Source organism: Paludibacterium denitrificans (assembly GCF_009707705.1).
Lineage (GTDB): Bacteria > Pseudomonadota > Gammaproteobacteria > Burkholderiales > Chromobacteriaceae > Paludibacterium_A > Paludibacterium_A denitrificans.
In genome coordinates, this window is record NZ_WLYX01000001.1 from 2476510 (window position 1) to 2582098 (window position 105589).

A 105589-nucleotide genomic window follows, 5' to 3' on the forward strand; every position below is an offset into this window, starting at 1 on the left:
GGGCGGTGCGGGAGGGACGGTTCCGCGAAGACTTGTTTTACCGCTTGAATGTGTGCTGCCTGAACATCCCGCCGCTGCGGCAACGGCGTTCGGATATCCCGATCCTGGCGGCCCATTTTCTGGGTTCCCCGGCCAAACGCATGGAGCTGCCCGGTAAACGCTTTTCCAGTGAAGCGATGTGCGTGATGGTGGGCTATGCCTGGCCGGGCAATGTGCGGGAAATGGTCAATCGCATCAGTCAGGGCTTGGCTATGTCCCGTGGTCGCATCATCCATGCGGCGGACATGGGGTTGGCCGAAAACTTGCGGACCAGTACCCTGATGACGCTGGAGGAGGCGCGTGCACAGGCCGAACAGGACGCCTTGGCGCTGGCGCTCAAGCTGTTTGGCAATAACAGCTCGGAAGCCGCGCGGCGGTTGGGCGTGTCGCGCGCCACCTTTTATCGCCTGCTGCAGAAGTACCAGATGGCAGAGCCAACCCTGTCCGCCGCCAATCCCACACCGCCCGAATCGCGGGTTGAGAAGGAAGACGCGCTCTCGTCATGAGCCTGTGTCGGGCCGGAGCCGCCTCGGTTTAGCGCCCGGGGATGCCTATCATTAAATGGTGCAGGCTATTGAACAGCTGATTGCCACTGAGGCGATTGGCGGGACTGAGGGAAACCTGAATGCGCAGGGAGTTTTCTACTGCCACATTGCTGCCTTGCACATTGGAAAACTGTGTCAGCTGCCCTTGTCCGATCGATTGCCCGGCATAACCCGCCGCGCCTTTCTGGATTACCACCTGCAAGGATTTTCCATCGCCGGTGGTTGGCCGAACTCTGGCTGACCGGTTGCCAGTTAGTGCCCAGCGCCAGTGGTGCGGCCCCGGCATTATCGATTTCCACCGTCGCGCTATTGTGTGATTGATTATTCGTGCCCGCCAGTTGGTTGACTTGTACCACCCCTTGCACGGAAGCCAGCCCCGGCGTTGTGGGCAGCGACGACGGGTTACCGGCGGTTTTGCCGTCCAGCGTATAGTTGCTGACACGGACTTGCCCGTTATCCCGACCGGTCAGTTGGGTGGCAACGCCACTCAGGGTGCCATCCGCATCGCGCCAGATGGTGGTCATCTGGATGCCGAAATTGACGATTTTACCCGCATCGACATATCGCCCGCGCAGACCATCCAGAACTGTGTCATCCACATACGCCAAGGCGGCGTAGCCGGGAGCACTCAGCCCCAGCAGCAGGCACGATACGGATATCCAGCCCATCCGGTTGGTTTTCATGGCGTGCATCCTTGTGTGGGAATCGCAGTCAGGTCGTGCAGGTTGGCCGAAGCTTTGATCGGACCGTCATCCAGAAAGCCGTGGTCAGAAAAAATCGCTATGCAAGAAGCCGTATTCAACCAGTTCGGCCAACTCTACCGGCTGCATGCTGTTGACGGCGGAACGGGCTGACAGAATCGCCGGTATGCGGCGCAGCGGAGTGTTCGGCCGATAGCCTGGCCCGGCAACGGCCAGTAACACGCCGTTCCATTGCCGTTTGAATTCGTCCATGCGCAGGCTGCGGTTCCCTAGCGCCGGGTCAGCGATGAATACGCTGTCTTTGGTGGCGAGTTTCAGTACGACAAAATGCTTATAGCCGTTGACATCCAGCATGATGATGACCGGAATCCGCAGCGACGGCAGTTTTTCCACTCCCGTCACAAAACCGCTGGCCCGCAGCTGCAGGCTGTTCACGTAGCGTTTCATGTCCAGCATGGAAAACCCCTGCTTGCGCACCTGTTCGGCATTGGCACCGTTGAACATGCCAACGATGACATCGTTTTCGGTGATCGGGCGCGCAAACGCATAGCGCAACAACGTGGCAAGAGCCGCCGCGCCACAGCTATAGTCGGTTTTCTGCTCGACGACATACTGAAAACGGATTTCCCGTAGGCTGGTGAGCCGTTTGCTGGGTTCGCCGTCACCGGTAAATGCCGGAATCGCCAGTTCGGCGGCATGCAGCGTGGTAGAGATGCCAAGCAGGAGCAGCAAGAAAGTACAGAATCGGTTCATCAGCATTGTCAGCCGTGGCGATGCCTGACACCGCCACGGCCACTCCTTTCGCGTGTGGAGTTATTTGCCAGAGGCCGAGGCGATCGACAGGGTGTTGATCTGTTGATTACCCAGCCCTGCCGCGTTGTTGACGCCGACATTACCCGTGACATTCTTGACCGAGTCACTGAGCGACGCCGATACATTCAACGGCAGAGAAGACGTGACGACGGTGTTCTGGTTGAGTTGCACGCCACCGGTCGAGGCGCTGGCTAGCAGCGCCGAGCTGGCATTGGCCAACGCCACATCATTTTTCTGCTGGTTGCCCGCACCAGCGGCATTGTTGACGCCGACATTACCGTTTACATCCTTGATGGAGCCTTTGACCGAGGCGGTCATGTCATTTGACGTGCCGCGATACGGCTCTTCAAAGTTGAAGGTGTTGTCGTTATTGAGTTGCTCAAAGTTGGTAGCCGCTTTGGCAACGCTGTTCTTGTTGCCAGTGGAACTGATGGCAACGTTGTTGGCCTGCTGGTTGAAGAAACCCGAGGCGTTGTTGACGGCACGTTGCCATCAACATGGGCCACGCTATTGCGCAACGCCGCTTTCGACGGGTCGGTAACATTCAGCTTGTTATTCAGGTTTTTCTGAATATCGTTGACGCTGGCGTTGGCCAAGGCATCTGCCTGAGGGTCAAACACCTCGTCAACCACCAATACTTCGGCATAGGCCGAGAGATTGACATTGGACGTGGTGTTGTCATAGCCGTTGGAAATCGTGTTGCTGATTTGGGTCGACGAGTTGTTGACCGGCGGCTGGTGTGTGGGGCTGGTGTTATCGGCATGTGCAATGCCATAAGCGCCCAGAATGGATACCAGTACCAGAGTGTTGTGCAGCTTAGCCATGATTATTCTCCTTACATATAAAAAAGACCGGACACCGCCTCGGGGTGGAACGGTGGCGGCCAACAGCCCTTACGGGCGAACAACACGGATAGCCGTGGCGTTGACCGCCTGATTCAGGTTGCTTACTATCTGATTAAGCTGGATGACGCCGCGACTGCCTTGAAAGGCGCTGTCACTGATGACGGTTTGCTGCTCTTGGCCGCTGTTTGCGGATGTCTCATTTCGGACGGCGTGGCCGGTAGCGGCGGACTGCAACACACTATCCTGCGAGGCGATGGCGCCTGCCTAATGTAAGCCGAGTGGCCACCGATGGCTAGGCTCAAGCTATTGGCCGATTGGTTGGCTTGCCCGGCGCTCTGGTTGATGCCGATCAGCCCGACGTTGTTGCGCAGTGAATCCGGCGCAATGATGGCAGAATCGCTACCGGCATGGGGTGAGCCTGACGCGCTCAACCGCTGCTGTGCCGCCGTATTGGCGTGGGCGGTGTCCGTGCTGATGACCAGATTGCGCAGGTTGGCCTGTTGATTGCCATCGCCCGCCGCTTGGTTGATCGAGAGCACGCCGCTATTGCCACTGCCACTTTGTTCCAGAGTTGCCGGGTGTCGGCGTGTGCAGTCATGATCAGGCTCAGCAGTCCGGGCAGACAGCAGCGAGTCAATGATGTCAGGTGTCTCATGGCCGCGCTCCTTAGTGACCCAATCCAGGATTCTGGCTGAGGGGCGAGAGCGCTTGCTGGATCGAGGACGCCAGTCCGCCGGTGCCATTTCCCGCGCCGCTTCCAGTGAGCGGTGCACTGATGCTCGCCCCTGTTAGCAGCGGGGCATTGACCATGGCGGTTGCGCCGACTGATGACGTCTGGAAGCGTTCCGTGTTGCCAACGGTCAACGACATGGTGTGGTCGTCCGCCAAGCGGGCGGGGACGTTAGTGCTTGTGGTGGCCGGGGTTACGTCATGGGCCGGTGACACATTGACCCGGCTGGCGTTCGTGCTGGGATGCGCTTCGGTGCGGTAGGCGGAACGCTCCGGTACGCGCCGCATGATTACGATGTCGGCATCGTGGGTATCGCCAGAAATGTCGGCTGCGCTGGCAATGGGGGCCGTCGTGGCGGATGACAATAAACCCAACAAGGCCATGTAGAAATTCATTGCGTGTCTCCTGCGGCATACCGCTGATAGGCCGCTTAACGCAGCTTGCATGCCAACAGTGACAAAACCTTGCAGGATAAGGCGCCGGGATTTTCAGGCAGTGAACGACGAAGGGATTTGTGTTTCAGGGCTGAGACACAATGACGGAATCAGACTCGGTGGACAGTGTTACGGCAGGAAAATTCAGCGATGAGGTGGAGGAGAGTTCCGGTTTGTCTGACACATAACCGAAGCCAAAGAAGTTTGGCTGTATCAACAATGAGACGCGGGCAGCATGATTGCCATGGCTGGGGCCTCTCTCTTTCGGCCAACCCTCAGCCAGTGTTTGTGTTGTGTTTTAAGTTTGCCGCGCGAGCAGGGGGGCTAGATGCTTGCACTCGCAATGGCGAGCTATTGGTGTAGCCGCCGTTGTTGCCTTACTTCATTTGCAGCAAAGCAGCGGTAGCCAGAAAATCATTGCCAAAGCGACGGACCAGACGTTCCAGCGCCGGATCAAAGCGTGCCCATTGTTGCTGCAACAGTTGTAATGCGCCCTGATCGCTGTCTGCTGACAAGCCAAGAGCTTCATATATCGCTTGGGGCTGGACGTGAAAATAGGCGGGGTAACCATCCAGTCGGCCATTGACCAAAATATTCCCGGTACGGTCCAGGGCGGGCAGCCAGCAATGTCAGCATGTCATTCTCCATCGGCAAAGAGCTGGCAGCCTAGGGCATCGTGCCGCTTTGTACAAGCACTCAAGCGAGCGCTCGGGCCAAAAAAGCAGTGACATAAAAAGCCATGCTGTCAGTTATTCCGGCAATTATCTTTGATTCTTCGCGTGGAATGCTTGGAGATGTTGAACGTTTTTGGCATTTTGTTGGTCATATGTGGAGTTGACGGATGCTGCCTTGAAGTGTCCGGGATGTGTAAGGTCATAAATCATTTGCTTTTATCGCCGCAGGCATTAGGCGATAATGCGGGCCTGCCAAGAAAGAAGCTGATACTCAAGCAATGAAGAGCGTAGATGATTTTCGCCTGCGACTAGGTTCGCAGGAACTGGTGCCTATCATCGTGGGTGGCATGGGGGTAGACATCTCAACGTCGGCCTTGTCGCTGGAAGCGGCGCGTCTGGGTGGCATTGGCCATATTTCAGATGCCATGGTGCCGACGGTGACGGATCGTCGTTTCAATACCAAGTACGTCAAGAACAAGCTGCAGCAGTACAAATTCAACGTAGAGAATTCTGACAAGTCGGTGGTGAAATTCGACTTGGGACTGTTGGCCGAAGCAACAGCTCTCCATGTGGGTAAAACCATGGAAGCCAAGCGCGGCCCGGGCATGATCTTCATCAACTGCATGGAAAAGTTGACGATGAACAGCCCCAAGGAAACCCTGCGGGTACGCCTGAAGGCCGCGCTGGACGCCGGCATTGATGGCATTACGCTGGCAGCTGGTTTGCATCTGGGGTCATTTGCCCTGATGGAAGATCATCCGCGCTTTCGCGATGCCAAGCTGGGTATCATCGTGTCATCACTGCGAGCCTTGCAGCTGTTCCTGAAAAAAAGCGCTCGCACCGGTCGTCTGCCCGATTATGTCGTGGTCGAGGGGCCGCTGGCGGGTGGTCACCTCGGCTTCGGCATGGACTGGGCCCAATACGATCTGGCCACCATCATGGCGGAAATCCGTGCCTGGTTGCAGGCCGAACAGCTGGATATTCCACTGGTAGCCGCTGGTGGCGTGTTTACCGGTAGTGATGCGGTCGGCTTCCGGAAATGGGTGCAAGTGCCGTGCAGGTGGCTACCCGCTTCACCGTGACGCGAGAATGTGGTCTGCCGGAAAATGTGCAGCAGGAATACTTCAAAGCCAGTGAAGACGATATCGAAGTCAACCAGATCTCGCCGACCGGTTATCCGATGCGCATGCTGAAGAACAGCCCGGCGATCGGTAATGGCATTCGCCCCAATTGCGAAGCATATGGCTATCTGCTGGATGCCTCGGGCAGCTGTCAGTACATTGAAGCCTACAACCGCGAAGTGGCCGCTCATCCGGGCGAGCGTCGCGTCAAGGTCTGGGACAAAACCTGCCTGTGTACCCACATGCGTAACTTCGATTGTTGGACTTGCGGTCAATTTACCTACCGGTTGAAAGACACAACAAACCGTAAAGCAGACGGTAGTTATCAGCAGCTGACGGCGGAACATGTGTTCCACGACTATCAATACAGTACCGATAACAAAATCGCGCTGCCTGCAATGGCCGAATAATGGCTTGAGCGTGCCGGTTGCCGGGTAGTAGCCCAAACCAGCACCTCTGTCAGTGGCTCACTAAAAACACCGGCTAACTACCGGTGTTTTTGCTTTGGTATCTCTGATTCCTGAAAACAGTTACTGCACTATCACGTTGGCCGAAAATGGCCATACCTAATGTGCCCAGAAATGCAAATAGATGCTTATGATTAACGCATAATCCTTTGTATTCATGACATTAAGATGGTCTTGATTTTGGTGTTTCTATAGACCGTTTGAATTAAATGATGTTTTTCGCTCGGTGGTTTTCCCGCTTCCGACAACTTTGGTCGCTTTGTTATTACTGACCTTTACTTAGCCAATTTCCCTGAACTGATTATTTCTGTTAAGCCTCATTCTTTTATCGGTTTTATCGAATATGGCTATGCTCTTATACGTTTGCGATTAACCCCTAATTTAAATGTTATGGCTCGTCATGGTGCACAAAGCATGGTGATTACTTTGAATTTTCATGTTGATGTATTAAACCGCATTATTTTTTTATTGTTTAAAGATAACGATAAGATAAGTAATGATTTTTATAAAATAAGGTGCTAATCTTGGGCCGATTTTGCTGCCGTGTTCAGCGGGTAACGCTATATCGATAGCTATAGTTATGCATCATATATATCTATTGAAATCAATGGCTTGTTTTAGACTTTCGCTGCTGCAGTGCAGCGCTGAGTTGGCAGTCAGGCAGTGGTGAATACAAGGTGGTGGGCGGCAAGCAGCGGGAAGCTTGCCTGCTCAATGTTTATACCAAAGGGATATTTTTTTGGGGTGTCATCTCCCCATTGTGGGTAGTGCAGATTTGCATAAGAGAGGCGGACTGATTAACTTCTACACGCTCGATTTAGTCACTGTAGCTCAGGGCTATGTTGTGCGCTTTCCGTCGTTTCCCGCCTTGATAACATGGATTTTATCATCCTGCTTGTATCAGCCCCGGTTTTTATAAACTGATTCGGGATGTGTGTGGGCGCAGAAAGCACCCCGGTAAGAGGAGCCACTCAATTCCTCGGTATTGGAAACATTATAATTACGATGATTACGTCTATGCAGGATCAGCCCGATTCCGACGCACCAAGGATTTCCGTTTCGCCAGATGCCTCTGCCAGTAGTGACTGCCAGTCCTGCCGCAGTGGCGAGTCGATATGCCGGAAAGCCTGTCAGATATCCTGGGCCTACATGGTGCAAAGCCTGAGCCGGTTGTATCACGAGTTTGATGGCGATTTCCTGTTGCCGTTGATTCTCGGTGAGGTCTACATGCACAGCACGCGTAATTACCAAACCGGTGATGACAAGCATCACCATGCTTCGCTGCTGGCTACCAACCCGTTTTCCATTTCAGAAGTGACTGGCATTCCCCGTGAAACCGTGCGTCGCAAGATTGCGAAACTGGTGGCTGACGGCCGTCTGGAATATCGTCCCATAGCGGTATTGTCATGACCGAGCAGGGCATGGATTATTTGTGCTGCCTGATCAAGGATGGCGTGCAAGCCTCTCTCATTGAAACCGGGGAACGTCTGAAATCGTTACAGACGACTGGCGTTCAAACAGATACCCCGGCTACCTGAGCTGTTAAGTTGTGACCGTTGGCGGCAAGAGTGCACCTGACGGATTCTGCCTGATGTGTGATACAGCCCCTGTTACCGGTTCGTCCCGGTTGCCTAGATGTGCCGCCCTGTTTGACCCTCGTCATTTCTCCATACATCGCCTGCAACACTTTGGGGTATCTGCTGCCTTGCAAATTCCTGTGTGCATCCCGGGTTGGCTGCGAGGTTTGCCTTCTTTATTTCTGTGACTGAACAATAAAAAAACCGGCAGGATGCCGGTTTTGCGGTGAGTGGGCTGTCGTGCCCTGTTCTTACAGCCTGAGATCATTAATGACGGCAAAGATAGGGGAGAGCATGGCCTCGCCCAAACGCAAGCTGCGCTGGCCGTTCCACCCGTAGTCGTCATCAGGCAGGTTGGCATTGTCCTTGAACGGCATTTCCAGCGTGAAGGCCGGGCAATTAAAGTGATTGCCCACCCAGTTGGTTGCCAGTGCCAGATTGGCTTCGCCGGGGCATCTTTGGCGTAGCCGAACTCGTCCTGAAAATCCGGGCTGGAAAGCTGCAGGTAGTGTTTGAACTTTTCTTCCTGCAGGCGAATCCGTTCGCTGTAGGACGGCACGCCTTCGGTACCGGCGACAAAGACATAAGGCGTGGACTCATCGCCGTGAATGTCCAGAAACAGATCGACGCCGGTTTCCTGCATTTTTTCCCTTACGGCCAACACCTCCGGGCTTGCCTCAAGCGATGGCTGTTCCCATTCCCGGTTCAGGTTGCTGCCTGCCGCGTTGGTGCGCAGGTTACCCAGTACCGAACCATCCGGATTCATGTTGGGAACCACGTAGAACGTTGCTTTATCCAGCAGCGCGCGGGATGTTGGGTCGAGAGGGTCGAGCAGGCGATTGAGGAAGCCTTCGACAAACCACTCCGCCATGGTTTCACCGGGGTGCTGGCGGGCGATGACCCAGACTTTCAGGTCCGATTCGACCTCATGGCCGATGGTCAGCAAATTGATGTCGCGGCCTTGCAAGGTGCTGCCGAGGTCGGTCACCTGACACAGGCCGGAGCCTTGTGCCGGCCGATCAGATTGAGGTGCTGCTCGTAGGAATAGGGTTCAAAGTAAGCGTAGTAGACGCTGTTGGCCAGCGGTACATGCTCGATGGTCAGTACTTCGCCATCATAGTGGGTTGGCACCCGGAACCAGTTGATGCGGTCGTACGAGGCCATGGCCTGATAGTTGACCCAGCCTTCCGGATAGGCGCAATCACTGGCATTGAGAAAGCGCAGCGTGCAGGTCTGGTAGGCTGCCCCTTGCAGCCGGAAGTAGAACCATTGCGCAAATTCAGAGGCATTATCACGAGGAATACGTAATTGGATATCTTCCGGGTCGTTAATGGAAACGATTTCAATGCTGCTTAAGCGTCAAAATTGCTGCTGATTTTCATGCGAATGGAACCTGTATGCCTGATGCTGACTCAAGGTGAGAGATTGTAATCCTGTCTGTTGCCGTTGGCACCACGCCAACAGCAAAAACCCCGCCAAAAGGCGGGGTTGGGTGTGTTAAATCCGGTCAAGAGATCAGGCAGCAGTACTGCCACGTTTGGTGGCGGTCTTGACGGCGTCAGCGGTGGCGCTGGAGGCGGCTTTTACGCTGCTGTCAGTAAATTCTGCCACTTGCTGGGCGGCTTTGCTGAAGCTGTTGACGGCGGCAGCGGCGGCAGCAATGCTGGTTTTCACGGCATTGAGGGCAGCATCGGAACCGGACGGCGAGCTTTTGGCCGCGGTTTCAATGGCGCTGATCAGCGATTTGTTGAAGGTGCCCAGATTTTCTTCGGCCAACTTGGCCAGTTCGGTCTGGGTGGTGGACAGGATTTCATAGACGCCGCGGGAGTTGGCAACCGCTTTGTCGATGCTGCGGCTGGCCAGCTTGTTCAGCTGGTTGAAAGCGTCCTGAGGATCGGTCGCGGCGGCCGGTCCTTGGCGGCCTGTACGTTTTCTTCCAGCGACTGCTTGGCGCTGTCCAGGTTGAATTTAAACAGCCGTTCGGTACCGTCCAGAGAAATCTGGGCAAAACGCAGCGCGTTTTCGAAACCGGTCAGCGAAAATTTGGTAAATTGATCATTGCTAGCAACCATGTTTTAGACCCTCATTTTGTTGGACTACGATCAAGAATATTTACAAACTCTGATATCGCACTGCACAATGACGATTAAATCTAGCACGCCATCTCAAGAGCGTGTAGTTGTTTTACTCTAGTCTGTTGTATTTATGATAAAAGTGCTCCACCCAACACCACGACAATAAATAATTCAGGAGTGTGACATGAGTGTTGAAAAGCGGGTCATCAAGAAGTACCCGAACCGCCGGTTGTACGATACGGCAACGAGTTCTTACATCACGCTGGGCGATGTAAAGCAACTGGTCCTGGATAGCGTTGATATTCAGGTGGTGGATGCCAAGACGCAGGAAGACATTACCCGCAGCGTACTTTTGCAGATCATTCTGGAAGAGGAAAACGGCGGAATGCCGATGTTCAGCCACGAGGTGCTGACGCAGTTTATCCGTTACTACGGGCAGGCCATGCAGGGCATGATGGGGCCGTTTCTGGAGAAAAACCTGCAACTGTTTTCGCAACTGCAAGAGAAGATGCAGGCGCAGACCAAGGCCATGTATGGCGATAACCCGGTGTTCAATGCCAATTTGTGGGGCGAGTTCATGAAGTTCCAGGGCCCGGCCATGCAGAGCATGATGTCGAGCTACATGGAACAAAGTTCCGGCATGTTCATGGACATGCAGAACCGCATGCAGGAGCAGGCGAAACAATTGTTTGGCGGCTTCAATTTCCCGGGCTATGTGGCGCCGGAGCAGGGTAAGCAAGAGAAAGAGAATTGAGCGGACGGCACGCCGGGCGTTAACCGGGCGTGCAGGTCGGTACAGCAGTATCAACCGGAAGGCGGCTTACCGTCTTCCGGTTTTTTCATGTCTGGCGCGTGGCGGGGCTAGCAGATGCGCGGCAGGTTTTCCCCGTTGAGCCAGTCCAGCAAGCGCTCGCCGCCAAAGCGGGTTTTCGCGCGCACAAAGCCATGGGCGTCCGCTACCACATGGCCAATCCGTGCCGCCTCGCGCCCCAGTGGATGGGCGCGCAGAGCGGCCAAGGCGCTGTCGGCATGCTCCGGCGCACAGATGGCGACGAGCTTGCCTTCATTGGCGATGTAGAACGGGTCCAGCCCGAGTAATTCGCAGGCGGCACGGACTGCTGGCTGTACCGGCACGGCCTGTTCGTCCAGCAGCATGCCAACTCCGGATTGTGATGCCAGTTCGTTGAGCGTGGTGGCCAGCCCGCCGCGCGTGGGGTCGCGCATCAGGCGCAGGCTGGGGCAGTGTGCGATCAGGTTGGCCGAAAGGGTGTGCAGCGCCGCGCTGTCGGACTGGATGGTGCTGTCAAAACCCAGATGCTCGCGTTGCGACAGGATGGCCATGCCGTGGTCGCCGATGGTGCCGGACAGCAAAATGGCATCTCCGGGGCGGGCCTGATCGTGCTTACCAGCTGGACTCCCTCGGGTACCACGCCGATACCGGTGGTGTTGATGAAGACGCCATCACCTTTGCCGCGTTCCACCACTTTGGTGTCGCCGGTAACAATGGCCACGCCAGCCGCTCGCGCCGCGTTGGCCATCGATTGCACGATACGGGCGAGGTCCGCGAGGGGAAAACCTTCTTCCAGAATGAACCCGGCGGACAGGTACAGCGGCCTGGCACCACCCATGGCCAGATCGTTGACGGTGCCGTGTACCGCCAGACTGCCAATGTCGCCACCGGGAAAGAACAGCGGCGAGACCACGTGGCTATCGGTGGCGATGGCGAGGCGGCCTGCTACGGGCGGCACGATGGCCTGATCGTTGCCTTGTGCCAGCCAGCTATTGCCGAAGTGGGCGACAAACAGCTGCTGGATCAACTGGGCCATGGCACGGCCGCCGCTGCCGTGGGTGAGTTCTACCCGGCCATGGCGCAAGTCGAGTTGGCGGATCGCTGGAGTTTGCAGGGGCATGTTCATCGGCAGGGCGATTCCGTGATGATTGGCGCGAAGCGGCCATAGTGATAATAGGCGGCACAGGCGCCCTCGCTGGAGACCATGCAGGCCCCCAGTGGATGGTCCGGGGTGCAGGCGGAGGCAAACACCTTGCAGTCGCGCGGTTGTTTTTGTCCGCGCAGGATGGCGCCGCACTCGCAGGCCTTGTGATCGGCTACGTGCGGTATCGGCAGATCAAAGCGCTGCTCGGCATCAAATTCGGCATAGTCGGGATGAACAGCCAGTGCCGACTGCGCAACATGGCCCAGCCCGCGCCATTCAAAAGACGGGCGCAGGGTCAGGGTTTCCGCCATCAAGTCGAGGGCCTTGCGGTTGCCGTTTTCGCTGACGGCGCGCGTGAACTGGGTTTCTACCTCGGCCCGACCCTGATTGATCTGTTCCACCAGCAGCAGGATGGATTGCAGCACGTCCAGCGGTTCGAAGCTTAAGCAATCACCACCGGTTTGCCATAGTCGCGGGCGATGCTGGCATAGGGCGCGCTGCCGATGACGGTGCTGACGTGGGAAGGGCCAATGAAGCCATCCAGCGCGACGGCATCGTCGGAGCTGAGCAGGTGGCGCATGGCGGCGGGGGGTGAGGACGTGATTGCAGAACAGGCTGAAATTGGTCAGCCCCTCGACCCGGGCGGTTTTCAGGGCGACGGCGCTGGGCGGCGTGGTGGTTTCAAAGCCGATGGCAAAGAACACCACGGGCTGTTGTGGATGTTCGCGGGCAATTTGCAGGGCATCGTTGATCGAATACACCACGCGCACGTCAGCGCCTTGGGCGCGGGCGCGATAGAGCGTCATCTGCCTAGCTGGCAGGCAGGCGCAAGGTGTCGCCATAGCTGCACAGGATGACGCGATGGCGCAGGGCGAGGTCGATGGCGGCATCGATACGGCCAATCGGTAGCACGCATACCGGGCAGCCGGGGCCGTGGATCAGCTCGATGTTGGCCGGTAGCAGCGCGGTCAGGCCATAGCGTGTAATGGCGTGTGTGTGGCCGCCGCAAAATTCCATCAGGCGGTAACGGCGATCGGGCTGCACGCTGGCATGTAGGCGGCGGGCGAGGCCGTGCGCCAGTTCCGTCGCGCGAAATTCATCAACGTATTTCATCAGGCGACCCCAGTTCGGCCAACTTGTGCATCAGTTGCAGCGTGGCCTGTGCTTCATCCGGGTCAAGTTTGCCGATGGCGTAGCCGACATGCAGGATGACGTAATCGCCAACCTGTGCGTCGTCAATCAGCGCCAGCGAGATGACCCGATGGATGCCATCGACCTCCACTGCGGCCATAGCGTCGGCCAGCAGGGCAGTAATGCGTACCGGAATGGCCAGACACATCGTCAGCTCCTTTGTGTGGCACGCCACCATTGGCGCGCTATCCAGGCTTGACCCAGACTGATGCCACCGTCGCCGGGCGGCAGGGTGTGTGGCAGATAAACGCGTAGCCCGGCCTGTGTCAGTGCCTGCCGCAGCCCGCGATGCAGGCGGCGATTGGCCAGACAGCCGCCGCCCAGCACGATGAGTGTGAGGCCGGTGGTGCGCGCGGTGCGGACGAGCCAGTCGGCCAGTGCCGCGATCAGCGTACTGTGCCACAGGCTGGCAATGGCCGTGGCGTCGTTGAGCGTCAGCAGGTGGCGTGCCAGTGGGCTTAAATCCAGTTGGCTGCGCCCGCTAAGGTTGGCCGAAATCACCCACCCCTGCGCCAAGGGCGGGCAGCTCTGAGCCAGTGCTTCCAGCTGTTGCGCCGCCTCGCCCTCGAAGTGCTGTTGCGGGCAGCGGCCGGTCAGCCCGGCGATGGCATCGAACCAGCGGCCGAGGCTGCTACTATCCGGGCAATTGAAGCGCCGGTTGAGTTGTTGCTGCAATAGTGCGTAGCCCGGGTGTGCCGTCAGGTGGGGTGGCAGCGGGCCGGGTTGCCCGAGTTGATGCCACAGGCCAACCGCCATGCGCCACGGCTCGCGCGCGGCGCGGTTGCCGCCGGGCAGCGGTAGTGTGGCAAGGCTGCCCAGATGCCGGTAACCGCTGCCTTCCAGTTGCATCAGTTCTCCGCCCCGGGCGGCGCCGTCGTCCCCCAGCCCGAAACCATCCAGCACCAGCCCCAGCGCGGGTGCCTCCAGTGCATGCTCTGCCATGACGGCGGCCAGATGGGCATGGTGGTGTTGCACCGCCAGCAGCGGGACGTGCCAGTGTTCGGCCAACCTTTCTGCCAGTTGGCTGGCGTAGCTGTCGGTTTGCCGGTCACAGGCGATGACGGCGGGCCGGATATTGGTGCCCGCCAGCAGGCGCTCCACCGCCTGATCTAACGTCACGCAGGTTTGCGGGTGATCCAGATCGCCGACATGCGTGGAAAGCCGGGCTTCGTGGTCACACATCAACGTCGCTGTGTTTTTCAGATAGGCGCCCAGCGCCAATACCGGCGGCCCGCCGTGTGGCAGCGGCAGTGGCTCGGGGGCAAAGCCGCGCGCCCGGCGGTGGAACAGCGGCGCGCCATCCACCACGGTCAGCACGCTGTCGTCGCTGCGCGTGACGATGTCACGATCATGCAGTAGGAAGGCATCGGCGATGTCGGCCAACTCGGTTAGCGCGGCGTGGTTATGGGTGACGGTGGGGGCGCCGGAGCGATTGGCGCTGGTCATGACCCACACGACAGGCTGGGCCTCGTGGCGCCAATCGTGCCCGGCAGGGTAGCCGAGTGCGGCATGCAGCAGCAGCCAATGCAGCGGCGCTGGTGGCAGCAGCAGGCCGAGTTGCCCCATGTCCGGCGCGATGCTTAAGCCAGCATGGCGTCGCTATGTGGCTGTTTGTCCAGCAGTACGATGGGGGTTTCGCGCGCATCTAGCCAGTGAGCCTCGGCATCGTTTACCTGCGCCCATTGGCGAGCTGACGCAACATTCGGCACCAGCAGCGCCAGCGGTTTGGTGGGCCGTTGCTTGCGGGCGCGCAGGCGTGCCACGGCATCCGGCTGGCGCGCGTCGCACAGCAGATGGAAGCCGCCCAGCCCCTTGACCGCGACGATGGCGCCGCGCTGGATCAGGCGCACGGTTTCGGCAATCGGCTCGCCCGCTAGCGTGGCCGCGCCGCTTCCCAGTAGCTGCAATTGCGGGCCGCACGCCGGGCAGGCCAGTGTCTCGGCGTGAAAACGCCGGTTGGCCGGGGCGGTGTAGTCGCTCTGGCAAGCCGGGCACAGCGCAAACCGTGCCATGCTGGTGTGGGCGCGGTCATAGGGCAGGCGATGGCTGATGCTGTCGCGCGGGCCGCAATCGGTGCAGGTGATAAACGCATGGCCGTAGCGGCGGTTGCCCGGCTCGAACAGCTCGTTCAGGCAGGCCGGGCAGGCGGCGCTGTCCGCGGGGAGCCGGGCGCATCCGCCGGGGTTCGCTAGCGGTAATGTCAAAGTCGGATTCGTCGGTGCGTACCGGCAGGGAATGTGTCTCAAGGTGGCTGATAGACGCCAACGGCGGTAGCGTTTGTTGCAGCTGCTGGTGAAAGGCGGACAGAGCGGCCGATGGCCCTTGTATTTCCAGCGTGACGCCGTCGCCGCTGTTGCACACAAAGCCGCTGAGCTGGCTGGCGTGAGCCAGTCGCCAGACAAATGGCCGGAACCCGACGCCCTGTACCCGGCCGTGTATCCGCAAGCGCTGTCGTTCCATCACTGTTGCTGTTGTGCCATCTGTGCTGCGGCGCGATCGGCATGTGGCCGATAGGCCATGGCTGGGCGTTGACTGGCCCGGGCGGCCTGTACGCCTTGTTGCAGCCAGTCCAGCCACGCGTCCAGTCCTTCACCACTTTGTGCCGACAGCTGCAGCACGCGGATGGCGGGATTGACTTGCCGGGCATAGGCCAGACAGCGCGCCACGTCGAAATCCAGATGGGGCAGCAGGTCGATCTTGTTGAGTAGCAGCAAATCGGCGGCGGCAAACATGTCGGGATATTTGAGCGGTTTGTCTTCGCCTTCGGTCACCGACAAGATCACCACCTTGTGTGCTTCCCCCAGATCAAAGGCGGCCGGGCAGACCAGATTGCCTACATTCTCGATCAACAGCAGGCTACCTTGGGTCAGCTCCAGCGCTGCCAGCGCCTCGCCAACCATGTGGGCGTCCAGATGACAGCCTTTGCCGGTGTTGATCTGGATGGCCGGGGCACCAGCGGCACGGATGCGTTCGGCATCGTGGCTGGTTTGCTGATCGCCTTCGATCACCGCGCAGGGGGAGAGACGGGGACAGCCGTCTGATGGTTTCGGCCAACAGGGTGGTTTTGCCCGAACCGGGGCTGGAAACCAGATTGATGGCAAATATCCGTTGTTCGGCCAACTTGCGACGGTTGGCGCTGGCCAGCTGGTTGTTGCGGCCCAGAATATCCTGCTCGATTTTGACCATGCGTGCTTAAGCGACAACCCCGGCGCATGAGCGTGAGCGGGCCCGCTACCGTAGTCCAGTCTCCCGCTGTCTGGCCGGGAGGCTGGCGCCGTGGCATGCGCGGAAGGTGGGCGGTCCGGTGGGTGTTGCTGCCCGCCGTGCGCCCGGTAAGGATATTTCACTCCCGTTCCGCTTGCCCCCTCGCTGAGAGCCTGCCCTTGGCCGCAGCCACAAACCGTGCACATTGTTGTCTCCCGATAAGTGTTGACGATGAGGCTTTTCCGCTCATTCTACTTCCAGCTCGCACACGCGCATGGCATCGCCACCCTGAATCTGTAGCGGGTAGTGGCCGCACTGCGGGCAGGCATCCAGCCGGCTATGCACGATCAGCGTCTGCTCACAGCGAGGGCAATGGCCTTGGCCCGGCTGATGCCGAATATGCACGCGCGCGTCAGCCGCCAGCGTATCGAGCTTGATGGTTTCCGGGCAAAAGTCGAGCGCCTCGGCATCGACACCGGCCAAGTCGCCAATTTCCAGCCAGAGTTGTTTGACACACGTAAAACCCTGCGTGACGGCCTGTTGTTCCAGCAGCAAGATGATTTCTTCGGCCAACGTCATTTCATGCATGATGGGCTTTCGTTAGTCGGTACCAGCGGCGCCATGATTATCCTATAGCCTACATTGATTATTCGCAGCAGAGCGGGTGATCCGTGTTTCTCATTGTTTTATCAGGGTTTTTCCTGATCACCTTGGGCGGGCGATTATGCCAAGCTGTCACGGTAAATCATTTGTGTCATAGTGCGGGCTGGTTGGAAGTATTGTTAAGCCGCATTGCGGGGCGTTAGTTTTCAAAACTGTCCGGACCCCATTAACCTTAATCAGCCGATAACCCAGCAACCATCGTTACAATAGGGCGCTAAACCATGGTGAGCATTTTGAGGTTAAACCTAAGTAAACCTTGATCTATTTCCCTATCATGGTTATTAGCTCTGCCGTTATAATGATGCACAAATTATTAATTGTTGTTTAAGGTCTTTGTTCCATGTCCCCGTTGATGCAGTCGATTGAGCACATACTGTCAGCCGAGATACTCAGTTGTCGGCCGGACACCCCGGTCAGTGAGGCTGCCCGTAAAATGCTGGATGCCAATTGCGGCTCCATCATCGTCATGGCCGACGACGGCATTCCGCAAGGGGTGTGGACCGAAAGCGATGCCGTCAAGGTAGACCTGGGCGACGATAACGGCCGCAGCCGCCCGGTGTGTGAGGTGATGAGCAAGCCGATCATTACCCTGCAGCACGACGTTACCGTGCACCATGCCCTGGGCGTCTTCCGCCAGAGCCGAATTCGTCACGCGTTGGTAGAGAAGCATGGGCAACTGATCGGTGTGCTGTCGTTGTCCGATGTGATCCTCAATCAGGATACCGAAGCCTTTCTCGGGGTGAAGCGGCTGGACATGCTCAATAGTCCGGAAGTCTCCATCCTTTCCCACGCCGATACCCTGCAAACCGCGCTGCGCGAGATGCGGGATCATGATCTGTCGGCGGTGGGCGTGCTGTTTCCTGATCAGAGCTACGGCATCCTGACCCAGCGCGATGTGGTACGCCTGCTGGCACATGATGATACCAATCGCCTGATTGGCACGGTTTGTACCCGTCCGGTGCTCGGCCTGCCACAGTCGGCCAGCCTGCTGCAGGCCCGCCGCATGATTTACCAGCACCAGATTCGCCATCTGGCTGTCTTTGACTCCTTAAAGCAAGCTGGTGCAGATCGTCAGCTTTCGCGAAATCATCCAGAGTATTGAGCACGAATTCCTGTTGGAATTGCATGGCGCCTTGCGCGAGCGTGACGAGGCCCTGCTGCAATCGAAGCAGAACCTGCTATTGGCCGACAAGGTATTCGAGGCCACCATGGAAGGTATCGTCATTACCGACCAGAGCGGCGTCATCCAGACGGTCAACCCGGCATTTGTGCGCATCACCGGCTATTCCCGCGAGGAAGCGGTAGGGCGGACGCCTACCATTCTCAAGTCCGGCAAGCAACCGCGTGAATTCTATGAGTACCTGTGGCGTTGCCTGATCAAGGATGGCGCCCGGCAGGGCGAAGTGGTCAATCGCCGCAAGAACGGCCTGCTGTATACCGAACACCTCAGTATTACCGCCATCCGCGATGACAGTGGCGAGTGTCGCCATTACGTCGCCGTGTTTTCCGACATTACCCAGCGCAAGCAGGCGGAAGAACGCCTGCATTTCCTGGCCAACCATGATGCCCTGACCGGCCTGCCCAACCGCACGCTGTTTATCGAAAAACTGCAGGCAGCGGTGGAGCAGGCGGCGCAATATAACCGCCGCGTGGCCTTGATGTTTGTCGATCTGGACCGTTTCAAACTGGTCAACGACACCTTGGGCCACCATGCGGGCGACGAGTTGCTGACCCGGATTGCCTCGGAGCTGCGCCGTGTGGCACCGCAGCTGGCTACCGTGGCGCGCTTGTCCGGCGATGAATTCACCATCCTGCTGGATAACGTGGTGTCGGTGCAGCAAGTAGCCAGCCGTGCCCAGAGTATTCTGGACGCCGTCTCGGCCGTGGCGGTGGTGGCCGGACAGGAAGTGTTCATCTCCGCCAGCGTCGGGATTGCCATGTACCCGGATGATGGCGCCGCCGCCGATGCCTTGCTGGCCAATGCGGATACCGCCATGTATCGCGCCAAGGAGCGGGGCAAGAACACCTTCCAGTTTTACACGGCAGACATGAACGCCCGCGCCATCGAGCGGCTCAAGCTGGAATACAGCCTGCACCGCGCACTGGCACAACACGAACTGGAGTTGTGGTATCAACCCAAGGTGGAGTTGGCCTCCGGGCGCATCGTCGGGGCTGAGGCGCTATTGCGCTGGCGTCATCCGGAGATGGGCATGATCCCGCCAAGCCAGTTCATTCCCATTGCCGAAGACAGTGCCCTGATCGTACCGATTGGCGAATGGGTGCTGGATACCGCCTGTGCCGATATCCGCCACTGGCAGGATAGCGGGCTGTCCTCTGGCCGTGTCGCCGTCAATGTTTCCGGCTAAGACGGTTGAAAAACCCCAGCTTTGTCGACACCGTCGCCAGCTTGTTGACGCAATATGAACTACACAATTCCGTGCTGGAGCTTGAAGTGACGGAAAGCCCGGTGATGGATGAAACCAGCGGCATGATCGATTTGCTACGGCGGCTGCAGCAACTGGGGATTTATCTGTCGATTGATGATTTTGGTACCGGTTACTCTTCGCTGTCCTATCTCAAGCGTCTGCCCGTGCATGGCCTGAAGATTGATCAGTCCTTCATCATGCATCTGCATCAGGACCGCGACGATGCGGCCATTACGCAGGCCATCATTTCCATCGCGCGCAGTCTGGGTCTGGATGTGGTGGCCGAAGGGGTGGAGCTGGAGGCGCAGCGGCAATTCTTGCAGGAGCAGGGCTGCGTGTGGGCTCAGGGCTTCCTGTTCAGCAAACCGGTGCCGCGTCAGGAGTTCGAGCGGCTATTGCGCGCGCAGCAAGCGTAACCGGCGGAGCAAAGTTGGCCGAAAAGACAGCCAAGTTGACATGCCCAAGCGGATCAGCATAAAAAAACCGGAGCCATGTGCTCCGGTTTTTTTGTCTGGCGTTCGGCCAACTTAGCCGCCGATCTTGTCCTTGCCGCCCATGTAGGGACGCAGCACGGTCGGGATGGTGACGCTGCCGTCGGCGTTCTGGTAGTTTTCCAGCACAGCCACCAGCGTACGGCCCACGGCCGGGCCGGAGCCATTGAGAGTGTGCACCAGCTGGTTCTTGCCGTTTTCGTCCTTGAAGCGGGCCAGCATGCGGCGTGCCCGGAAGGCTTCGCAGTTGGAGCAGCTGGAAATCTCGCGGTACGTGTTCTGTGCTTAAGCAGCCACACTTCCAGATCGTAGGTCTTGGCGGCAGAGAAGCCCATGTCGCCGGTACACAGCGTGATCACGCGGTACGGCAGTTCCAGTGCCTTGAGGATGTTCTCGGCATGGCCCACCATCTCTTCCAGCGCCGCGTAAGAGTTGGCCGGGTTTTCGATGCGCACCATTTCCACCTTGTCGAACTGGTGCTGGCGGATCATGCCGCGGGTATCACGACCATAGGAACCGGCTTCGGAGCGGAAGCAGGGCGAGTGCGCGGTCATCTTGATCGGCAGCTCGTCAGCCTTGAGGATGCTGTCACGCACGGTGTTGGTCAGGGTGATTTCCGAGGTGGAAATCAGATACTGCGCTTGTGCCGCCGCTTCGCCGCCACGTTCGACGCGGAACATGTCTTCGGCAAATTTCGGCAGCTGGCCGGTACCGTACAGCACGTCGCTATTGACGATGTAAGGGGTGTAGTGTTCGGTATAACCGTGCTCACCGGTGTGGGTGTTGAGCATGAACTGCGCCAGCGCGCGGTGCAGGCGGGCCATGTCGCCACGCAATACGGTAAAGCGGGCGCCGGACAGGCGGGCACCGGTTTCGAAATCCAGACCCAGCGGCGCACCAACATCGACGTGGTCTTTGACTTCGAAATCAAAGGCACGCGGTACGCCCACACGGCGTACTTCGACGTTGTCGTTTTCATCCTTGCCGACCGGTACGGATTCGTGCGGCAGGTTGGGGATGCTCATCAACCACAGATCCAGCCGCTGTTGTACGGCGGCAAAGGCTTCTTCCGTGGCCTTGAGTTCATCGCCCAGCGTCGCCACTTCCGCCAGAATGGCGCTGGCGTCTTCGCCATTGCGTTTGGCCAGACCAATCTGTTTGGAGGCGCTATTGCGCTTGGCTTGCAGTTCCTGCATGCGGGTTTGCAGGTTCTTACGTTCGACTTCCAGTTGGCCGAACGCTTCGGTATCCAGCGTATAGCCACGGCTGGCCAAGCGGGCAGCGACGGCGTCCAGATCGTTACGGAGCGATTGAATGTCTAGCATGGAAAATCCTGATGATATTTAAGTGTCTTGCTTGTTCCGGGCTTGCGGTTCCGGCGGCTGTGTCTTGTTGGCGGTCTTGCCGACCGCTTGGCGAAACTGTCGCTGCCACGCCGTGTTGCGGTACCTGCCATCCTGGCCGCGGTTTTACCCACAACAACAGAGTGTAATGCCATGTGTTGCACGCGTGCGGGCATCAGCAATGTGCTGCAATGCTCAAGTGTACCGGCAACCGACAGGCTTTGTCCTGTCTGTTGCTTACCAGACGCGCATTATAAGCGCTGGTGGTGCGCTTGTAGATGCTGATGGCGACCTGCTGTGCTTGAGAGGGCGGTCAGGGTGAGGGGAGGGTGTACTCTGTAGGCGGCGTTGCGGCAGGCCGTGGTGGCCTGCCCGGTGTTATTGAGGAGGCTTAGCTTTTCAGCGGAATGCCACCCATGGCCGATAGCCTGGATTGATAGGACAGCACCTGTTTCAGATCGCGGCGAAATACCGGGAAATAAAACAGCGCGGGAAGGCCGACGCCGATCAGCAGGCTGTTACTGGTCGACAGCAGGGATGCAACCAGAGGCAGCATGCAAAGCAGCCCCAGTACCGGTCCGATCAGGCTGCGTTTCCAGAAATAGGTTTTGCCATCGGCCAGACGGATGCCAATCAGCATTTTACCGTTGAGAAACAGCGTGACCTCTTCACCCAGCCCGCGTCCGATATAGTCGCTCAGGCTTTTCGCAGTGCGGACTTTTTGCAGGATGGTGTCGCCAATCTCGATGGAGTTGTAATGGACAAAGGATTTGCCCACCGGGTTTTGATGGTTGTGCCGGAGCCCAGCATTTTCAGTCTGCCGTTGATTTCTTTCATGGAGTGATCCCGAGCTGATTGGAAGGAAACAAGGTGGCGGCCACTATCATTGCAGCGCCAGTGCTGCGCCTGCTTTTACACATTTGGGCAGGGAGCGGCTGGCAAAGGTACTGAGCATGCCGCAGCGGTAACTCTTGCTGCTGATGCTGGTGTTGTAATGGATGTGCGTGCCGTTGAAACCGTCATTCTTGGTAATGTTGGCGACTTTGACGGCGCTGGTGGTGGCAATGAGTAAGTGGCGCAACATGACGGGTCCCGATGATTGATCGCATGGCCAGAGGCTGCCGGGCTCGGATGTTTACCCAAAACCGGTTGCCTCGCTACGGGCGCTATTTCAAAGGATTCCATGTTGGCCGGTAACTATAAGAACTTATAGGCCGGATATCTGCAGGCAGGATTCAGGGCTTGATCAGCCCCAATGCAATGGCGCGCGCCACCGTCTGGGTGCGGGTGCTGGTATGCAGCTTCTTCTTAAGCATTACTGATGTGAAAAATTACCGTGGCCTCGGCTACATTGAGGATGCGGGCAATTTCCCATGAGGTCTTGCCTGCGGAAACCCAGCTTAGGCATTCCTTTTCCCGCGGTGTCAGGGTGACGGAGCGGGTGAACATATTGTTGGTGAGTGCCAGCCGGGTAACGGCTTCGTGCAAATGGGCCAGCAACATATAGCCCGCCCAGCTGTGCCTGGATATTGCGCTTGTCTGCCGCGGTATTGCTGTCGGTGGTCAGGCTGAAAATCGCCAGCTCACTATTTTTGCCGATCACCGAAAAGGTGGCGCCAGTCAGCAAGCCGTGTTCGCTGGCTTCATCAAACATCTGGCGTACGGTGTGGTCCTCAGGTTCTGGTTGCAGATGCCACACCACCGGGATGATGGAGCGCGAGCAATGCCGGACCAGTGGGTCGATTTCAATGTAGTTCTGTGCTTGGTAGCGGTTGAACCAGCTTTCCGGATAGCTGGAAATTACGCCACCATGCTTCTGCTCCGTGCCGTCAAAGATAAAGCGGGCGGGTTCACCATTGGGTTTTACCGGCGCGTGGGCGCCATAGTGGAATGATGAAAAGCCAAAATGCTGGCTGGCATGCAGCAGTGCCCCAGTCAGTTCTGCAATGCTGGCGGCGTGGAGGATGTTTTCGAAGGGATAGATCTGGGCTGACACCGGGTATCTCGCTATTTATGTTTATGACGAGATGGTAATGGATGCGCCGGTATTTGCCAAAAGCCCGGCGGTGGTGCTTTGGGCCAGATGTGACAACAGCACCCGCAGGTGCTGTGTTCATCGGCCAAATGCTATCTGTTGGGGATTGCCCGTGCGGGCCTATTTCTTTTTAGCTTCCTCATCCCACTTGCGTAGCAGGGCAAGCTTCTCTCCGATCTTGCTTTCCAGCCCGCGTGGCACCGGCTGATACCAACCGGGCTCTGCCATGTCTTCGGGCAAGTAGTGTTCCCCGGCGGCATAGGCGTTGGGTTCGTCGTGGGCGTAGCGGTACTCATGGCCATAGCCCAACTCTTTCATGAGTTTGGTCGGCGCATTGCGCAAATGGATGGGAACCTCGCGGCTCTTGTCCTGACGGATAAAGGCGCGGGCCTGATTATAGGCGTTGTAACCGGCATTACTTTTAGCGGCCACGGCCAGATAAATTGCCGCCTGTGCCAGCGCCAGTTCACCTTCCGGGCTGCCTAGCCGTTCGTAGGTGTCAGCAGCATCCAGCGCTACCCGTGCGGCGCGTGGGTCGGCCGAGGCCAATGTCTTCCCATGCCATGCGTATCAGGCGCCGGGCCAGATAGCGCGGGTCGGCCCCGCCATCCAGCATGCGGGTTAGCCAGTACAGCGCGGCATCCGGGTTGGAGCCGCGTACCGATTTGTGCAGGGCCGATATCTGGTCGTAGAAGGCATCGCCGCCCTTGTCGAAGCGGCGAGCGTTGACGGTCAACACTTCGCCCAGAAAGGCGGTGTCGATTCGGCCAACCTTGCGCGCCAGCGCGGCGGTGCGGGTCTGCTCCAGCAGGTTAAGAAAACGACGGGCGTCGCCATCGGCATAGCCGGTGAGCGTGGCGATGGCGTTGTCGTCAAACTCCAGTCCTTCCAGCGCACCGTGCTGCTGTGCGCGGGTAAATAATTGCTGCAGTTCGGCGTCGCTCAAGGCTTGCAGCACGTAAACCTGTGCCCGCGACAATAGCGCGGAGTTGACTTCGAACGACGGGTTCTCGGTAGTGGCACCAATAAAGGTGAGCAGGCCGGATTCGACAAAAGGCAAAAAGGCATCTTGCTGGCTCTTGTTGAAACGGTGAACTTCATCGACAAACAAAATGGTTTGTCGGCCATTGCGCTGGAGCGCGGCCTGTGCCTTTTCTACTGCTTCGCGAATGTCCTTCACGCCGGAAAACACCGCCGACAGCGGGATGAATTCGGCATCAAAGCTGTGTGCCAGAATCCGTGCCAGCGTGGTCTTGCCCACGCCGGGAGGGCCCCACAAGATCATGGAGTGCAAGGCTTGCGCTTCGACCGCCGAGGCGCAGCGGTTTGCCGGGGCCGATCAAGTGCTGCTGGCCGATGACGTCGTCCAGCGTGGTGGGGCGCAGTGCTTCGGCCGGGGTTTTTTCGGTTCTTGGTGAAATAGGTCGTTCATGGCTGGTCCAGCGACAGGGCTACACAGAAGCCGCAATGCATGGCGTGAGTGTAATGCATCAGACGGCTTACGTCAGATCGAGCCTTGTGCGCGGGCGGTGCCGCCAGCGGTTTTCGGCCAACCTTGGCCGTGCCTAGCGTGCGGCGGTGGCGACGATCTTGCCGTTCCACAGCGAGGCCAGTGCTGGCAAGTGGCGGGCTTCCACCGCCATTTCGACGGAACCGACCACTTTCTGCGGTTGCGGCGTGCGGCTGGCATCACGGCCAAGGCGTACGCACAGCGGGCTGGTGATGTTGTCACTATGGTGCACAACGATGGCGCTGCCGCCGTGTTCCAGCTTGACGAAGCTGCCGGGCGGATACAGCCCGATTTCCTTGATCAGGCAGTCGGTCAGTTGGCTATCGGTGAGGATGTCGCGTTGCTGAAACAGCTGCGCCATGGCATTGCGCGGAACGAGCGAGCGACGATAGTGGCGCGGATGCAGGCGGGCCATGGCCACGTCGGCCACGTGCAGGATATGGGCATAAGCACTGATCGCCTCGCGTTCCAGCGCAAACGGATAGCCTTTGCCGTTCCAGCGTTCGTGATGTTCGATGATCGCCAGATGCCAGACGGGATCTTCAATATTGGCTTCGCGCAGGATGGCGGAGCTGGCCAGCGGATGCAGGTGCAGCTGATTGACTTGCAGGGTGGAAAGCGGTGCCGCCCGGCGGTTGAGTTCATCCTGTAATTCCACCATGGACACGTTCATGGTCAGCCCGGCGCACACCAGTGTCTGGCTGTCTTTGTCTGTCATGCTCAGGCGCGAGGCCGGGCGGGCGATCAACACGGCAACATGCACGGCATGAGCCTGTGCGTAGCTGGCATAAGGCAATAGCAGGCTGGCGGCCAGCGTGGCTTCGGGAGCGTGGTTGGCGCTGCTGATCAGCCGTGTGGCCAGCTTGCGTACCTGTGCTTCGGCGTCATCCAGCTCCAGCAGGCGAGGCGTTAGCCAGCCCAGATATTGATAGGCCCGGTGGTAGAAGTTGAAACGGGTCTTGAATGGCTTCGTTCGGCGCTGTCGGCGGCGGAGCGGCCTTGTCATGAGTGCCTTGCGCCAGCAGGCGTTGTTTTTCGGCGGGCGTTAGCCGGAATTCAATATCGTCCGTCTGAATCAGACGATTGCGAATATATAGCGATTCCGGCAAATGGTGCGGCAAGACTGGGGCTCCGTAAAAGTTGTGCAATGAGTATACGAACTCTGTTTGCGCTTGTGTTGAATCGCCCGGAGATTTTATTCCCCTGTCTTTGACAGGGTTTTTGCCGTTGCCGCGGTGATAATTGATCGTGATAGATGCCGATTTACCGCCTGCAGGTTGGCCGAAAGAGGGCGGCTGGTTTGGCCTCTCGTCCGGTTTGGGTGTACCGTAAACCGATATGCCTGCTTAAGCAAGGCAGACGTAATCACAGGAAAAGAGGCGCATCATGAAGTCTTTGGGGCGACTGGTTTTGCTTGTACAAGATTACGATGAAGCTATCGCGTTCTATACAACCAAGCTGGGTTTTGAGGTCGTGGTCGATATTCATACCGGTGAGCGGCGCTGCGTGCATTTGCGGTTGCCCACGCAGCCGGATGTCGCATTGTGGCTGGTGTTGGCCGAAACAGCGGCGCAGCGTGCCCAAGTCGGCAAGCAGACGGCAGGGCAGCCCTATGCTGTGTTTTATACCGACGATCTGGCGGCCGATTATGACCAGCTGGTAAGCAAGGGCGTGGAGTTCGTGCGCGCGCCGGTGTATGACATTACCGGCGGCGTTGCACACTTTGTTGACTTGTACGGCAACGAGTTCGTCTTGATCGAACTACCAACGCTATAAGGACCGGTTACCGACCGGTCATCCATAAAAAAACGCCACGGTCACGTGGCGTTTGTCATGATGGAAGAGGGCACAATCAGTCCCCGCTTACCACATCCACCCCTTTGGGTGCGCTGAAACTGAAGTGGCTGCTGGCTATGGCCGGATTTTTTTGCTGGCCGGTGAAGCTGATGTGCGTGGTATTGCCAAAGCTATCGGTCAACTCCATCTCCACCAGCATATTCGCCTGAAAGCCCATGCGAATGGCGCTGAAGGTGTTGTCGGCTTTCTTAGGGCTAGCAACCAGCCATTCCACCGCACCTTTCTTGTAAAGCTTCTTTCAGGCGGTAATCGCGTTCAATGGCGTTATTGCTTAGCCAGTAATGCGGCCGGGCTGCTGCCCAGTGCGGCATTCAGCGATTTCTTGGTAACTTGCGCCAGCTCCTTGTCGTAAATCCACAAGGTTTTGCCGTCACCGACAATCAGCTGTTCGTAAGGCTTGTTGTACTCCCAGCGAAATTTGCCGGACGGGAAATCTCCAGCCGCTGGTTTGTTCATGCTTGTTCTTGGCGCTGACGGTTTGACTGAAGTTGGCCGAAAGCGTCTTGCTGCTGGCGACAAACGCCTTCAGTTGGGCGATGGCCGCCGCATTGGCTAAGCAGCGTCAGAACGCAGGCCAAAGCGGCTATCACAAATTTTTTCATGAGCAGGTATTAACTGAACCGGTTGGTTATCGGGTAGCGCCAGTCCTTGCCAAAGCCGCGATGGGTGACACGAATGCCCACCGGCGCCGGCGGCGCTTGTATTCGTTGATCTTGAGCAACCGCACCACTTTGCGTACATCTGCTTCAGCAAAGCCCATGGCGATGATGTCATCTGCCGACAGGTTGTCTTCCACATAGTGCTGCATGATGGCATCCAACGCATCGTAAGGCGGCAGACTATCTTGGTCCTTCTGATCCGGGCGAAGTTCCGCAGACGGCGGACGGGTAATGATGCGCTCCGGAATCACCTCTCCAATCGAATTGCGCCATTGGCACAACTGGTAGACCAGCGTTTTGGAGACATCCTTCAGCACGGCAAAACCGCCAGCCATATCGCCATACAGCGTGGCGTAACCGGTAGTCATCTCCGACTTGTTGCCGGTGGTCAGCACCAGCTTGCCGGTTTTGTTGGACAACGCCATCAGCAGCGTGCCACGAATGCGCGCCTGCAGGTTTTCTTCGGTGGTGTCTTCGGCCAACCCGGCAAAGGAGGGCGCCAGCGCCTGAATGAACTGCTCATACATCGGCCAGATGGCTATCTCATCGTACTTCACCCCTAGCTTACCAATCATGTCGCGCGAATCGGTCACACTGATCTCCGCGGTGTAACGCGACGGCATCATCACCGCATGCACTTTGTCCGCCCCCAGCGCGTCCACCGCCACCGCCAGTGTCAGCGCCGAATCCACCCCGCCAGACAAGCCCAGCAATACACCGGGGAAACCATTTTTGGTGATGTAGTCATGTACTCCCACAACCAGCGCGCGGTAAACGCTTTCCACCGGGCCGGGCAGAGCGGCTTTGCTCGCTGGCTGCAGATCGCCAGCGCTATAGTCAACCAGCAGTAGCTCATCCTGATACGACGCGGCCTGAGCGACGATCTCTAGCCCTTGTTGATGGCAAACGAAGCCCCGTCAAAAACCAGCTCATCCTGCCCTCCAACCAGATTGGTATAGGCAAACGGCAAGCCGGTTTCCTCAACACGGTAACGAACAACATCATGCCGCGTTTCAACCTTGTTGCGATGGAAAGGCGAAGCGTTTAGCACCAGCACCAGTTCCGCCCCGGCATCTGCTAGTTCGGCCGCCGGATCGACTGACCACACGTCTTCGCAAATCAGAACGCCAACCTGCGTGTCGCCCTGTTTGAATACCAGTGGCGCCGCACCCGGGGTGAAGTAACGGCACTCGTCAAAGACCTCATCGTTTGGCAACAGCATCTTGTGGTATTGCCCCAGACGATGCCCGTCACGCATGACCGTGGCCGCGTTGAAGCACTCATTGCCCAGCTTCACCGGGTGTCCAACCACCAACGTGATGCCATCCAGCTCCAGCAAATCATCCAGCGCGCGATTGCAGGCGCGGTAAAAGCTGTCGCGCAACAACAAGTCTTCCGGGCTGTAGCCGGTCAGGGCCAGCTCCGGCGTGATCAGTATGTCGGCACCCTGAGCCATGGCCTGATGTGCCAATTGCAGGATTTTTTGGGTATTACCAGTAATGTCGCCCACTACCGGATTGAACTGGGCCAGCGCAATACGCATCGTGATATGAACCGCCAAGGAAATCGAATGAATGCAAGTTTACCTTATGGCTAGCGCCCTAGTCATGGTGCCAACTGGCTGAGTTAAAACATACGGTAGCCACGAAGCTGTTCCGGGCTGCATAACTGAATGAATGACCACGGCCATCTCTGGCTAGAAACGAGTGCGAGTGCCGCAGACCGATAACTATGGGCGAGCTAAGGTCACCAAGAAAACGGCAAATGGCAAAAAAAGCTTGCGTCCACCGCCGTTGACTTATATACTGCGCAGCCTCTGAGGGCAAAACGGCTAACAGCCAGCACTCAGAAAAGTTCTGGAGAGGTGGATGAGTGGTTTAAGTCGCACGCCCGGAAAGCGTGTTTAGGGTAATACCCTAACGGGGGTTCGAATCCCCCCCCTCTCCGCCAGATATCTACATTAAAGCCCTGATTTTTCAGGGCTTTTTTGTTGTCTATTGATTTTGTCCTGCATAAAAACCTGCATTGAGTGTAACGTTGCGAATTGATTTGCACAGTTTAGCGCGGGCTTTTGCACTGCCCAACATGGCTAATCGGTGCAAATAACCCGCAAAATTACCGGCTTTTAACCCTCTCCCGGCCACATCCAAACCGCCGCTATTCAGCCTGACTTACCACTGCCGTTTGCTGCGCTTCCGATAGGGCCGCGCGAAGGCTTTCGCACTCGGCCTCGGTCGACGCCACCGGGAAGGCCCGCATGTTGACCAGCAGATCAAGCGGGGCGAGTAAGAGCCAGATCATCAGGTACCCTCCGGATAGGCTGGTCGTGTCGGCAACAGCTGCGTCGGGTCGCCGGATTGTGCGGAGATGATAGCTCGAAGAGCCTTGCGGTACGCCACCCACTCCGCGGGCAGTGCGATGCCAGCCTCATAGCAGCGCATCAGTGTGGTGTCGCTAGCAGAAAGGGCAGTACGGGCTTCTGTATATCTTAGTTCTGCCAACCTTTGCGCATGTCGGGCAGTATCCAGCTTCCAGCCACTTCCGTCCCAATAATGGCCCGCCGCAGGTGGTTCCGCGTCGATAGCGCTAATGTCAGCGGGAGTCTGCCCAGGACGCTGTATGGAAACCGGCTCGCCACTGGCCATCGACCATAGCGGTACCCCACGCCAGTCCGGCCGGATGCGCCATGATCCATTCCAGTCCAGCGGAACAGAGCCAGAATCATCGAGGAACAATGCCACCTCACGCAGACCGGCCTCCGGAACCGGGTTAAAAGTCGTGAAGGCTGGCCGCAGGGGGTTCCCTTCTCGGTCCATATTCGGTGTAAACGGTTGGCCGTTCGACTCCCCTGTTGCGGGGTCAAATGAGTACAGCAGTGTGTCGAGTGCAGCCATTACACGGCCCTCCCTGTAGCGATGATGGGCAGTACGATGCGACGTTTTACGTTGTTTTCGGGGCCACCGGTAGTGGACGTAAACCCGTACTCACTAGTACCTCCCACGGCATCCGCCGTGTCGGTACCGTCTGCTGCGCCAGTTGCATCATCTCGGCGTTGTGCGTGGTTATGCGCCTTGATCTCGTCCGTGCCCTCGGCGCCGAGCTGTCTGCCTGTCACCCTCAAGGCAACAGACGCTGCCGTGGCGGTTGCGGCGGCGCTGATCGTCACGCTGGTCGCACTATTGATTTTGGTGATGGTGGTGTTGGCCGGGATTCCTGCTCCTGAAACTGGAATGCCGACCCACAGTCCACGCGTTGAAGCGATGCCGGTCAGCACGTTGCTGGCATTAGTCGTCTTCGCCGTCAGCGTTGACTTCTCGTAGCCGCGACCGCTGTCGTAGCCACGCGTATGTAGGCCACGATCATCCGGTACACCGAAGGTGGTCGCGCTGCCGCCGTAGCCATAACCGAACGGAAAGATGGTTAGCACCTGTTCTCCGCTAACCATCGCGGCGGCCGAAAGCATGATCGCCGTCGTGCTGGTGATGCTGGACACAGTGGTTCCATCCGGTATGCCATCGCCTTCTACCGGCATGCCGACCCACATGTCCAGCGTGGTAGAAAGACCGGTGACAGTAGCTTGTCCACCGGTCAGCGTGCCGCTGCGCGTTGGGCACAGTGCGGCGAAAAGCAGTGGCTCAACTGTACGGCCGATTGCCGAACCATCACGCACCAGCGCCCAGCTTGGCGGTGACAGAAGTGGCCAGTCGAGCAGCAGGGCTGGGGATTTTAGTAGCGTTCAGAACCTGAGCCTGCTCTAGATTTACCGCATGATGGCTCTGGGTGGCAGCACCTACACTGAACGGTTGTTCGCTTGACCCAGACAATGCAGCAAACCTAGATGGGAGCGCCTTAATATCAGCTCCGATAGCGCCGATGGCAGCCTGAATATTCGCAAGCAGCGACATACTGCAGCCCCCTTACGCCTTGGCGGCGTTGTAGGCGGCAACGAGATCAACAGTCGGGTCGCCGATACCGATGTTCTGGCACGCCTGCAGCTGCTGGGCAGCAGTCAGGCTCTGCGCATCGGCAAAGCTAACCCGGTTGCCTACGGCGGAAAGCAGGTTGGCCAGAGCGGTGTCGTCACTGCCCAGCTTGGTCTCGATTTCCTTCAGTGTGTCATAGGCTGCACTGGCACCGCCTAGGATGTCCGATTTCAGCTGCGCCAGCAGGTCGGTCATCTTGCTGGAGGAGTACGTGGAAGTAGTCGACGCGGAGGTGTCGTTGATGACCGTCGTGGACTGCAGCGCGGCCTGTACCTCGTTGATAGCGGCGACCAGCGAGTTTTTGGCGGTCGTGGTCAGCGCGGCCGGATTGCCGACGGCGGCTGTCAGGGATTTGACATCGGTTCCGAGCGCCCGGGCCAGCAGCGTCAGTTTGGTGTCTAGGGACATGGTTTGGGTCCTTACAGTTTGGCAATTTGGTAGATCAGGGTGAGGTCGAGATCAAATTCGGCGGTACCAGAGGCTCCGGGTGGGCCGGGTGGACCCTGCTCTGCCGAGGTGGTGAGCACCTCGCGCTCGATGGCCGTGGTTTCCAGCACCTCGACCTCGATGCCGGGCACCAGCTCGATGATTTCCGGGTCGCTCATGGCGCCAGCACTCCCGGTTTCACGATGATCGTCCCGGTCATGACAAGGTCCACGCGGCGTGGATCGGGGCCGGGCCAGCGCACCCGCAGGTTGAAGACAGCAGAACGCCGGGCGTAGGTTCGGGTGATGACTGATTCGATGCGGATGGTGAAGGTACTATCCGTGACGGTGATGCCAATGCCGGTGGTCAGGTACAAGAGCGTGTCCGTGGCCCCGGCATCAGACTTGGCCACCAGCTCGAACTCCGCCCCGGTCAGGTCAACAGGCTTACCGCCTGCCGTCCACTGCCGGGACTTTTCGAAGGTGCAGCCCGGGTGATCTCCAGCGGGTCGGGACGGGCATACGGTTTCATGGGGTTCCTAAAGCAAAAACGCCGAACAATGTGGATTGTCCGGCGTCTGGTGGCTTCAGGGAGGTGGGAAGGGGTTCGGTGAAGTGCGCGTGGTATGTCTTGGAACGGCAAGAAAAGGACGAATGATTCTGGGACTAACTCGCGGTTTTTTGTCAGCATACAGAAATAGGAGCCTTAGTCTGTGTGCAAGAGTTAGGTGCAGTCTATGGGTTTTATTATGCCGATCAAGCAGCGTGTATGCTAAATTATGACAATTAATAGCGTTGCTTTTACTTTATCAGGCGATAGTTAGCATATTAAGAATTAGGCTAAAAATTGTGCATTTATATAGGCAGGTATCTTCTCTATGTCCTACACAAAGAAAGCATGGAAGCGCCGATTGGCGGAACGGAGCGATTTATCCTCTCAAGTTGTTCACTTAACACGAAACACAAAAGATAAGACGGTTGTCGAGGTTCTATACAAAATCGTTTCGGATGCAAAGCTTATAGGGAGTTCAACGCAGAGCGGATTCATTTGCGGTCCGATGCCTGCAGTATGCTTCCAAGATGCTCCTTTGACAGCTATCTGCCAAAACGTATTTTTTGAACAGAAATACAACGAGGGAAAGCAAGACCCTAAGAGGCGATACTTAGCCGTTGGTCTTGCCTTCCCGAAAGACTATGCCTATGCGAAGGGCGCCAGACCAGTAATCTATGATAAGACCTCTGAGGCCAAGAGGTTTCTTCCTGCGGATCAGCAATGGCGGATCGTCAATTTCGATCTAAGCAACGAAGATTCGTTCATTGATTGGACACACGAATGAGAATGGCGGATACCGGTAACTTCAGTTTTGACCTCAAAGAGGCAACCCTTCTATTCGTAAACGAATCAGCATACAAAGCATTCTTGGAGAAATGTGCGGCCGAGGGGAAGAACTTTGTCGAGTTGGTTCGCGGAGTTGTGGTAATGGATAACCTTCTCTACTGAGCAACGCAATTACCGGTACCTAACCATTTATCCAGCACCGATTAGGCGAAAAATCCGTGCAAGGACAGTTGCCTCCACGTTAATGTCCGTGGTCAATCGACTGCCACCAGACTATACCTTGATAAGCATGGCCTGGTACCCCCTACACAAAAAACACGCTCTGGTCGTTCGGGTTATCTGACAGGAAGATCCTGTCCGGGGAGATGGCCCGGACGTAGCTGGCGTTGGCGTTCTTGCGCAGGATTTTGTCTTCGGGAATGACCTGCTGGGTGGTCAGGTCGTAGTAGACGTGGTGGTCGACATGACTGGTTGACTCACTGATCGTCAGCGGCATGACATTCAGGGTGTGGCTGCCGTCCGAAAAACTACCGGCATTGATATCACCGGTGCCGATATCAATGCCGATCAGGCTGTGCGTGATTTCCAGCGCTTAAGCAGGTCAAAACTGTCGGTGCCGTACGGCAAGATTTCCCCGGTATCTTGCCGACGCGACCAACCATCCTCTGCATTTTTCCGATGAAAATCAAACGAAATGGACCCGATTTTCTGGCTGAAGGTGTAGTCCTCCAGATAGTAGCCGTACTCGACGATGTACGGCGTCCCCATCGGGTGGCCCACCCCGTCAGAGGTCGGATACGTCAGCTCTTCCCTGACTTTGACCATTTCGACGGTACTGGTTGTTCTGACATAGAAGTCGACCGGTACGACTTTGCCCGCTTCACTCAGGGTATAGAGCGGCCCTTTGTAAAAATACGTCCATCCTCCTTCTTCTACGTCAACCCGCACCCGTCCAAGCTGTTGAATCGTCATCGTCACATCGTAGCGGGTCTTATTGATGCGGTACGGGTCGCTGACATTGTCCGTACGGGCCACGCTGGTCACGTTGACCTGGTAGTAATAGCGCCGGGTGCTTCTCAACAAGGCCGTCTTGCCATCTTTTGAGGCCATGACCCACTCGTAGTCGCTGTCATCGTCCTCGGTCTTGGTGATGGTGCTATGAACCACGACGTTGGGCTGGTAGGTGTACTCCCGGTCATCGGCGTAGCCTCCCGCCCCAACCGTGAGTTTCAAGACTTCGCCGGGAGCGATGGGGTACAGCCAACAAAGCCATCCACCACCAAGACGATGCTTGCCGCCATACACCGACATCTGCGGCCCGGATGTCCAGATATCGTTTCGGGCACCGGGCACGTTTTTAGGGGCGTTCGGTACCGTGGTGACATTCATGTACACGGGGCTGCCACCAGTAAGAAATCCACCATAATTATTCAGTTTGCAATCAAACGGATTGATGCCCTTCCATGGAAACGTTTGGCCGTCATCACGGAACAGCGTACCGGTGGAACCAAACCCGGTGATGTTTGAATATGGGGCATCTTTGTCTGGGGTAACGACGACATAGCCACCGCCAATGAATCCGTATTGGGTCGGCTGGTCGATCATCATGCCCCCTGTTTGAAGGTGATGGTGACGGGTGACCCAGTGGGGTTTCCGCTGCTGTTTGACTCGGCAATGGTCAGGGTTTTGATCGGCACTATTCCAATCCGGAACAGCCCGTCATGGGTAAAGTAAGGTGTGGTGTCGGTGGTGCTGTCGTAGAGCGTCCGGCCGGTTTCCACATAAGCGGATGCCAGTCCCGCCAACGTCTGGCCAGTCCCACTGCCTTCCGTTGCTTTGCCACGAAATATCCCGCCGGGAATGCCGCCGGGGCCGCTGGCGGGCGGTAGGCCGTTATCGGTCTTTTGGCTGGATTGCCGGGCCAGTGCCTGGGCGACTTCGGCCGCTTCTTGTGCGCTCATTCGGGCCATGGTTACACCTCGTAGATTGCGTTGCTGACCAGTGAAAGGTTGGCGTACTGTCCATCGTCCAGTCCGGCATCTTCAACCTGCAGCCACAGTGCTTGCATGCCGGACACCACTTGCCCGATGGCCAAACTGGCATTGCCATGGGCGAGTTCTGACAGCGAGTTGGCCAGTTTGACCCGGCTGGCCGGGAGACCGGGGCCGATGGCTTGAGCCGTCAGGGTGATGGTTTCGCCACTGGGCGTCATGGCCACCTTGCTGCCATCGGTACCGACCCAGATCCGGGTGACGGTGCCACCGGCCAATGCCAGGCTGGCCAGCGGCTGGTGACGCTCGGCGTCACGATAAAAGCCGAATGTCAGACGACTCATGAGCGGAACTCCAGACGATCGACAGGGATGGCCACCGACACGGTGTAGGCCAGTTCACGCGAGACCGGGTCGGTGAGGTATACCGGAATCTCCGGCACGGCGATGGCCACTTCATGGGGGTATTCCGAGGCGGCATCGCCACTGGCTCCCGTGGTATAGCCGGTGGTGCTGGTGCTGTACTGGCTACGCCCCTCGAGGCAGGTGCCCAGATCCGCACTATCCGCTTGGGACTGGCTGGGCAATGCCTCCAGCTCCGGGCTTTTAGCGGGTCGCTATCAACGGTACCAACACCGATCAGGCCCGAGATGGCCAGTTCGACGGCGGCCAGTGCGCTACCCGCCGTCAGGTCATAGGTTTCGGTCAGGCGGGCAATCTTGCCGCTGGCCAGCAGGTCGGGCCGGTCTACTGTGATCGCCCGCGAGGTGTCTAAAACCGGGTTAATCGGAAGCGTGAATTTAACGCGGGTTAAGCGGTGGGATTCCAGTATCTGGCGCCGGGCAATGGCGGCCAGTGTCTGGATGGCCAGATTGGCCTCCTCTCGGGTGGCATCGGCCAGACTGGTGAGGTCGACCGAGGTGGTGCCCACTTCCGGCAGCATGGTGGTCGAGTCTGTCCAGGCGGAGGCGTCGAACGCACTGCCTGAGCATCGATGCTGGCGGTCTGCCCCTGTTTCTTCATCTCGCCCAGCGCGGCAATGCTGTCCGGTGCCTTAACGGTGATCCGCCAGCGCTCGGTCAGGGTCTGCACCACCCGCTTGGCAATGGCGATCACCGCCGACTCGCAGCGCGGATCGTCTTCGGGCTTGCCGGTGTAGTCGTTACGGTACCAAAGCACGGCGGCGGCATCGCTCGGGACGGTTTCACCGTCATGCAGATTGCCACTGCTGTCGATATAGCCGACATAGTGCTGGCCTTGTAGCGGTGGCGTGTAGAACTCGGAGAGCAGCTTCCAGCCGCTGGAATCCACGGCTGACTTGAACAGCGACTTCTCCGGCAGTTTGTACGGCTTGCCGTTGTTGCCTTGGGCAAAGGCGGCATAGCTCATGCCCATCGACCGGTATAGGTGCGGCGGTATTCGTGCAGGCGTGGATAGCGATATTGCAACGAGCAGTCGACGACACGCTCTTGCGCGGCCTGACCAATGATCGCCGTCCCTTTGCCATTCCGGGCAACTTGAAATGGCGTGCCCCACATCGTGCACTGGATAGTGCCGTAGGTGAGCGTGACGCACGGGGTATAGCGGCCATCGGCCGGGGTTTCGTTACCTTGGCCGACCAGTGGCCACCGGCGCTTACCGTGGCGGTCAGAGTCTGACCTCCTACCTTCACCGTTACGGTCATGCCGGGCGTGGCCACGCCGGTGAGCGTTGGCTGGGTGCTGGTGGTCAGGGTCTTGCCGTCCGACAGTTTGCAGATCGCCGTGGTACTGATGGCCTGTTCCGACTCGTTGTCATTGGTGACCGGGTTGATCACCGACTTGTGGCTGCTGGGCTGAATCGACAGCGATTCATCGACGATATCGCCCGCATGCAGGGTCAGGCTGGACGCCAGCCCGGCCCATGGTGTCAGGCGCGGATTGCCGTAGACATCCAGATCATAGGCAGCGGGAATGGTAGAGAGACGGTCCGTGGCGTACTGCAGGCTGTCGGCGTAACGGGCAAAAACATGTTGAGACCAGTAGCCGCCCAGCAATGCTTCCAGCTCGGCCCGGCTGGACAGAGCCAGCGACTCGCTGCGCCGGTCACGGGCATGCAGGGTGACAAAGTCACGATCCTGGCCAAACTCGGGCGTGTCCACGATGCCGGTAAAGCGTCGCTGCCAGCTGGCCAGCACGTTGGGGCGCATCTCGACCACCAGTGGCTTGCCGGTCAGGTCAGACAGGCTTTGCCCGGTCAGCAGCAGCTTGACCGTGGCGATACGGGAGGCAGACTCCTCCGCTTCGATGACGACCGACCCGGTCAGCTGGTCGGTGATGTCCTGGTCAGCGAGTAGAACACGGATATCCCAGATCGTGGCGGCATCCGGCTGGGTATGCGCAACGGTGACCAGCAGAGGCAGGGAAACGGTTTCGCCGGTGATGCTCTCTCCGCTTACCGTACCGAATGGCGTCTGGCCAAACGTGGTCAGGCCGAACATCACTGAGGCACTCCACCACTACCGTCTCCGGTATACCCCGGGGGCAGGTCAAACCACGGCATCTCACCACCCAGCAAGGTGGATTGCAAAACGACGTACGATGCCTTTGTTTGGTAACACAGCAAAATAAGGGCGGTGGCCGTTGTGGTGTCATCAATAGTCGGGAGGGTGAATGACGTTCCATCCGGATTACAAAGCGGTGGGGATGACCCCATGACCGGCACCCATTCACCGCCACGGATGAGATACGGTAAGCAAGCCGGTGCAGTGTTCACCGGGCGTTGCACGTCATACGAAAACAGCGGCATGTAGACCCGGCTTCCGGCCGGGATCGTCATGCTCACATCCGGCACAGCACCGGTGGCCATATCGGGCATATCGCCCCAATAGATCGAAGGGCCTGGGCTAAACAAGAAAAATGGCTTAGCGAATCATCGCTCCATCCTCACCGATCCACTCAATGACGACTTCGGCACTGGTGCCGGATCTCGTCTTGAGCTGATTATCTAGCCCGATCCAGTCAGTCAGAACGGGACTGTTCATGCCGTTTGGCGTCCAGTCCGCCGCCAGTGTAGTTTCCCATCCATCCATATAAATGGATCGCCCACTGATGGCGGGGATCATTGGGGTGTAGGCATCATTCGGGAGTACAGTCGCCATCATTCTTCCTCTATCGTTATGGTCCAGCCCCACGTAGCCGAGCGCGGGTCGGTGTCTTCCGTGATTTCCAGATAGCCGGTGAGCCGAGGCCAGTACACATACATGCCGTCGCGGATGACGCCGGGCACATCCGGGCGTTCAGAGACCGGAGTGCCAATGGGCACGGCGCGCGGGGCGACGCAGTCAATGGTGTGCACGATGCTCCGGTCCAGCCCGGCCAGCGGGAGCGGTGCCCAGCCGGTACCGGAGAGTTCGCTACGCATCTTTTTCCAGCGGGATTGCAGATGGCCACGGCCATTGCTCATGCGCGTCAGGGTGCGACCGCCAAGGGTCTCGTAACGCTGGGTGACTTTAACGGCGGCTTTAACCGGGATTAACACGCCGTCGATGCCGAATGTCAGGGCATAGTCGTGGACGTTCATGGTGTCAGCCCCTCTTCAGGTTCATGAGTTTGGCGGCGGCCACCAGCTGCTTCACCGCATCCTCGCTGCCGGAGAGCGGGACCGGGTCGGACTGGCCGGGTAGATGGAGATTTACCGGTCGAAGTGAACCGGATGAATGTGCCGGTTGGATCGTTGGCATGCTATCCAACGTATTACGGATTAGATCTGCAGGTTGTTTCAGGCGAGAGACAATGCCCCCTGATGCATAGCCACGCCAGCCCTGAAGAGCCTTCAAGCCATAGCGGTTAACCCGGTCAAACAATGCCAAAGCCCCCGGCTCGCGGGTAACTTCCTGACGCATTACAAATTCGTCAGCGTGAACAATACCAGCGGGTTGATATTTACCACCCGGACCCGTCCAGCCACCGGTATCAAAAGTCGATAGTGCGATTTTTACTAGATCATCGGTGGATGCCCCTGCCGCAGCCGCCTTAGTGACCTGTGCTTGCAGACTGGTATCGGGTGCCGCCGCATTCTTCTGCTGCACACTAACCGTGACGACCTTATCTTGGATTGAATCGATCTGATCCTTGAGTTCTTGCACCTTCGTTTTGGCTTGTTCAACATCGGCATCTACCTTGATCTGGTTATCTGCCGCCATTAACTTTGCCAAGGTTTCTTCAACCGACTTAACGTTGGCATTGGCATCATTCAGCTGCTGCTTCAGCTTATCGATACCTTTGTTCTGTTCGGCCAGCTTGGCTTCCTGATCCGACTTCTGCTGCTCAGTGTCGGCAATATCAGCCTTACTGGTCGAATTGGCCTGATCAATCGCTTTCTTGGCTAGTTCCTCCGCCTTTTTGTTGTCTTTAATGCTTTCCGCCAAGGACAAGGCATCTTCAGCAGCTTTTTTGGCTCCTTCATAGTCGCCCTTGTTACGAAGGGAGCTGGACTGACTAATTTTTTCGTCTGTTTGTTTTGCGATGTCCTTTTGCTGATCATCTTCTGACATGCTCCGGCGTTGGATGACACGCAGCCTATCGGAATAGGACATGTTGCTAGTGACCATTGCCTCCTGTTTTTTCTTGAGGTCAGCATTGATCTGTTTGATCTTATCAGCTGTTTGCTTGGCGGCTTCCTCCTGCTTGTGCAAGGCGTCTTTGACAACATCAACCTGTTTTTTTGCCGACTCGACCCATGCCTTACCTTGCTCCATCTGCAAGCTAGTAGAGGTGGCCACATATGCTTGCTCAGCCGCTGTCAGCGTTTGCAGTGTGTGGATTTTGTACTTGATGCTTTCTTCATAGGCTTTGATATCCGCTTCTTGCTGTTTTTTCTTCTGCGCGGCCAACTTACTCGCTAAGTCTGCCTCTGCTACATTCAACTGCCCCTGCAGTTCATCCCGCTTGGCAAGCAAATCGTTGATCTGTTTCAGTTGAGTAATCGCGTCAGCATAAAGATGATTCATCCTGGCTGCGTTTATGGCCTCGGGTGAGTCCCACTGTCTTGCGCTTTCCTGCTCCATCCTTGCTTGCCAATAGGCTTTAGCCTGATCCAGTTTTTTGGCGTACTCTTCGCGCTCCTTGACCGATGCTTTAGACAGTTTTTCAGAACTCTGTACGACGGTGTTAGCGTAGTCTTTAGTCGTTGCTATTGTTTGATCCAGCGCGGCTTTACGTGCAGATACCGAATCTTGCATATCCTGATTTTCACGCCATAGCCGATACAACTCGGTCAACTTGTTGCTGGTCCAAACCACCTCAGCCACAAATGCTGTCAATAACGGCACGGCCGCCATGGCCGAAGCCCCAACAGTCCCCAGTCCTGCGCCAAGTTCTACCGCACTGACCGAACTGGAAACGGCCAGCGTAGGCAGTTTCGAAAGCACTCCGGCAAGGCCACCCACACCGAGAATATTGAGCAGTCCGGATACAGCTACACCGGCAGCAGTCATCCCAGCTAAAGCAAGGCCAGCATCCTTGATCGGCTCAGGCAGGGCATTAAAGGACCGCAACATATCCGTCAGAAAGTTAAGGAATGGCGTCGCTGAGTTCACCATGTCACCAAACTCAATCTTCAGCTCCGAGACGGCCCCTTTGAATTCCGTTCCACTATGCTTTGCCGTATCGGTTGCTTTGCCGTAAGCCTCCATCGCCACACCGCCAACATTCCCCATCTTGACGACTTCATTGGCGAGTTCCTGGTAGTGCTGTGACAAGGTTAATACCCCGCGCGCACCCTCCATATCCGGGACGATGGACTTGATAGCATCGATGCCAAGGTGCTTATCGGTAATTTGCTTAATCGTACCGGCCAGCCCATTCCAAGTGATTCCTAACTCACCAAGTTTGTCTTTGGCTTCTTTTGATGGTGCCGTGAGCTGGGTAATTGCCCCGTTAATTGAGGTAATGGCTGCCGGAGTCTGATAGGCCTTGTTGGTTAACACGGCAATGGCGGCCCCCAACTCACTCAGCGGTACTTTTGCACCGACTGCCGTTGGCAGGACCAAACCGATGGATTGCGCCAGTGCCGGGAATTCCGTTACACCGTCCTTGATCGTTTGAAACAGGATGTCGTAGATACCATTCAGATCTTCAGTACCCTTCCCATAGGCATTCATAATGCCGAGACCGACCCGAACACTGGTCCCCACATCCGTGAATCCGCCCTTGGCTGCAATTTGTGCTTGGTGCAGTACCTTTAGTGAATCCGTTGGCCGAGTAAAATCCATTGATCCGAAGATATCGGCCAAGGCATACGCCGACTGAGTGGCATCGACCCCCATACTCTGCGCCAGATCACGTACCCCTTTGGTTAGATTGGGAAGCTCTTTCGTCTGAGCGCCTTCCAACTGGGTATTCACCTTGGCCATGGCCTCTTCAAAATTGGCGGCATACTGCGAGGCTTCTTTGGTGATGTAGCCCGCAGTCAGTCCCGGTGCAACCTGAGTCCCGATCTGACGGAGCTGAGAGGCCACTGGGGGCAGACTGGTCGCTGAAACATTCGACATCTCTTGCTTCAGCAGGGCAATCTTTGACTTTGCCGACTCAGCGGCACGAGCCAGCTCTGCCGATGAAATTTCGCCTGACCGAGCCAACCGTCCGTAGGCGGCCGCAACAAGATCAATCTCCCGCTGTATGTCTTTCTGGCTACGGATGTTGAGTACCTGTTCAGCCCGTGCAATACGGGCTGAGGCGAGCTGGCGAGCGCTATTAATGGACTGACTTTGTTCAACAGATTGCTGGGCAGCTTCCAGTACTTTGCTGTCAGCCGCATACGCCTGCAACTCCGCGCGAGACTGTTTAAGAATTACCGCTTGCGTACCGAGTTGACCGGATAAGGATTTCACCACGGCCTCAGCCACACCTTGCAGTTTCTCCAGCGAAGTAATGGGCGATGTGGCTTGGCTGGTCGCCTGTTGATAGGCCTCCAGTTCGTGTTTGGCTTCAGCTAGCTGATTGGCCAGGTTTTGGAAATCACGGTTTGCCGCTGAGAACAACTCCAGCTTACTGGCCATCTCTGGCCAACGCTTGATCATGTCCTGATAGCGTGCCTCAGCCTCTTTCAGGCCAGATAGAAACCCCGCAGGGTTTAGCTGCAGGGCATAAGCCAGCGTTGTGTTACTCATGATTTCTCTTGTTGATTGATGTCATCAATGGCGTCTAAAAAGAAACGCCAAGGGAACTGCTCAACATGCGTAAACCCGCGCTGCATAAGGCCACGCATGTTGCGTTCTAATCGACTGAGTTGTTCGGAGGGGTGATCAGCAACTTGGCCATGTCGGTCGTCATCTTCGCCTGATGTATCCGCCCCTTCATCCCGAAAAAAAGCGGATTCAACTCCCGCATGGTATCGACCACCTCGGTCAGTTCAGACTGAGTCAACAAGTCCATGCCTTAACCTCATCAAGATCCGTCATGGCTAGCACATCGGTTAATGTCGGTACAGGCAGCAGCCAATTATTCATTTCCATCCGGCTGCGTTCCTCTGCAGAGCAATGTAAATCGGCATCTGATGGACCGTTATGCGCGGTGATCAGCAAAGCCCGTATTTCTCCTACCGTCAGCTCTTTCACCAAAACTCCAGAGCCAATTTGCAGGTTCTTTTGCACTCGCATGAAAAACTCCAAAGGCGATGCACAGCCATATGGCCATGCATCATGTAATGATTACTTCATGAGGGTTTCACGTACCCACTGGGAGAGGCCGTCACCGGTCTGCAGCGGATCAGACAGCACTTCGAACTTCAGGCTTGGCACCACGGAAGTCCTTGCCCAGCAGGGCATACTTGTCGGCAAAGCCAAACTTGCCCCGGAAAATCTCCACGGCCACCTCTTTACGGTTGGCCTTGTTCACCCCATGGAAGATGAGCGAACGCTCTTGGCTGGAGAGCTTACCAACCAGTTGACGATGTCGGCCTGCTTGGCCTTGTAGCTGACCTTGATCTTGGTGCCGTCAGCGATAGCGCCACTTTCCAGAACAAAGATGCTTAAGAGCGGTCGGCAGGTAGTCTTTACCGGCCACATAAGGGGTTGGATTCGCACCGGCTTCATCAGTCACAACAAAGTCACCGGCGCCGATTTTTTCCAGCGGGACCAGCACGCCCTTGTAGGCCGTCTGTACTTCATCAGAGATGGCCTCTTCCGCCCGCGTGGTGGCCACGCCCATGGTCATCTCAGCGATGATCTCCGGCTGGAAGGTCTTGATGTCCAGATCCAGCGTGACGGCTTTCACCGAGTACATCTTGTCGTAGTTGCCACGGCCGCTGTAGGCATCCGGCAGTTCCCGGGTTTCCTGCTCGATTGTCAGGTTGGCGGTATCGACCATGGCAAACGGCTTGTACTTGTTTTCGCCATAGGCCGACATCAGCATCTGGCCAGATACCGAATAGGTGTGCTTTTCAGTCGAGGTAAGAATCGGTGCGTAACTCATGCTTCATGCTCCGTAGTGGGGGTAACGGTTGCCTTGGTAAGCGTGGCTTGGCGATGTTGTGGCGGTACAGCCAGGGCAGCGGTGCTCGAAGACACCACCAGCTCATGGCCAACCGGGTATTCGGTACCGGCGTTTTTGTGCACTTGTAGCAACTCAACGCGCTCGCGCTGGGACGATCCAGCCATGTTTGCCTCCTTTCAGGCGTAAAAATCGGCGTTAAACATCAGCGGGAAATACCCCCAGTCACTGAGGTACATGGCAGCAGGAGGTGTTGCCGCTTGTAGCGGTTCATATCGCGCGGTGTCCGGCAACCAGTCCAACAGGGCATCGCGGACGTCCGCCAGCAGCTGGCCCGCCTTGGCAATCATCTGATCCGGGCTACCCTGTACAGAGGCCACCACCATCCACTGCTGCACGATATGGTTCATGCCATCCATGCTCTGGCTACCGGATGGCAACAAATCCCGGACATAGATCACATACAACGAGGGAGAGATTTGTTCGCCACTGGTGACATCGCTCATCTCCCCGCGCAGGGCGATCTGGCGCACGTCACCGATTTGCTGTTTTAGCCGGGCCACGATGCTTGGCCCCAGTGCGAGGTGATTCGGGCGCATCAGTAGTCCTTCATGCTGTGGCGGGAGAACTTGCGCCGAGGTCCGGCCATGACGACCTTGCCGGTTGAGCTGACCGGGGTTTCCGGCACCGGCAAGCCCAGAGAAACGACGCCATTGGCCACGTCCTTGAGCCACTTCACCCCATCGTCGTAACGCTTGGTCACTTCCTCGCCGGGCTGGCTGGCATAGAGGAAATAGCGCACCAGGTCAGCCGCCACCCGCTCCAGCGATCCCGGCACAAACGGCACCGGCAAGGTGTAGCGTTTACCCAGATAGGAGTTCACCAGCTCGGTGGCATCACTAATGGCGCGGGCCACCTTGCCCTGGTCAATTTCGCCGGTGTTGGTCGGGTCGGTCACACGCAGCAGGAACTCGCGGCCGAAGCGATCTTCGAGACCTTGTTGGGTGATGTAGGGAGTAGAAGTCGTCATGCCCGCATTGTGCGGGCATGGGGGGAATGGCAAAGGCAGGAAGGGGTTCGGCAAAGCTGTATATGCCAAGAGTATTGACACCTTTAGCCATGCGGTATCACTATTATTAAGTATGTGTAAATTTCAATAATACAATTTTATTGTTTCTGTTAATAAACTTACAGTGCAAATCATGCACAAGAGGGAGAACTGACTTGAAATTTATTCTTGCTGTCTTAATTGCTTTCACAGCGGCAGGATGTGCTACTCATAAAGAGACTTTTACATCCACTAATCCTAATGAACTTTTTATTGGCAAAAAGCCTGATGGCTATCCAAAAACCTATATAGAACCATATCCGGGATACCCTGGATTTTGTCTTGATGTAAAAGAAACACTAAGAGAAGATCATTTCAAAGGTCAGACAATTTGGCTTAAGGATAAATATCTAAGAAGTGTGGATTGCCCACAATAATATTCCTTAGCCATACATCCCCGTCCACCGGCGATGTATGGCGTTCTTTCCCCTAGCTAAAATTCCGAATTACCAACTCCCCCGTTTCCTTGCGGGTAGCCGTTCCTCCCACCGTATAGCAGATCCCAACTCGCTCCATGGCCAGCCCGGCAAACACTTCCCGCATGGCGGGCACGTCATTGATGGAGATGATCATCTTGCCTTCGATGGTTCTGGCCAGCTCGGCCAGGCGTTGGTATTGCTCCATGCCGAACGCGTTGCCATAGCCCTCGGTCTGCCAGTACGGCGGATCGCAGTAGAACAAGGTATGGGGCCGGTCGTACTTCGCTACGCATTCGGCCAAGTCCAGATGCTCAATGTACGTCCGGGCCAGCCGTAGGTGGGCGTTGGATAGCTCCTCCTCGAGGCGCAGCAGGTTCAGCCGGGGCGCACTGGTGGTGGCGGTGCCAAAAGTTTGGCCGGTCACTTTTCCGCCAAACGCCATTTTCTGCAGATAAAAAAACCGGGCGGCCCGCTGGATATCGGTCAGCGGCTCCGTGCGGGTCAGTTGTAGCCATTTGAACATTTCACGGCTGATCAGGGACCATTTGAACTGCCGCACGAACTCTTCAAGGTGATTGGCCACAATGCGATACAAGTTCACCAGTTCACCATTCAGGTCATTGATGACTTCGGTTTTGGCTGGCGCCTTCATGAAGTACAGCGCGGCGGCACCACAGAACGGTTCAACATAGCAGGCGTGTTCGGGGAACAGCGGCAGGATGTGCTTGGCCAGACGGCGTTTGCCGCCGATCCATGGCACAAGGGGGTTAGCGTTAGGCATCAGGTATGTCCTTTTTATTGGCACTCCGGTGCTCGGGTCGTGGCTCGTGGCCCTGAAATGATTCAGTGCCCGGCATCGCGGGCACTTGATGGAGAGTTCGGTATAGCGGCCTTCGGCCAGTTTGCGGCCGCAATGGCCACAGCGGATGTCTTCCAGTGGGGTATTCATACTCTGCAAGTGCAAATAAACCCGCTAAACTGTCCAGGCTTTCGTGCACGAAAGTGACAGCCTCGGGTTGGCTTGCAGCTCACTCTGCGGGTCAGCTGTCCGGGTGGGTGTTCGTAGCACCCACCCGGTCGCTGTCTCTCTATCGCCTTCCGGCGACGCTTACTTCAGCTGCAATTCCACCAGCACACCCGGACGCAAGCACAGCGGCAAGCGGTTGGACTGGGTATGCAGATCCACGCCCCGGTCAAAGTCGGTGTTCTTGATCTTGGCGTAGTAAGGTTGGCCGATGGTGCCCACCGCTTCGACAAAGTCACCCGGCGCATCGTAGATGCGGAAGGTCGACATGGTGCCCAGCGGGACGACATGGCCATGGCCTTGGTCAATCAGCCGTTGCGTGCTCTTGCCATCCGCCGTCGGTACTTCACCGGTGTACTCTTCGAACGTCAGCCCGCCAAACTTGAAGCCATTACGGGTGTCTCCACCGATGTTTTCTTGTGCCGCCGCCCAGCCCGGAAGGCTTTTTCGACATTGGGGTGCGACGTCAGCGCATCAAAGAAATCCGCGTCGATCCATGCCTTGATACCGGTGGAAATATCGCCCAGCAGGTTCTTTTCAACGTGGCGGCAGACATCGGCGCAGGCTTTTTTGACGTTGAAGGCAGGATCGGACAGCTTGAACTCAACGACTTTCTTCTGGATGCTGAATTCCTTGAACAGGTCATACATCAGCTCGCCATTACCATCCAGAATCTGCCCCTTCGCCGCCCCCAGCATCATCCATTCGTGGGTCAGATCGTGGCGGGACTTCATATCCTGCAGGTGGTCGTTGACCACGCTGGCCACGTCAGCCACCGGATCGGTCGAGCCAAAGCCGCGAGACCCCATCAAATCGGCCGACAAGATCGTATCGTCGTGCGGGATATGTGGCACACCGAAGTAACGGACGTTGCGCGGGTTACGTTTGGTTCGCTGCCCCGGACTACCGACGTCCTGGTTGGCCAGCAGATGGATGCGGCCCGGGCGTATTCGATGGCAACGGTACGGGTGTTGATCCCCTTGCCCTTAAAGATGCCGCTTTGGCCGACCTTGGAGAAGGTATTGGGCAGCAGCTTGATGGACTCGGTCAGGCTGGCGACGTTAAAGCACGGGTCTTTCAGAATGTCCGCAAGCGATTGGGGCATTGTGTTGTTCCTTTATATAGGAGTCGGTGGCGACTATTCGCCAGCACGCTCGGTGATACGGATGCCACGCGCCGACAACTGGCGATAAACGTGGCGGTAATGGGCGGGCGCGGCCGACTGGGCCTCACTCAGGACCGGTAGCGAGTCGAGGGCAATCACGCAGTCACCGGCTGCAATGCCGGCATTACGCGAGGTCACGCCCGCGTCGGCGGCTGGCAGGTCATGGCGCAGGACGCCCAGCACAAAGGTCAGCGGGTCGCTCGCGGCGGCAGACCAGGGCACGGCCAGCTCATCCTCCAGCGAGGCCACGCCGAGAATGGTGCCATTAAGCAGCGCGTCCGGGCCGACCTGTACGGTTTCGCCGTATTCGTCCGGTTCGCCACACAGCGGAATTTGCGGTGGCAGCTTTTCAGTCACGGAAGGCATACTCTTCTCCTGTTAGTGCGATGCGGCTCGCGCCTTGGCATTGGCGAGCAGCGGGTTGTCGTGGGGTTTTTCTTGCTGGCTGTTCATCGCACGGCTGGTGGCATCCGTACCGGGATTGACCACGACCGGCGCTGTTTTGATGAAGTCCTGGAAGGCGCTCATGTCGGCGCTACACATGGCCTTGTAAAAACCACGGCTGGTAAGCGCGATCTTGCCTGCCGCCACCGCGTCATCCAGCTGCTTGTCGATTTCCGCCTCGGCCGTACCGGCCTGCAGCTGTTGCAGCGAGTTGGCCACGCGTTCGTATTCCGCCTTCGGCACAAAGCCGGTCATGATGCTGCTGGTCACGGCTTTCAGATCAGCATCGGCCGCTGCACCGGTAACTTGGCGCAAGCCATTCATCGCGGTGGTGGTGTCAGCACTGGCGGACTGCAGCGTTTTGATCGCCTCAATCACCGCTGCGGCATCGGCCGCCGGGTCCAGTCCGAGCAGTTCAATCAGTTGTTTCAGCAGGTCCACAGAGGTCTCCATTGAGTTAAGGGCACGTAAAAACAGGTTCGGGACATTGACGATGGCCACGGATATCAGCTTGACGATGCGGCCCGTGGCATCGAAATCGAAAACCGGCGAGAGATAGCGATACTTTTTAGCGACGACTTTCTCGGCCCCCTCCGCGACCCATTCGACACGCGCCCAGATCGCACCATCACGGACCTCAAGCTGCTTGATCCATCCGGCAGCCTCCGCCTTGGTACCGGGTCCGCAGGTCTGATGGTTGTAGTCGACAACGGGATCAATCCCCGCCGCCTGGTCAGCGACAAAGGACTGCAAGATGGCCAGAACATCGCTAAACCATGGCCCGCGCCCATCACGACCTTTAAACGTCCCGGCAGGAATGACCTCTACCCACTCGGGAGCCGAGTCACCCTCTGGCAACGAAAGGGTCAGCGCGTTAATGGCCCTGCCAGCGGATGGCATGGCATTGATGGCCCGAAAGAGTTTTTGAGCGGTGTTCATGCCCCGCATTGTGAGCGGGGAGAAATTGGGAAAAACGGGGGAAAGGGTTCGGTAAAACCGAGTGGGGATTGCCGCGTACCCTGTCGATAGCGTTAAAACCCCGTTAAAACTTTCAGGACGGCATTAGGACTGCCATAGATAAGCCATTAGGCGATGAGGATAAAACAGTGCGCTGTCGGCCATTTGTGCGGCTCAACGCCCCTCATCGTCAAAGTGACGCCCCAAGATGGCCAGCAGCTCCGCTTCAGCGACGGGTGCCAGCTGGCCATTCTCATCCACCGGCAGATAGGCCCGCGCCGGGATATACACGCCAAGGCCTCGGCCAGCCCTGGCCACCCAACTGCTGGATGGCCGCATAGGCATCCAGTCCATTACCCCATGGGCCGAAGGTCAGATGATCCGGCCCCGCTTCAAAGCTGAAGGCGTACTGGCGCAGATTGTTGGTATGGCCCTGCAGGATTTTCTTGTTGGCCAGCACGGTCTGGCCGCGCTTGGATAGCGAGCCATCTTTCTTGAAGTTCTTCTTGCCGCCGTGCCGGATATACGCCGCCAGTGTCGTCGGGGCGTTCGGCTCCCAAGGCTGGCCATGCCAGTCCTTCTGTTCGGCAAAGCGCTGGTCGGTCTCTGCCTTGGCCCACTCGGCAAAGTCCAGCAGTGCCGGTCGCAGGTTGTGGGCTTGCGCCAACAGTTTATCCAGTGCCTGGTCAACACTGTCGTTGACGACTTTGATTTCGAAGCTGTTGTCACTCATAATGAATATACCGTGCTGGAATACGTGAAATAGCGCTGTACGTATTGCAACCCCGAAAGGGCGTGCACACGCAGGGGGGTGGCGTCCCTCTGCTTAAACGGTTTCCCTCCTTCTATAGAATCCGCTTGTAAAGCTGCGGATTATCCAAATCCCGTAGGTCCACATAGCCCGGTGGTCAGCAAAGTGTTCGTCTGCAGGGTATAGCGCTTCCCTGACGCATCCTTGTCCTTTGTTCGGTAGTTCACGTTAATCGCTGCTTTAACATGTGCTTGCCATCAGCGGATTGCCAGACTGCCAGATAAACAGGCTCATCTTTGCCATGATCTATCTGCTGATAAACCCGCTCCGGCTCCCACATGCCCACGACAGTCTGCATGGCATCGTCCGAGGGTAATCCGCTTGTCAGCCTTGGCGCCGGTATCGCGCAGCGCATGCTTCACTTCACTATCATCGACCGACACCACCGCCGTGGCCAATGACTCGCCGGTGGCCTGCTCAATCTTGTCGACCAGTTGCGGTGACAGTCCGCCAATATGGATGCGCTGTTTGGTTGGCCGGTAGCCCGCCGGGTCCGGGTAGATCTGCTGGACCAGCGGTTGCCAGCGTTCCCGGACGATCTTGTCCAGTGCCTGAATGTTGTCGACCGCGCTCTGAATAGCCGCAGCCCCGATCCGGGCCGACGTTGTCGCCGCCTTGTCCAGCAGCAGGCGTCCAAGGTTCGCTTGTCCTGGGGCGTAGTCCCATCCGTAGTCGATGCCGTCGGGAACGGACACCGGTCCATCTGGCGTGTCCTGCTCGACGTACTGAATGGCCGGGGCTGTGTCAGGTCCAGTCTTGCCGTATTTCTCGCGCAGTTCTTTCTCGGATACACCATAGACCGTGCACTGGCAGCCCCAACCGTTTGGCGGGTAATGGGTTTGCCACCATGGATCATCGGCCCGCAGGACCAGGCCGTTCCAGTGCTAAATGCTGCGGCCGTGGATGCAGGACTGAATCGGAATGGCGATAGCGCCAGTAAGGCCGCGCTTTCAGCATGTCCGGGTCGGTCAGCTGCTGGTAACGGCCAGCGGCATAGCTGGTCTGCAGATTGGTCTGGTAGATGACGCGGGTTCGCCAGTTTCGACCACCCTTATAGTCCCAGCCGTGCCGGGCGACGATGTCGTCAAACCCGGCCCGGAAATCTTCCAGCGTCGACTCACCGGCAATGGCCTTATCGACTTCCTGCCGCAGATCCTCCAGCAGATCGCTGGCCATAGCCCCGGCCACGACAAACGAACGGTCGTGCTGGGCCTTCATGATGTCGGTCCATGTCTGGGTGGGCAGATTCAGCTTCTGCCGGAAGTAGTCCATCTGAACCGACCACGGTTGCTTGAACACCGCGCCCAGCAACGCATCATCGGCCATGGCTCACCTCATAACGACCGGCCAGCGCCGCCAGACTAAAGGCTGTGTTCATTACCCGCTGCAGCTGGTCCGTAGGCAGATCACCAAAGGCATTCACCAACCAGTGCTGAAACGACTCCAGATCGGGCGCATCGGCCAGTGCTTGGCGAATGACGGTCAGCATGGCTTCGACCGGATCTCCGCTCTGACGGGTCAGTTGATCCATCAGCGGCGCCATCGGGTCGATCTGTCCCGGCTGCAAGGCGTTAGTCGCCCGATAGTGATTCATCGCCGCTTGGGTCTGAGGGGCTAGACATCAACCGGTACCATCAGTGCTTCACCCGCTTTGGGGCGTTCCAGACCGAAGCGCTCATAGGTGGACTCCTGACCGACTGGCAAGTTAAACACGCACCAGCTTATCCACCACGCCAGCCAATGCGGTCAGGTCTTCCGGTTTGTTAATCCGCAAACGAATGGCCGGGTACTTTTGCTGCGGCCCCAGATTGAGGTCCACCACCGGCTTGACATAGTCGCGGGCCAGCGTGGCTTCCAGCTGCTTGACGTCGGCGTCCAGAATGTCTTCGCGCACTTCGTTATGGACCTTGCCCAAGGCGTAGGCGCCACCGCCACTGCTCCCGCCGGTGTTGGTGGCAAGCGTCTGGCCAAGGACGATCTTGCTGGTCTGCTTGTCGAGGTATTCCGTCAGGCGGGCATAGATATCGACCGAGGCGGTTTTATTGCTTACGTCGACAAAGTCGATTTCCATGTTCTTCGGGATGGCGGCGGCCGCATCCGTGCCGAGGCTACGCAGGGCCGTCAGCAGAGTTTCAATGTCCTGCGGCGTGGCCGAGACATCGTACTTACCGACACGCAGCGGCTGGCCATACGCCTCGGCAAACGTGACCCAATCCTTGATCGCGTAGTTGCTGAACAGAAAAGCCCAGCACGCCATGCGGGCCAGACCGCCCCGGATCAGCACGCCCGACTTGGCCTTGACCTTGTGGGTGATGAATTTATAGGGTGCCAGCGGATCGCCGTAGATGTTGGTATCCGACCGCAGATACAGGGTTTCCGGGTCTTCGCGGCGGGTTTGCAGCCAGTACGGTTGCAGGTAGGACAAGCCACGCGGCATCCATTGCCCGGCACTGGTCTCCCAGTCGATCTCATGCACGCTGAAGCCCTTGCCGATGGCGTCCAGAATATCGAACAGGTTTTCACTGATCGGGGCCAGCGCTTCTTCCACCAGTGCGGCGGCCTGCTGACTGGCGGCATCATCGCTCTACTCGACGTACAGCTCCAGACCAACCAGGGCACGCTTGCGAGTCGACAACTCGGAGCCATAGTGCAGGTACTTCTCTTCCATGTCCTCGGCCAGCCGCAAGTAGGCGCTGGCATCACCGTTCACCGCCTGACGCAGCATGTGACCCAGCAATTCCGGGTCAAGGCCATGGCTGGCAGAGGCAATGATCTGCCGCACCCCGGTGGTGGTCGGGGTGGCGATGGAGGTTTTTAACAGACCCATGTTAATGGGCTGACCATTATGGTCAACGAGTTGCGCCATGATTTACATCCTTTTTTGCATTGGCACGTCACTGCTAAACTTCAATGTCATTACTTGGAGACGGAACCATGATTGATATGATTACGGGCGCATTCGGCGGCCTGAAGTCTGCGGCGGAGCTGGCTCAGAGTTTGCTCACGCTCAAAACGGATTCGGCTGTATCGACCAAGGCCGTTGAGCTGAACAGAATCATTTTTGATATCCAGCAGAAAATGTTTTCCATTCAGGCGGACTATGCGGCGCTGCTGAGCCGCACTGGCGACCTTGAAGCCGAAATTCGAGATCTCAAAAGCTGGGAAGAAGAAAAGCAGCGCTACCAATTGCACGAACTGGCTCCGGGAACGTTCACTCACCGCCTGAAGCCAGATTGCCAAGGCTCCGAACCGCTTCATGACCTGTGCGAAAACTGCTATCAGAATGGCGTCAAATCGATCTTGCAGGCGGCTGGACATAAAGGCTCCTATCCATGTTTTATCTGTCCAAAATGCAAAAGTGAGTATTTGGCTGAACGACAATCCATGCCGTCCTATGTCGTCTCGCTGCCATCCAATCCCCGTACTCGTTTCTGATGGGCTACCGGTACCGCGCCCGAATCGGGCTGATGCCGCAAACTGTCCTCGCCCGATGCCCTTGTAGCCTTTGGTTGCCAGTGGCGCGGCATCAATCACGCGGGCGGCATACCAGGCCAAAGCCACCGCAACGGCCACGTCACCGTGGCGCTTGCCCTTGTCTTCGCCGGTGGTCCGGGTGTCAGGGATACGCGGAACCCCGTTGATGATTTGCACTGCCCGCATGTCGGCCAGCACGTCCTTGTCTTTCGGCAGACCATCCAGATCGCCGTCTTCCAGCGCGGCTTTGACCGGCGGCATGTTCTCCCGGTACCACCCTTCGGACAGCATGACTTGGTGGATGCGATCCGCGCCGTAGCGCTGCATGGCCACCTCGGCCAGAAACTGGCCGTTACCCCGCGCATCGAAGGCACCCCCGGCAAAGCCCGGCAGGGCATCCAGCAGATGGAAAGTGACTTGCTCTTGTTGGCGGAAGGGCACGTTGCGCATTTCCAGAATGAACGGCACGCGCCGCACCAGGTTCTGCAGTTCGATCAGCGGCACATGGACCGACAAGTCACCGCTCCGGGCGAAGTCCTCCCCGTCAAAGCTGCGGACACCCTTGGGAAGTGTGTCCAGCTCCGGCTGGAGCACTTCATCAATCCAGTCCTGGCAATGGCGCTCCCGCACATAGTCAGGCTCCAGCTCAAAGCCTTGGGGGCACTCGTAGCGCAGCACCGGCGTGTCGGCCGACATGCGCTTTTCAATCAGCAGGCTGGATAGCCAGTTTCCGCCGCTGTTTTTGGGGATGCAGCCGTACTCCTCGTCGGCCGACTCGGGGTTCGGGGCATTCTTGTAGAGGTCATCGCGCCATTTCTTCTCGGCTTCGACCGACCAGGTCTGACCGGTGACATAACAGATGCGCTTATAGAGACCGTCGGCAATGGCGTCATCCAGCGTGATGCGATGCACGCTGTAATCCTTCTTGCTTAAGCACGCGCTTCCTGAATCAGCTCGTTGAAGATGTTTTCGACACCGTTATGGGTACTGATCAGCCGAACCTTGTTACCCCACATGGTGAGGGCCAGCGCGGCCTTGAGCAGTTCTGCGAGTGAATCGTGGAAAGCCGCTTCATCAATCACCACATCGCCCTGCAGACCGCGCAGGTTGGAGGGACGACTGGATAACGCCTGAATCTTGAAGCCGGATTTGGGGAAGCGAATCATGTAGGCGAGGATTTCTTCCTGCTTACCTTCATCCCAGAACGTCTGTTCGTACACATCGGCCCGCGCCAGCTCATTGAAGGCTTTGGCAAACAATGCGGCGGCGGCGATGTACTCCAGCGCCATTTCCTTTTTGCTGCCGACATAGAAGGTATTGCAGCCTTGGCGGCGCCGTGGTCTGGCCGCCTTGACCACGTTGCGTGTAAGCTTCCGCCCACGTCAGACCGGTACGGCGTGACTTCTCCGCGATCATGATCTGGGACTCGTCCTCAAACCAGCGCTGCTGGTACGGCAGTAAAACCGGTTGATTCTCCGGGATGGCATCAGCCACGTCCTGCGGTACCACCACCCCGGCCAGTTCCATCTCTTCGGCCAGGTTAATCTTGCGCGGGCCACCAAGGGCTTTTAACGGGGGATGTTCCTGTTCGGCCATCACTCTTTACCCAACAGAATGCGGCGGATGCTGTTTTCCATCTGCTCGCTCATGCCATCCGAGCCACGCAGTTCTTCCAGCCTTTCTTCCTGCTCGGCCAGCTGCTTGGTGCGGGCTTCGCGCTCAATGCGGGCCTGCTCATCCAGACGGAATTTCTTCTGATTGACCGAAGCCCGGCTCAACGTGGCAATGTTCTTGGCCACTTTGGACAGCAAAGCAATGCGGTCTTCATTGGAGACATCCTCGTCACTGGCCTCCTGCAGGTTGACGATGGAGTCGAACAACTCGGTCTGCACCAGAGCGATCACCGCCTCGGAGCGGGCATCGGTATCGTCAGAGGCGCCTTGCGTCAGCAGTCGGGCGGCCTCGGTGCTGGCCTTGATAGCAGCGAAGCGTCGTTCAATCTTCTGGCCATAGCGGTGGATGGCGGATTTGCTGATGGCAAATCCCTTGTCGCGCAGGGCTTCTTCCAGCGCTTGGTAGCCGCTGAAATTGCCTTCAACCAAGGACTGGTCCAGCCACTCACGCACGGCTGATGGCAGCATGGAAACGCTAGTGCGTGCCGCCATGTCAGTTCCAGTACTTTTCCGGTCGACCAATACCGGGCTGGCAGTCGATGGTGTACTCGGCCAGATCCACGCCATAGCGGGTGATATCGGCCCACCAGCGGCCAGACGGTTCCTTGCGGACCTTCACCATGGCTCGGTCGACCAGATACTCCAGTTCCTTGCGCACTTCCAGTGGTGACACATCCGGGATGATGACGCGCATGGTCGCCTGAATGACATCCTCGACCAGTTCCTCTGGCCGGGCGTTATACAGGGCCAGCACCAGATACCAGCGCATGCTCTCGCGACGAACTTTGGCGGCATCGATATTCATTGCTGTAGTCCTTTCAGTTGGACGTTTTCAATCTTGAGGGCGATCGAATCGATCTTGGCTTCGATCACGGTCTGGTTGCGGACGTAGTCATCCCGGCGCACGTACTGCAGCGGCAATTCAGCCCGGAAGCGCAGGAAGTCTTTTTCGATGGTTTTCCAGCCTTCAGCCTCGCGCCGGTTCTGTTCCAACAGCGCAGAAAAGCGTTCATCCCAATGCGTACTGGAATCCTTGTTGGCCTTATCAATCGTCTCGAATCGCTGATCCAGACGTTTCTCAATCTCACCCAGCAACAGCTTGCCAAAGGTGAAAACCACGCCTAAAAAGCCCAACAGCAGGCCGACCAGATACCAAAACTCAACAGTGACCTTCACCGTGGCCCCCCATTTCGGCGCTCAACGGCGCTCTGACAACGTGTGCAACGCAGGCCGGGTGCAGCGGCCTGACGCTCTTTCGGGATTTCGCCCAGGCAATCAACACAGTGCGTGGAAGGCTTACCGGATGGCACCATCGCCTGGTGCTCCGCGATCCTTGTTTCGCGCTCTTCCAGCTCCAGTTTCTGGGCTCGATCAAATTGATCCATCAAAGGATGTCGTCGCCTTGTCGATCCACATTTTTGCCTCCTCAAACCGCTTGGTGGCTTCCATGGCCAGCTGGCGATTCCCGCCTAGCGGGGGAATCCGCTGGATCAGTTTTTCCAGTGCGGTGGGTGGCTTCAGACAGGTCATCCAGCAGCTGGGCTTGTTCGTTCTGACGGACGCCTAGGTCCGCCGGTGGGAGTTGAGTCATTTGATCTCCGATGCTTGAGTGTGAAACGTGATCAAGCTGTCAAACTTGGCTTCCAGTGCGCCGCACCGAGGCACCGTAATCACTGGCGTGAGCCAGGATGTCTTCTGGTGATAACCCGGTACCGGAGCTGCTTGATCGGCTTTTGCAGCATCTCCGGGCTGGGTTGCGGGCAGACCCGGATCACCTGCGGTTCCGTAGCCGAGTTCGGCTTGGTAGAGGCGCAGGCTGACAGGGCCAAGGCCAGTCCAATGCTGACCATCCATGCGTATCGCATCGGGAATCCTTTGCTTGAGTTGTTGCTGTTTGGCTTTGAGCTGGCTTTCTGTGGCCAGCAAGGTGACGCCTAACTGGTGAGCCAGCTGGGCGTACTTCTGGGTATCGGAAGCCGCCTTGGCCAGTTCGCGGGATTTGGCCTCAGCCTTCTGGAGCAAGGTCGACTCGTAATCCGCCTTTTGCTTGTCCAGCTTGGCTTGCCAGTCATGTGCAGCCGCTTGATAACCGGTGTGGTAGATGCCATAGCCAACACCAGCGAGAACGGTGACGATGGCCAGCGGTTTGACCCACCACGGCAACAGGGAAACGGAAGGAAGATTCATGCTGTCTGGTCCTTGTCGGCTTGCAGGTCGGCAAGCAATTGCCGCGTCGCTAAGCTGATGCACCACCCGGCTCACAGCAGACAGAAAGCCAAACACCGTCGACAGGATGGCAAACGGCATCGGGTGTAGCGCGGCCTGCCAAACCGGCAGCAGATCGGTGCCGGTTTGCAGCAACGCGGAGACCAAAGCACACACAGCGGATAGCAGCGCAAAGCGGATGGACCACAGGCGGTGCCAGACTGGGGCGATTGGATCGAAGCGCATTACACGCCCCCCAAAATCTTGCCGGACAGCGGCTTCATTCCACCTTTAAGCCAGTCTGCGACGGTGAAACCGGGGCAAGTCTTGAGCCATTCGTTGGGTTCGATGGTGCCGTCGTGGTTTTTGTCGGGCGACAGATCACGGTGGCCAACAATCCGCGCCGATGGATACTTCGCCGCCAGCGCTTTGATCAGGCTGGTCAACGCTTGCCATTGCAGCAACGTGAACTGGTCAGTGCCGACCATGCAGACGCCGATAGAGTTGGCGTTGAAACCGGACACATGAGCGCCGATTTCATCCAGACCACGGCCGGTCGACTTGCTGCCGTCAGTGTCCAGCACAAAGTGGTAGCCAATGGCTTTTAACGTGGGGTTAAACGCGGCGACAGCGGCAGGCTGACGGTGAAAACCTCGGGCACAGTGCCAAACATCAATGACATCGGCGGCCGTCTGGCCATTCTTGGCCAGCTGCTTGCCATTCGGGCTGGCCGAACAGTGGATGACGATCAGGTTGATAGCGCGGGGCATCATGCCTCCTCATGCTGAAAACATGAGGGCTATCGTAGGGATTCAGGCGGGACGGACGGATTGGGAAGGGGTTCGGTAAAAACAAAACCCCGCTGGGTGGCGGGGTTGGATGGCGGTTACTTTAATTGCTGTAGTTCTTGATTACTACCGGTTAGACAAGCTGTCTCAAGCTCCATGAACCGTGTTTCCTTTTGGTTCGCTATCTCATCTTGTCTGTACATCTCCTCTTTGGCTGCATCACCGTTCCCTTCAGGATTCATGGCACCCATAAAGGCGATATAGCTATCAATTTTTGCTTTGATGTAGTCATCAAGGACCAACTTGGCATCAACGGAACAGCCTTTTTTTGCAGAAATATTCAGCCCATTCTTCATGTCCTGCATGCGGGCTACCAAGGGTGACAGCTGAATTCTTGGCGTCGATGCTGCAATCTTTGTTATAGAGTTGAACTCATCATGCTTTTTCATCAAGGAATCGACATCACCTAATGTCAATTCCAACTCAGCTATCCTTGCCTTCTTTTCTTCATGCTTTTTATACAAGCTGGCTGCCGATGCCACGCCAATCACAGCGATCAGCAAGACCGATAATGTTCCCATTTTCATATCTATATCCTTCTTCCTAAAACAGCTGACCTTGGGGGATGTTCTCAGGCAGAAGCTCGTCGGCCTTGCTCAAAATCTCTTCGATCCGGCGGTCACACAGTTTGAACTTTGGCACCAGTATATTATTGACAGTGGCATTATGTCCCAGCTCCCGGCAGTGTCTGTCATAGTCTGTCCGAATCTCTGCATCACGTAGCGCCCGCAACGCGGCGGCGCATTTCGGTACGTATAACCGCGTGTTCCCGTAGTGTTTGGTCAGCGTTCTGGCTGCATCCACTCCCACGACCTCGGCCAGCGCCGAAAAATACTGGCCTTCCTGCCGGGCAGTTTTAGGGATCGGGAAATGCGTGCCACCCAGCAGGTCGACCAGCTTCATCGTCATGGGCAGGCTGATCAGCCGCACCAGTTCACGGGCGTTTTCCGGTAGCAGGTGCTGGGCACGTAGAATCGCGTCCTCTCTTACTTTTCCCATGCTTCAGTCCCTTTCCCGTGGCGGCGGGCATCGATTTCCAGCCCTATCATCAACCGGCGCAGCTGGTCATCATCCAGCCGAGGCCACCTTCTCAACCTTGAACATTCTGAGCGCCATTCCATCGGCGTAGTCCCATGGCCGTTTCTGGTCAGCCAGCAGAGCCTCAACCTTGGCCATGTAGCGCTTGCGGTCATCTTGGGGCGTGGGGCGTTTACCGATGTTTCGCACTGTCTTTTGCACAAAGCCAAGGCGCTTCATCTCGGCCAGTACGTCATCCAGTTGCTGCAAGGTCAGCTTGGTGCTGCTGGTCTTGCCTTCGGCCAGACGGGCGAGCATGGCCCGATAGCTGTCATCCGCCATCTGCAGCTGCTGCTTGGCGATATGAATCTTGGAGATCATCGCCTTGCGTCGGTCTGTCATTGTTCTTCTCCTGGTCAGACTCAATGCACGCGTGAGTGGCCATGCTTGCTTTATCAGAGGACGGCACTCCTGTCGTTGGTCGGAGGCTGGCCACTCACGGCTGCATTGAGGGTTAAAACACGTTGCGGAGCCTGTAACGCAGGCTCGACACCGGGTTCTAAGCAGTGGCCTCTTCGGGGGCGATCTGGATGGAATCGCAGACCTTGCACAGGTGGTTGATAGCGGAGCGGCCACTTGCCCAGGTGATGTCGTAAAGCGTGAAGGTCGCGGTCCAGTAGCGATCTTCAACACACATTTTTTTGAAGTAGCGCTTGCCTACGGCTTTCTCCATGGCCGCCTTATCTTTCTTTGGGCAAGCTGGACGGACTTGCTTGTTCAAGAATTTCTGTTCGGGATGCTCCTCCTTACCCGACACCCACTTACTCTCCCAGCGACCATCCACATACGTGACCACGCGATAGCGCATGCCCTTGCAAAGCTTCACTACCAATTCCACTTTGTGGCCATCACATAGGAGGCTTACCCGGCCCCACGGTCTAGCCAGCTTGTCGATCAGTTCCTGTTTCTGTTCTTTGGTCAGTTTCATATTTTTCCTCGGCTGCTCATCAGTGCCCGGCCACCACGCCAGACAGACCGCCTCACGGCGGTTTCGCGTATCCCGTTCGGGTAAGATGGCAGTGCATGCAGTCAACGTGCACTTCATTCACCATCGTGGGAGTTCATCTATGTCAAATCAGCAAGACGCCACTAACCTCAACGTTCAAGAACGGCTCCGCACTCTTGAGGTGCAGCAGCAAGTCATGACCAGCTTGCTTATTTCTCTTCTCTCGACCCATTCGAATCCAAGCGCCGCCAAAAAAGTTTTCCAAATAAGTAGCGAACACCTCGTTTCCAACTGGCTCTCCAGCGCCCTACAGGAGAGTTGGATTGAGCAAGGAGTTGCTTTCCGCGACATGCTGCTTCACTACTTTCCCGAGCCCACTGAATGAACCGATCTGTATTGATTTCTTGGTTTTTCTGCATCATTGATCCTTGATTTCATCTGTCTGGCTGCTCATCAGTGCCGGCCACCACGCCCGGCAGACCACCCTTGCGGGCGGTTTCGCTGGGTTAAGCGATGGCGTCTTTCAGTGACTTGGATGGAGCAAAAACAACCTTGCGTTTGGCTTAACACTTGAATGGTTTCGCCGGTTTTCGGGTTGCGGCCAGCTCGGAGCTTAAGACATCCTTGACCTTGAACTTGCCGGTGCTGGCCAGCACGATCTCGCCGCCATTGGCCAGTTCTTGATGAATGTTTTGTTCCAGTGCATCGACAACGCGCAGAACGTCGGCTTTGGACAGGCCAGATTTTTCGGCCGTGGTGGTGATCAGTTCTTGTTTAGTCATGTTGAAGTCCCTTATCAGGTGAAAAATTGAGTGCTTGGGAATATTCCCGGTACGCAGGTTGCGAATCAGTAGCTTGTAATTGGCGAGGCTCATACCCCGGCAATATCCAGCGGAATCGGCACATACTGGTCAGCGTCGCCAACCCGCTCGTAGACGCGGATGTATGACTTGGAGCACTGCACCCGTACCGAGTCACTGAGGGCTGCCATGGCGCGTTGCCATTTCTCGTCCTGAATATCCAGACGGCGCAGACCGAGGATGCGACCGGTTGAAATCTTTCCCTCCTTGTCGACGTTGAAGGCGTCATTGATCAGGGCGCGGATCTCGCTGCGCGCTCCCTCGGTCCACTCGTGTACGCATTCATCGATCAGCGCCTTGGCGGCCTGCAGTCCCTCGTCAAACGTCAGCGTGTCGGATACGGCCCGCTTGATCTGGTAGCGGCCATCAAAGGTGGTCAGGGTGGTATTGCCCTTGGCCCCGCCGACCTTGGCGCCATAACGCTCTGCCGACAGTTCAATAAAAGCCCGGATATCGGCAAAGGCCGTGGCCTTGAACGTGGCCAGATGTGCTTTGACCTCAACGGCTTTCTTGACGATTTCGCTCACCAGCTCATCACGGGCGATATCGATAGGCTTGATGGTCTCGACCGGAATCAAGCGTCCCTTGGCGTCCTTTTTGTATCCCTGCGGGATGGCATTCATGGTTATTTCCTCAGTCCTACTAATCGCTTTACTTTGGCCAGTTCGGCCCGGTTCTTTTGCAGCCACTCCGGCGTCATCGCCACTTCATCGGCTGCCCGCCAGAATCGTTTTCGTGACGGCGGCGATGGTGGTTTATCCGGTGGCGGCTCCGGTACCGGGGTGTCTGGTGGGCTAGGCTCGGGCTGTGGTGGCTCTGGTGCGGTGGCGACCACCGGTGTGGCATAGACCGCCAGCTCGTCCAGATAGTCATCCCACACAATGCGCCGGGCCTTCTTCCGGTCCATGCCCATGCCAACCAGACGCTCAACCTCTTCGGCCAACCTTGCCTTGGTCATGTCATCCAGCTCGCTGTCCTGCGTCATGCCAGCAACTCCCGTTGCGGCATGACTGGCTGTAACCGGTGCAAAAACTGGTACAACTGATCGGTTTCATCCGGGCTGAGTACCGTCGTGCTGCCGTTCGTCAGGTCCAGATAAAGCCGCCCGGCTTGATCCAACAGGCAGTTAAACGGCACTTCTTCTTTGGGCCTGGATGGCGACGGTTCTACCGGTTTCTTGCCCGACACATGCGAGGGGAATAGCACCTTGAAGCGTTCAGGTGCGCTCTCAAACAGCTCTACAGTGCCGTCATCACCAATGGAGCCAATCAACGGAATCGGGCTGCAGTCTGGAGCACTCATGTCATCGTTTACGTTCCCACTCCCGGCCACTTCGGTATCCGTATTGGAGTCGGCATGACGGACCTCCTTGCTTTCCTTGGCGACGGACTGATCGGTATTGGAGACCCAATACCAGTGGCCATTGTCATGGCGTTTGACCTGATCCTTTTTGCGGTAGAACTGCAGGGCAGCCTGGACAGCTGTCGATGCGCCGATCACCTGATCAACCAGCTGGGCCGATGTCATCCCGGTTTTGCCTACTCCCATCAATATCCGCTTAACCCGGGCAGGAACGTTCTGCTTGTCATTCGGCTTGGCCTCCGCGACCACGTGCTTTCCGGGTCCGAACTGCCAGATCAGTTCGTTACCGACATCGCGGCGGTTGACCTTGTTTTGGCTCTCAAGCTGCAACAGTGCTGACGTCAGTTCCATCACGCTACGCCCCAGCTGTTGGGCGAGTTCTTTGGTCGAGCGGCCATGTTTGTGTTCGGACAAGGCAGCCAGCACCTCCTGTTCAAGCACTTTTGCGTTCTCCATGTCACTGCACCTCAACGCAGGCGGTTTTGCCGGTCAGCATTGTGTTGACCCCAACAGAGGTCTCGACCAGATCCGTCGCCACCTTCCCGACATTGACCATCAACTCACGGCAACGGTTAGCCAGATCCAGCAGCTCCTTGGCATCCAGTTCCTTCAGCAGAATGGCGCGGATCACGTCGGCGTTTTCCGGGGTGATGAGGGTGATATCAATGCCCAGCTCGTGGCGAAGGCGCACCATCTCATCGACCTGTGCCGGGGCTTTGCGGCCGCTTTCATAGCGGGAGCCGCCGGACTGGGTGACTTTGACGGCACTCCAGAACTGCGATTGATTCAGGCCAAGGGCACGGCGCATGGCGCGGTAGTCACGGGCTACGGTTTGTTCTTGCATGGTCATCTCCTGATTAATTTCCGATTTCTGTCCAAACGATGCGGCAACCGCCCAGCTGGAACTGACCTTCGCGGTACTGGCCCACACGCTCACGCTTGCCAAAACTGAAGTACACCGCCTCGCCCTTGGCGATCAGGGTGTGGCACTGGCCACTGGTCTGAATACGGATGGTCGGACGGGATACGCTCTTCAACTCGACGTCGGTAACGGTGAAGCCGTTCTCGCTCAACGCTTCAATGGCGCGGGCCGCTTTATGCGTGGCATCCAGCAACGCCGCATTAACCTGCCGGGTTGAATGGGTACGTAAATGGGTCGTGCTCATTAACATGGTCAGTCTCCTTTGCAGCAGTTTTTGCACTGTCGGCAGGCTCGCCAGTGGCTGAGTTTTAACGGGTGGTGAGTGGGGGCGCGGCTACTGCTGAAAGCCCGGCAATCGGCCATCGTCATGTCTGCGCCATTGAATGGGCAGGTCACACGGGCCAGTACCGCGAGCACTTTTTTCTCAACGGCGTCGGTTTTGCCAGCATATTTCCCGGCCAGTACCAGGCTGACCGTAGAGCGCGAGTAGCCCAGCGCGTCGGCCACCGGTTTCTGCCCGCGTTCGGCCACCGCTTCCCGCAGGATATCCAGCCAGTCAGCAGTCATGATCAGGCTCCTCTTGCCACACTACTTTCCCCAGATTCGGGTCATAGACCGTCTTGGTGCGCTGGATCATCGGTGGGCGCGGGCCGGAGTTGCGGGACGGGTTGAAGCGATAGCGGGTGGGGATGCCACCGGCGCCCTTGCCATGGCCCTTGGTCACGGTAATCAGATAACCCGCTGCGGACAGGTGCTTGACGTATGCCTTGGCGGTTTCCGGCGCGACGGTGACTTCGGAAGAACTGGATAGCGCGGCCAGTTCGTGAAACGTAAAGTCACGGATCATGCGCATGGTTCGCCACATCGATTCATTGGCTAGACCTTGGGTGACCGGCTTACCGTCACGGGTCAGGCGAGGCGCTTCGATTCCCTTATCCACGGCCAGCTTCCAGCGCTTCTCGGTATGACCGGATGCCTCCTGAATGACCTCAATGATTCCTGCCTTGGTCAGCGACCGCAGATAGGTCTTCGCCGTATCGATATCGGTATCGGCTTTGGCGGCCACGTCGATGACCGTGAAGTCGTCACGTTTTTTACGGATAGCCTCCCAAAGTCTCTGACGCCCCCCCTTACCCCCCACCATTTCAAGGTGAGCCGCACGACGCGGATTTAGTGGTGCCCCCATCTCAGTTCCTCTTCGGTGCGTCGCCGGTATACAGCGGGTTAGTGCCCCATGTGGCCCGGTCAATCGCATCCAGCCCGTGCAGCATCGCGTACTCATGGAGGTTGACCAGGTTGACGCACACCCGGCGGACCGAGCCATGAGCCAGATCGACCACGTAGGCCAGCAAGTCCTCAGCGATGGCGACCTGTGGGCTGTAAATCGGAACCAGTTTCGCCGCGTCAGCCATCGTCACCGGCTGGGCCGGTACCCGTGCCAGCACCCGGCCGTGAAAGCGTTCGAACTTCTTCAGCTTGGTTGGCAGCATTTCTTCACCGACCAGCATCAGCGGCGCTTGGCTGCCTTCGTAAATGTCGCGCAACAGTTCCACCATGCCCGGTCGGCTGGCAGCGTGGTCAGCTTCGTCCAGAATCAGCGGCCGCTGGCTGGTGCTCATCTGCTCGCAGATCAGATCAAGGTTGGCCGATACCGTGGAGGCCGGACGCATGCCCATTTCAAAGGCGATTTTTTCCAGCAGCGCTTTCTTGCCCCGTGCACTACGCATCTGGACGTAATAGGCGCGGGTTTCATTGGCCACCGCCACGATGGTGGTGGTCTTGCCGTAACCGCTGGGGCCGTAGTACACGCCCGGCCCGGCAGGCCATCTTGGCGATTGATCAGCTTGCTCATCGCAATGCTGACCAGATCGAGGTTGGCAATCGGTGCAATCTTGTTCACGGTTCAAACTCCTATCGACGACTCAAGGTCTTGTATTCGTTGGTGTGGGTGTATTTGTTCAGTACCCAATCCAGTTCACGCTCGCTGAGGCATTCGCCCCGTCCATGGCGATCACGCAGCGTGCAGAAATAGCGGTAACGGGCCTCCGGGCTATCCGGGATGGACAGCACATTGCTCGGCAAGGCGGTTTCAACGGGTACGGTCGGCGGTACCACCTGCAGGGTGGGTTTGTCGGTCAGATGCTCGACCGGTTTTTCCGCGTGTTCGGCCCGAACCTTGGCAGCAGCTTCGGCCAACTGCTCACGGGTACCAAACACCACGCCGGGAATAACGATTTCCTTTTGGGCCTCAATGGTTAGGCTGGCCACGGCGTTCGGCTTCCACTTCTTCCAGATGCGCTTGCAGGCGGTCAGCGCGGGCATCGGCGCGTTTCTCTCGGGCACGCTCAATGACAGAAACCGGGAAGTAACTGCGGACGTTGGCATTCCATTCGGCGGTGCAAATTAGCCTGCCATCGTCGGCATAAACCCATACCGGCTGGCGTCATTCACGTCATAGCCAATGCGCAGCTGTTCACCGTGAAATTCCTCCAGCTCACGGCTGAAATAGCGGTTGCCATACAGTTGTATTTCGCCCCGGCGAATAACCCGTTCGACTTGTGGCCGAAACAGATAAGCGTCTTCACCCGGTTTCAACGTATGAGGTTCCCAGCCAAGAGCAATAAACTCGGCCAGTTTCATATCCGGGCTAATGCCATTCAGGCTGGAATGAGGACGGGCGTTGTAATCCGCGATGCGCTTATTAATGAATTCGATAAATTGCGGCCAACTGATCAAATTAACGGTTCCACCGGTTTTGACGGCTTTACGGGTAATCTTGAATTGAGCCAGTTTGGCTTCACGGTCCATATCGACGCCGATATAACTCTGCAACTCGCGGGCGGCACGAACAAATACCGACTGGTGCAAACGTTCCACGGCACCTTTGGCCTGCGAGTTATAGGGTTTGGCAAAGTGCATTTCCGCACCTAGCCGTCCCATAATCCCGGTCGATTCATTTCGCTGCAGATCGTTTTTGTAACCAGAGCCGTTATCGACATAAAAGATCGCCATAACGCCTTCACGCGTGACCGCATGGGTAATGGCATCCAGTACGGCTAGTGATGATTCCGCCAGCCCGACACTCCATCCCACGATACGGCGGGTGGCCACATCGATAATGGCGGTGATTTCCGGGCGGAAAGGCTTACCATGGAACGGGTGTTGAACCTCGGCATCAAAGGTGTGCCCATCAGCGGTCCAGACGTCGTTCGGCAGCAGATCAGAGATATCGCGGCGGACGAACGGCTTGATATTCTTCATCTCACGCGGGCCGATCCGGCCGGTTTGGCGGCTGACGTTCCCCAGCTTGCCAATGAAGCGGCGCACCTGATGAACCGAGGGCAACGCCTCCGGGCTTCCTGCCCACTCACGGCTGAACTGCTCATAGGCATGCGCTACGCTGGGTTTGCTGGGCAACTGCCAGAGTCGCAGGAAGGCGGCGGCCCATTCCGGCACATCCAGTAACGCCGTCATGGCGGTTTTAGGCGCCAGATGGCCTTCTTTTTCCAAGGCACGCCAGCCTTTGATGGTACGAATGGAGGGATAGGGGCCATTCAAACCCTTGCGGCCACGTCCGTCATGGGCAGCGCGGAGCATCATGTCCAGATGCGGGTCCAGCATCCCGGCCTTGGCCTGCGTTAAAAGCGTGTGAATCGCCGCCTCACGGCTCACGCCACACCCCGCCATCAAACGCTCAATGGCCACCAACACCCCCTTGCGGGCACCTTCTACCGTCTGCTGACGACTGGTCAGCGCCAATTCCAGCTGCTGTTCCTTGGTTTTAACGGCGGGCAGTGCCACGACCGGGGCAGAAACCAGCTTTGTGACCAAGCGATCCTTGATCGCCTTGATCGCCTCTGGCGGCAGGCTGGTTAGGGCGTATTCATACCCGCCACCACGCCCTTTCTTCTTACATGACTCCCAGCTACCGGATTGTGCTGCGCGGAAAATACCGCTTACCGATGCAGGCAACCCCGGCAGCCTCATCTCGGCCAGCTCGGCGGCGCTGTAATGCGTTTTAAGTTCGGTCTGGCTCATGCCCAAACCCCTTGTTGGGTGAGGACTCTGCCAATCTGGGTAGAATGGCAGTGCAGGCCGCAAACTTGCATGTCATAAACCTTCATTGGAGAACCCTCATGGAAATTTCCCCCGAATTGCACGGTGCTATTCTTCAGGACCTTATTGATCGCGTACGGGCGCTGCAGGCGGGGTTTGACGTTCTTGCGCGTACTCTTGGTGCGCAGGGCGTTCTTGATCGCGATGTTTTTCGCAAAGAGACTGAGGAGGCTGCAAATCTGCTAAGCCAGTCTGGCGACGGAAAGGTCTCCGCAAGGCTATTACAAGATCTTTCAGATGCTCTTCTGCATTCCCTTGAGCACGAGTTCGGTACTCCTCGAGCGCCTCAGCCAAAATAGCCTCGTCTTCAGCCGATCTAACCCGGCCACCCTCTGAAGGAGAGTGGCTTTTTTGCTCACCTTCCGACTGAATCTCGTTGCTTGACTTGGCACCTACTTCTGGTTGCGGACGGTCCCATAGCATGGGCGCACCGTTCAGTAGCACCTGCCAAACTGCGCCGCGGACATTCCTTCTTGCCTCTGGATCAAGCTTGTCAACAACACGAAAAAGATCCGCCAGCAGCCGATTCAGCACTTTCGTGCGCTCCGGAGAGGGGCCGAGATTGATAAGCGCCTCTTCCATCCGCTCCTTGCGATCAGCCTCCAATGCCGGGCGAATCAGCAACAACACGATCTTGGCATACAGCTTTTTCATGGCTTACTCCTCAAACAATCCAAGTTCTGGCTGACCGGCCTTCATCACGTTCTCGCGGTGATAGGCCACTTCAGACAAGGTGCGAGTCAGTGAAGAAACGGTTTCTTCCAGTCCTGACCCATCCTGATAAAACCGTGCTAACAGCGAGATAGCGGCGGCAGCATTGGCCTGCAGTTCGGCAACATCCGTCACGCTGGCCTTACGTCCTGCCGGGATAGCGATCACTACCTTGTTGCCATGGGCCAGACACAGGTACTCGCTGACGAATGACGCCCCGGCGAAATACTCAAACTGACGAACGCGGTTAAGGGGAATGCAGCTGTCGGCTAACCAGCGGTAATAGGTTTTGAGTTCAACGCCCATCAGGTCAGCCATCACCTTGGCTGGGCGGCGTAAAACCTCGCTGGCGTGATCGGCGCATAGCTCAATCGCCTCATCCAGACTCGAAGGTCTAGCCGACTTCCAGTTGCGTTTTCTCATGATGGTTTTCCTTGCTTCGGGAAACGTAAGGCTGGTGCGCTGTCGCGCTTCCACCTACGCTTACTCCATGACAACAGGGCAATTTGCAGTGCCAGAAGGCACCGAAGGGAAAACCGGCTTAAAATGGCGATGCTCGTAACGGCTTGGCCAAATGGTTTCTGGCTTTACACCGATAGCAGCGGCGATAATTCGCTCGGCTTTCGGCCAAGGACGATCAAGCGCATTGTTCAGTGCAGAAGGACTCATTCCTGCCGCGATGGACAGCTTGCGGATCGACCAGCTACCTTACGAACTTCCGCCACGATGTCCGCCCTGTGCCAATCAACGGCGGTTTTTTTTCGGGTTGCATTGTGCTCATTCCTTAATCTATTTCGGTGATTAGGTGAGCACATGCTAAACGTAAAAGTTTAATCGGTCAAACCTTTGAGTTTAATTTTTTACTGCGCAAAGGTTGGCTCTGATAGAAAAGTAAACGTGACTGCACAGGTTACTTACTTAAACTTTTAAATATCAAACTCTTACGCGTTACTTTTGCGTTTAGCGAGGGTTCTTATGGGTGTTGCAAAAGTTGACACAGACAACCTTTGCGTTAGTTTGCCTTCTCGGATTGAAAAGGCCATTCAGTTGTGTGGTGGTCCAGGGCGAGGCGGCAAAGCGCGTGGGGGTTACATACACCACTTTGCAGAGATGGCGAGGTGGAGAGGTCGATTTGTCCACATCTAACCTTGTGAAACTTGCCTATGCAGCAGGTGTTCACGTTGAATGGTTAGCTATTGGCGAAGGTCCAATGATGCTAGACAGCGATGTGTCTACGACTGGATCGTTCGCAACTAATGAGCCAATCGCCCACTATGCCGTCGGCCCATCGACCTCACAGGTAATGGATACGCAGGGGAACCCGGTATGCTTGGAGGAGTTCGCCTTCATTCCGCGCTACAACCTGAAGGCATCGGCAGGCTACGGGGCAAGCACAGACGGCGAGAAACCGCTGTTTACCATGGCTTTCCGCAAGTATTGGATAGACAACTATCTGCGGTGCCAGCCTAGTGACCTGTCGGTTATCTCGGTGAAGGGTGACTCAATGGAGGGTGTACTGAACGACCGTGACGTCATCCTCATTAACCATACCGACAATGATCCTGGTACGGGTCTGTACGTCCTGCGTATGGATGGCGATCTGATCGTGAAGCGCGTGCAGCGCATTCCTGGTGGCAAGATCAAGGTAACCAGTGCGAATACGGCCTACGAGCCTTTTGAAGTCGATCTGGCCAACTTGCCTAACGACTTCTCCATCATCGGCCGTGTCGTGTGGTTTGGGCGCCAAATTTAACGGCTAGGTGTATTGGTACGTGTGAAGTATCGATCTGATGCCAATGCAAAAAAACCGCGAAACGCGCTACTTTAGGCGTTAATCGCGGTTTTCTTTTGCAGGTTTTAAAATTTGCATGTCGCCCGGCCCGAATCGGCCTGAAATCAAAGCCTGGCGCGGATTGTCCCGCATCATCCCGGCTCATCCCACAGACTATCCCCCTGTGCAATTCACCTCACCACACCACATTGAGTTCTTCCTTTCGCCATCTTTCTGGTTGCCGCCGTCCAGCGCAAACGTGATGCGCAGCTTTTCGCTATTGTCACCATTCACCTCGAAATCATCCTGGCTCACGCAAGGCCTGATGCCAAAACGACTGGTCGTTATGCAAGGCATACTCATTGGGAACAGCGCTGTAAAACACTGGATCTGCTGGGAGGTGCACTTGAGCTTTGTGAAAGTGGCCAGCTTCCCTAGCAGGCCGTTGAAAAACTAACGGCCATCCATTTGGTATAATTATCAACATCCAACGAGCCACGGAAGCACCCGATGAGAGGCGTCCGCAACGACAGTCAGACCAACCTGTTCAGCTACGTCCAGCTGGAGGATCGAATCCCGGCAAATCACCCGCTGCGCAAGATACGACAGATGGTCGATCTCGTACTCGGCTCGATGAATGATGTATTTGAGGGCTTGTATTCCTGCGTCGGGCGGCCTTCGATTCCGCCCGAACATCTACTGCGCGCCTCTCTGTTGCAAGTGCTCTACACCATCCGCTCCGAGCGGCTGTTGGTGGAGCAACTGGACTACAACCTTCTATTTCGCTGGTTTGTCGGCCTATCCGCCGATGCCCGCGTGTGGGATCACTCCACCTTCTCGCAAAACCGCGACCGCCTGTTCACCGAGGATGTGGCGCGCGCCTTTTTCGTGCGTGTGCGCAGCATTGCCGAGTGGGGCAAGCTGACCAGCGACGAACATTTCAGTGTCGACGGCACGCTGATCGATGCCTAGGCCTCGCACAAAAGCTTTGTCCGCAAAGATGACGACAGCTCGAGCTCGCCTCCCGAAGGACGCAACCCGGATGTCGATTTCCGGGGCGAGAAACGAAGCAACAAAACCCACCAATCCAAAACTGATCCAGAAGCTCGACTGGCTCGCAAAAGCGCTGGAGATGCCAGCAGGCTGTGCCACATGGCTCACATCCTGACCGAGAACCGCAACGGCCTGGTCGTAGACGTCTCGGTGTCGGAGGTCAATGGCCACACGGAAAACGCTGAGGCACTGAATCTGTTGCTGCGCCATGCCAAGAAAGGCAGCACCGTCGGCGCGGACAAGGGCTACGACACGGATACATTCGTTAGCGGCTGTCGAGACCGGGTATTACTCCCCACGTGGCACGTAAGCGTACTGGCAGAGCGATTGACAGCCGTACCTCGCGCCATGAGGGTTATGCAATCAGCCAGAGACGCCGCAAACGTATCGAGGAATGCTTCGGCTGGCTGAAAACCGTGGGTGGTTTACGCAAAACCAAACTGATCAGCAGGGCCAAACTGGCCGGACAAACTATTTTGGCGTTCGCGACATACAACTTGGTCCGCATTGGCAGCTTGTCCGGCAGCTGGGGCGGATCGCATGTGTAGGGCGTATTACGCCCAAAACCGCCGGATAACCGGCAAACAACCAGAAAACCCAAGCCGAATGCCGATTTATTGGTGTTCAGTCCGCTGAGATAACCCGTTTTTTGCGCATTCGGAAATGGGTTGGGGCTATATCAGCGGATTTTTCAACGGCCTGCTAGGAATGTTATTTCACTCAAAAGGGCTTGATTTGGTATTGATTGAGCCGTATTCATAATGGCGGTTTAATTTAATGGGGTGGAAATAGAACATGCTTACTGCTAATTCATTGGTGTGATTTTTATGATATTTACATCAATAATTATTGCTTTTCTTATGAATTAAGTCGGCAATGCAATAGAATGCAGGGGCCGCCAGCCATTAATTAATTTTGCAAGACGTAATGTTGCAGTGTATGTTGAGTAAAATGTTGTGTGATTAAAATTAACCTTGTGAGGCTAGAAAAGCCACAGCCAGTGATTGGTTGTGGCTTTTTTGTTTTTAATGCTCATGTGATTCTAAATGAATTTTCTGGTTTAATTTTAATGTCGGTATCTTAATTTCTATTTTGAGCAAGTGTCATGTCAATCCAATTCTCAATTAATTGTCTCATTGACATGTTGTTTGATTTTGCTATTTCTTTTAGGTTGTTTTTATGGTGTTCTGATAATTCAATGTATAGTGGTGATTTTATATATGTTGAATTTTGGTGATATGTTTTGTTTGTAAAGCTGCGCTTTATTTTATTGATTTGAATGATTTTTGTATCTTTGTGTTGGTATAATTTATCGAAAAGTATCTTTATTGTTTCCAATGGATTGTGCGGAAGTATGTTTGTATGTATGTGTTTGGTATGGGCTGGCTCGTTTCGTTTCAACCAATTCAATGCGCATATGATTCTCTCATTTGTATTTGTTTCAAACCGGTGAAAATTCTGTCATGCATAATTGTTTCATCCCATGACTTAATCACGATTGGAATAGTGTTGTTTCTTGTGGTTGTATTGTTTTGCAGTATGTCGAAAATGGTTGTGATCAATGTTTTACCGCTGCCAATGCATGATATGTTGTTGTATTTGGCGTATTTTTTTAAATTATTAAGGCTATCTAATTTATTAATAATGAATTCGTGTTGTCTAAAATCTAGGTCAATGATCCAGTCTATGTAATGTTTTTCAGTCAAATGATCAGCATCGCGCCTAATATGGTCTTGTGTGTAGTTTATTGCTTTGAGATATTCAATAATATAATGTTCACGATTGGTATCGTAATAATCTTCATCTCTTAGTTTTGAATTTTTCTTGTTTACAAGTTGCATCCAGTAAAGATTTATTAATCTTTCCTTTGTTGAAGGTGAGAATTCATTGAATCCTAAATTTTCTCCTGAAAAATGTGATGGGTACATGGCATCCTTTCTAAAAATTTATATGACAAATAAATAATTAAACATCTCATATTTTACATATGAGTGTCTACATATGTAGATACATATACGACTTTTAAAGGAAAATCAAGCGTTTCGTGATCGGTAATGCCAAGTATTTTTCAGTAATGGACTAGCAGGATCTATAGATGATTCTGGATAGAAAATTTCAGTCATAGTCCAGTGATGTTACTGCTGTGGAGAGGGAAGGCTACCAAGTAGCTGCTAGAGAAATAGCGTCAAGATAGTAATAAGAGTAAAAAAATACACCATGCGCTCATGGTCTGGACCAACAACGTAAGGGAAAGATTATGAAAGCACTTAGAATGAAAATGGTGATGGAAATCACGGGGCTGCCGCGCTCGACCATCTACTTCTACATTAAAAATGGAAAGTTTCCGAAACCTATCAAGCTTGGCCCAAAATCATCAGCATGGCTAGATGAGGAAGTCTACGGTTGGATTGAAGAGCGAAAACGTGAACGGGCCTGATTGGCCCGTTTTTAATTCCAAGATAATGATAATTTTGCAGAGTAAATTGAAAAGGGTAAATGAAGGTTTACAGATGAGTTGTGGCTAGCTGGTTCGGCTATTTTCAATGATTTCATCAGTAAAATTTGTAGGTAGTAGATATATTAAAGGGTAAGTATCCAATGGTTTGGTTGGCTAGTGGTGCTGTTTCTGTAATTGCTTTTATCTTGCTGTGGGTAGTTTTGCATGTCAGCTAAGTAACTAGAAAAGAAATGAAGAGTTTTGCTAGTAAGAAAGTATGCACAATCTACTTGCTTGAACTTTACTTGTGAGGTATTTATGAGTGCTAGACTTAGAAATCCGTATAATACTAATCAAAAGTTATTTGAAGAAAGCTTGTTTAATGGCTTGCCGGTGTACCTGAGGCGTGGTCCACTGGTATTGGAATATCTGGAGAAACTCTACCAAGTAATACGCACGGCATTTTCAAGTGGCTCCCGTGTATTTGCTTTTCGTGTGGAATTACGGTTTCCGGCAGGAAATGCGTGCGATCAGGCTGCGTTAAGCAACCATGCCTTGATGAAGTTTATTGCCTCCTTTCGAGAGAAAATCAGCTACAACCGGAGCTGTGCTACTGCTCTTGATCCGTATGCGCATGATGCAATGCTGCGCTATGTATGGGCGAGGGAAGTAGGCGAATGCGGTAGTGTACATTACCATTTATTGATCATACTAAATGGCCATGCTTTCCATACCTTGGGTGATTTCAATTCGGAACAGTCCAACAACTACCACCGGGTACATGAGGCTTGGGCAAGTGCATTAGGCTTGAGTAGGAATGAGGTGAGTGGGTTGGTGCACTTTCCTCATAACGCTGTATATCGAGTCAACAGGGGGGATCAGGTCGGTATTGAGCAGTTGTTTTATCGTGCTAGCTACCTGTGCAAGGCTGATACCAAGGTTTTTGGTAACGGATGGCATGGATTTGGAGCAAGCAGGGGTTAACAGGACAGGGCAGGCGGGTAAGCGGCCTGCCCCAGTCTTTGCGTAGGTAACGTAATACTTTGGTTCGTTACCGGGACCATCGGTGAACGTATTCAAATGTTCTGCCCGGCAAGCTCTTCTGCCTCCTGCCTTGAAAAGCCACCATCGTACTGTAGGATCGCGGCCCGTTCTTCAAAGCGCTCGTCAGTTTCGGGCGCGATTCTGAATGTGCTTTGGCTGTCCCCGTCAACGTTTGGTGTGGTAGGTGGTGTCGGAATCGGTGCTACACCACCAGGTGTGCGTCGATTTGTTCCAAGGCAGACCATCTCGGCTTCACTACACAGCTGTAGGAAAAATGCTTCAATATCTTGCTTCGGCTGGAATTCCCAGCATTTCCCCTTTTTATTGAACTGTCCACCGTAGCGGTGAGCCAAGTTCATGATCTTGGAAAAGGCTGGCTTGGCTGTAAAACCATGCACTTTGAGAGAGACACGGCGGATGTTGCGTCCGATACGCACCGTGCAATCTTCCAGCCGTAGCCTGAAGTCATCTATGTCCTGAAGTCTTGCTCTAGCGGCAATGCGCTTTTGCTCAGCGAGCGCTTTCGCTTCCATTTCGGCTAGCAGAAAAAGTTCTTCTTCACGTCGCTTGGCACGGGTGTCCGCTTCTAGCTCAATCAGTTGTCGCTTGGCCGCATCATCGCCAGCATGACAGAGCCATTGTGCCAGATGAGAGTTGGCGAATAACCGACGTTCTAGCAACGTCGTGATGGACTCCATCGGCTCGAACGCGGTATCTGCGATGTCAATCTCCAGAACGGAGTAGCCCTGCTGCTTCAGCCATGCCGCCTTCTCTATATCGACCTCGTGCGTATTGCGGATTTCGATCGCTAAGGGATGGCCATCCAGCAGAGCCAACACGTCTGGCCGACGTATCCCATCTTGCGGGTTGTTGCCGTAAATGGTTTTCTCCGCCACGCAACCAGTCAGCACCTGTAAGCCGGAGCCCTGAACGGTTACCGCTATCTCTTCACTCCATACTTGCTTCTCGCCATGGAGCATTTTCCTGAAGCTTCGTTCTGGGACGTGAACTTGCTGGCGCTCTTCGATCAATTGCTTGGCCATGCGGTGTACTGCCGCTTCCGCGGCATGTTGGCAGTTGGTGTCTGTATGGTGTGCGAAGTGCCATGCTCGTACTTTCCCTTGCTTTGCTTGCAAGGGGGCAGAGCAAGCGGAGCAGATGCATTCACAAGCCAGACCATTTGCCACTGAACTTGCGTCAACCATACGTTGAGTAGGAACATGCCATCCAAATGGAATGCCATGTTGTTTGATCTGCCGCTCATGATGCATTTGGGTTCTCCTCGTCAAGTAACGAAGGTCACCTTATGGCTGTGATGCGTGCTGCTGTAGTCAGATTGAGTAATTTGAGGGGCAGTTTAGGTGGGAAAAATCATTGAAAATCATGATGTTGATGATGTTTCTGTTTGCTACTCGGCTGATGATTACGTTCAGGTCGCTAAGGTTTTGCAAGACGCCATTCCACGTGACCGTCGGGCTCAATGGAGTGGCAAGATCATGGAGTATCTGGCCAAGCAAACAGAACATGCCTGCGTTAATGGTAAAGAGGTGCCCCAGATCTCGACCAAGGAGATTCATATGGATCTGGAAGGGAATCCGAACCAAGAGCCATCTGCCCGGCTAAGCCCACGGTGGAATGAGATAGAAAAGCAGCGCTATCCAGAAATTGTTGAGAAGTTGCAGGATTTGTGCCGCCAGAGGGGTTTGCCTGGCTACCCAGTTATCACGAAGCTTAGTGGCAAACCTACATTGTATTGCCTTGAAATTAGTCCTTTGCCCGAAGTGGCCGTTACTGTTGAGACCCCAGATGCATCGATACCAGCAGGTACTATCCGCTATGAGCGCGACCTTTCATTGAAGCTTTCAAGGCGAGGTAGGATCTTTGCTAATGAAGGCCTGAAGTGGACTGTAGGGAAACGGCTGAGCTTTGTGTCATGGCAGGTGCTGGTTCTGATTTCTGTACTGACTTTTGAGCTGTTTATCATTCTTTATATCTGGTCCAGACATGTTCCAGTGACTGGGCAGGATTTGTTGATGGTACTAGCTGCGATCTTGGCACCTTACGGGCTGTATGTGCATTTCAAGAATGCCGTCACGCTATTTGATGACAGAATTGTCATTGCCCCGGAGTGGATGCTTGCCGGAAGGAGTTCGGTGCCACTGTGGAGATCAAGCGTGCAAACGATCCCGAGCTCCCATCTACGATACATGTATATCGCTATACCGCGACTTGTCCGGTCTGTGGCTGGATGATCAAGCTGGATAAGGGCGAGCCAGACTTGCCTCGACGGATTGTTGGTCGCTGTGAAGAGAACCCAAGGGAGCATGTGTACTCTTTCGATCGAAGCACACTACGAGGATACTCTTTAACAACCAAGGCCTAGAGCTTACCAGGCCCGCCACAAAGTATGACCTCCATCAGTTAACCGGTTTGTCTACAGGTCGGCCAAAGCGGTCGGTCACCACGAATGAGTGCAATGGCAGGTTTACACAGAATTTCTGCCGCTCCCCATTTACGCGTATATCTGCTAGAACAGCCTACTCCATCAGTGCAACAGACTTTACCTGCACCCATAATGCCAGCCCGATGGTCAAACCCAATGACGCAGCAGCACGCTTGGTTAGCCTGGCCAATAACATGCTACGGCCAACCCGCACCCTCACTAAAGTCAGACCGGGATGGTCGTCACCAGCGATCCCATCAACGATGCCGGGCAGGACATTCTGAATGCTACTGTGCTCCGGGAAATTCAGAGCCAGACTTACGTCACGGGCCAGTACACGAATCCGTACTGACTGTCCGACCGACAGTCCACTATCCTTCGCCCACAGGCTACCTCCCTCGGTCAAGTCCACACGTGCCAAGTGCCACTCCTTGTCCACTGCTTCTACCGTAGCATCCAGGACGGCACCGGCATCCTCGCCCAGCCGGATCGGCAGATCGAGGCGGGTCAGGGTATCGGCTAGCGGTCCACTAGCGAGCACCCGGCCACTGTCCATGACCACAAGGTGGTCGGCTAGTTTGGCTACTTCGTCCGGAGAGTGGCTGACATAGAGTACGGGAATGTCCAGCTCGTCATGCAGACGCTCAAGATAAGGCAGGATCTCCTGCTTGCGTTTCAGATCCAGAGCCGCCAGTGGTTCATCCATCAGTAGCAGACGCGGACTTACGGCCAGCGCTCGCGCAATGCTCACTCGTTGACGCTCACCACCAGACAGGTGATCTGCTTTTCGGTTGAGCAGATGGCCAATACCCAGTAGCTCGATGGCTTGGTCCAGGCTTACCTGCTGCTCACCTGAGAGGCGCTTGAGGCCATAGCGCAGGTTGCCCATCACCGTCAGGTGTGCAAACAGGCTGGCTTCCCGGAACACATAGCCGATAGGCCGCTTGTATGTTGGCAGCCAGTGTCCGGCATCCTGCCAGACTCCTCCCCCGACTGTGAGTCGTCCTTGTGATGCTCGCTCCAGACCCGCGATGCAGCGCAGCAGCGTCGTTTTACCCGAGCCGGATGGCCCAAATAGTGCTGTGACACCCCGTGTTGGCAAAGTGAGATCGACATCAAGAACGAATCCCGACCAGTCAAGCCGGAAACGTGCCTCTATTGCGGTCATTTCAAGCTCCATTCTTCGGGGCTGGCCGCCGGGCGTATAGAGCTAACAGCACCAGGAAGGAAAAGGTCAGCAGCACCGCTGCAAGGTTGTGCGCCTGGGCGTATTCGAATGCCTCAACATGATCGTAGATTTGTACTGAGGCCACACGGGTAACGCCGGGCAGGTTGCCGCCGATCATCAGCACCACCCCAAACTCGCCCACGGTATGGGCGAAGGTCAGGATCGAGGCCGTCAAAAAACCTGGTGCGGCCAACGGCACAACTACGGTAAAGAAGGCATCCAGTGGCGAAGCCCGCAGGGTGGCGGCCACTTCCAGCGGACGGTCGCCGATGGCCTCGAAGGCGGTTTGTAGCGGCTGTACCATGAAGGGCAGCGAGTAAAACACCGAGGCAAAGACCAAGCCCCAGAAAGTGAAAGGCAACGGTCCGATGCCCAATGCTTGGGTCAGTTGGCCGATCAAACCGTGTGGTCCCATTGCTAGCAACAGATAGAAGCCAAGCACTGAAGGCGGCAGCACCAAGGGCAATGCCACCACGGCACCGATTGGCCGCTTCCACCAGGTTATCGAGCGAGCCAGCCACCAAGCGATGGGCGTACCTACCAGCAGCAGGATCAGGGTCACGGTACCCGCCAAGCGCACAGTCAGCCCAATCGCCTGCAGGTCACTATCAGACAGCATTACCTCTCCTCTGGTTAATGTGTGTGCTGGAAGGTCTTGATGGCGGAAACCAGCAGAACGACACCGAGCAAGCCCATCAGCAGACCTGTTGGCACCAAACCTAGCAACATGCCCCCCGCTGCCGCACCGAGGATCGAACCTGCTACCATCCAACGCATCAACTGACTTTCCTGCCGCAGAACGGAGAAAGCATTGGCACGGCTGTAGCGGACGAAACCAACGACCATCGTCGGTAAGCTAACCATCAGCGACAGACTGCCAGCGAGCTTGATATCCAGTGCCGTAGAGCAACACGATGGTAGGAATCAGCAACTCACCACCGGCCACGCCCAGCAGGGCGGCCACGATGCCAATACCTAAACCGGCCACCAAGCTTACCACGAAGCGCAACGGTCCAGCCTCGAACAGTGGCGTCGCGTTCGGCATGTACACCAGCCCACGCCTCCGACAGCATGACCAGCGAGAGGCCGACCAACAGCACCATGATGATGCGGTTGAGCCAGTGCCGGGGCAAAGTGATGGCATGGCCTGCTGCCCACCACGCGCCAACCAAACTACCCGCCAGCAGGTTCAGCACGACATCAAGATGCGCCATGAGAATGCCGGGCGAAATGGTACCGCCGCGAAACAGTAATGCGGCGGTCACCACCACCAGACTCATTGCCTTGTTGAGAATGACCGCTTCAAGCGTATCCAAGCGGAACACGCCGACCAGGACCGGTAAGCGGAATTCTGCACCACCCAAGCCGATTAAACCGCCTAGTGTACCGATCAGTGATCCGGCAATGAAGCCTTGGCTATTACGGGAATTAATACTCATGATAGGGCTACTTGCCAGCGACTTCGCCCGGCAGGACAAAGCCATACTTGGTCATCACGGCACGGGCCTTGCTATCCATGTAGTTAGCGAATCGTTTGGCCAAGGCATTGCCTTCTGCACGTTTGGTGATGATGTAGCCTTGCTCCAATGGCGTATGCAATTTATCTGGAACTAGCCAATATCCCCCTTTGCTTGCCAGCTCAGGGTTGACCGCCAGAGACAAGGCAATGATGCCGACTTGAGCGTTACCCGTTTGTACGAGCTGTGCGGTGTGGGCGATGTTCTCGCCATAAACCAGCTTCGGTTCGACCTTTGCCCAGAGACCGGCTGCTTGCAGGGCCTCAACTGCCCGCTTGCCATAAGGAGCGTGCTTGGGATTGGCGATGGCAATATGGGTGATTTTTGGATCGGCCAGGCTGGCGAGCGTCATCTTGCGGGCATCCCGGTCTGCACTCCACAGCACAATACGGCCAACAGCGTAAGGCTTGACCTCCGATGCGGCAAAACCAGCCTTGGCTAGCTTACGTGGGAACGTAATGTCTGCGGAGAAAAATAAATCATAAGGCGCACCCTGCTGAATCTGTGTCTGGAATTTTCCCGAGGAGCCATAGACCACGTCCACATCATCAGCTGGAGTGGCCTTTTTGAAGGTGGCGACAATCTCGTCCATTGCGAACTTGAGGTCGGCAGCAGCGGCAATCGTGACTTTCTCGGCATGTGCCGATAGGGAGAATAACAATGTGCAGACTGACAGCAGGTACTTGGCTGATTTCATGGGACACCATATCGTTAGGTCAAAAAAGACATAACGAATAGCATAATGAAATTGGGCATGGCCAGCCATAGTCAATCGGACGTAGGCTGATCGACCAAACGCTGCAGAGCAGCTAATTCATCCTTAGCTTCGAGGTTCAGTCGCTTTTCCAATGCGTCATAGGCCGTGACAAGTTGCTGTCCAAGCGCTGTCAGCCGCGCACCACCACCGCCTTTACCGCCTTTTGCGGTTTCTACTACCGGGGTGACAAAGCCTTGGTTCAGCGAGTCGATCAGCAGCCATGCCCGCTTGTACGGCACGCCGAGCGCTCTGGCCGCTGCCGAGATAGAGTGGGTTTCTCCGATTTTGCGTAGCAAGTCGATTTTGCCCGGACCAACCGAGATACCGTCACCGATGTAAACCCGGGGTCGCACCAGGATGATCGATGGTTGTTGTGAAAATAAGTGCATAGAGATCAGGACCGCTCAGAGTCATTTGCTGATCATGAATTCAGCTTTTGGGAGCATAAAGAAGAGCTGCGCTTATATAAAGCAGTATGCGTGCAGGGTGCGATGTTGCCCGGCAAGTCGCACCCGCCGATAACAATGTTTATTTAGCCATCATCATGTTGTTGAGGATGTTTTTCACCCCTGGTACATTCTGAGCAATTTCACCGGTACGCACCATCTGCTGGTCGTCTGTCATGGTGCCATCGATCGTGATATCTCCCTTCTTGTTGGTTACCAACAGATTCAGCTTCGCCAGATCCGGGTCTTGGTCCAGAGCGGTTTTGACCTGTTTGGCGAGTGCCACATCTGCGGCCTCCATCGCCGGTTGTTCGGCATAGGCAAAGTCGTCACGGCAGAAGCCAGTAGAGCAGCCAGGACTAGGGCACGAGTGATGATCGACTTCATTCAGATTTTCCTTTCGTAATTAACAGCAGCGTTTCCGCTTCTTCAGTAAGCGGGACAGTCTTATCCCGTCAGGCGGTGTCTTTCCTGTTATTTCAATAATATTCGAATTGTACTTGACCAATTACTACGTTTCGATGAATATGGAAATATGGAAACGAAAAATGCCGTCACCCTACTCGCTGCCCGGCCCGAGAAACACGCTTGTCGATCTACCGGTTGTTGGTGCAACAAGGGCCGGAAGGCTTGGCTGTTGGCCAGATCGGAGAGCGCTTGAGTGTTGCCAATGCCACGCTGTCCTTCCACCTGAAGGAGTTGAGCCGTGCTGGCTTGCTGCAGGCGCGTCAGGAAGGGCGGTTCATTTACTACTCGGCCAACTACGACCAGATGACTGGCTTGCTGGGCTACTTGACCGAGAACTGCTGTCGTGGCGAGCCATGCGAAGCGGGTGCGGCAGTGCCCGCTTGTGACGGTACTTGTCAGTAACGTAACGAAGGAGTCTTGTCATGAAACGCTTTCATATCCACGTAGCTGTCAACAATCTCGAAGACAGCATCCGGTTCTACTCGGCGCTGTTCCATACTGCGCCATCCGTGCAGAAGGACGATTACGCGAAGTGGATGCTGGAAGATCCGCGCATTAACTTCGCCATTTCACAACGGGGTGCTGAGCCGGGATTAGATCATCTGGGCATCCGGTGGAGAGCGAAGAGGAACTGGCACAACTGCAAAGCCAACTACAGCAGGCAGATATCAGCATGGTGACCCAGATGCAGACCGGCTGTTGTTACGCCAGGTCGAATAAGCACTGGGTGACCGACCCGTCTGGTATTGCCCGGGAAAGCTATCACTCGTTGGCTTCCATTCCGACTTTCCATGGCGAGCAAGAAGCCTCCGCTGACGCGGCTATCGCATGTTGTGCCCCCAAGCCAGCGCAAGCCCAGCCCGCGCCGCAAACCTGCTGCACGCCCGGTGGCAGCTGCTGCTAACGCGTCCCGCATTTCACTCATTGAAGAGAACACCACTATGAGCAATCACCCGGTCAACGTCCTGTTCCTGTGTACGGGCAACTCTTGCCGCTCCATCCTTGGAGAAGCCACGTTCAACCATCTGGCACCTGCTGGTTGGCAGGCGATGAGTGCGGGTAGTCAGCCCACCGGGCAAGTACATCCGCGTTCGATGGCACTGCTGAGCCGTGAAGGAATTTCGACCGAGGGTTATCACAGTAAGTCTTGGGACAATCTGCAAGCGACACCCGATATCGTGATTACTGTATGCGCCAGTGCTGCTTAGCGAAACCTGTCCGGCCTACCTTGGCCCGGTGCTGCGTACCCACTGGGGCGTGGAAGACCCTGCCCATGCCACGGGTACCGATGCAGAAATCGATGCTGCCTTCATGACGGCCTACCGTATCCTGCGCACCCGTATTGAAGCCCTGCTGGCCTTACCGCTGGTGGAACTGCAGCAGGATCGCGCTCGCTTCAAAGCCGAACTGGATCGCATCGGCACCCTGCTGCCTTAAGGATGACACCCATGAGCGAAAACAAAAGCTATCACCAACTGATTGCCGACCATGTCTTCCTCGGTGGCGCGAGCGATGTCGCGGCCATGGTAGAGCAGGACGGTGTGCAAGTGATTGTGGATCTGCGCGAAGAATCCACCGGCTGCGCCGCGGCGGTGCCGGATGTTACCCGGACCAAGATTCCCTTGGGGGATGATGTGACGCAGGATCAGGTCGCCCTGTTCAAGGCCGCCATCGATGCGGTGGTCACCGCCTATCGTGCCGGTCAGAAGGTGGGCTTCCACTGTGGTGGTGGCAAAGGCCGCACCGGCACCGTCGCCGTTGGGGTGCTGTTGGAATTGGGGCTGTGTCAGACCCTCGAGGCAGCCGAGGCCAAGGCCAAGGCGATTCGCCCAATCATCAGTATGAAACCTGCGCAGCGAGCGGCATTGCAGCAGCTGTACCCGCAAGCCTGATCGGCTTGCCAGTGAAAGAGAGAAAGGATTGCAATGAAAATCATCCAGATTTTTGATCCGGCACTGTGCTGCAGCACGGGCGTATGTGGTGTGAACGTCGACCGGGCACTGGTGAATTTCTCTGCCGATGTCGACTGGGCCAAGCAGAATGGTGCACAGATCGAGCGTTTTAATCTGGCACAGCAACCCCGGCCTTTGCCAACAATGCCACGGTCAAGGGCTTTCTGGAACGCACGGGGCAGGAGGGGCTACCACTGGTCTTGGTCAATGGTGAAGTCGCTATGGCTGGCCGTTACCCTAACCGTAAGGAATTGGCACGCTGGGCTGGCATCATTGAGATCAACGCGACGCAATCAACCGGTAGTTGCTGCTCCGGCAGCCGCTGCTGCTAAGTGGGGAGCCGATTGGTGTCGAACGGCTGTTACAACTGACCCATCTGGTTAACAAGGAAAACTGACATGAGCGACAAGATTTACAATGTCCTGTTCATCTGCTCGGGCAATTCAGCGCGCAGCATCATGGCCGAAGTCATCATGAACCACCGGGCCGAGAGCGCTTCCATGCCTACAGTGCTTAAGCAGTCACCCCCGTGGTGAAATCCATCCCATGACACGGGAAATCCTATCTGAACAACGTTACAGTCTGGGCGATCTGCGCAGCAAAAGTTGGGACGAGTTTGCCCAACCGGATGCGCCTCAGATGGATTTCATCTTCACCGTCTGTGACAACGCAGCGGGGGAAGCTTGTCCCGCCCGGCCGGGGCAACCGATCACGGCACACTGGGGATTTGCCGATCCGGCCGCGGTCCGTGGAAGCCATGACAAACAGCACAAGGCATTCATGACAGCGCAGATGCAGATCGCCAATCGTATTCGTCTATTTCTAAGCCTACCCATCGACAAGATCGATCGTATGTCACTGCAGACCCAGTTGCGTGCGCTTGGGAAACAATAAATAAGAAATTTGATGCTGAGGAGGTAATGTTGTCTGCACAATGTGAAGTAACGACCAAGAAAGCCACTGGCACCCCCATGAGCGTGTTTGAGCGCTATCTCACCTTGTGGGTGTTTGCCTGCATCGTCATCGGTATCGGTTTGGGACAGTTGCTGCCTGACGTGTTTCAGGCCATCGGCAAGATGGAAGTCGCCCGGGTTAACCTGCCGGTAGGTCTGCTGATCTGGGTAATGATCATCCCGATGCTGGTGAAGGTGGATTTTGGTGCCTTGCACGAGGTACGCCAGCATGTACGCGGCATTGGCGTCACCCTGTTTGTGAATTGGGTAGTCAAGCCGTTCTCCATGGCTTTCCGGGCTGGCTGTTCATTCGTCACCTGTTTGCCCCGATGCTGTGCTTATGATCAGTTGGATAGCTACATTGCCGGGCTGATCCTGTTGGCGGCGGCTCCGTGCACTGCGATGGTGTTCGTGTGGAGTCGGCTGACCAATGGAGATCCCTTGTTTACCCTGTCGCAAGTGGCGCTGAACGACAGCATCATGGTGGTGGCCTTTGCCCCACTGGTGGGGTTCCTGCTGGGCATTTCTGCCATCACCGTTCCATGGGACACCTTGTTGGTCTCTGTGGGACTCTACATCGTGATTCCAGTGATCCTGTCCCAACTATGGCGCAAGGGGCTGCTGTCCAAAGGGCAGGCCGCATTCGATGCGGCTATGGCCAAGATTGGTCCGTGGTCGATTACCGCCTTGCTGGCAACGCTGGTGCTGTTGTTTGCCTTCCGTGGCGAGGCCATACTTAAGCAGCCACTGGTCATTGCCTTGCTGGCCGTACCTATCCTGATCCAAGTGTTCTTCAACTCGGCTCTCGCTTACTGGCTTAACCGGGTGGTGGGAGAGAAGCACAATGTGGCTTGCCCGTCAGCATTGATCGGGGCATCTAACTTCTTCGAGTTGGCCGTCGCGGCGGCGATCAGTCTGTTCGGATTTCACTCCGGGGCAGCGCTAGCCACTGTGGTCGGGGTACTGATCGAAGTACCGGTAATGCTACTGGTGGTCCGGGTCGTCAATGCCTCCCAATCGTGGTACGAGGCCAAATAATCATGACGGGGAGTACCGGAACCGAATTCGAGTGTGTCTTGCGAGCATGGGTTGCACACGAAAGTGAGTTACTTGCCTTTCTGGCTCACCGTACAGGCAATATTCATACAGCGGAAGACCTCCTGCAGGAGGTCTTCCTGAAGTCTATGCGTCAAGGTCAAGCCTTCTGCGCCCTAGATAACCCTCGTGCCTGGCTATTCCACGTCGCTCGAAATGCTTTGATCGACGTCGCTCGAACGACCAAAGCATGTGAAGCATTACCAGAGGAATTAGCCGACATAACGGTCGACGAGCGGGTACCCGTTGATGCACTTGATACTTGCATCGCGCGTAATCTTCCCATCCTGTCGGCAGAAGACCGCCACATCATTGAAACCTGTGATCTACAAGGCCAAACAGTGCGTGCCTATGCTGAAGCTAATAGCTTAACCCTTGCAGCGGCCAAGTCACGTCTCCTCCGGGCAAGGAAACGCTTGAGAGATGCGCTGGTCTTGAACTGCCGTGTTCGTTTCGATGAGGCAGGTCAGGTGTGTTGCCACGCCTCTCACCCTATTGCCTGAATCCTTTTTGCGGTTCATTCGTCTCCATTGTTGACAGTCCGGCACAATAGCAAGCCTGCCGGGCAAGCAACATTGGAGATTGAAACATGACTACCTTCGCCATACATTGGCCGCAACGCAATCCTCGAGCGTTTCTGCTAATGGCTGCTCTGCTGTGGTGGGGCCTATACCAAACACTGATCCCACTTTCTGAAGGATTGGTTGCCATCCTGCCGGTAGCTCGCGATAGCCATGTGGGCGGGGCGTTGCAGTTCTTTTTCTATGACACACCAAAGGTGCTGCTGCTCCTGACCGGCATCGTGTTTGTCATGGGAATGATAAACAGCTATTTCACCCCAGAACGCACCCGTTCCCTACTGGCCGGACGCACGGAAGGGGTAGCCAATGTAATGGCTGCCGCTCTAGGAATCGTTACGCCTTTTTGTTCCTGCTCGGCTGTGCCACTGTTCATCGGCTTTGTCCAAGCCGGTGTTCCCTTGGGCGTCACCTTTTCTTTCCTGATTTCGGCGCCAATGGTCAATGAAGTCGCGTTAACACTGCTCTTCGGTATGTTCGGCTGGAAGGTCGCACTGCTTTATTTGGGATTGGGGTTGTCGGTAGCCATCGTCGCGGGCTGGATCATTGGTCGGCTAAATATGGAAGCCTATCTGGAGGACTGGGTTCGCAACATGCCTCGTGTTAGCGCCGAGATTGAAGCTGGAGGCATAAGTTTAAGCGAGCGAATTGAAGCGGGTTTTCAGAGTGTCCGAGAAATTGTGGGCAAAGTTTGGCCCTACATTCTGGCAGGCATTGCCATCGGCGCAGGCATTCACGGCTACGTACCAGAGGACTTCATGGCCGCTATCATGGGTAAGGACGCTTGGTGGGCCGTGCCACTCGCAGTCGTGATCGGGGTGCCCATGTATACCAACGCCGTTAAGCGTGATTCCCATTGTGCAGGCTCTACTCGCCAAAGGGGCGGCGCTGGGCACGGTGCTTGCCTTCATGATGAGCGTGATTGCCTTGTCTCTCCCGGAAATGGTCATTCTGCGCAAGGTACTCAAGATCAGGCTGATAGCCACCTTTACCGGCGTAGTGGCGACAGGCATTTTGATCGTGGGTTATGTATTCAACTGGGTTTTATAAGGAGACTAACATGAAAGAGATCAAGGTTCTTGGCACCGGTTGTGCCAACTGCAAGAGCACTATCGCCCTCATTGAGCAAGCCGCTCAGGCTAAGGGCCTTGCGGTATCGCTGGAGAAGGTCGAGGACATCAAGGACATTATGAGCTATGGCGTGATGAGTACCCCAGCTGTAGTGATTGACGGTAAGGTTGTACATGCTGGAGGCATTCCTGCGCGCGACAAGATTGACCAATGGCTGAGTCAATAAGCAGAGTCCTGAGTATGAACACCGATCAGAAGACACTACGGGACGCGCGCCAGTACTGCCCAACTCTTATTCAACGCAAACTTGAACAAGAAAATGCAATGCTGGTGGATGTGCGCGAGGAGGATGAAGTCGCTCAGCTGGTTTTCGATGTACCGAATGTGATCTATCTTCCAATGAGCGAGTTCGAACAGCGCTTTGCCGAACTCCCCAAGGACAGGGAACTGATTCTGTCGTGCTCAGTTGGAGAACGTAGCCTGAAAGCAACTTACTTTTTGATGTATCACGGCTATGAGAAAGTCGCCAACATGGAGGATGGCCTGAAAAAGTGGATACGTAAAGGCTTCCCGGTCCGGGGTGACATTGCATCGATCACATCAGCGCGTGCGTGCTGCTCCCCCATAACTAGTCCAAGCACCAGCGGCAGTTGCTGCTGAATGAAATCGGAGGACCCATGGACGACAAACCCAAAATGACCTTCCGTGTACAGGCTCGCCGTATTGACGCACATGGCAGCCTGGCCCACTGCAAAGCGGCTGACATTACCCTAGATACCAATCTGGCCGGACGCATTGATGCCTTCAACCCTGCCGAGCTCCTCATGGCCGCATTGGCCGCCTGCATGATCAAGGGTATCGAACGGGTGATACCGATCCTTAACTTTGAGCTGCGCGGCGTGGAAGTACGCCTGCACGGAGTGCGCCGAGGATGTGCCGCCGAAGATGGAATCCATTGACTATGAAATTCTGGTGGACACTGATGAAAGTGAGCATCGTCTCGACCTGCTGCACGACAACGTGAAGAAATATGGCACGGTCTACAACACGGTGGCACCCGGTACTCAACTGAGCGGTGTACTGAAACGTGCGGGCACATAGCCAACGAGAAACACTCGATGCCCAATCCACAATTTACCAAGCCTTGGCACAGTGTCCCACGGGGAAGCACCCATTGGGGGCCTAGCATCGTTCATCGCTAATTCACCGCATAGGGATGGCAGGATCACCTTCCAAATTCTTGGATGCGCGGCGGACACAAGGCAGGCGTACTTATCGGTCTGCGCGACATTTATATGGCTGGCCCACCTGCCATGCTCCGAGGAATTACACGCGTCCTGAATCAACAGGACGTGAATCCGGAACGCTTGCATGTGGACTCGTTCGGTATTTGAACATTTCTAAGGAGCAGTGACATGGGTCAAAAAGAAATTGTTATTTGCAATCCAGTGCGCACAGCCATCGGCACTTACGGTGGCAGCCTCAAAGACATCCCTGCACCTGATTTAGGGGCGGTCGTTGTTCGAGAAGTCCTAAAGCGTTCCGGCTTACAGGCTGACAAGGTTCAGACGTTGGTTATGGGTAACGTGATTCAGGCCGGAGTCAAGATGAATCCTGCGCGCCGGGCGGGTATTGCCGCGGGTTTGCCTGTCGAGGTACCAGCCCTGACGGTCAACCGTGTCTGCGGCTCCGGGGCTCAGGGCATTGTGAGCGCTGCTCTGGAAATCTGGTCAGGCATGGTGGATTGTGCAATGGCAGGCGGTATGGAAAACATGGACCGTGCCCCTTATCTGCTACCACAGGCTCGCTGGGGTGCTCGGATGGGTGATGTCACAATGTTCGATAGTATGCTGTACGACGGTCTCAACGATGCCTTCAGCGGCAAGCATTCTGGCTGGCACACCGAAGATTTGGTCACGCAAAAGAATATCTCGCGCGAAGATCAGGACCGCTGGGCGCTACGTTCGCAGCAACGCTTTGCCGCAGCGCAGGCGGCTGGCCAGTTTGAAGCAGAAATCGTAGCGGTAGAAGTGCCGGGGCGCAAAGGACCCACCGTATTCAACAAAGATGAGCACAACCGCCCCGAGACCACTACCGAGTCGCTCGCCAAGCTCAAGCCTGCGTTCCGCAAGGACGGTACCATTACGGCGGGCAGTGCACCGTGGCTGAATTCTGGCGCAGCGGCAATGATCGTTGCCGACCGGGAATGGGCCGAGAAGAATGGACTCCATCCCTTGGCAAGACTCGTTTCGTATGGCGTGGGAGCGGTGGAGCCCGGTATGTTCGGCTTGGGGCCGGTGCCTGCCGTCCGCCAAGCACTGGCACGGGCGCAGTGGTCGCTTGCCGATGTTGATCGCGTTGAGATCAATGAAGCCTTCGCCGCGATCACACTGGCCTGTTTACGTGAACTCGGGTTTGCCGAGGACATTGTCAATGTCGAGGGGGGCGCCATTGCACATGGGCACCCCATCGGTGCCACTGGCGCGGTACTCACAACGCGTTTGATGCATTCCATGCAGCGCGATGGCTGCAAACGTGGCATTGTCACGCTCTGCATTGGCGGTGGTCAAGGCATCGCGCTGGCGCTGGAAATGTTGTGAGGATAAGCATGGACCAACTCGTACATCGTTTTCATGATTTATTTGCTCAACTGGGGCTGCCCAATGATGCAGCGGGCATTGCACAGTTTTTGAGTACACATCGCCCTCTATCAGCCGATACAGCCCTCATCAACGCGCCATTTTGGACTGAGGCACAGCGCGAATTCCTGAGAGACGAACTGGCTGAGGATGCGGATTGGTCCGGAACCATCGATGCACTGGATGCCACGTTGCGATGAGTCATGACAATGATCACGCACCAGCCAGTTTCGGTCGAGCCTTTGCCATTGGCATTGGCTTGAATCTGGTCTTTGTGGCAATCGAAACCTTCTATGGCTGGAAGATCAACTCATTGGCCTTGCTGGCCGATGCCGGGCACAACCTCAGCGATGTTGCTGGATTGGTGCTGGCTTGGGGTGGTGCATTGGCTGGCAAGTTGCGACCCAACCCACGCCACACGTATGGCTGGAAGCGTGGAAGCATTCTGGCGGCATTTGCCAATGCTTTGCTGTTGCTCGTGGCCATGGGGGCACTTGGCTGGGAGGCAGTGAGACGCTTGCTATCACCGGAACTGCTGATAGGAAATGAAGGTGTGATGATCATGGAGGTAGCAGGTATAGGGATCGTCATCAACACGGCAACGGCCTTGCTGTTTATGCACGGGCGCAACGCCGACCTGAACATCCGTGGGGCATTCCTGCACATGATGGCCGATGCACTCGTATCGGCTGGCGTGGTTGTCGCTGGTGCGCTCACCCTCTGGAAAGGCTGGAACTGGCTGGACCCCATTGTCAGCCTGCTGATCGCAGCCGTGATCATCTGGGGGACATGGAGCCTATTCCGACAGTCTTTACATCTTCTGTTCGACGGCGTACCAGAAGGAATTGATCCGCAAGCTGTGCATGACTATCTTGCTGGCCGACCAGGCGTGCAGTCGGTACACGACCTACACATCTGGGCGCTCGACACCGCACAAGCCGCGATGACGGCGCACTTGGTGATGCCAACGGGACAGGCGGACGATGCGTTCCTGAAGGACATAGCCGACTCTTTGCAAGAGCGCTTCGAGATCACCCATTCTACGATTCAGATCATGCGACAGCCGTTCACGATAGCTTGTCGCTCATGGGGGGGCGCCGCACTAATGCTGCTGCCGTAGTCAAGTCATCTATGATGTCTATCATCGCGGCATCATCCGATGTCCCCCCAGAGCTTTTTTGATCAATTTTTTTACTCGACGGAGAGCTGTGCTTGTCCATTCAGGTAAGCCAACTTGCCCGAAGTGCCTGAAAAGTCCACTCACACAAAATTGTGTTTCCGACGTCCCCCCGCTTTCAGTAGCAGGGAGCTTTAGAGTCTGGGCTTAATTTACCTGATTTCTCTGCAAGTGATTCGGCATAGGCAGTTTGCGTTAAACCGCCAAGCGCTTTCTTGGGCCTTTCGTTGTTGTATTCCCTACGCCAGGCTTCGATGACGACCGGGCATGGCGCAGGCTGGTGAACCAGTGTTCGTTCAGGCACTCATCCCGGAAACGCCCGTTAAAGGATTCGATGTAAGCGTTCTGATTGGGCTTGCCCGGCTCGATGAGAAAGAGCTGAACCCGACGGGTGTGTGCCCGTGTCAACATCGCTCGGCTGCAGAACTCCTTGCCGTTATCGGTCCAGATGGCTTTGGGCAAGCCACGTGTCTTCGCCAGCTGGTCGAGGACGCGGGTCAGATGCAGACCTCCCATCGCACGTTCTGGAACAATGGCGACGGCCTCATGCCCGGCATCATCGACGACGGTCAGATTCTTGATGGCACGCCCCTCAGCTGTCCGGTCGAACACAAAGTCCATCGACCAGACCTGATTGGCGGCCAAAGGACGGGCCAGTGGGTGACGGTCGGCCACAGGGATTTTCTTGCGCTTGCGCTTAAAGCGAATTTGCAGACCGGCCTCAGCATAGAGCCGGTCTACCCGCTTGTGATTGACCACCATGCCGCTCTGCCGCAGCTTCAAATAGATCATGCTTAGCACCGTAGCGTCGGTGCCGTTGCGCGAGTGTGATGATCTTCACTTTCAAGGCGGCATTGCGGTCGGCGGCGGGCTGATAGCGGAATGAACTGGGACTCATGCTTAAGCCAGGCGCAGCGATTTGCGCTCGCTAAGCCCTTTGCCCACCAGATGGCGCACCAGCTTTCGCCGTGACGGTGCGCTTACCACTTTTTTCGCAGGGCCTCTTTGGCAATCTCGTTCTCGAGCATGGTTTCGCCCAAGAGTTTCTTCAGTCGCGCATTCTCGGTCTCCAGCTCCTTGAGACGCTTGGCCTCGGCTTTGTTGCACAAATCAGGGCTTGCGGCCATCCGGTAGAATGACGGCATGAGCAAGCCCCTTCCCCCCAAGTACCAAACCATCAACTGGCAGGCTCCAGTCACCGGTAAACGGGGGCGGCAACCAACTTTCTCCGATGCTGCCATCCAGTTCTGTCTCACCATCAAATGCCTATTCGGCCTGGCTCTACGCCAAGCCACAGGTATGGTTGAGAGCATCTTGCACCGGCTGGACTTGGCTGGGCCGTCCCCGACTTCAGCACACTTTCCCGCCGCCAGAAAGACCTGCAAGTGCGCATTCCGGTACAGAAGAAACAGGGTTGTCTGCATCTCTTGGTGGATAGCACGGGTATCAAGATGATGGGCGAAGGCGAGTGGAAGGTAAAAAAGCATGGTGCTGATTACCGCCGCCAATGGCGCAAGCTACATCTGGGGATTGATGCGCAAACGCTCGAAATCCGGGCTATGGAAGTGACCGATAATCGTACCGGCGATGCCATGATGTTACCGGAGCTGCTGTCCCAGATTACGGAGGCAAAGGAACTGGCGACAGTGACGACGGATGGGGCGTATGACGCACGTCTGTGCCACGCCGCGATAGCAGTGCGTGGGGCGGCGGCCATCATTTCCCCACGTCGAAACGGCCAATTCTGGAAAGGGAGTTCACGAGGCAATCAGGCTCGCAATGAGTCACTACGCTCGGTGAAGTATCTGGGGCGCACGCTCTGGAAAAAGTGGAGTGGCTACCATCGGCGTAGCTTGGTCGAAACGAGGATGCACTGTTTTAAATTGGTGGCGGACCGCGTCAAGTCGCGGGACTTTGACCGGCAGGTGGCGGAGCTTCAAATCTGTTCCACGATTCTGAATCGCTTTACAGCCTTGGACACACCGCAAACGGTCCGCATGGGATAAGTCCGTCTGGGGATTGGGGTAGTTCGACCTGTGACTGATTTGTGCAACAAAGCCTAAACCGCCCTATCTCCGGATCATAGTAGCGATAGCGGTTGTAGTGCAGCCCTGATTCGTCGTCATGATACTGCCCCCGGAAGCGGAACGGGTTGCGGATGCCGCATGGAGGCTGCCGCCTCGGCAATCACTTCCCGCGCTTCGCCCCGGGCTTGGTAATCCATCTTCAGCGCCAACTGGCCTTGCGCGTCGGTAAGGGCTTGTGGGGTACCGAGGTGGTCGGTGTGGTAGTAATACACCGCGCGCGGGGCGGATGGTTCCGGACCTGCCTGCCGTAGCGGGTCCTTGTCCGGGTCGTAGGGGTTGTACTGGTTCCACGCTGGCACGTTCACGCCCTGGATGGCGTCGGTGTGCACCGGGCCAGCGGGATGAAGCTGCCGGGTTCGAACAGGTAATGCACGGCGGCGTCGTCATGGGTTTCAAACGCCAGCACGTCGCCATCCCAGCCATACAGGGTTGTCTTGCCCTGACTGAGCTTGGCAATGCGGCGGCCCAGCGGGTCATAGCGGTATTCGGTACGGTCGCCACCTGGTGCTGTCAAGCTTACCAGGCGGTTGTAGCCGTCCCATTCCAGCTGGGTGAGGCTGCCGTTGACGCGTTTTTCGATGAGGTTGCCACGGCTGTCGTAGCGGTAGTGACGGCTAGGCGTAGTGGCTCAGTAGATTGCCCAGCAGGCTGTGGTCCTGATGGCCGTCGGCTGTCGGTGTGTTGTCCAGCAGGTTGCCTGCCGGGTCGAAGCGGAAGCTTTCCACGCCTTTGGGGGTGGCGGCTTCCAGCAGGCGCCCTACCGGGTCGTAACGGTAGTTGATCTGGCCGCGGCGATTGTCGGCAATGCCGGTGAGCTGACCAGCGGCATCGTACTGGTACTGGCGGCTCCACTGCGTAGCACCACTCAGGCGCTGGCTGCTGAGACGCCCGGCTTTGTCGTAGGCCCGGCTTTGCTGCAAGCTATTGCCCAATATGCGCTGGGTTTCACGGTGTAGCTTGTCGCGCTCCAGATTCAGGATGTCGTGCTGGCCGAACAGCAGGCCATGCACATGGCCGCTGCCGTAATTGAGTACGTCCACGCGATGCCCGTCCGGCCGCAGGGTGGCGATGCGGTTGCCCAGCTTGTTGTATTTGTACGGCTTGCAGTATCTTTCATTGACTTCGACTACAAAAAATGTGGTCTGCTTTTATTTTTCTCTTCTCCTTACTCCTTGGTATTTTCTATCTCTAATTCATCTGTGTAGGTGGTGCATTCTTGAAAAATTATATTTGATACCTCGAGTTTTAAACTGAATGAGTTGTTTTTCTGTCTTATAGTTATGTATTTTGCATTTTCTTCTGTTGTTAGAGTATCATAGTGTGAGTTGCGCCATTCTTTTATTTCTATGCTCTCTCCTGATTTGGCAAATAACTTGATTACAATTGTGTTGTAATCTTTCCCCCATGCTCCCCATTTGGCAACTTCTATTTCAGGTTTTTGCCTTGTATGCAGGTTGAAATAAACTCGACCTCCTATATCAAGATTGATTTGCCCAATATGTATTGGTTGAGACAGGCCTGTTGGGAATAATTGCAGCAAAAATTGATTGCGCGCGATTTTGTCTAATAAATTCATTGCTACCTCGGGAAATTGTAATGGCCATGAGTTTTGGGGAAGCTGCCAGTTTTTGGGTTGCTAATTGGTCTTACATTAAAGTGAGGTTCTGCTCCATGGCAGGGAGTTGCCTTTTCATGTCCCATGCTATGTTCTTGGATTATCACTGGTTTGCCATCGATGTTGGTGTAGTGATAATTTCTTGTGGTAACTGGTTCATAATTAGGGCCAAGCACAGTATTTCCATGCCCATCCTCAAGATCTTCTCTCATGACTTTGGGCCGTTGATTCATTGGAATTCTAGCATCTCGTTTCGCCTGCCGTAGTGCTTCCCGACGACTTTTTGCATTAAACCATGTTTTTTTATTCGGGCACTCTGAGAGGCCTAAAGGATCAATCCATGTTATTGGATTCAGTGTATAGCTGTGGATGTTAATCCCACCCATCAACCCAATCGGGTCCCGCGAAATAAACCGCCCTATCTCCGGATCATAGTAGCGGTGGCGGTTGTAGTGCAGCCCTGATTCGTCGTCATGGTACTGCCCCGGAAGCGGAAGGGGTTGCGGAGGCCGCGGAGGCTGCCGCCTCGGCAATCACTTCCCGTGCTTCGCCCCGTGCCCGGTAGTCCATTTCCAGCGCCAGCCTACCTTGTTCGTCGGTAAGGGCTTGCGGGGTGCCGAGATGGTCGGCGTGGTAGTAGTACACCGCGTGCGGGGCGGATGGCTCCGGGCCTTCCTTCAGCAGTGGGTCGCGGTCTGGATCGTAGGGGTTGTGCTGGCCCCATGCTGGCACTTTCACACCCTGGATGGCGTCGGTGTGCACCGGGCCAGCGGGATGAAGCTGCCGGGTTCGAATAGATAATGCACTGCGGCGTCGTCTTGGGTTTCAAACGCCAGCACGTCGCCATCCCAGCCGTACAGGGTTGTCTTGCCCTGACTGAGCTTGGCGATGCGGCGGCCCAGCGGGTCATAGCGGTATTCGGTGCTGTCGCCACCCGGCGCTGTCAGCTCAGGCGGTTGTAGCCGTCCCATTCCAGCTGGGTGAGGCTGCCGTTGACGCGTTTTTCGATGAGGTTGCCGCGGCTGTCGTAGCGGTAGTGACGGCTTGGCGTAGTGGCTCAGTAGATTGCCCAGCAGGCTGTTGTCCTGATGGCCATCGGCTGTCGGTGTGTTGTCCAGCAGGTTGCTTAAGCCGGGTCGAAGCGGAAGCTTTCCACGCCTTTGGGGGTGGCGGCTTCCAGTAAGTGCCCCACCGGATCGTAACGGTAATTGATCTGGCCGCGGCGATTGTCGGCAATGCCGGTAAGCTGGCTTACGGCATCGTACTGGTACTGCTTACCCACTGGGTGGCACCACTCAGGCGCTGGCTGCTGAGACGCCCGGCTTTGTCGTAGGCCGGGCTTTGCTGCAAGCTATTGCCCAATATGCGCTGGGTTTCACGGTGTAGCTTGTCGCGCTCCAGATTCAGGATGTCGTGCTGGCCGAACAGCAGGCCATGCACATGGCCGCTGCCGTAATTGAGCACGTCCACGCGATGCCCGTCCGGCCGCTGGGTGGCGATGCGATTGCCCAGTTCGTCGTACTCATGACGCCAGCGGAAGGTTTGCCGTAGGCCGGCAAGGTGGTAGCCGTGGTGTTCTTCGCTGATATTGCCGACCGGGTCGTAAATCCAGCGCAGGCTGGCATAGCGGTTCTTGGCTTTGAACAGGCGGCAGGGTCGTAGCCGAAGTTTTCCTTGCTGCCCGGCGCACTGCGTTCGATCAGGCGACCTGCTCTGTCGTAGCGATAGTGGGTGGCAACATCGCCCTCTTGCTGCTCTACCAGTCGGCCTGCGGGATCGTAACGGTAGCGGGTGACTGCACCATCAAAGCCGGTTTCGGCAATCACGCGTCCGCCTTCATCGTATTCAAACAGATAGTGGCGGTGGTTTTCGTTGCGCAGGGCGATCAGCTCTACCCAGTGTGTCGTAGCGGTAGGCCAACGCGTGGCCGTTAGCATCGGTACGACTTTGCAGCCGCCCGGCCTTGTCGTAGTCGTAATGCGTGCTACGCCCCAACGGGTCGGTAATCTTGAGCAGGCGGGATTCGGCATCGCGCTCCAACTGGGTGGCTCGGCCATCCGGCGACACGATAGCGCGCAGGCCACCATTATCGCCGTACTGGTAGCGGGTGGCGCTGCCCATGGCATCGATGATGAGCACCGAGCGGCCACGCTCATCGTATTGCCATTGGGTAACGCTGCCTGAACAGTCGGTATAGCTTTCCAGCAGGCCATCCGGGCGGTAGCTGATCTTTTTGGCACCGCCTTTGGCATCGGTCACGGCAACCGGCAGGCCCTGCTGGTTGTAGGCATACTTGGTTTTGTGACCGAGTGGGTCGGTTTCTTCAATCAGCTGCCCCTTGTCGTCGTAGGCGCGCAGCCATTTCTCGCCCAATGGGTCGGTGATTTCAACGAGGTTATCCTGCTCATCGTAGGCAAAGGCCACTTCGCTGCCGTCCCGACGCTCATGCCATACCATGTTTCCCCGCTCGTCATAGGCGAAGCGGTCTTCGCTGCCGTCAGGGTGTACATGGCTGGTGAGTCGCTTGTCTTCATCGAACTCGAACCACTCTTCTTTGTGGTCCGGATAGACGATGCGGTAGTTGTAGCCCTTTTCGTCGAAGTAGTACTCCTTCGTCCGGCCATAGGCGTCTGTGACGTAAGTCAGATCAATGTTTTCGTCCCGTGTAAGCCGCACATCGAGGCTACCGTCGTCGGCGTATTCGCGTATCGCACGAGCTTCGCTGTGAACGCCATCCCACTCCAGCGAGATGCCACGACCGGTACGGTCGGTATAGCGGGTAACGAGATGATGGCTGTACTGATAAGCCCAGCTTTGAGCATTTTCATCCCGGGCTTCCAACAGGTCGCCTAAGCATCGGTCAGAAGTGGGTTGCTATCGCTATAGCGATAGCGTGCCAGTACGCGTCCCGCCTCGCCTGATACCGGGTCACGAAGTGCAACGGCGGCAATGCGGTAGACGGTGTCGTGGCTGATATCCACCACATGCCCCGCACTGCTGATCAACTGCGAGAGCCGACCTTCATTGAAGTTCATGGCGATGCTGTTTTAAGCGCGGTCCTTGACTAGTGCCAAACGGAAGCTGTCGCCTTGTTTTTCATAAAGCTGGATCAGGTCATGGCCAAAGGTTTGCGACAATAAAGTATCTGAGAGGCGAGTAAGGGTATAGCCCTCAATGGCATCCTTGTGAGAAAGGCCTTCGGCCAACAACGGATACTCAAGTGTCCGGCCGCTGTCGTCGTAGTATTTGAGTTTCCCGCCTTCAATATCGAAGCGTGAGAGGTAAGGCAAAATCCAGCGCGCCCCCAATTCACCCCGTTGATCGTTGGCAGTAAAGTCGGATCGATAGCGGCGGCTCCACACAATGGGCAATACACCCGGCAAACTGAAATCAGTGTGCTCGAATGTTTCTTCGCCAAAGGCGTAACCAATGGCATTCCCTGAGGTGGCGCAGGCACACTTGGGCGCAGGTTTTGCTTTGGGCGCGAATCTGGCAGCGACTTCCTTGCTGACTTGCGCCACTTTGGCACTGACCGTCTTGACGGCTTTGCTTAAGCAACTGCACCGGCTTTGACTGGCATGTGCTTGAGGAAGGCGCGAGCCAGTTTCGCCAACAAAGGCTTGAGATGACTGCTATACATCTTCAACAGCATCTCGCCCAGTTTTGCTGCCCACCCTGCAATGGCCGTGCCCAGTCGCTGCATCAGTCGTGCGGAGGCGGTTCCCTTCAGCACGCCATCCACCTCATGCGCCGCCGTCACCATCACGCCGCTGGCGACCTCTTGGCCTGCCGAGGCTGCTGCTTTTTTGACGGCTTGTAGATGAGCGCTGATGGTGCCCCACAAGCCTGCGTCATTCGTCTTGGCTAGGTTGTAACGGACTGGCGTGTGCTGCACATGCTGTTCGACATAGCTGCCAAATTTGCCGGTGCCCATGCTGGTAAGTAAATCGGCGAAGCCCTTGAGAATCTTGCCGCCTTTAGCTCCGCACTCCTTCAGCTCCGCTTCAATCTTGCTGTCAACAAACTTGACCCACTCCGCAGGGGAGTTGCGATAACTGGCCGGTAACATGGAAATCAGCTTGGCAGCCAGACCGGCTTCGATTTCAGCCTTGGCCCAATCCTTGCCAGCTCGCCGTAAGCTGGTGGCACACAACTTCAGGGTTGGCCGAACGCCAACCTTGAACAAACCACCGGCAGCCTAAGCACAACGCCCACCAGATCCACGCCAAGAAACAACCAGTCGAACACATCCACCTCTTCGCGACGGTTGGATTTGTTGCACATGTCAACAACGTCCACGACAACATCGCCGATAGAAATCAGGTTGCCCACTACCGGGACGGTAGCAGCGACGGTCTTCAACGTTTCAACGGACAGGTGGCCGTCGCTGATGCGGCGCAACCATTTGTCGAAATCCTGGCCAGTTTGCTCAAGCGCTTTGGCGGCGTTTTGCGGAGTGCTTAAGCTAAAACGGCAACGGGACGGACAGCAGCTGTTGTCATGATTTCTAGATATCAAAAATTTGTCGTGGAGGCGGTTCAGAGCAGAGAGTGAGTGGCACCGGGCACCGTAGGTAGAGCCAGCTTCTGGTTACGGGCAGCGTCCAGCGCAGATTGTGCCTTTCCGGCCATCTGGCGCACTTGATCGGTATGGGCGGCAAGCTTGCTAGCCCGGCCCGCGATGCTGGTAATAGCCCCGTGCAGTGAGCCTGATGCCACTTGACTGGCCTGAGCCATCAGATTTGAACTCTTTCCCTGCAACAATTGACCCGCAAGACCAGCCATGCCGTTGGGCATGCCGCCCAACAAGCTGCCCAACTGCTGCATGGCCCGGGCCTGCACCGCTGCTCCGGCCAGCTTCTCCAGCTTGGCCGCTATCTGTGCTGCATCGTCCGGCAACGGCACAAAGGGGAAAACATCCTGCTTGTCTTTATGTGGACGCCCAAGGAAAGCCACATCAACCGGTCCTTCTGGCAGACCGTGCACCATTGCCTTGCCAGACTCGTCTAGCACGCCTTGGTGCTTGACACCCAACGCGTCGGTTACCACGAACTTGCCCTGATTCATCGAGTAACCATTAGCAAACTCGTGCAGGACTTGCAGATTGCCGGTGCCGGGCTTGGCAAAGGTCGGCATCGGCACGCTCAGGCTCGCTCACCACACAAACTATGACTGGCGCCCTTCACACTCACCGTGCCCGGGCAGTGAATCTCGATGTTCCCCCCCCTTCAGCCGGATATAGCCGCCCCCGCTGGTCAGCAGGATTTCCGGCTGGCGGCAATCGTCACCTTGCCCTTACACGACGTAACGGTGACATCCTGGTCCGCCGTCAGCTCCATCTCCCCACTCTGTGCCTGCACCTGTACCTTGCCTTTGGCCGCAATCAGCTTCAGCGCCACCTTGTCCTTCACCCCCGCCACAAACAGGCTGATGTGCTGGCCGACGTTGTGCAGCCAGCGGCGACCGGTGGTGTGGTTGCTGTCGCGCTGGGCGATCAGGTTAAGGTTGGTGCTTACGCTGAGGGTCTGGCTTTGTTCACTGGCACTGGCGATACCGGCCGGGCCGGACAGGATGAGTAACGGTTGCTGACCGCTTTGGTCTTTGGCGGTCTTGCCCTCTTTATCGGTGTTGCTGCTTACTTCCCGTGCTTTGAGGGCCGCGACGTGGTGTTGCAGGTGGCCGCTGTCTTTCTTTCCGGCGGCGCTGTTGTCCGGATTGATGGCCTCCGGCCCGGTTTCCATGCGGTCGGCCAACTGGGCGCTGGCGGTGTCGGCCGGGCTTTGGCTCAGGTTGAGGGCGGCATCGAGCTGGCTTTGTACGTGCTCCCGTGCCAGCTGTGGGAAGCGGCCCCATTCTGTGCCTCGGTCGTGAGCAGCAGACCGTGGGCGGCGCGGATCGCGCCGTGCTGGTCGGTCCGCAGTTCGAAGCCGTTACCGCGCGGCTGGGCTTTGCCGTTCGTGCGCGGCTGGGTCAGAAAGCCCTGGTTGAGCTGGGTCTTGCCGGATTCGCTGCTGAGTTTGGCCCGCACTTCGCCGGGGGTGTCGTCGAACAGCAGTTCGTTGTATTGCCCACCCTGATGTTCTTTCGACTTGATGCCGGACAGGGTCTTGTTGGCTTTAAACAAGGCACCGGCGCCGCTAAAGGCCGGGGTGGCATGACTACCGTTGTACAGCACGCCCACAATCACCGGGCGGTCGATGTCGCCTTCGATGAAGTCGACCAGCACTTCCTGACCGATGCGCGGAATGAACTGGTGCCCCCAAGCTTTAGCCGAGGGCATGGCCACCCGTAGCCAGCAGGAGGACTGGTCATCGAGATTGGCGCCGAGGGTCGGGTGTTCGTCTGGCCGCTGCCAGTGGAACTGCACCTTGATGCGCCCCCGGGCATCGGTATACACCTCCTCACCCGCCGGGCCGACCACCGTGGCGGTCTGTACCCCCCGGGAGGTCGGTCGGGCCAGCTCGCTGTGTGCATACGCTGGCGTCAGCGGCAGACCGCGCCGCTGGGCGGTGAATTCGGTCTCGAACGGCGACTTGGCCGCATCCGCCTCGGGTTGGCCGATCAGGCCGGACAGCGCCCCCTGCAGGTCGACGGGCAGGTTGTTACGCGCCCGGAAGGTCTGCCGGGTAACCACGAATTCACGCTGCTCACGGCTGTCCCCCTCGTGCGCCGGATGATCATCCAGCCGGAACCATTGGCTAAGCACACAGACCACGGACTGACCCGCTGCCGCTGAAGGTCTTGGCCCGGGCATCGTGTGCCTGCTGGCGCAGCTGGGCATACTGGCCAAGCTGATCGGCGTCATTGGCATAGTGGAGCGATTGCGGATCGTAGTCCTGCAAGGTGGATTGCAGCGTTTCGCCACGCGCCCCCTGATCAATACGGCTCTGGTCGCCGCTGTGCTGGGTGGCCACCGGCTGGTAGTCAAAGCTGGCCAACGCCACCTGACTGGTGACCACCTGACGGCTGGCCGACCAGTCGGTCAGCCCGTCCTCGTCCTCAGTGGCATCACGACGGTGATAGCGCACCCGCTCCAACGGCGCGGCGGGCAGGCTGTAAGGATCGTCGAACACCACCAGTTCCACCTGTGGCGTCTCCCCGTCGTGGTGCTCGAAACGCCGGGCATAGCCTTCCTCCTGCAACAGCCGCACGATGAAATCGAAATCGCTCTCGCGGTACTGCAGACAATACCGGCGGGGCGTGGCGGGCTGGGTGTGAAAGCTCAGCGTTTGCACCGGGCAAAGACGGCATTATTGGCCTGATGCTCGTGGAGGATCTGCGTCACGATCTCCGGGACAGTCAGATCCTGAAACACCCGTGAAGTCCGACGGTGGCGCAACAGGGCAAACGGTGGCTCGAGGGTCAGCGCATACTTGGCGAAACCGCCATCGGCGCCCAACAACTCGGCGCGCGAGACGACGCCACAGCGGATACTCTCCCGGCCATCGGCCTCCTGTACCCCCAGCCGGGCGGTCAGGCCGAGCAGCGACTTGAGTTCAAGATGGGTATCGGGAGACAGACAGGTGAGCTGATAGAGATAGGCCTCGGAGACGCCCTCGCGGCCGTCCAGCGCGTGGGGCAACAACGATTCGGCGCTGAGCGATGGGGCCTCGAGCTGCAGGGTGAGCAGGCGCTGGTGCTGGGTGAAGGCGCTGGCGAAGCTGGCGAGCAGGGCAGACAGATCCATGGAGTCTTGTCACGTCGGGTGACGTGAGTGTTCACGAACGGTTGAAAGCGCGAGTTTATGCTGACGACATGGCTGGGGCAAGGCAGCGTGGCGGGGGTAAGTGTTTGTACGGAGGGGGGCATGCACTCAAAGGTGTACCGAGAGGAGAAGCAAGATGTGGCAGTGGCAAATTGTCGGCCAGAGCTGCCTGTCGATAACATCGATATCACGGGCAGCCACCTGCAGCCACCTGCAGCAAAGCTGACATTAAAAGGTTATCGTCTTGAGCGGTCCGATTCACAGACGACAACTAATTTCTGGAGGGCAATAGGTTGGCCGAACGTGGCAGCTCAGTCGACTTTGGCGATGTAGCGTGCCAGTTTCAGGATGGCGCGCAGTGCTTGACCTTTGGCGCTTTCTTCGCCGCGCAGGCGGGCATAGCGGCGCAAAATGGCGCGGCTTTCAACGAACAGTTCCAGTTCGCTATCTGGTGAGGTGATCAGTGCCATGCGCTCCATTTCGCCTTGCGGACGCGGTTGGCCCTGTGCGATGCACAGATAGACTTTGTGGGCATTGAACGGCGTGATGTGGTCAAACAGGTAGAGCATGGAGTTGATGCGCAGACCGGTTTGCTCACGGATTTCGCGGATCAGGGCCTGTGAACGTAACTCGCCGCGGTTGGCCTTGCCGCCCGGCAGGTTGTAACGCCCGCCGCGCGGGGCCGTCACCAATACGCCGTTGGGCATTTCAATAATGGCGGTGGCCCGTCGGGTCAGGTCGGCTGGCAGTCGCTGCTCGGGTTTCTTGTCGTCCAAATTTCTCATCGAATCAAGGGTGCAATATAAATGGGCCGCATGCCGTGCGGCCCAACAGGTGTGCGCGTTTTAAGAGCGCAGGTCGCCAGTTCCACGCTGCTGACAGGCGGAAGCGGATGGCGTTGAGTGCAAGGCCGACGCCATCCGGCGGGAATCAATAAACTGTTTATTTTAACGTAAAATGGTCGGCCGAGTGTTGGAATTTACAGCGGCGAATATGGCTCAGGCTTTGGGTTTTTGATGCTCGATATCGGCATCCAGTTCGGCTTCTTCCGCTTCCAGCGCCTGGCGAATGGCCGTGAAAAACGCATGAATCCCGCTGACCGAATCGGAGAGTTCGGCCAACCATGCGGCGCGTTGCTCGGCGCTGATGTGTTCGACGTAAGGGCGCATGTCCGGGTCGGGATGCTGCTCGAAGGCCAGAGCCAGAATCGGCTCCAGCAGCGGCGCATGCTCGGCGTCGTCAAACAGCAAGGCCCAGTCGTCGTGCAGCAATTGCATGCCTTCGCTAAAGCCCTGTGCCCAGTCGTTACCGCGTACTTCGCCGTGCTCGTCCTCTTCCAGCCATGGATGGAACGGCTCGCCGTCTTGCAGGGTGTGGGCGATATCCAGCCAATGCCCCATCAGCAGGCGGACAAACTGCTCCAGTGCCTTGGGCGAGGTAAACGCCGTTTCGTCATCAAAGGCATCGCCCAGAATCATAGGCAGGCATTCGCTGGGCTTGATCGGTTCCGGTCCGCACAGCAAGGCGGCGAAGAAACCGTCGAGCTGTTCCAGATTCATGCTGTGCAGCGGCTGGAAACGGGTCAGGGTGGCGGAGAGACGTTGGTAGTCGGCGTCGTTCATGCAAGGTTACCTGTGATGATGGCGTGGTGGGCGGCAAGGTGTTGCGCCAGGCTGTCATGGGCGGGAACAACGCTGACTTCCACTTCCAGCGTATGTGCGCCGCCGCCGTGTATCACCCCGCGCAACGGGGGAACATCGGCATAATCACGGCCATAACCAATCACCACATGCTTGCTGTCCGGAATGAGATTGTTGGTTGGGTCGAACTCAACCCAGCCGTGATGCGGACAGTATACCGACACCCGTGCATGTGAGGCATCCGCACCCAGTAACCGTGGTTGGCCGGGCGGCGGTTCGGTCAGCAAATAACCGCTGACGTAGCGGGCGGCCAGACCGATGGAGCGCAAGCAGGCCAGCATGATGTGGGCAAAATCCCGGCACACCCCGCGCCGGGCCCGGAACGCTTCCAGTGCCGGGGTATTGATGTCGGTACTGGCGGTGGCATAGCAAAAATCCTGATACATCTGCGCCATCAGCCGGATGGCGCCGCCAAGCAATGGTCGCTGCGGCGTAAAGGCTTGCAAGGCATAACGGCGAAACTCGTCATGCGTCGGGACAAAATGCGATGGCAGGCTGAATTCCCCGTGGGCCGGATAGGCCGCGCCAGCGTGGTAAAGCAGGCCATCGCGCACGCTTTCCCATGCCGGGCTGCTGTCTTCGTCCAGTTGGGCAAAACGCGGGGTGAGCTCGACGATGCTGTGCGAGATCACTTGCAGCGCCTGATGTGGCCCCTGCAAACTCATGTGGTGTTGCCGGTTGCCAAAGTAGTCGAATGACGCGCGGCAGTTGGCTTCCCGGATCAATGGTCAGGGTAAAGCGCTGCACCTTTTGGCCTGGCATGTTGCGCGGTTGCAGATGCAGCACATGGTGGGCAAAGTCCACCCGGCTGGCGTAGCGATAGCGCGTGGTGTGGCACAGGTGCAGAAGGGTGCTATCCGCGTGGCTCATCGTTTGCCTTGTAACCGGGGACGACAACGGCTGGGTGTAATCCTGAGTGGGGTTGAAGTAGCGCAGGCCGATTTCATCCGATAACTGTAACGTGGCCGTTTCCAGCGCGGTGGTGAGCTGTAGCAATGCTGGTCGCTGACCGTTGTCGTCGCGTTGGCACATGATTTCCAGTTCGGGCAACTCGGCTTAGGGGGCGGTTGTACCGCCGGGTGCGGGCCGGGCAGGGCTTGCAAGGCTTGTTGCAGCCGTTGCAGAACACTGGTTAACGAGCGTGGATTGGCCCGGTCGCAGACTAGCAGGTCGAGCAGCGCCAGCACGTCCTGTCGTCTTTGATAGTAGCTGCGATACGTGAGCGTGCTGTCAAAAAACGCCAGCAACAGGTCGAAGGCTGCCGCGGTGAGATCGCCTGTTTCAGCAAAAAACAGTCCGAGCGTGCTGGCCAGCGTATGCAGCCGTTCCAGCTGGCGTCCCAGTGACAGCAACTGCCAGCCATCGTCGCGCGTCATGTGATCCGCCTGTTCGCCGCGAATGGCAGTCAGTTCCACGGCAAGCTGGGCAAGTTCGCGCCTTGCCTCGCCAATCCGGTATTGCCCCTGCTGGACCCGTTGCCGAATCGCCGGAGTAAAGCGTTGGCTGGCCGACTGGATCAGTTGGGAATGGCTTAGCGATAACCGGTCGCGGATAGGCGTGGCAGCCTGTGCCAGTGCGGCCAGATGATGAGCCAGCCCGCCGTTACTGCCAGCGCACCCGCTTACGCCCTGCAGGATGGCGCGGGTCAACTTACCGCCCTCCAGCTGGGTGCGGCGGCATCGTCAGTTTCCGGCAGCAGGTTTTGTTGCTGGCATAGCTGGACGAGCAGGCGGATAAAGGCCGGATCTTTGTTGCCATCGTTGACTTCCAGCCATTTCAGGACCAACTGGCTCAGGCGCAGCTGGTTTTCTGCCCGTTCGGCGTAGCGTCCCATCCAGAACAGGTTTTCCGCCGCATGGCTGGTAATCAGCCGACGCTTGCCGCCCAGTTCCGCCGGGTGCAGGCGCCTTGGCAACATGGAAAACGTGTCGATATCACCATCGGTCAGTATCCGGGTATCCAGGCTGCTGCCGCCTCGCTGCATCGAAACGATTTGCTCATGCGGGCGGGCGGCGATACGCGTCAGCCCACCGGGCAGCACGTTCCATTGCCCCTGTCCGTTGGCGATGGCAAACACGCGCAACATCATGGCGCGTGGTTCGACATGGCCGGTGTGCCAAATCGGCGCTTGGGACAGCGGCAGGTTTTCTTGCAGGGTGTAAGCTTCGGCGCGGCCTTGTAACTGCTGGC

The 105589-nt window shown here is 56.6% G+C and carries 150 protein-coding genes, 1 tRNA gene, 2 other RNA genes and 19 pseudogenes (2 of these 172 running past the window's edge); 39 read left to right on the forward strand and 133 right to left on the reverse strand.

Annotated features, from left to right (window positions below):
- Positions 1-545 carry the 3' end of a sigma-54 dependent transcriptional regulator gene (locus GKE73_RS15985; protein WP_230370717.1) on the forward strand. The gene continues 853 nt to the left of window position 1, outside the view, so only the last 545 of its 1398 coding nucleotides appear in the window; its start codon lies off the left edge, out of view; the stop codon is at positions 543-545.
- A 65-nt stretch (positions 546-610) separates the two neighbouring features.
- Here the strand turns inward: GKE73_RS15985 and GKE73_RS15990 are convergent, their stop codons facing one another.
- The 8 genes and pseudogenes from GKE73_RS15990 to GKE73_RS16025 all read right to left on the reverse strand — a co-directional run bounded on the left by GKE73_RS15990 (position 611) and on the right by GKE73_RS16025 (position 4622).
- A complete protein-coding gene (locus GKE73_RS15990) occupies positions 611-1267 on the reverse strand; it encodes a hypothetical protein (protein WP_230370718.1) in 657 nt (218 codons plus the stop codon).
- Positions 1268-1351: 84 nt separating this feature from the next.
- Positions 1352-2044: a C39 family peptidase gene (locus tag GKE73_RS15995; protein WP_230370719.1), complete on the reverse strand. Its 693-nt coding sequence runs from the start codon at positions 2042-2044 to the stop codon at positions 1352-1354.
- A gap of 54 nt (positions 2045-2098) precedes the next feature.
- A complete protein-coding gene (locus GKE73_RS16000) occupies positions 2099-2530 on the reverse strand; it encodes a FapB/FapC family functional amyloid domain-containing protein (protein ID WP_512698929.1) in 432 nt (143 codons plus the stop codon).
- Complete coding sequence (locus GKE73_RS16005; protein WP_230370721.1) at positions 2413-2922, reverse strand: hypothetical protein; 510 nt, start codon at positions 2920-2922, stop codon at positions 2413-2415. Before GKE73_RS16005 ends, GKE73_RS16000 begins: the two co-directional genes overlap by 118 nt.
- Positions 2923-2991: 69 nt before the next feature.
- On the reverse strand, positions 2992-3180 hold the full coding sequence (locus tag GKE73_RS16010; protein WP_512698906.1) for a FapB/FapC family functional amyloid domain-containing protein: 189 nt from the start codon (positions 3178-3180) through the stop codon (positions 2992-2994).
- Between the two features lie 101 nt (positions 3181-3281).
- Positions 3282-3686 (reverse strand): annotated as a pseudogene (locus GKE73_RS27040) (FapB/FapC family functional amyloid domain-containing protein); the annotation flags it as partial.
- Positions 3610-4068: a FapA family amyloid fibril periplasmic chaperone gene (locus GKE73_RS16020; protein WP_230370724.1), complete on the reverse strand. Its 459-nt coding sequence runs from the start codon at positions 4066-4068 to the stop codon at positions 3610-3612. The gene GKE73_RS16020 and the pseudogene GKE73_RS27040, both read right to left, overlap by 77 nt.
- A gap of 416 nt (positions 4069-4484) precedes the next feature.
- On the reverse strand, positions 4485-4622 hold the full coding sequence (locus GKE73_RS16025) for a hypothetical protein (protein WP_230370725.1): 138 nt from the start codon (positions 4620-4622) through the stop codon (positions 4485-4487).
- A gap of 485 nt (positions 4623-5107) precedes the next feature.
- On the opposite strand from GKE73_RS16025, the gene GKE73_RS25005 reads away from it, so the two are divergent.
- From GKE73_RS25005 to GKE73_RS24005, 4 genes are all read left to right on the forward strand, one after another.
- Positions 5108-5863, forward strand: a complete 756-nt coding sequence (locus GKE73_RS25005; protein WP_312854487.1) for a nitronate monooxygenase — start codon at positions 5108-5110, stop codon at positions 5861-5863.
- A complete protein-coding gene (locus GKE73_RS24000) occupies positions 5836-6312 on the forward strand; it encodes a hypothetical protein (RefSeq protein ID WP_312854488.1) in 477 nt (158 codons plus the stop codon). The genes GKE73_RS25005 and GKE73_RS24000 overlap by 28 nt, the downstream gene beginning before the upstream one ends.
- A 1062-nt stretch (positions 6313-7374) precedes the next feature.
- The gene (locus GKE73_RS16035; protein WP_230370726.1) at positions 7375-7779 is read left to right on the forward strand and encodes a hypothetical protein; all 405 of its coding nucleotides are present in this window, start codon (positions 7375-7377) and stop codon (positions 7777-7779) included.
- The gene (locus GKE73_RS24005) at positions 7776-7907 is read left to right on the forward strand and encodes a hypothetical protein (RefSeq protein WP_280954983.1); all 132 of its coding nucleotides are present in this window, start codon (positions 7776-7778) and stop codon (positions 7905-7907) included. The genes GKE73_RS16035 and GKE73_RS24005 overlap by 4 nt, the downstream gene beginning before the upstream one ends.
- A gap of 290 nt (positions 7908-8197) precedes the next feature.
- Here the strand turns inward: GKE73_RS24005 and GKE73_RS16040 are convergent.
- The 4 genes and pseudogenes from GKE73_RS16040 to GKE73_RS16050 all read right to left on the reverse strand — a co-directional run bounded on the left by GKE73_RS16040 (position 8198) and on the right by GKE73_RS16050 (position 10018).
- A pseudogene (locus tag GKE73_RS16040) lies at positions 8198-9328 on the reverse strand (M14 family metallopeptidase).
- 133 nt (positions 9329-9461) lie between these two features.
- Complete coding sequence (locus GKE73_RS16045; RefSeq protein ID WP_230371564.1) at positions 9462-9722, reverse strand: hypothetical protein; 261 nt, start codon at positions 9720-9722, stop codon at positions 9462-9464.
- 45 nt (positions 9723-9767) lie between these two features.
- Positions 9768-9818 (reverse strand): annotated as a pseudogene (locus tag GKE73_RS25010) (hypothetical protein); the annotation flags it as partial.
- Positions 9815-10018, reverse strand: coding sequence for a phasin family protein (locus GKE73_RS16050; RefSeq protein WP_280954984.1), 204 nt, complete (start codon positions 10016-10018; stop codon positions 9815-9817). The gene GKE73_RS16050 and the pseudogene GKE73_RS25010, both read right to left, overlap by 4 nt.
- Before the next feature lie 187 nt (positions 10019-10205).
- Between GKE73_RS16050 and phaR the strand changes: the two genes are divergently transcribed.
- A complete protein-coding gene (phaR, locus tag GKE73_RS16055; RefSeq protein ID WP_230370727.1) occupies positions 10206-10775 on the forward strand; it encodes a polyhydroxyalkanoate synthesis repressor PhaR in 570 nt (189 codons plus the stop codon).
- Positions 10776-10882: 107 nt separating this feature from the next.
- On the opposite strand, the gene GKE73_RS24010 is transcribed toward phaR, so the two are convergent.
- From GKE73_RS24010 to GKE73_RS16100, 11 genes and pseudogenes are all read right to left on the reverse strand, one after another.
- Positions 10883-11362: a HypE family hydrogenase expression/formation protein gene (locus GKE73_RS24010; protein ID WP_280954985.1), complete on the reverse strand. Its 480-nt coding sequence runs from the start codon at positions 11360-11362 to the stop codon at positions 10883-10885.
- Positions 11272-11937 (reverse strand): AIR synthase related protein, encoded by a 666-nt coding sequence (locus GKE73_RS24015; RefSeq protein WP_280954986.1) that lies wholly within the window; start codon positions 11935-11937, stop codon positions 11272-11274. The genes GKE73_RS24010 and GKE73_RS24015 overlap by 91 nt, the downstream gene beginning before the upstream one ends.
- Entirely contained in the window at positions 11934-12761 is an 828-nt protein-coding gene (locus tag GKE73_RS26695; protein ID WP_230370728.1) for a HypD family hydrogenase formation protein, read from the reverse strand. Before GKE73_RS26695 ends, GKE73_RS24015 begins: the two co-directional genes overlap by 4 nt.
- Positions 12762-12765: 4 nt before the next feature.
- Positions 12766-13068, reverse strand: a complete 303-nt coding sequence (locus GKE73_RS16070) for a HypD family hydrogenase formation protein (protein WP_230370729.1) — start codon at positions 13066-13068, stop codon at positions 12766-12768.
- The gene (locus tag GKE73_RS16075; RefSeq protein ID WP_230370730.1) at positions 13055-13294 is read right to left on the reverse strand and encodes a HypC/HybG/HupF family hydrogenase formation chaperone; all 240 of its coding nucleotides are present in this window, start codon (positions 13292-13294) and stop codon (positions 13055-13057) included. Before GKE73_RS16075 ends, GKE73_RS16070 begins: the two co-directional genes overlap by 14 nt.
- 2 nt (positions 13295-13296) lie before the next feature.
- A complete protein-coding gene (locus GKE73_RS16080) occupies positions 13297-14712 on the reverse strand; it encodes a Kae1-like domain-containing protein (protein WP_280954987.1) in 1416 nt (471 codons plus the stop codon).
- Between the two features lie 14 nt (positions 14713-14726).
- Positions 14727-15350 carry a Sua5/YciO/YrdC/YwlC family protein gene (locus GKE73_RS16085; RefSeq protein WP_280954988.1) on the reverse strand — a complete coding sequence of 208 codons (624 nt, stop codon included), beginning with the start codon at positions 15348-15350 and terminating at the stop codon, positions 14727-14729.
- Between the two features lie 52 nt (positions 15351-15402).
- A pseudogene (locus tag GKE73_RS24020) lies at positions 15403-15606 on the reverse strand (acylphosphatase); the annotation flags it as partial.
- Positions 15606-16154, reverse strand: a complete 549-nt coding sequence (hypB, locus tag GKE73_RS25015; RefSeq protein WP_312854489.1) for a hydrogenase nickel incorporation protein HypB — start codon at positions 16152-16154, stop codon at positions 15606-15608. The gene hypB and the pseudogene GKE73_RS24020, both read right to left, overlap by 1 nt.
- 198 nt (positions 16155-16352) lie before the next feature.
- Positions 16353-16556: pseudogene (locus GKE73_RS27045) on the reverse strand (hydrogenase nickel incorporation protein HypB); the annotation flags it as partial.
- A gap of 40 nt (positions 16557-16596) precedes the next feature.
- Positions 16597-16938, reverse strand: a complete 342-nt coding sequence (locus tag GKE73_RS16100) for a hydrogenase maturation nickel metallochaperone HypA/HybF (protein ID WP_230370732.1) — start codon at positions 16936-16938, stop codon at positions 16597-16599.
- Positions 16939-17353: 415 nt separating this feature from the next.
- On the opposite strand from GKE73_RS16100, the gene GKE73_RS16105 reads away from it, so the two are divergent.
- Genes GKE73_RS16105 through GKE73_RS24025 form a run of 3 tightly spaced genes read left to right on the forward strand, consistent with a single transcriptional unit; the run spans position 17354 to position 19855 of the window.
- Positions 17354-18115: a CBS domain-containing protein gene (locus GKE73_RS16105; RefSeq protein ID WP_230370733.1), complete on the forward strand. Its 762-nt coding sequence runs from the start codon at positions 17354-17356 to the stop codon at positions 18113-18115.
- The gene (locus tag GKE73_RS16110) at positions 18075-19379 is read left to right on the forward strand and encodes a putative bifunctional diguanylate cyclase/phosphodiesterase (protein ID WP_312854490.1); all 1305 of its coding nucleotides are present in this window, start codon (positions 18075-18077) and stop codon (positions 19377-19379) included. The genes GKE73_RS16105 and GKE73_RS16110 overlap by 41 nt, the downstream gene beginning before the upstream one ends.
- A gap of 5 nt (positions 19380-19384) precedes the next feature.
- Entirely contained in the window at positions 19385-19855 is a 471-nt protein-coding gene (locus tag GKE73_RS24025) for an EAL domain-containing protein (protein ID WP_280954989.1), read from the forward strand.
- Between the two features lie 111 nt (positions 19856-19966).
- Here the strand turns inward: GKE73_RS24025 and serS are convergent.
- The 8 genes and pseudogenes from serS to GKE73_RS16145 form a co-directional block, all read right to left on the reverse strand.
- Positions 19967-21255 (reverse strand): annotated as a pseudogene (gene serS / locus GKE73_RS16115) (serine--tRNA ligase).
- Between the two features lie 409 nt (positions 21256-21664).
- The gene (locus tag GKE73_RS16120; RefSeq protein ID WP_230370734.1) at positions 21665-22051 is read right to left on the reverse strand and encodes a hypothetical protein; all 387 of its coding nucleotides are present in this window, start codon (positions 22049-22051) and stop codon (positions 21665-21667) included.
- Positions 22052-22156: 105 nt separating this feature from the next.
- On the reverse strand, positions 22157-22357 hold the full coding sequence (locus GKE73_RS16125) for a hypothetical protein (RefSeq protein ID WP_230370735.1): 201 nt from the start codon (positions 22355-22357) through the stop codon (positions 22157-22159).
- 224 nt (positions 22358-22581) lie between these two features.
- Entirely contained in the window at positions 22582-22776 is a 195-nt protein-coding gene (locus GKE73_RS26080) for a helix-turn-helix domain-containing protein (protein ID WP_376767374.1), read from the reverse strand.
- A gap of 31 nt (positions 22777-22807) precedes the next feature.
- Positions 22808-23269: pseudogene (locus GKE73_RS16130) on the reverse strand (autoinducer binding domain-containing protein); the annotation flags it as partial.
- A gap of 159 nt (positions 23270-23428) precedes the next feature.
- A pseudogene (locus GKE73_RS16135) lies at positions 23429-24740 on the reverse strand (replication-associated recombination protein A).
- The gene (locus GKE73_RS16140; protein WP_230370737.1) at positions 24737-24910 is read right to left on the reverse strand and encodes a hypothetical protein; all 174 of its coding nucleotides are present in this window, start codon (positions 24908-24910) and stop codon (positions 24737-24739) included. Before GKE73_RS16140 ends, GKE73_RS16135 begins: the two are co-directional and overlap by 4 nt.
- Complete coding sequence (locus tag GKE73_RS16145) at positions 24874-25824, reverse strand: HD-GYP domain-containing protein (RefSeq protein WP_230370738.1); 951 nt, start codon at positions 25822-25824, stop codon at positions 24874-24876. Before GKE73_RS16145 ends, GKE73_RS16140 begins: the two co-directional genes overlap by 37 nt.
- 380 nt (positions 25825-26204) lie before the next feature.
- Between GKE73_RS16145 and GKE73_RS16150 the strand changes: the two genes are divergently transcribed.
- Positions 26205-26594, forward strand: coding sequence for a VOC family protein (locus GKE73_RS16150; protein WP_230370739.1), 390 nt, complete (start codon positions 26205-26207; stop codon positions 26592-26594).
- 76 nt (positions 26595-26670) lie between these two features.
- Here the strand turns inward: GKE73_RS16150 and GKE73_RS24030 are convergent, their stop codons facing one another.
- The 4 genes from GKE73_RS24030 to GKE73_RS16165 all read right to left on the reverse strand — a co-directional run bounded on the left by GKE73_RS24030 (position 26671) and on the right by GKE73_RS16165 (position 28877).
- Positions 26671-26889: an outer-membrane lipoprotein carrier protein LolA gene (locus GKE73_RS24030; RefSeq protein ID WP_312854491.1), complete on the reverse strand. Its 219-nt coding sequence runs from the start codon at positions 26887-26889 to the stop codon at positions 26671-26673.
- A 50-nt stretch (positions 26890-26939) separates the two neighbouring features.
- A complete protein-coding gene (locus tag GKE73_RS24035) occupies positions 26940-27131 on the reverse strand; it encodes an outer-membrane lipoprotein carrier protein LolA (protein ID WP_280954990.1) in 192 nt (63 codons plus the stop codon).
- Positions 27132-27303: 172 nt separating this feature from the next.
- Positions 27304-28119: an NAD(+) synthase gene (nadE, locus tag GKE73_RS16160; protein WP_230370740.1), complete on the reverse strand. Its 816-nt coding sequence runs from the start codon at positions 28117-28119 to the stop codon at positions 27304-27306.
- 101 nt (positions 28120-28220) lie between these two features.
- Complete coding sequence (locus GKE73_RS16165; protein ID WP_230370741.1) at positions 28221-28877, reverse strand: nitrilase-related carbon-nitrogen hydrolase; 657 nt, start codon at positions 28875-28877, stop codon at positions 28221-28223.
- 315 nt (positions 28878-29192) lie between these two features.
- Between GKE73_RS16165 and GKE73_RS16170 the strand changes: the two genes are divergently transcribed.
- A tRNA-Ser gene (locus GKE73_RS16170) sits at positions 29193-29284 on the forward strand.
- 207 nt (positions 29285-29491) lie between these two features.
- On the opposite strand, the gene GKE73_RS16175 is transcribed toward GKE73_RS16170, so the two are convergent.
- The 6 genes from GKE73_RS16175 to GKE73_RS16200 form a co-directional block, all read right to left on the reverse strand.
- A complete protein-coding gene (locus GKE73_RS16175) occupies positions 29492-29635 on the reverse strand; it encodes a hypothetical protein (RefSeq protein WP_230370742.1) in 144 nt (47 codons plus the stop codon).
- Positions 29635-30228: a tail fiber assembly protein gene (locus GKE73_RS16180; protein WP_230370743.1), complete on the reverse strand. Its 594-nt coding sequence runs from the start codon at positions 30226-30228 to the stop codon at positions 29635-29637. Before GKE73_RS16180 ends, GKE73_RS16175 begins: the two co-directional genes overlap by 1 nt.
- A complete protein-coding gene (locus GKE73_RS16185) occupies positions 30228-31004 on the reverse strand; it encodes a hypothetical protein (RefSeq protein ID WP_230370744.1) in 777 nt (258 codons plus the stop codon). The genes GKE73_RS16180 and GKE73_RS16185 overlap by 1 nt, the downstream gene beginning before the upstream one ends.
- A 247-nt stretch (positions 31005-31251) precedes the next feature.
- Positions 31252-31725, reverse strand: coding sequence for a hypothetical protein (locus tag GKE73_RS16190; RefSeq protein ID WP_230370745.1), 474 nt, complete (start codon positions 31723-31725; stop codon positions 31252-31254).
- Positions 31726-31736: 11 nt separating this feature from the next.
- Positions 31737-31922 (reverse strand): hypothetical protein, encoded by a 186-nt coding sequence (locus GKE73_RS16195; protein WP_230370746.1) that lies wholly within the window; start codon positions 31920-31922, stop codon positions 31737-31739.
- Complete coding sequence (locus GKE73_RS16200; protein ID WP_230370747.1) at positions 31919-32155, reverse strand: hypothetical protein; 237 nt, start codon at positions 32153-32155, stop codon at positions 31919-31921. Before GKE73_RS16200 ends, GKE73_RS16195 begins: the two co-directional genes overlap by 4 nt.
- 465 nt (positions 32156-32620) lie before the next feature.
- On the opposite strand from GKE73_RS16200, the gene GKE73_RS16205 reads away from it, so the two are divergent.
- Positions 32621-33079 (forward strand): hypothetical protein, encoded by a 459-nt coding sequence (locus tag GKE73_RS16205; protein ID WP_230370748.1) that lies wholly within the window; start codon positions 32621-32623, stop codon positions 33077-33079.
- Between the two features lie 306 nt (positions 33080-33385).
- On the opposite strand, the gene GKE73_RS16210 is transcribed toward GKE73_RS16205, so the two are convergent.
- From GKE73_RS16210 to GKE73_RS16285, 16 genes and pseudogenes are all read right to left on the reverse strand, one after another.
- The gene (locus GKE73_RS16210; RefSeq protein WP_230370749.1) at positions 33386-33577 is read right to left on the reverse strand and encodes a hypothetical protein; all 192 of its coding nucleotides are present in this window, start codon (positions 33575-33577) and stop codon (positions 33386-33388) included.
- Positions 33578-33648: 71 nt separating this feature from the next.
- Positions 33649-34689 carry a hypothetical protein gene (locus tag GKE73_RS16215; protein WP_230370750.1) on the reverse strand — a complete coding sequence of 347 codons (1041 nt, stop codon included), beginning with the start codon at positions 34687-34689 and terminating at the stop codon, positions 33649-33651.
- On the reverse strand, positions 34686-35051 hold the full coding sequence (locus GKE73_RS16220; protein WP_230370751.1) for a hypothetical protein: 366 nt from the start codon (positions 35049-35051) through the stop codon (positions 34686-34688). Before GKE73_RS16220 ends, GKE73_RS16215 begins: the two co-directional genes overlap by 4 nt.
- 2 nt (positions 35052-35053) lie before the next feature.
- A complete protein-coding gene (locus GKE73_RS16225; protein ID WP_230370752.1) occupies positions 35054-35416 on the reverse strand; it encodes a hypothetical protein in 363 nt (120 codons plus the stop codon).
- Positions 35413-35658 carry a hypothetical protein gene (locus tag GKE73_RS16230; RefSeq protein WP_230370753.1) on the reverse strand — a complete coding sequence of 82 codons (246 nt, stop codon included), beginning with the start codon at positions 35656-35658 and terminating at the stop codon, positions 35413-35415. Before GKE73_RS16230 ends, GKE73_RS16225 begins: the two co-directional genes overlap by 4 nt.
- Positions 35659-35881: 223 nt before the next feature.
- Positions 35882-36382: a hypothetical protein gene (locus GKE73_RS16235; protein WP_230370754.1), complete on the reverse strand. Its 501-nt coding sequence runs from the start codon at positions 36380-36382 to the stop codon at positions 35882-35884.
- A complete protein-coding gene (locus GKE73_RS16240) occupies positions 36282-37553 on the reverse strand; it encodes an Ig-like domain-containing protein (RefSeq protein ID WP_230370755.1) in 1272 nt (423 codons plus the stop codon). The genes GKE73_RS16235 and GKE73_RS16240 overlap by 101 nt, the downstream gene beginning before the upstream one ends.
- Complete coding sequence (locus tag GKE73_RS16245; protein ID WP_230370756.1) at positions 37550-37927, reverse strand: hypothetical protein; 378 nt, start codon at positions 37925-37927, stop codon at positions 37550-37552. Before GKE73_RS16245 ends, GKE73_RS16240 begins: the two co-directional genes overlap by 4 nt.
- A 282-nt stretch (positions 37928-38209) precedes the next feature.
- Positions 38210-38632 (reverse strand): hypothetical protein, encoded by a 423-nt coding sequence (locus GKE73_RS16250; RefSeq protein WP_230370757.1) that lies wholly within the window; start codon positions 38630-38632, stop codon positions 38210-38212.
- 4 nt (positions 38633-38636) lie between these two features.
- Positions 38637-42221, reverse strand: coding sequence for a phage tail tape measure protein (locus GKE73_RS16255; RefSeq protein ID WP_230370758.1), 3585 nt, complete (start codon positions 42219-42221; stop codon positions 38637-38639).
- A 106-nt stretch (positions 42222-42327) separates the two neighbouring features.
- Positions 42328-42486, reverse strand: a complete 159-nt coding sequence (locus tag GKE73_RS16260; protein WP_230370759.1) for a hypothetical protein — start codon at positions 42484-42486, stop codon at positions 42328-42330.
- Complete coding sequence (locus GKE73_RS16265) at positions 42474-42668, reverse strand: hypothetical protein (RefSeq protein WP_230370760.1); 195 nt, start codon at positions 42666-42668, stop codon at positions 42474-42476. Before GKE73_RS16265 ends, GKE73_RS16260 begins: the two co-directional genes overlap by 13 nt.
- 151 nt (positions 42669-42819) lie before the next feature.
- Positions 42820-43524: pseudogene (locus GKE73_RS16270) on the reverse strand (hypothetical protein).
- A complete protein-coding gene (locus GKE73_RS16275) occupies positions 43521-43709 on the reverse strand; it encodes a hypothetical protein (protein WP_230370762.1) in 189 nt (62 codons plus the stop codon). The pseudogene GKE73_RS16270 and the gene GKE73_RS16275 overlap by 4 nt, the downstream one beginning before the upstream one ends.
- 12 nt (positions 43710-43721) lie before the next feature.
- Positions 43722-44141, reverse strand: a complete 420-nt coding sequence (locus GKE73_RS16280; protein ID WP_230370763.1) for a phage tail terminator protein — start codon at positions 44139-44141, stop codon at positions 43722-43724.
- The gene (locus GKE73_RS16285) at positions 44141-44572 is read right to left on the reverse strand and encodes a gp436 family protein (protein WP_230370764.1); all 432 of its coding nucleotides are present in this window, start codon (positions 44570-44572) and stop codon (positions 44141-44143) included. Before GKE73_RS16285 ends, GKE73_RS16280 begins: the two co-directional genes overlap by 1 nt.
- Before the next feature lie 194 nt (positions 44573-44766).
- Here GKE73_RS16285 and GKE73_RS16290 point away from each other — a divergent pair, with 194 nt between their 5' ends.
- Positions 44767-45027 carry a hypothetical protein gene (locus GKE73_RS16290; RefSeq protein ID WP_230370765.1) on the forward strand — a complete coding sequence of 87 codons (261 nt, stop codon included), beginning with the start codon at positions 44767-44769 and terminating at the stop codon, positions 45025-45027.
- Positions 45028-45079: 52 nt separating this feature from the next.
- On the opposite strand, the gene GKE73_RS16295 is transcribed toward GKE73_RS16290, so the two are convergent.
- From GKE73_RS16295 to GKE73_RS16410, 24 genes and pseudogenes are all read right to left on the reverse strand, one after another.
- Entirely contained in the window at positions 45080-46018 is a 939-nt protein-coding gene (locus tag GKE73_RS16295) for a DNA adenine methylase (RefSeq protein ID WP_230370766.1), read from the reverse strand.
- 159 nt (positions 46019-46177) lie between these two features.
- Positions 46178-47198, reverse strand: a pseudogene (locus GKE73_RS16305) (major capsid protein).
- Positions 47199-47231: 33 nt separating this feature from the next.
- The gene (locus GKE73_RS16315) at positions 47232-47624 is read right to left on the reverse strand and encodes a hypothetical protein (protein ID WP_230370768.1); all 393 of its coding nucleotides are present in this window, start codon (positions 47622-47624) and stop codon (positions 47232-47234) included.
- Positions 47625-47636: 12 nt separating this feature from the next.
- Positions 47637-48650, reverse strand: coding sequence for a phage protease (locus GKE73_RS16320; protein WP_230370769.1), 1014 nt, complete (start codon positions 48648-48650; stop codon positions 47637-47639).
- A 262-nt stretch (positions 48651-48912) separates the two neighbouring features.
- Complete coding sequence (locus tag GKE73_RS16325) at positions 48913-49392, reverse strand: phage virion morphogenesis family protein (protein WP_230370770.1); 480 nt, start codon at positions 49390-49392, stop codon at positions 48913-48915.
- Positions 49393-49700: 308 nt separating this feature from the next.
- Positions 49701-50165, reverse strand: coding sequence for a hypothetical protein (locus GKE73_RS16330; protein WP_230370771.1), 465 nt, complete (start codon positions 50163-50165; stop codon positions 49701-49703).
- 157 nt (positions 50166-50322) lie between these two features.
- The gene (locus GKE73_RS16335) at positions 50323-50796 is read right to left on the reverse strand and encodes a phage head morphogenesis protein (protein WP_230370772.1); all 474 of its coding nucleotides are present in this window, start codon (positions 50794-50796) and stop codon (positions 50323-50325) included.
- On the reverse strand, positions 50786-51064 hold the full coding sequence (locus GKE73_RS26700) for a hypothetical protein (protein WP_446686338.1): 279 nt from the start codon (positions 51062-51064) through the stop codon (positions 50786-50788). The genes GKE73_RS16335 and GKE73_RS26700 overlap by 11 nt, the downstream gene beginning before the upstream one ends.
- A 111-nt stretch (positions 51065-51175) precedes the next feature.
- Complete coding sequence (locus GKE73_RS26705; RefSeq protein ID WP_446686339.1) at positions 51176-52018, reverse strand: phage portal protein family protein; 843 nt, start codon at positions 52016-52018, stop codon at positions 51176-51178.
- A gap of 36 nt (positions 52019-52054) precedes the next feature.
- Positions 52055-52336, reverse strand: a complete 282-nt coding sequence (locus tag GKE73_RS26710; RefSeq protein WP_446686340.1) for a hypothetical protein — start codon at positions 52334-52336, stop codon at positions 52055-52057.
- 50 nt (positions 52337-52386) lie between these two features.
- The gene (locus tag GKE73_RS16345) at positions 52387-53856 is read right to left on the reverse strand and encodes a hypothetical protein (protein ID WP_230370773.1); all 1470 of its coding nucleotides are present in this window, start codon (positions 53854-53856) and stop codon (positions 52387-52389) included.
- 17 nt (positions 53857-53873) lie between these two features.
- Positions 53874-54233, reverse strand: a complete 360-nt coding sequence (locus GKE73_RS16350; protein WP_230370774.1) for a hypothetical protein — start codon at positions 54231-54233, stop codon at positions 53874-53876.
- On the reverse strand, positions 54181-54540 hold the full coding sequence (locus GKE73_RS16355; RefSeq protein WP_230370775.1) for a hypothetical protein: 360 nt from the start codon (positions 54538-54540) through the stop codon (positions 54181-54183). The genes GKE73_RS16350 and GKE73_RS16355 overlap by 53 nt, the downstream gene beginning before the upstream one ends.
- Entirely contained in the window at positions 54540-55109 is a 570-nt protein-coding gene (locus GKE73_RS16360) for a DUF3486 family protein (protein WP_230370776.1), read from the reverse strand. The genes GKE73_RS16355 and GKE73_RS16360 overlap by 1 nt, the downstream gene beginning before the upstream one ends.
- A 1-nt stretch (position 55110) precedes the next feature.
- Positions 55111-55422 (reverse strand): hypothetical protein, encoded by a 312-nt coding sequence (locus tag GKE73_RS16365; RefSeq protein ID WP_230368970.1) that lies wholly within the window; start codon positions 55420-55422, stop codon positions 55111-55113.
- A complete protein-coding gene (locus GKE73_RS16370; RefSeq protein WP_230370777.1) occupies positions 55419-55793 on the reverse strand; it encodes a hypothetical protein in 375 nt (124 codons plus the stop codon). Before GKE73_RS16370 ends, GKE73_RS16365 begins: the two co-directional genes overlap by 4 nt.
- A 195-nt stretch (positions 55794-55988) precedes the next feature.
- Positions 55989-56147: a hypothetical protein gene (locus tag GKE73_RS16375; protein ID WP_230370778.1), complete on the reverse strand. Its 159-nt coding sequence runs from the start codon at positions 56145-56147 to the stop codon at positions 55989-55991.
- A 57-nt stretch (positions 56148-56204) separates the two neighbouring features.
- Positions 56205-57068 carry a DUF7940 domain-containing protein gene (locus tag GKE73_RS16380; protein ID WP_230370779.1) on the reverse strand — a complete coding sequence of 288 codons (864 nt, stop codon included), beginning with the start codon at positions 57066-57068 and terminating at the stop codon, positions 56205-56207.
- Entirely contained in the window at positions 57068-57592 is a 525-nt protein-coding gene (locus tag GKE73_RS16385) for an N-acetylmuramoyl-L-alanine amidase (RefSeq protein ID WP_230370780.1), read from the reverse strand. The genes GKE73_RS16380 and GKE73_RS16385 overlap by 1 nt, the downstream gene beginning before the upstream one ends.
- A 116-nt stretch (positions 57593-57708) precedes the next feature.
- Positions 57709-58197, reverse strand: coding sequence for a hypothetical protein (locus GKE73_RS16390; protein ID WP_230370781.1), 489 nt, complete (start codon positions 58195-58197; stop codon positions 57709-57711).
- A gap of 16 nt (positions 58198-58213) precedes the next feature.
- A complete protein-coding gene (locus tag GKE73_RS16395; RefSeq protein WP_230370782.1) occupies positions 58214-58669 on the reverse strand; it encodes a Mor transcription activator family protein in 456 nt (151 codons plus the stop codon).
- A 69-nt stretch (positions 58670-58738) separates the two neighbouring features.
- Positions 58739-59089, reverse strand: a complete 351-nt coding sequence (locus GKE73_RS16400; protein ID WP_230370783.1) for a gp16 family protein — start codon at positions 59087-59089, stop codon at positions 58739-58741.
- Positions 59090-59246: 157 nt separating this feature from the next.
- Positions 59247-59675 carry a hypothetical protein gene (locus tag GKE73_RS16405; RefSeq protein ID WP_230370784.1) on the reverse strand — a complete coding sequence of 143 codons (429 nt, stop codon included), beginning with the start codon at positions 59673-59675 and terminating at the stop codon, positions 59247-59249.
- A gap of 6 nt (positions 59676-59681) precedes the next feature.
- Positions 59682-59744: hammerhead ribozyme type II (locus GKE73_RS16410), an RNA gene on the reverse strand.
- Between the two features lie 70 nt (positions 59745-59814).
- Between GKE73_RS16410 and GKE73_RS16415 the strand changes: the two genes are divergently transcribed.
- The gene (locus tag GKE73_RS16415; RefSeq protein ID WP_230370785.1) at positions 59815-60078 is read left to right on the forward strand and encodes a hypothetical protein; all 264 of its coding nucleotides are present in this window, start codon (positions 59815-59817) and stop codon (positions 60076-60078) included.
- A gap of 55 nt (positions 60079-60133) precedes the next feature.
- On the opposite strand, the gene GKE73_RS16420 is transcribed toward GKE73_RS16415, so the two are convergent.
- From GKE73_RS16420 to GKE73_RS16490, 15 genes and pseudogenes are all read right to left on the reverse strand, one after another.
- An RNA gene (locus GKE73_RS16420) (hammerhead ribozyme type II) lies at positions 60134-60197 on the reverse strand.
- A 59-nt stretch (positions 60198-60256) separates the two neighbouring features.
- Positions 60257-60568 carry an HU family DNA-binding protein gene (locus GKE73_RS16425; RefSeq protein ID WP_230370786.1) on the reverse strand — a complete coding sequence of 104 codons (312 nt, stop codon included), beginning with the start codon at positions 60566-60568 and terminating at the stop codon, positions 60257-60259.
- On the reverse strand, positions 60565-61176 hold the full coding sequence (locus GKE73_RS16430; protein WP_230370787.1) for a DUF3164 family protein: 612 nt from the start codon (positions 61174-61176) through the stop codon (positions 60565-60567). The genes GKE73_RS16425 and GKE73_RS16430 overlap by 4 nt, the downstream gene beginning before the upstream one ends.
- A 2-nt stretch (positions 61177-61178) precedes the next feature.
- On the reverse strand, positions 61179-61538 hold the full coding sequence (locus GKE73_RS16435) for a hypothetical protein (RefSeq protein ID WP_230370788.1): 360 nt from the start codon (positions 61536-61538) through the stop codon (positions 61179-61181).
- Complete coding sequence (locus GKE73_RS16440; protein ID WP_230370789.1) at positions 61535-62356, reverse strand: hypothetical protein; 822 nt, start codon at positions 62354-62356, stop codon at positions 61535-61537. The genes GKE73_RS16435 and GKE73_RS16440 overlap by 4 nt, the downstream gene beginning before the upstream one ends.
- A gap of 16 nt (positions 62357-62372) precedes the next feature.
- Positions 62373-62759 (reverse strand): helix-turn-helix domain-containing protein, encoded by a 387-nt coding sequence (locus GKE73_RS16445; protein ID WP_230370790.1) that lies wholly within the window; start codon positions 62757-62759, stop codon positions 62373-62375.
- A gap of 13 nt (positions 62760-62772) precedes the next feature.
- On the reverse strand, positions 62773-63087 hold the full coding sequence (locus GKE73_RS16450) for an HI_1482 family protein (protein WP_230370791.1): 315 nt from the start codon (positions 63085-63087) through the stop codon (positions 62773-62775).
- Positions 63088-63089: 2 nt separating this feature from the next.
- Positions 63090-63404: a helix-turn-helix domain-containing protein gene (locus GKE73_RS16455; RefSeq protein WP_230370792.1), complete on the reverse strand. Its 315-nt coding sequence runs from the start codon at positions 63402-63404 to the stop codon at positions 63090-63092.
- Positions 63394-64023, reverse strand: a complete 630-nt coding sequence (locus GKE73_RS16460) for a hypothetical protein (RefSeq protein ID WP_230370793.1) — start codon at positions 64021-64023, stop codon at positions 63394-63396. Before GKE73_RS16460 ends, GKE73_RS16455 begins: the two co-directional genes overlap by 11 nt.
- A 1-nt stretch (position 64024) precedes the next feature.
- The gene (locus GKE73_RS16465; protein ID WP_230370794.1) at positions 64025-64744 is read right to left on the reverse strand and encodes an AAA family ATPase; all 720 of its coding nucleotides are present in this window, start codon (positions 64742-64744) and stop codon (positions 64025-64027) included.
- A 4-nt stretch (positions 64745-64748) separates the two neighbouring features.
- Positions 64749-65159 (reverse strand): hypothetical protein, encoded by a 411-nt coding sequence (locus GKE73_RS16470; RefSeq protein WP_230370795.1) that lies wholly within the window; start codon positions 65157-65159, stop codon positions 64749-64751.
- Between the two features lie 81 nt (positions 65160-65240).
- Entirely contained in the window at positions 65241-66875 is a 1635-nt protein-coding gene (locus tag GKE73_RS16475; protein WP_230370796.1) for a DNA-binding protein, read from the reverse strand.
- A 141-nt stretch (positions 66876-67016) separates the two neighbouring features.
- The gene (locus tag GKE73_RS16480; protein ID WP_230370797.1) at positions 67017-67607 is read right to left on the reverse strand and encodes a hypothetical protein; all 591 of its coding nucleotides are present in this window, start codon (positions 67605-67607) and stop codon (positions 67017-67019) included.
- A gap of 3 nt (positions 67608-67610) precedes the next feature.
- On the reverse strand, positions 67611-68087 hold the full coding sequence (locus GKE73_RS16485) for a hypothetical protein (protein ID WP_230370798.1): 477 nt from the start codon (positions 68085-68087) through the stop codon (positions 67611-67613).
- 60 nt (positions 68088-68147) lie between these two features.
- Positions 68148-68479 (reverse strand): annotated as a pseudogene (locus GKE73_RS16490) (helix-turn-helix domain-containing protein).
- 317 nt (positions 68480-68796) lie between these two features.
- On the opposite strand from GKE73_RS16490, the gene GKE73_RS16495 reads away from it, so the two are divergent.
- Positions 68797-69417 carry a S24 family peptidase gene (locus GKE73_RS16495; RefSeq protein ID WP_230370799.1) on the forward strand — a complete coding sequence of 207 codons (621 nt, stop codon included), beginning with the start codon at positions 68797-68799 and terminating at the stop codon, positions 69415-69417.
- 192 nt (positions 69418-69609) lie between these two features.
- On the opposite strand, the gene GKE73_RS16500 is transcribed toward GKE73_RS16495, so the two are convergent.
- Positions 69610-69750 (reverse strand): hypothetical protein, encoded by a 141-nt coding sequence (locus GKE73_RS16500; protein ID WP_230370800.1) that lies wholly within the window; start codon positions 69748-69750, stop codon positions 69610-69612.
- A 195-nt stretch (positions 69751-69945) separates the two neighbouring features.
- On the opposite strand from GKE73_RS16500, the pseudogene GKE73_RS16505 reads away from it, so the two are divergent.
- A pseudogene (locus tag GKE73_RS16505) lies at positions 69946-71036 on the forward strand (IS5 family transposase).
- Positions 71037-71894: 858 nt separating this feature from the next.
- On the opposite strand, the gene GKE73_RS16510 reads toward GKE73_RS16505, so the two are convergent.
- Positions 71895-72416, reverse strand: coding sequence for a hypothetical protein (locus GKE73_RS16510; RefSeq protein WP_230370801.1), 522 nt, complete (start codon positions 72414-72416; stop codon positions 71895-71897).
- Positions 72417-72745: 329 nt separating this feature from the next.
- Here GKE73_RS16510 and GKE73_RS16515 point away from each other — a divergent pair, with 329 nt between their 5' ends.
- Complete coding sequence (locus tag GKE73_RS16515) at positions 72746-72925, forward strand: helix-turn-helix transcriptional regulator (RefSeq protein ID WP_230370802.1); 180 nt, start codon at positions 72746-72748, stop codon at positions 72923-72925.
- A 318-nt stretch (positions 72926-73243) separates the two neighbouring features.
- Positions 73244-73909, forward strand: a complete 666-nt coding sequence (locus GKE73_RS16520; RefSeq protein WP_230370803.1) for an inovirus Gp2 family protein — start codon at positions 73244-73246, stop codon at positions 73907-73909.
- A 92-nt stretch (positions 73910-74001) separates the two neighbouring features.
- Here the strand turns inward: GKE73_RS16520 and GKE73_RS16525 are convergent, their stop codons facing one another.
- Together GKE73_RS16525 and GKE73_RS26715 are read right to left on the reverse strand one after the other, a co-directional pair.
- Positions 74002-75012 carry a hypothetical protein gene (locus GKE73_RS16525; protein ID WP_230370804.1) on the reverse strand — a complete coding sequence of 337 codons (1011 nt, stop codon included), beginning with the start codon at positions 75010-75012 and terminating at the stop codon, positions 74002-74004.
- A gap of 36 nt (positions 75013-75048) precedes the next feature.
- Positions 75049-75240 (reverse strand): annotated as a pseudogene (locus tag GKE73_RS26715) (competence protein CoiA family protein); the annotation flags it as partial.
- Between the two features lie 90 nt (positions 75241-75330).
- Here GKE73_RS26715 and GKE73_RS16530 point away from each other — a divergent pair.
- Complete coding sequence (locus GKE73_RS16530) at positions 75331-76221, forward strand: hypothetical protein (RefSeq protein WP_230370805.1); 891 nt, start codon at positions 75331-75333, stop codon at positions 76219-76221.
- A gap of 285 nt (positions 76222-76506) precedes the next feature.
- On the opposite strand, the gene modC is transcribed toward GKE73_RS16530, so the two are convergent.
- The 7 genes from modC to GKE73_RS16565 form a co-directional block, all read right to left on the reverse strand.
- The gene (modC, locus tag GKE73_RS16535) at positions 76507-77580 is read right to left on the reverse strand and encodes a molybdenum ABC transporter ATP-binding protein (RefSeq protein ID WP_230370806.1); all 1074 of its coding nucleotides are present in this window, start codon (positions 77578-77580) and stop codon (positions 76507-76509) included.
- A 1-nt stretch (position 77581) separates the two neighbouring features.
- Positions 77582-78259, reverse strand: coding sequence for a molybdate ABC transporter permease subunit (gene modB / locus GKE73_RS16540; protein ID WP_230370807.1), 678 nt, complete (start codon positions 78257-78259; stop codon positions 77582-77584).
- A 14-nt stretch (positions 78260-78273) separates the two neighbouring features.
- Positions 78274-78537: a TSUP family transporter gene (locus GKE73_RS16545; RefSeq protein ID WP_280955235.1), complete on the reverse strand. Its 264-nt coding sequence runs from the start codon at positions 78535-78537 to the stop codon at positions 78274-78276.
- A 35-nt stretch (positions 78538-78572) separates the two neighbouring features.
- Complete coding sequence (locus GKE73_RS16550) at positions 78573-79079, reverse strand: TSUP family transporter (RefSeq protein WP_230370809.1); 507 nt, start codon at positions 79077-79079, stop codon at positions 78573-78575.
- 7 nt (positions 79080-79086) lie between these two features.
- The gene (gene modA, locus GKE73_RS16555) at positions 79087-79854 is read right to left on the reverse strand and encodes a molybdate ABC transporter substrate-binding protein (RefSeq protein ID WP_230370810.1); all 768 of its coding nucleotides are present in this window, start codon (positions 79852-79854) and stop codon (positions 79087-79089) included.
- A 71-nt stretch (positions 79855-79925) separates the two neighbouring features.
- Positions 79926-80303 carry a winged helix-turn-helix domain-containing protein gene (locus GKE73_RS16560; RefSeq protein WP_230370811.1) on the reverse strand — a complete coding sequence of 126 codons (378 nt, stop codon included), beginning with the start codon at positions 80301-80303 and terminating at the stop codon, positions 79926-79928.
- A gap of 139 nt (positions 80304-80442) precedes the next feature.
- The gene (locus tag GKE73_RS16565) at positions 80443-80646 is read right to left on the reverse strand and encodes a BON domain-containing protein (protein ID WP_230370812.1); all 204 of its coding nucleotides are present in this window, start codon (positions 80644-80646) and stop codon (positions 80443-80445) included.
- A 302-nt stretch (positions 80647-80948) separates the two neighbouring features.
- Here GKE73_RS16565 and GKE73_RS16570 point away from each other — a divergent pair, with 302 nt between their 5' ends.
- The 19 genes and pseudogenes from GKE73_RS16570 (at position 80949) to GKE73_RS16655 (ending at position 90236) form a co-directional block, all read left to right on the forward strand.
- Positions 80949-81230 carry an ArsR/SmtB family transcription factor gene (locus tag GKE73_RS16570; RefSeq protein WP_376767375.1) on the forward strand — a complete coding sequence of 94 codons (282 nt, stop codon included), beginning with the start codon at positions 80949-80951 and terminating at the stop codon, positions 81228-81230.
- A 20-nt stretch (positions 81231-81250) separates the two neighbouring features.
- Entirely contained in the window at positions 81251-81508 is a 258-nt protein-coding gene (locus GKE73_RS26720) for a VOC family protein (RefSeq protein WP_230370813.1), read from the forward strand.
- Entirely contained in the window at positions 81442-81732 is a 291-nt protein-coding gene (locus tag GKE73_RS26725) for a VOC family protein (RefSeq protein ID WP_230370814.1), read from the forward strand. Before GKE73_RS26720 ends, GKE73_RS26725 begins: the two co-directional genes overlap by 67 nt.
- 37 nt (positions 81733-81769) lie before the next feature.
- Positions 81770-82036: an arsenate reductase ArsC gene (locus GKE73_RS16585; RefSeq protein WP_230370815.1), complete on the forward strand. Its 267-nt coding sequence runs from the start codon at positions 81770-81772 to the stop codon at positions 82034-82036.
- Positions 82026-82265, forward strand: coding sequence for a low molecular weight phosphatase family protein (locus tag GKE73_RS16590; RefSeq protein WP_230370816.1), 240 nt, complete (start codon positions 82026-82028; stop codon positions 82263-82265). The genes GKE73_RS16585 and GKE73_RS16590 overlap by 11 nt, the downstream gene beginning before the upstream one ends.
- An 11-nt stretch (positions 82266-82276) precedes the next feature.
- Positions 82277-82720 carry a protein-tyrosine phosphatase family protein gene (locus tag GKE73_RS16595; protein ID WP_230370817.1) on the forward strand — a complete coding sequence of 148 codons (444 nt, stop codon included), beginning with the start codon at positions 82277-82279 and terminating at the stop codon, positions 82718-82720.
- Positions 82721-82753: 33 nt separating this feature from the next.
- A pseudogene (arsD, locus tag GKE73_RS16600) lies at positions 82754-83112 on the forward strand (arsenite efflux transporter metallochaperone ArsD).
- 66 nt (positions 83113-83178) lie between these two features.
- Entirely contained in the window at positions 83179-83316 is a 138-nt protein-coding gene (locus GKE73_RS26730) for an arsenate-mycothiol transferase ArsC (protein ID WP_446686341.1), read from the forward strand.
- Between the two features lie 10 nt (positions 83317-83326).
- Positions 83327-83674 carry a low molecular weight phosphatase family protein gene (locus tag GKE73_RS16605; protein ID WP_446686342.1) on the forward strand — a complete coding sequence of 116 codons (348 nt, stop codon included), beginning with the start codon at positions 83327-83329 and terminating at the stop codon, positions 83672-83674.
- 29 nt (positions 83675-83703) lie between these two features.
- Positions 83704-84771, forward strand: a complete 1068-nt coding sequence (gene arsB / locus GKE73_RS16610; protein ID WP_230370818.1) for an ACR3 family arsenite efflux transporter — start codon at positions 83704-83706, stop codon at positions 84769-84771.
- A gap of 2 nt (positions 84772-84773) precedes the next feature.
- Positions 84774-85331 (forward strand): sigma-70 family RNA polymerase sigma factor, encoded by a 558-nt coding sequence (locus tag GKE73_RS16615; protein ID WP_230370819.1) that lies wholly within the window; start codon positions 84774-84776, stop codon positions 85329-85331.
- Between the two features lie 86 nt (positions 85332-85417).
- On the forward strand, positions 85418-86470 hold the full coding sequence (locus GKE73_RS16620; protein WP_230370820.1) for a permease: 1053 nt from the start codon (positions 85418-85420) through the stop codon (positions 86468-86470).
- The gene (locus GKE73_RS16625) at positions 86467-86703 is read left to right on the forward strand and encodes a thioredoxin family protein (RefSeq protein WP_230370821.1); all 237 of its coding nucleotides are present in this window, start codon (positions 86467-86469) and stop codon (positions 86701-86703) included. Before GKE73_RS16620 ends, GKE73_RS16625 begins: the two co-directional genes overlap by 4 nt.
- A 14-nt stretch (positions 86704-86717) precedes the next feature.
- Complete coding sequence (locus tag GKE73_RS16630; protein WP_230370822.1) at positions 86718-87137, forward strand: rhodanese-like domain-containing protein; 420 nt, start codon at positions 86718-86720, stop codon at positions 87135-87137.
- A 17-nt stretch (positions 87138-87154) separates the two neighbouring features.
- Entirely contained in the window at positions 87155-87436 is a 282-nt protein-coding gene (locus GKE73_RS16635; RefSeq protein WP_230370823.1) for a hypothetical protein, read from the forward strand.
- Positions 87423-87578 carry a hypothetical protein gene (locus GKE73_RS16640; RefSeq protein WP_230370824.1) on the forward strand — a complete coding sequence of 52 codons (156 nt, stop codon included), beginning with the start codon at positions 87423-87425 and terminating at the stop codon, positions 87576-87578. The genes GKE73_RS16635 and GKE73_RS16640 overlap by 14 nt, the downstream gene beginning before the upstream one ends.
- 314 nt (positions 87579-87892) lie before the next feature.
- Positions 87893-89077 carry a thiolase family protein gene (locus GKE73_RS16645; protein WP_230370825.1) on the forward strand — a complete coding sequence of 395 codons (1185 nt, stop codon included), beginning with the start codon at positions 87893-87895 and terminating at the stop codon, positions 89075-89077.
- Positions 89078-89085: 8 nt separating this feature from the next.
- A complete protein-coding gene (locus tag GKE73_RS16650) occupies positions 89086-89316 on the forward strand; it encodes a DUF2789 domain-containing protein (protein WP_230370826.1) in 231 nt (76 codons plus the stop codon).
- On the forward strand, positions 89313-90236 hold the full coding sequence (locus tag GKE73_RS16655) for a cation diffusion facilitator family transporter (protein ID WP_230370827.1): 924 nt from the start codon (positions 89313-89315) through the stop codon (positions 90234-90236). The genes GKE73_RS16650 and GKE73_RS16655 overlap by 4 nt, the downstream gene beginning before the upstream one ends.
- Before the next feature lie 175 nt (positions 90237-90411).
- Here the strand turns inward: GKE73_RS16655 and GKE73_RS16660 are convergent.
- Positions 90412-91390, reverse strand: a pseudogene (locus tag GKE73_RS16660) (IS3 family transposase); the annotation flags it as partial.
- A gap of 46 nt (positions 91391-91436) precedes the next feature.
- Here GKE73_RS16660 and GKE73_RS16665 point away from each other — a divergent pair.
- Positions 91437-92299, forward strand: a pseudogene (locus GKE73_RS16665) (IS5 family transposase).
- Here GKE73_RS16665 and GKE73_RS26095 read toward each other — a convergent pair.
- From GKE73_RS26095 to GKE73_RS24055, 25 genes and pseudogenes are all read right to left on the reverse strand, one after another.
- Entirely contained in the window at positions 92259-92480 is a 222-nt protein-coding gene (locus GKE73_RS26095) for an RHS repeat domain-containing protein (RefSeq protein WP_376767376.1), read from the reverse strand. The pseudogene GKE73_RS16665 and the gene GKE73_RS26095 sit on opposite strands and share 41 nt — an antisense overlap.
- Positions 92416-92709 carry an RHS domain-containing protein gene (locus tag GKE73_RS25020; protein ID WP_230370828.1) on the reverse strand — a complete coding sequence of 98 codons (294 nt, stop codon included), beginning with the start codon at positions 92707-92709 and terminating at the stop codon, positions 92416-92418. The genes GKE73_RS26095 and GKE73_RS25020 overlap by 65 nt, the downstream gene beginning before the upstream one ends.
- Positions 92682-92894, reverse strand: coding sequence for a hypothetical protein (locus GKE73_RS16675; RefSeq protein WP_230370829.1), 213 nt, complete (start codon positions 92892-92894; stop codon positions 92682-92684). The genes GKE73_RS25020 and GKE73_RS16675 overlap by 28 nt, the downstream gene beginning before the upstream one ends.
- A 100-nt stretch (positions 92895-92994) precedes the next feature.
- Positions 92995-93420, reverse strand: a complete 426-nt coding sequence (locus tag GKE73_RS16680) for an RHS repeat domain-containing protein (RefSeq protein ID WP_230370830.1) — start codon at positions 93418-93420, stop codon at positions 92995-92997.
- A 125-nt stretch (positions 93421-93545) separates the two neighbouring features.
- The gene (locus tag GKE73_RS16685) at positions 93546-93956 is read right to left on the reverse strand and encodes a hypothetical protein (RefSeq protein WP_230370831.1); all 411 of its coding nucleotides are present in this window, start codon (positions 93954-93956) and stop codon (positions 93546-93548) included.
- Positions 93957-93958: 2 nt separating this feature from the next.
- Positions 93959-94528: an RHS repeat-associated core domain-containing protein gene (locus tag GKE73_RS16690; RefSeq protein ID WP_230370832.1), complete on the reverse strand. Its 570-nt coding sequence runs from the start codon at positions 94526-94528 to the stop codon at positions 93959-93961.
- Positions 94467-94727, reverse strand: coding sequence for an RHS domain-containing protein (locus tag GKE73_RS16695; RefSeq protein WP_230370833.1), 261 nt, complete (start codon positions 94725-94727; stop codon positions 94467-94469). Before GKE73_RS16695 ends, GKE73_RS16690 begins: the two co-directional genes overlap by 62 nt.
- Positions 94728-94729: 2 nt before the next feature.
- Positions 94730-94966 (reverse strand): hypothetical protein, encoded by a 237-nt coding sequence (locus tag GKE73_RS16700; RefSeq protein WP_230370834.1) that lies wholly within the window; start codon positions 94964-94966, stop codon positions 94730-94732.
- A gap of 155 nt (positions 94967-95121) precedes the next feature.
- Positions 95122-95277, reverse strand: a complete 156-nt coding sequence (locus tag GKE73_RS25025; RefSeq protein WP_230370835.1) for an RHS repeat domain-containing protein — start codon at positions 95275-95277, stop codon at positions 95122-95124.
- Positions 95247-95459, reverse strand: coding sequence for a hypothetical protein (locus GKE73_RS16710; protein WP_230370836.1), 213 nt, complete (start codon positions 95457-95459; stop codon positions 95247-95249). Before GKE73_RS16710 ends, GKE73_RS25025 begins: the two co-directional genes overlap by 31 nt.
- A complete protein-coding gene (locus tag GKE73_RS16715; protein WP_230370837.1) occupies positions 95399-95932 on the reverse strand; it encodes an RHS repeat domain-containing protein in 534 nt (177 codons plus the stop codon). Before GKE73_RS16715 ends, GKE73_RS16710 begins: the two co-directional genes overlap by 61 nt.
- Complete coding sequence (locus GKE73_RS16720; protein WP_230370838.1) at positions 95841-96836, reverse strand: RHS repeat domain-containing protein; 996 nt, start codon at positions 96834-96836, stop codon at positions 95841-95843. The genes GKE73_RS16715 and GKE73_RS16720 overlap by 92 nt, the downstream gene beginning before the upstream one ends.
- 8 nt (positions 96837-96844) lie before the next feature.
- Positions 96845-97030 (reverse strand): hypothetical protein, encoded by a 186-nt coding sequence (locus GKE73_RS16725; RefSeq protein WP_230370839.1) that lies wholly within the window; start codon positions 97028-97030, stop codon positions 96845-96847.
- Positions 97031-97042: 12 nt separating this feature from the next.
- Positions 97043-97516, reverse strand: a complete 474-nt coding sequence (locus GKE73_RS16730; RefSeq protein WP_230370840.1) for a DUF6531 domain-containing protein — start codon at positions 97514-97516, stop codon at positions 97043-97045.
- 29 nt (positions 97517-97545) lie between these two features.
- The gene (locus GKE73_RS16735; protein WP_230370841.1) at positions 97546-98181 is read right to left on the reverse strand and encodes a hypothetical protein; all 636 of its coding nucleotides are present in this window, start codon (positions 98179-98181) and stop codon (positions 97546-97548) included.
- The gene (locus tag GKE73_RS16740) at positions 98151-98396 is read right to left on the reverse strand and encodes a hypothetical protein (RefSeq protein ID WP_230370842.1); all 246 of its coding nucleotides are present in this window, start codon (positions 98394-98396) and stop codon (positions 98151-98153) included. Before GKE73_RS16740 ends, GKE73_RS16735 begins: the two co-directional genes overlap by 31 nt.
- 137 nt (positions 98397-98533) lie before the next feature.
- Positions 98534-99130 carry a hypothetical protein gene (locus tag GKE73_RS16745; protein ID WP_230371565.1) on the reverse strand — a complete coding sequence of 199 codons (597 nt, stop codon included), beginning with the start codon at positions 99128-99130 and terminating at the stop codon, positions 98534-98536.
- 20 nt (positions 99131-99150) lie between these two features.
- Positions 99151-101681, reverse strand: a pseudogene (locus GKE73_RS26105) (type VI secretion system Vgr family protein); the annotation flags it as partial.
- Positions 101682-102010: 329 nt separating this feature from the next.
- Positions 102011-102484: an NUDIX domain-containing protein gene (locus tag GKE73_RS16755; RefSeq protein ID WP_230370843.1), complete on the reverse strand. Its 474-nt coding sequence runs from the start codon at positions 102482-102484 to the stop codon at positions 102011-102013.
- A 213-nt stretch (positions 102485-102697) separates the two neighbouring features.
- Positions 102698-103321 carry a YecA/YgfB family protein gene (locus tag GKE73_RS16760; RefSeq protein ID WP_230370844.1) on the reverse strand — a complete coding sequence of 208 codons (624 nt, stop codon included), beginning with the start codon at positions 103319-103321 and terminating at the stop codon, positions 102698-102700.
- On the reverse strand, positions 103318-104064 hold the full coding sequence (locus GKE73_RS16765) for a transglutaminase-like domain-containing protein (protein WP_230370845.1): 747 nt from the start codon (positions 104062-104064) through the stop codon (positions 103318-103320). The genes GKE73_RS16760 and GKE73_RS16765 overlap by 4 nt, the downstream gene beginning before the upstream one ends.
- Before the next feature lie 58 nt (positions 104065-104122).
- A pseudogene (locus GKE73_RS26110) lies at positions 104123-104269 on the reverse strand (transglutaminase N-terminal domain-containing protein); the annotation flags it as partial.
- Complete coding sequence (locus GKE73_RS24045) at positions 104266-105048, reverse strand: alpha-E domain-containing protein (protein ID WP_280954993.1); 783 nt, start codon at positions 105046-105048, stop codon at positions 104266-104268. The gene GKE73_RS24045 and the pseudogene GKE73_RS26110, both read right to left, overlap by 4 nt.
- Positions 105045-105383 (reverse strand): alpha-E domain-containing protein, encoded by a 339-nt coding sequence (locus GKE73_RS24050; protein WP_312854585.1) that lies wholly within the window; start codon positions 105381-105383, stop codon positions 105045-105047. Before GKE73_RS24050 ends, GKE73_RS24045 begins: the two co-directional genes overlap by 4 nt.
- A gap of 39 nt (positions 105384-105422) precedes the next feature.
- Positions 105423-105589: pseudogene (locus tag GKE73_RS24055) on the reverse strand (circularly permuted type 2 ATP-grasp protein) (its annotated part continues 1261 nt past the right edge of the window); the annotation flags it as partial.

Coding starts and splice junctions, on each gene's coding strand:
- GKE73_RS16190 (WP_230370745.1), bottom strand. CDS start 31,725: ATGTCCCTAGACACCAAACTGACGCTGCTGGCCCGGGCGCTCGGAACC.
- GKE73_RS16260 (WP_230370759.1), bottom strand. CDS start 42,486: ATGGACTTGTTGACTCAGTCTGAACTGACCGAGGTGGTCGATACCATG.
- GKE73_RS16295 (WP_230370766.1), bottom strand. CDS start 46,018: ATGAATACCCCACTGGAAGACATCCGCTGTGGCCATTGCGGCCGCAAA.
- GKE73_RS16150 (WP_230370739.1), top strand. CDS start 26,205: ATGAAGTCTTTGGGGCGACTGGTTTTGCTTGTACAAGATTACGATGAA.
- GKE73_RS16005 (WP_230370721.1), bottom strand. CDS start 2,922: ATGGCTAAGCTGCACAACACTCTGGTACTGGTATCCATTCTGGGCGCT.
- GKE73_RS24005 (WP_280954983.1), top strand. CDS start 7,776: ATGACCGAGCAGGGCATGGATTATTTGTGCTGCCTGATCAAGGATGGC.
- modC (WP_230370806.1), bottom strand. CDS start 77,580: ATGACCGCAATAGAGGCACGTTTCCGGCTTGACTGGTCGGGATTCGTT.
- GKE73_RS16485 (WP_230370798.1), bottom strand. CDS start 68,087: ATGAGAAAACGCAACTGGAAGTCGGCTAGACCTTCGAGTCTGGATGAG.
- modA (WP_230370810.1), bottom strand. CDS start 79,854: ATGAAATCAGCCAAGTACCTGCTGTCAGTCTGCACATTGTTATTCTCC.
- GKE73_RS26710 (WP_446686340.1), bottom strand. CDS start 52,336: ATGGCGCAACTCGTTGACCATAATGGTCAGCCCATTAACATGGGTCTG.
- GKE73_RS16480 (WP_230370797.1), bottom strand. CDS start 67,607: ATGAAAAAGCTGTATGCCAAGATCGTGTTGTTGCTGATTCGCCCGGCA.
- GKE73_RS16520 (WP_230370803.1), top strand. CDS start 73,244: ATGAGTGCTAGACTTAGAAATCCGTATAATACTAATCAAAAGTTATTT.
- GKE73_RS16615 (WP_230370819.1), top strand. CDS start 84,774: ATGACGGGGAGTACCGGAACCGAATTCGAGTGTGTCTTGCGAGCATGG.
- GKE73_RS16275 (WP_230370762.1), bottom strand. CDS start 43,709: ATGGCTGGATCGTCCCAGCGCGAGCGCGTTGAGTTGCTACAAGTGCAC.
- GKE73_RS16355 (WP_230370775.1), bottom strand. CDS start 54,540: ATGGCCGAACAGGAACATCCCCCGTTAAAAGCCCTTGGTGGCCCGCGC.
- GKE73_RS16755 (WP_230370843.1), bottom strand. CDS start 102,484: ATGAGAAATTTGGACGACAAGAAACCCGAGCAGCGACTGCCAGCCGAC.
- GKE73_RS16435 (WP_230370788.1), bottom strand. CDS start 61,538: ATGACGCAGGACAGCGAGCTGGATGACATGACCAAGGCAAGGTTGGCC.
- GKE73_RS16315 (WP_230370768.1), bottom strand. CDS start 47,624: ATGCCTTCCGTGACTGAAAAGCTGCCACCGCAAATTCCGCTGTGTGGC.
- GKE73_RS16070 (WP_230370729.1), bottom strand. CDS start 13,068: ATGAAATACGTTGATGAATTTCGCGCGACGGAACTGGCGCACGGCCTC.
- GKE73_RS16430 (WP_230370787.1), bottom strand. CDS start 61,176: ATGAATGCCATCCCGCAGGGATACAAAAAGGACGCCAAGGGACGCTTG.
- GKE73_RS16050 (WP_280954984.1), bottom strand. CDS start 10,018: ATGGTTGCTAGCAATGATCAATTTACCAAATTTTCGCTGACCGGTTTC.
- GKE73_RS16215 (WP_230370750.1), bottom strand. CDS start 34,689: ATGATGATCGACCAGCCGACCCAATACGGATTCATTGGCGGTGGCTAT.
- GKE73_RS16645 (WP_230370825.1), top strand. CDS start 87,893: ATGGGTCAAAAAGAAATTGTTATTTGCAATCCAGTGCGCACAGCCATC.
- GKE73_RS24035 (WP_280954990.1), bottom strand. CDS start 27,131: ATGAACAAACCAGCGGCTGGAGATTTCCCGTCCGGCAAATTTCGCTGG.
- GKE73_RS16320 (WP_230370769.1), bottom strand. CDS start 48,650: ATGCGGGGCATGAACACCGCTCAAAAACTCTTTCGGGCCATCAATGCC.
- GKE73_RS16510 (WP_230370801.1), bottom strand. CDS start 72,416: ATGTACCCATCACATTTTTCAGGAGAAAATTTAGGATTCAATGAATTC.
- GKE73_RS16470 (WP_230370795.1), bottom strand. CDS start 65,159: ATGCCCGCGCTGACCGCCTGCAAGCGCATCTGGAAGAAGTGGAAGCCG.
- GKE73_RS16640 (WP_230370824.1), top strand. CDS start 87,423: ATGGAATCCATTGACTATGAAATTCTGGTGGACACTGATGAAAGTGAG.
- GKE73_RS16620 (WP_230370820.1), top strand. CDS start 85,418: ATGACTACCTTCGCCATACATTGGCCGCAACGCAATCCTCGAGCGTTT.
- GKE73_RS16550 (WP_230370809.1), bottom strand. CDS start 79,079: ATGAGTATTAATTCCCGTAATAGCCAAGGCTTCATTGCCGGATCACTG.
- GKE73_RS16280 (WP_230370763.1), bottom strand. CDS start 44,141: ATGCGCCCGAATCACCTCGCACTGGGGCCAAGCATCGTGGCCCGGCTA.
- GKE73_RS16595 (WP_230370817.1), top strand. CDS start 82,277: ATGAGCGAAAACAAAAGCTATCACCAACTGATTGCCGACCATGTCTTC.
- GKE73_RS16350 (WP_230370774.1), bottom strand. CDS start 54,233: ATGGCGCTGGAGTACATCGCCGCCGCCGCATTGTTTGCCAAAGCCTTC.
- GKE73_RS16625 (WP_230370821.1), top strand. CDS start 86,467: ATGAAAGAGATCAAGGTTCTTGGCACCGGTTGTGCCAACTGCAAGAGC.
- GKE73_RS16385 (WP_230370780.1), bottom strand. CDS start 57,592: ATGCCCCGCGCTATCAACCTGATCGTCATCCACTGTTCGGCCAGCCCG.
- GKE73_RS16445 (WP_230370790.1), bottom strand. CDS start 62,759: ATGCAAGAACAAACCGTAGCCCGTGACTACCGCGCCATGCGCCGTGCC.
- GKE73_RS16075 (WP_230370730.1), bottom strand. CDS start 13,294: ATGTGTCTGGCCATTCCGGTACGCATTACTGCCCTGCTGGCCGACGCT.
- GKE73_RS16390 (WP_230370781.1), bottom strand. CDS start 58,197: ATGAAAATGGGAACATTATCGGTCTTGCTGATCGCTGTGATTGGCGTG.
- GKE73_RS16450 (WP_230370791.1), bottom strand. CDS start 63,087: ATGTTAATGAGCACGACCCATTTACGTACCCATTCAACCCGGCAGGTT.
- GKE73_RS16460 (WP_230370793.1), bottom strand. CDS start 64,023: ATGGGGGCACCACTAAATCCGCGTCGTGCGGCTCACCTTGAAATGGTG.
- GKE73_RS16715 (WP_230370837.1), bottom strand. CDS start 95,932: ATGCTAACGGCCACGCGTTGGCCTACCGCTACGACACACTGGGTAGAG.
- GKE73_RS16525 (WP_230370804.1), bottom strand. CDS start 75,012: ATGGCCAAGCAATTGATCGAAGAGCGCCAGCAAGTTCACGTCCCAGAA.
- GKE73_RS16020 (WP_230370724.1), bottom strand. CDS start 4,068: ATGAATTTCTACATGGCCTTGTTGGGTTTATTGTCATCCGCCACGACG.
- GKE73_RS16515 (WP_230370802.1), top strand. CDS start 72,746: ATGAAAGCACTTAGAATGAAAATGGTGATGGAAATCACGGGGCTGCCG.
- GKE73_RS16635 (WP_230370823.1), top strand. CDS start 87,155: ATGGACGACAAACCCAAAATGACCTTCCGTGTACAGGCTCGCCGTATT.
- GKE73_RS16105 (WP_230370733.1), top strand. CDS start 17,354: ATGTCCCCGTTGATGCAGTCGATTGAGCACATACTGTCAGCCGAGATA.
- GKE73_RS16415 (WP_230370785.1), top strand. CDS start 59,815: ATGTCAAATCAGCAAGACGCCACTAACCTCAACGTTCAAGAACGGCTC.
- GKE73_RS16380 (WP_230370779.1), bottom strand. CDS start 57,068: ATGCGCTTCGATCCAATCGCCCCAGTCTGGCACCGCCTGTGGTCCATC.
- GKE73_RS16080 (WP_280954987.1), bottom strand. CDS start 14,712: ATGGGGCAACTCGGCCTGCTGCTGCCACCAGCGCCGCTGCATTGGCTG.
- GKE73_RS16225 (WP_230370752.1), bottom strand. CDS start 35,416: ATGAGTCGTCTGACATTCGGCTTTTATCGTGACGCCGAGCGTCACCAG.
- modB (WP_230370807.1), bottom strand. CDS start 78,259: ATGCTGTCTGATAGTGACCTGCAGGCGATTGGGCTGACTGTGCGCTTG.
- GKE73_RS16165 (WP_230370741.1), bottom strand. CDS start 28,877: ATGCGTATTGCGCTGGCCCAGTTCAATCCGGTAGTGGGCGACATTACT.
- GKE73_RS16395 (WP_230370782.1), bottom strand. CDS start 58,669: ATGGGAAAAGTAAGAGAGGACGCGATTCTACGTGCCCAGCACCTGCTA.
- GKE73_RS16360 (WP_230370776.1), bottom strand. CDS start 55,109: ATGGCGGCACGCACTAGCGTTTCCATGCTGCCATCAGCCGTGCGTGAG.
- GKE73_RS16145 (WP_230370738.1), bottom strand. CDS start 25,824: ATGACAAGGCCGCTCCGCCGCCGACAGCGCCGAACGAAGCCATTCAAG.
- GKE73_RS16585 (WP_230370815.1), top strand. CDS start 81,770: ATGAGCAATCACCCGGTCAACGTCCTGTTCCTGTGTACGGGCAACTCT.
- GKE73_RS16210 (WP_230370749.1), bottom strand. CDS start 33,577: ATGCCGCTGACGATCAGTGAGTCAACCAGTCATGTCGACCACCACGTC.
- GKE73_RS26730 (WP_446686341.1), top strand. CDS start 83,179: ATGAGCGACAAGATTTACAATGTCCTGTTCATCTGCTCGGGCAATTCA.
- GKE73_RS16195 (WP_230370746.1), bottom strand. CDS start 31,922: ATGAGCGACCCGGAAATCATCGAGCTGGTGCCCGGCATCGAGGTCGAG.
- GKE73_RS16725 (WP_230370839.1), bottom strand. CDS start 97,030: ATGAACTTCAATGAAGGTCGGCTCTCGCAGTTGATCAGCAGTGCGGGG.
- GKE73_RS16325 (WP_230370770.1), bottom strand. CDS start 49,392: ATGAGTGACAACAGCTTCGAAATCAAAGTCGTCAACGACAGTGTTGAC.
- GKE73_RS16425 (WP_230370786.1), bottom strand. CDS start 60,568: ATGAGCCTCGCCAATTACAAGCTACTGATTCGCAACCTGCGTACCGGG.
- GKE73_RS16250 (WP_230370757.1), bottom strand. CDS start 38,632: ATGAACGTCCACGACTATGCCCTGACATTCGGCATCGACGGCGTGTTA.
- GKE73_RS16335 (WP_230370772.1), bottom strand. CDS start 50,796: ATGGCCGATGATGCGTTGCTGGGCGCGGTGTTCAAGCAACCGTGGTCG.
- GKE73_RS16760 (WP_230370844.1), bottom strand. CDS start 103,321: ATGAACGACGCCGACTACCAACGTCTCTCCGCCACCCTGACCCGTTTC.
- GKE73_RS16245 (WP_230370756.1), bottom strand. CDS start 37,927: ATGCCCGATATGGCCACCGGTGCTGTGCCGGATGTGAGCATGACGATC.
- GKE73_RS16605 (WP_446686342.1), top strand. CDS start 83,327: ATGACACGGGAAATCCTATCTGAACAACGTTACAGTCTGGGCGATCTG.
- GKE73_RS16700 (WP_230370834.1), bottom strand. CDS start 94,966: ATGGGACGGCTACAACCGCCTGAGCTGACAGCGCCGGGTGGCGACAGC.
- GKE73_RS15990 (WP_230370718.1), bottom strand. CDS start 1,267: ATGAAAACCAACCGGATGGGCTGGATATCCGTATCGTGCCTGCTGCTG.
- GKE73_RS24050 (WP_312854585.1), bottom strand. CDS start 105,383: ATGCAGCGAGGCGGCAGCAGCCTGGATACCCGGATACTGACCGATGGT.
- GKE73_RS16400 (WP_230370783.1), bottom strand. CDS start 59,089: ATGACAGACCGACGCAAGGCGATGATCTCCAAGATTCATATCGCCAAG.
- GKE73_RS16175 (WP_230370742.1), bottom strand. CDS start 29,635: ATGATCTGGCTCTTACTCGCCCCGCTTGATCTGCTGGTCAACATGCGG.
- phaR (WP_230370727.1), top strand. CDS start 10,206: ATGAGTGTTGAAAAGCGGGTCATCAAGAAGTACCCGAACCGCCGGTTG.
- GKE73_RS16205 (WP_230370748.1), top strand. CDS start 32,621: ATGTCCTACACAAAGAAAGCATGGAAGCGCCGATTGGCGGAACGGAGC.
- GKE73_RS16365 (WP_230368970.1), bottom strand. CDS start 55,422: ATGAATATCGATGCCGCCAAAGTTCGTCGCGAGAGCATGCGCTGGTAT.
- GKE73_RS24015 (WP_280954986.1), bottom strand. CDS start 11,937: ATGAACATGCCCCTGCAAACTCCAGCGATCCGCCAACTCGACTTGCGC.
- GKE73_RS16375 (WP_230370778.1), bottom strand. CDS start 56,147: ATGACCTGTCTGAAGCCACCCACCGCACTGGAAAAACTGATCCAGCGG.
- GKE73_RS16475 (WP_230370796.1), bottom strand. CDS start 66,875: ATGAGCCAGACCGAACTTAAAACGCATTACAGCGCCGCCGAGCTGGCC.
- GKE73_RS16630 (WP_230370822.1), top strand. CDS start 86,718: ATGAACACCGATCAGAAGACACTACGGGACGCGCGCCAGTACTGCCCA.
- GKE73_RS16765 (WP_230370845.1), bottom strand. CDS start 104,064: ATGAGTTTGCAGGGGCCACATCAGGCGCTGCAAGTGATCTCGCACAGC.
- GKE73_RS15995 (WP_230370719.1), bottom strand. CDS start 2,044: ATGCTGATGAACCGATTCTGTACTTTCTTGCTGCTCCTGCTTGGCATC.
- GKE73_RS16220 (WP_230370751.1), bottom strand. CDS start 35,051: ATGGCCCGAATGAGCGCACAAGAAGCGGCCGAAGTCGCCCAGGCACTG.
- GKE73_RS26700 (WP_446686338.1), bottom strand. CDS start 51,064: ATGAATCACTATCGGGCGACTAACGCCTTGCAGCCGGGACAGATCGAC.
- GKE73_RS16285 (WP_230370764.1), bottom strand. CDS start 44,572: ATGACGACTTCTACTCCCTACATCACCCAACAAGGTCTCGAAGATCGC.
- GKE73_RS16035 (WP_230370726.1), top strand. CDS start 7,375: ATGATTACGTCTATGCAGGATCAGCCCGATTCCGACGCACCAAGGATT.
- GKE73_RS16405 (WP_230370784.1), bottom strand. CDS start 59,675: ATGAAACTGACCAAAGAACAGAAACAGGAACTGATCGACAAGCTGGCT.
- GKE73_RS16125 (WP_230370735.1), bottom strand. CDS start 22,357: ATGTTGCGCCACTTACTCATTGCCACCACCAGCGCCGTCAAAGTCGCC.
- GKE73_RS16180 (WP_230370743.1), bottom strand. CDS start 30,228: ATGGCTGCACTCGACACACTGCTGTACTCATTTGACCCCGCAACAGGG.
- GKE73_RS16100 (WP_230370732.1), bottom strand. CDS start 16,938: ATGCATGAAATGACGTTGGCCGAAGAAATCATCTTGCTGCTGGAACAA.
- GKE73_RS16685 (WP_230370831.1), bottom strand. CDS start 93,956: ATGAATTTATTAGACAAAATCGCGCGCAATCAATTTTTGCTGCAATTA.
- GKE73_RS16745 (WP_230371565.1), bottom strand. CDS start 99,130: ATGCCGACCTTTGCCAAGCCCGGCACCGGCAATCTGCAAGTCCTGCAC.
- GKE73_RS16255 (WP_230370758.1), bottom strand. CDS start 42,221: ATGAGTAACACAACGCTGGCTTATGCCCTGCAGCTAAACCCTGCGGGG.
- GKE73_RS16655 (WP_230370827.1), top strand. CDS start 89,313: ATGAGTCATGACAATGATCACGCACCAGCCAGTTTCGGTCGAGCCTTT.
- GKE73_RS24010 (WP_280954985.1), bottom strand. CDS start 11,362: ATGGCCATCCTGTCGCAACGCGAGCATCTGGGTTTTGACAGCACCATC.
- GKE73_RS26080 (WP_376767374.1), bottom strand. CDS start 22,776: ATGTTGCTGGCCCATTTGCACGAAGCCGTTACCCGGCTGGCACTCACC.
- GKE73_RS16455 (WP_230370792.1), bottom strand. CDS start 63,404: ATGACTGCTGACTGGCTGGATATCCTGCGGGAAGCGGTGGCCGAACGC.
- GKE73_RS26695 (WP_230370728.1), bottom strand. CDS start 12,761: ATGACGCTCTATCGCGCCCGCGCCCAAGGCGCTGACGTGCGCGTGGTG.
- GKE73_RS16560 (WP_230370811.1), bottom strand. CDS start 80,303: ATGCACTTATTTTCACAACAACCATCGATCATCCTGGTGCGACCCCGG.
- GKE73_RS16650 (WP_230370826.1), top strand. CDS start 89,086: ATGGACCAACTCGTACATCGTTTTCATGATTTATTTGCTCAACTGGGG.
- GKE73_RS26720 (WP_230370813.1), top strand. CDS start 81,251: ATGAAACGCTTTCATATCCACGTAGCTGTCAACAATCTCGAAGACAGC.